This window comes from Cupriavidus malaysiensis, from assembly GCF_001854325.1.
In the GTDB taxonomy this organism is placed as follows: domain Bacteria; phylum Pseudomonadota; class Gammaproteobacteria; order Burkholderiales; family Burkholderiaceae; genus Cupriavidus; species Cupriavidus malaysiensis.
In genome coordinates this window covers 3,393,883-3,504,711 of the sequence record NZ_CP017754.1, presented here as the reverse complement: position 1 = coordinate 3,504,711, position 110,829 = coordinate 3,393,883, and the positions used below count along the sequence as shown (strand labels likewise).

At 67.6% G+C, this 110,829-nt stretch carries 105 protein-coding genes, 7 tRNA genes and 1 pseudogene (1 of these 113 only partly in view); 77 read left to right on the top strand and 36 right to left on the bottom strand.

The window, feature by feature from the left end; translation table 11 throughout:
- The 22 genes from livH to BKK80_RS15760 form a co-directional block, all read left to right on the top strand.
- Positions 1 to 751, top strand: the 3' portion of a protein-coding gene (gene livH, locus BKK80_RS15860) for a high-affinity branched-chain amino acid ABC transporter permease LivH (protein ID WP_071014384.1). It extends 176 nt beyond the left edge of the window; only the last 751 of its 927 coding nucleotides appear in the window; its start codon lies off the left edge, out of view; it ends in the stop codon at positions 749 to 751.
- 7 nt (positions 752 to 758) lie between these two features.
- Positions 759 to 2,033, top strand: a complete 1,275-nt coding sequence (locus BKK80_RS15855; RefSeq protein WP_071014382.1) for a high-affinity branched-chain amino acid ABC transporter permease LivM — start codon at positions 759 to 761, stop codon at positions 2,031 to 2,033.
- 5 nt (positions 2,034 to 2,038) lie between these two features.
- On the top strand, positions 2,039 to 2,809 hold the full coding sequence (livG, locus tag BKK80_RS15850; protein WP_071016504.1) for a high-affinity branched-chain amino acid ABC transporter ATP-binding protein LivG: 771 nt from the start codon (positions 2,039 to 2,041) through the stop codon (positions 2,807 to 2,809).
- Complete coding sequence (locus BKK80_RS15845) at positions 2,809 to 3,510, top strand: ABC transporter ATP-binding protein (protein WP_071014379.1); 702 nt, start codon at positions 2,809 to 2,811, stop codon at positions 3,508 to 3,510. Before livG ends, BKK80_RS15845 begins: the two co-directional genes overlap by 1 nt.
- Before the next feature lie 598 nt (positions 3,511 to 4,108).
- Positions 4,109 to 5,518, top strand: coding sequence for a 3-isopropylmalate dehydratase large subunit (leuC, locus tag BKK80_RS15840; RefSeq protein WP_071014377.1), 1,410 nt, complete (start codon positions 4,109 to 4,111; stop codon positions 5,516 to 5,518).
- A gap of 14 nt (positions 5,519 to 5,532) precedes the next feature.
- Positions 5,533 to 5,673 (top strand): entericidin A/B family lipoprotein, encoded by a 141-nt coding sequence (locus tag BKK80_RS15835; RefSeq protein WP_197523927.1) that lies wholly within the window; start codon positions 5,533 to 5,535, stop codon positions 5,671 to 5,673.
- A gap of 14 nt (positions 5,674 to 5,687) precedes the next feature.
- Entirely contained in the window at positions 5,688 to 6,338 is a 651-nt protein-coding gene (leuD, locus tag BKK80_RS15830; RefSeq protein ID WP_071014374.1) for a 3-isopropylmalate dehydratase small subunit, read from the top strand.
- Positions 6,339 to 6,374: 36 nt separating this feature from the next.
- A complete protein-coding gene (leuB, locus tag BKK80_RS15825; protein WP_071070173.1) occupies positions 6,375 to 7,442 on the top strand; it encodes a 3-isopropylmalate dehydrogenase in 1,068 nt (355 codons plus the stop codon).
- Between the two features lie 120 nt (positions 7,443 to 7,562).
- Positions 7,563 to 7,697: a hypothetical protein gene (locus BKK80_RS37765; protein WP_257786731.1), complete on the top strand. Its 135-nt coding sequence runs from the start codon at positions 7,563 to 7,565 to the stop codon at positions 7,695 to 7,697.
- Positions 7,698 to 7,785: 88 nt separating this feature from the next.
- A complete protein-coding gene (gene asd, locus BKK80_RS15820; RefSeq protein WP_071038118.1) occupies positions 7,786 to 8,922 on the top strand; it encodes an aspartate-semialdehyde dehydrogenase in 1,137 nt (378 codons plus the stop codon).
- A gap of 339 nt (positions 8,923 to 9,261) precedes the next feature.
- Complete coding sequence (locus BKK80_RS15815; protein ID WP_071070172.1) at positions 9,262 to 12,057, top strand: motility hub landmark protein FimV; 2,796 nt, start codon at positions 9,262 to 9,264, stop codon at positions 12,055 to 12,057.
- Positions 12,058 to 12,231: 174 nt separating this feature from the next.
- Positions 12,232 to 13,053, top strand: coding sequence for a tRNA pseudouridine(38-40) synthase TruA (gene truA / locus BKK80_RS15810; RefSeq protein ID WP_071014365.1), 822 nt, complete (start codon positions 12,232 to 12,234; stop codon positions 13,051 to 13,053).
- Positions 13,040 to 13,753, top strand: a complete 714-nt coding sequence (locus BKK80_RS15805) for a phosphoribosylanthranilate isomerase (protein WP_071014362.1) — start codon at positions 13,040 to 13,042, stop codon at positions 13,751 to 13,753. Before truA ends, BKK80_RS15805 begins: the two co-directional genes overlap by 14 nt.
- A gap of 139 nt (positions 13,754 to 13,892) precedes the next feature.
- Positions 13,893 to 15,086: a tryptophan synthase subunit beta gene (gene trpB, locus BKK80_RS15800; protein WP_071070170.1), complete on the top strand. Its 1,194-nt coding sequence runs from the start codon at positions 13,893 to 13,895 to the stop codon at positions 15,084 to 15,086.
- Positions 15,086 to 16,039: a DNA-methyltransferase gene (locus tag BKK80_RS15795; protein ID WP_071014357.1), complete on the top strand. Its 954-nt coding sequence runs from the start codon at positions 15,086 to 15,088 to the stop codon at positions 16,037 to 16,039. The genes trpB and BKK80_RS15795 overlap by 1 nt, the downstream gene beginning before the upstream one ends.
- 2 nt (positions 16,040 to 16,041) lie before the next feature.
- Positions 16,042 to 16,839 (top strand): tryptophan synthase subunit alpha, encoded by a 798-nt coding sequence (trpA, locus tag BKK80_RS15790; RefSeq protein WP_071014354.1) that lies wholly within the window; start codon positions 16,042 to 16,044, stop codon positions 16,837 to 16,839.
- A gap of 220 nt (positions 16,840 to 17,059) precedes the next feature.
- Positions 17,060 to 17,932 carry an acetyl-CoA carboxylase, carboxyltransferase subunit beta gene (accD, locus tag BKK80_RS15785; protein WP_071014351.1) on the top strand — a complete coding sequence of 291 codons (873 nt, stop codon included), beginning with the start codon at positions 17,060 to 17,062 and terminating at the stop codon, positions 17,930 to 17,932.
- 260 nt (positions 17,933 to 18,192) lie between these two features.
- On the top strand, positions 18,193 to 19,503 hold the full coding sequence (gene folC, locus BKK80_RS15780; protein ID WP_071014347.1) for a bifunctional tetrahydrofolate synthase/dihydrofolate synthase: 1,311 nt from the start codon (positions 18,193 to 18,195) through the stop codon (positions 19,501 to 19,503).
- Positions 19,504 to 19,562: 59 nt separating this feature from the next.
- Complete coding sequence (locus BKK80_RS15775) at positions 19,563 to 20,324, top strand: SPOR domain-containing protein (protein WP_071070168.1); 762 nt, start codon at positions 19,563 to 19,565, stop codon at positions 20,322 to 20,324.
- 25 nt (positions 20,325 to 20,349) lie between these two features.
- Positions 20,350 to 20,847 carry a CvpA family protein gene (locus BKK80_RS15770; RefSeq protein WP_071014342.1) on the top strand — a complete coding sequence of 166 codons (498 nt, stop codon included), beginning with the start codon at positions 20,350 to 20,352 and terminating at the stop codon, positions 20,845 to 20,847.
- Positions 20,848 to 20,972: 125 nt separating this feature from the next.
- On the top strand, positions 20,973 to 22,499 hold the full coding sequence (purF, locus tag BKK80_RS15765) for an amidophosphoribosyltransferase (protein ID WP_071038121.1): 1,527 nt from the start codon (positions 20,973 to 20,975) through the stop codon (positions 22,497 to 22,499).
- 368 nt (positions 22,500 to 22,867) lie between these two features.
- Positions 22,868 to 24,073, top strand: coding sequence for an O-succinylhomoserine sulfhydrylase (locus BKK80_RS15760; protein WP_071014337.1), 1,206 nt, complete (start codon positions 22,868 to 22,870; stop codon positions 24,071 to 24,073).
- A gap of 25 nt (positions 24,074 to 24,098) precedes the next feature.
- Here BKK80_RS15760 and BKK80_RS15755 read toward each other — a convergent pair whose 3' ends face one another.
- The 3 genes from BKK80_RS15755 to nodI are packed head-to-tail and all read right to left on the bottom strand — an operon-like array spanning position 24,099 to position 26,187.
- Positions 24,099 to 24,371, bottom strand: a complete 273-nt coding sequence (locus BKK80_RS15755; RefSeq protein WP_232346226.1) for a hypothetical protein — start codon at positions 24,369 to 24,371, stop codon at positions 24,099 to 24,101.
- Positions 24,368 to 25,231, bottom strand: coding sequence for an ABC transporter permease (locus BKK80_RS15750; protein WP_071014334.1), 864 nt, complete (start codon positions 25,229 to 25,231; stop codon positions 24,368 to 24,370). The genes BKK80_RS15755 and BKK80_RS15750 overlap by 4 nt, the downstream gene beginning before the upstream one ends.
- 2 nt (positions 25,232 to 25,233) lie before the next feature.
- Positions 25,234 to 26,187 carry a nodulation factor ABC transporter ATP-binding protein NodI gene (nodI, locus tag BKK80_RS15745; RefSeq protein ID WP_071070166.1) on the bottom strand — a complete coding sequence of 318 codons (954 nt, stop codon included), beginning with the start codon at positions 26,185 to 26,187 and terminating at the stop codon, positions 25,234 to 25,236.
- Between the two features lie 134 nt (positions 26,188 to 26,321).
- Between nodI and BKK80_RS15740 the strand changes: the two genes are divergently transcribed.
- The gene (locus tag BKK80_RS15740; protein WP_071014328.1) at positions 26,322 to 26,855 is read left to right on the top strand and encodes a PaaI family thioesterase; all 534 of its coding nucleotides are present in this window, start codon (positions 26,322 to 26,324) and stop codon (positions 26,853 to 26,855) included.
- A gap of 65 nt (positions 26,856 to 26,920) precedes the next feature.
- Here the strand turns inward: BKK80_RS15740 and rpsU are convergent, their stop codons facing one another.
- Entirely contained in the window at positions 26,921 to 27,133 is a 213-nt protein-coding gene (rpsU, locus tag BKK80_RS15735) for a 30S ribosomal protein S21 (protein WP_029044331.1), read from the bottom strand.
- 415 nt (positions 27,134 to 27,548) lie between these two features.
- On the opposite strand from rpsU, the gene BKK80_RS15730 reads away from it, so the two are divergent.
- Positions 27,549 to 27,624, top strand: a tRNA-Met gene (locus BKK80_RS15730).
- A gap of 271 nt (positions 27,625 to 27,895) precedes the next feature.
- Here the strand turns inward: BKK80_RS15730 and BKK80_RS15725 are convergent.
- The 3 genes from BKK80_RS15725 to fdxA form a co-directional block, all read right to left on the bottom strand.
- Positions 27,896 to 27,971: transfer RNA gene (locus BKK80_RS15725), tRNA-Asn, on the bottom strand.
- A 236-nt stretch (positions 27,972 to 28,207) separates the two neighbouring features.
- Positions 28,208 to 29,317, bottom strand: coding sequence for an NAD(P)/FAD-dependent oxidoreductase (locus BKK80_RS15720; protein WP_071014325.1), 1,110 nt, complete (start codon positions 29,315 to 29,317; stop codon positions 28,208 to 28,210).
- 151 nt (positions 29,318 to 29,468) lie between these two features.
- Complete coding sequence (gene fdxA / locus BKK80_RS15715; protein WP_071014323.1) at positions 29,469 to 29,792, bottom strand: ferredoxin FdxA; 324 nt, start codon at positions 29,790 to 29,792, stop codon at positions 29,469 to 29,471.
- A gap of 263 nt (positions 29,793 to 30,055) precedes the next feature.
- Here fdxA and BKK80_RS15710 point away from each other — a divergent pair, with 263 nt between their 5' ends.
- From BKK80_RS15710 to BKK80_RS15685, 6 genes are all read left to right on the top strand, one after another.
- A complete protein-coding gene (locus BKK80_RS15710; RefSeq protein WP_231907930.1) occupies positions 30,056 to 30,673 on the top strand; it encodes a hypothetical protein in 618 nt (205 codons plus the stop codon).
- A gap of 88 nt (positions 30,674 to 30,761) precedes the next feature.
- Positions 30,762 to 31,943, top strand: coding sequence for a nicotinate phosphoribosyltransferase (gene pncB, locus BKK80_RS15705; RefSeq protein WP_071014320.1), 1,182 nt, complete (start codon positions 30,762 to 30,764; stop codon positions 31,941 to 31,943).
- A 53-nt stretch (positions 31,944 to 31,996) separates the two neighbouring features.
- A complete protein-coding gene (locus BKK80_RS15700) occupies positions 31,997 to 32,683 on the top strand; it encodes a LutC/YkgG family protein (protein WP_071038123.1) in 687 nt (228 codons plus the stop codon).
- A 147-nt stretch (positions 32,684 to 32,830) separates the two neighbouring features.
- Positions 32,831 to 34,264, top strand: coding sequence for a sodium:proton antiporter (locus BKK80_RS15695; RefSeq protein WP_071038124.1), 1,434 nt, complete (start codon positions 32,831 to 32,833; stop codon positions 34,262 to 34,264).
- A gap of 12 nt (positions 34,265 to 34,276) precedes the next feature.
- Positions 34,277 to 35,272, top strand: a complete 996-nt coding sequence (locus BKK80_RS15690) for a 2-hydroxyacid dehydrogenase (protein WP_071070164.1) — start codon at positions 34,277 to 34,279, stop codon at positions 35,270 to 35,272.
- Positions 35,273 to 35,376: 104 nt separating this feature from the next.
- Complete coding sequence (locus tag BKK80_RS15685; protein WP_071038126.1) at positions 35,377 to 36,867, top strand: DNA recombination protein RmuC; 1,491 nt, start codon at positions 35,377 to 35,379, stop codon at positions 36,865 to 36,867.
- Between the two features lie 79 nt (positions 36,868 to 36,946).
- Here BKK80_RS15685 and BKK80_RS15680 read toward each other — a convergent pair whose 3' ends face one another.
- From BKK80_RS15680 to BKK80_RS15660, 5 genes are all read right to left on the bottom strand, one after another.
- A complete protein-coding gene (locus tag BKK80_RS15680; RefSeq protein WP_071014308.1) occupies positions 36,947 to 37,213 on the bottom strand; it encodes a hypothetical protein in 267 nt (88 codons plus the stop codon).
- A gap of 177 nt (positions 37,214 to 37,390) precedes the next feature.
- Positions 37,391 to 38,689 carry a molybdopterin molybdotransferase MoeA gene (gene moeA, locus BKK80_RS15675; protein ID WP_071038127.1) on the bottom strand — a complete coding sequence of 433 codons (1,299 nt, stop codon included), beginning with the start codon at positions 38,687 to 38,689 and terminating at the stop codon, positions 37,391 to 37,393.
- A 32-nt stretch (positions 38,690 to 38,721) separates the two neighbouring features.
- Positions 38,722 to 39,330, bottom strand: a complete 609-nt coding sequence (mobA, locus tag BKK80_RS15670; protein WP_071016497.1) for a molybdenum cofactor guanylyltransferase MobA — start codon at positions 39,328 to 39,330, stop codon at positions 38,722 to 38,724.
- Positions 39,331 to 39,366: 36 nt separating this feature from the next.
- Positions 39,367 to 40,491 carry a GTP 3',8-cyclase MoaA gene (gene moaA, locus BKK80_RS15665; RefSeq protein WP_071014303.1) on the bottom strand — a complete coding sequence of 375 codons (1,125 nt, stop codon included), beginning with the start codon at positions 40,489 to 40,491 and terminating at the stop codon, positions 39,367 to 39,369.
- A 247-nt stretch (positions 40,492 to 40,738) separates the two neighbouring features.
- Positions 40,739 to 43,864: an Rne/Rng family ribonuclease gene (locus BKK80_RS15660; RefSeq protein ID WP_071070162.1), complete on the bottom strand. Its 3,126-nt coding sequence runs from the start codon at positions 43,862 to 43,864 to the stop codon at positions 40,739 to 40,741.
- A gap of 765 nt (positions 43,865 to 44,629) precedes the next feature.
- Here BKK80_RS15660 and BKK80_RS15655 point away from each other — a divergent pair.
- The 4 genes from BKK80_RS15655 (at position 44,630) to BKK80_RS15640 (ending at position 47,938) form a co-directional block, all read left to right on the top strand.
- Positions 44,630 to 45,631 (top strand): RluA family pseudouridine synthase, encoded by a 1,002-nt coding sequence (locus BKK80_RS15655; protein ID WP_071014297.1) that lies wholly within the window; start codon positions 44,630 to 44,632, stop codon positions 45,629 to 45,631.
- Positions 45,632 to 45,694: 63 nt separating this feature from the next.
- Positions 45,695 to 46,354 carry an HAD-IA family hydrolase gene (locus BKK80_RS15650; RefSeq protein ID WP_071014295.1) on the top strand — a complete coding sequence of 220 codons (660 nt, stop codon included), beginning with the start codon at positions 45,695 to 45,697 and terminating at the stop codon, positions 46,352 to 46,354.
- Positions 46,347 to 46,730 carry a Rieske (2Fe-2S) protein gene (locus tag BKK80_RS15645; protein WP_071070160.1) on the top strand — a complete coding sequence of 128 codons (384 nt, stop codon included), beginning with the start codon at positions 46,347 to 46,349 and terminating at the stop codon, positions 46,728 to 46,730. The genes BKK80_RS15650 and BKK80_RS15645 overlap by 8 nt, the downstream gene beginning before the upstream one ends.
- A 59-nt stretch (positions 46,731 to 46,789) precedes the next feature.
- Complete coding sequence (locus BKK80_RS15640) at positions 46,790 to 47,938, top strand: S49 family peptidase (RefSeq protein WP_071070157.1); 1,149 nt, start codon at positions 46,790 to 46,792, stop codon at positions 47,936 to 47,938.
- 59 nt (positions 47,939 to 47,997) lie between these two features.
- On the opposite strand, the gene BKK80_RS15635 is transcribed toward BKK80_RS15640, so the two are convergent.
- Positions 47,998 to 48,756, bottom strand: coding sequence for an SAM-dependent methyltransferase (locus BKK80_RS15635; protein WP_071070155.1), 759 nt, complete (start codon positions 48,754 to 48,756; stop codon positions 47,998 to 48,000).
- A 7-nt stretch (positions 48,757 to 48,763) separates the two neighbouring features.
- Positions 48,764 to 49,363: a Maf-like protein gene (locus BKK80_RS15630; protein ID WP_071014286.1), complete on the bottom strand. Its 600-nt coding sequence runs from the start codon at positions 49,361 to 49,363 to the stop codon at positions 48,764 to 48,766.
- Positions 49,364 to 49,617: 254 nt separating this feature from the next.
- On the opposite strand from BKK80_RS15630, the gene BKK80_RS15625 reads away from it, so the two are divergent.
- From BKK80_RS15625 to nagZ, 23 genes are all read left to right on the top strand, one after another.
- Complete coding sequence (locus BKK80_RS15625) at positions 49,618 to 50,214, top strand: YceD family protein (RefSeq protein ID WP_071014284.1); 597 nt, start codon at positions 49,618 to 49,620, stop codon at positions 50,212 to 50,214.
- A gap of 125 nt (positions 50,215 to 50,339) precedes the next feature.
- Positions 50,340 to 50,519, top strand: a complete 180-nt coding sequence (gene rpmF / locus BKK80_RS15620; protein ID WP_010814675.1) for a 50S ribosomal protein L32 — start codon at positions 50,340 to 50,342, stop codon at positions 50,517 to 50,519.
- A 222-nt stretch (positions 50,520 to 50,741) separates the two neighbouring features.
- On the top strand, positions 50,742 to 51,824 hold the full coding sequence (plsX, locus tag BKK80_RS15615; RefSeq protein WP_071014281.1) for a phosphate acyltransferase PlsX: 1,083 nt from the start codon (positions 50,742 to 50,744) through the stop codon (positions 51,822 to 51,824).
- 54 nt (positions 51,825 to 51,878) lie between these two features.
- The gene (locus BKK80_RS15610) at positions 51,879 to 52,859 is read left to right on the top strand and encodes a beta-ketoacyl-ACP synthase III (RefSeq protein ID WP_071014278.1); all 981 of its coding nucleotides are present in this window, start codon (positions 51,879 to 51,881) and stop codon (positions 52,857 to 52,859) included.
- Positions 52,860 to 52,928: 69 nt separating this feature from the next.
- On the top strand, positions 52,929 to 53,858 hold the full coding sequence (gene fabD, locus BKK80_RS15605; protein WP_071014276.1) for an ACP S-malonyltransferase: 930 nt from the start codon (positions 52,929 to 52,931) through the stop codon (positions 53,856 to 53,858).
- 24 nt (positions 53,859 to 53,882) lie between these two features.
- Positions 53,883 to 54,632 (top strand): 3-oxoacyl-ACP reductase FabG, encoded by a 750-nt coding sequence (fabG, locus tag BKK80_RS15600; RefSeq protein WP_071070153.1) that lies wholly within the window; start codon positions 53,883 to 53,885, stop codon positions 54,630 to 54,632.
- 170 nt (positions 54,633 to 54,802) lie between these two features.
- Positions 54,803 to 55,042: an acyl carrier protein gene (gene acpP, locus BKK80_RS15595; RefSeq protein ID WP_008644813.1), complete on the top strand. Its 240-nt coding sequence runs from the start codon at positions 54,803 to 54,805 to the stop codon at positions 55,040 to 55,042.
- 205 nt (positions 55,043 to 55,247) lie between these two features.
- A complete protein-coding gene (gene fabF / locus BKK80_RS15590) occupies positions 55,248 to 56,480 on the top strand; it encodes a beta-ketoacyl-ACP synthase II (protein WP_071014270.1) in 1,233 nt (410 codons plus the stop codon).
- Positions 56,461 to 56,955 carry a hypothetical protein gene (locus BKK80_RS15585; RefSeq protein WP_157903243.1) on the top strand — a complete coding sequence of 165 codons (495 nt, stop codon included), beginning with the start codon at positions 56,461 to 56,463 and terminating at the stop codon, positions 56,953 to 56,955. Before fabF ends, BKK80_RS15585 begins: the two co-directional genes overlap by 20 nt.
- A gap of 123 nt (positions 56,956 to 57,078) precedes the next feature.
- Positions 57,079 to 57,678, top strand: a complete 600-nt coding sequence (gene rpoE / locus BKK80_RS15580; RefSeq protein ID WP_071014264.1) for an RNA polymerase sigma factor RpoE — start codon at positions 57,079 to 57,081, stop codon at positions 57,676 to 57,678.
- Between the two features lie 111 nt (positions 57,679 to 57,789).
- A complete protein-coding gene (locus BKK80_RS15575; protein WP_071014262.1) occupies positions 57,790 to 58,419 on the top strand; it encodes a sigma-E factor negative regulatory protein in 630 nt (209 codons plus the stop codon).
- 8 nt (positions 58,420 to 58,427) lie between these two features.
- Positions 58,428 to 59,504 (top strand): MucB/RseB C-terminal domain-containing protein, encoded by a 1,077-nt coding sequence (locus BKK80_RS15570; protein WP_071070878.1) that lies wholly within the window; start codon positions 58,428 to 58,430, stop codon positions 59,502 to 59,504.
- A gap of 131 nt (positions 59,505 to 59,635) precedes the next feature.
- Positions 59,636 to 61,132, top strand: coding sequence for a DegQ family serine endoprotease (locus BKK80_RS15565; protein WP_071014260.1), 1,497 nt, complete (start codon positions 59,636 to 59,638; stop codon positions 61,130 to 61,132).
- Positions 61,133 to 61,148: 16 nt separating this feature from the next.
- Positions 61,149 to 61,421, top strand: coding sequence for a glutaredoxin family protein (locus BKK80_RS15560; RefSeq protein WP_071038131.1), 273 nt, complete (start codon positions 61,149 to 61,151; stop codon positions 61,419 to 61,421).
- Between the two features lie 214 nt (positions 61,422 to 61,635).
- Positions 61,636 to 63,429 carry a translation elongation factor 4 gene (lepA, locus tag BKK80_RS15555; protein ID WP_071014254.1) on the top strand — a complete coding sequence of 598 codons (1,794 nt, stop codon included), beginning with the start codon at positions 61,636 to 61,638 and terminating at the stop codon, positions 63,427 to 63,429.
- 94 nt (positions 63,430 to 63,523) lie between these two features.
- The gene (lepB, locus tag BKK80_RS15550; RefSeq protein ID WP_071014251.1) at positions 63,524 to 64,420 is read left to right on the top strand and encodes a signal peptidase I; all 897 of its coding nucleotides are present in this window, start codon (positions 63,524 to 63,526) and stop codon (positions 64,418 to 64,420) included.
- 119 nt (positions 64,421 to 64,539) lie between these two features.
- Positions 64,540 to 64,878, top strand: coding sequence for a DUF4845 domain-containing protein (locus tag BKK80_RS15545; protein ID WP_231907929.1), 339 nt, complete (start codon positions 64,540 to 64,542; stop codon positions 64,876 to 64,878).
- Position 64,879: 1 nt separating this feature from the next.
- Positions 64,880 to 65,650, top strand: a complete 771-nt coding sequence (rnc, locus tag BKK80_RS15540; RefSeq protein WP_071014245.1) for a ribonuclease III — start codon at positions 64,880 to 64,882, stop codon at positions 65,648 to 65,650.
- A complete protein-coding gene (gene era / locus BKK80_RS15535; RefSeq protein WP_071014244.1) occupies positions 65,647 to 66,582 on the top strand; it encodes a GTPase Era in 936 nt (311 codons plus the stop codon). Before rnc ends, era begins: the two co-directional genes overlap by 4 nt.
- A gap of 21 nt (positions 66,583 to 66,603) precedes the next feature.
- Positions 66,604 to 67,488 (top strand): DNA repair protein RecO, encoded by an 885-nt coding sequence (gene recO / locus BKK80_RS15530; protein ID WP_071016493.1) that lies wholly within the window; start codon positions 66,604 to 66,606, stop codon positions 67,486 to 67,488.
- Positions 67,489 to 67,508: 20 nt separating this feature from the next.
- Positions 67,509 to 68,297 carry a pyridoxine 5'-phosphate synthase gene (gene pdxJ / locus BKK80_RS15525; protein WP_071014242.1) on the top strand — a complete coding sequence of 263 codons (789 nt, stop codon included), beginning with the start codon at positions 67,509 to 67,511 and terminating at the stop codon, positions 68,295 to 68,297.
- Positions 68,294 to 68,731, top strand: coding sequence for a holo-ACP synthase (acpS, locus tag BKK80_RS15520; RefSeq protein ID WP_071070150.1), 438 nt, complete (start codon positions 68,294 to 68,296; stop codon positions 68,729 to 68,731). Before pdxJ ends, acpS begins: the two co-directional genes overlap by 4 nt.
- Positions 68,728 to 69,777: a beta-N-acetylhexosaminidase gene (nagZ, locus tag BKK80_RS15515; protein WP_071014236.1), complete on the top strand. Its 1,050-nt coding sequence runs from the start codon at positions 68,728 to 68,730 to the stop codon at positions 69,775 to 69,777. Before acpS ends, nagZ begins: the two co-directional genes overlap by 4 nt.
- A gap of 152 nt (positions 69,778 to 69,929) precedes the next feature.
- Here nagZ and efp read toward each other — a convergent pair whose 3' ends face one another.
- Positions 69,930 to 70,490 carry an elongation factor P gene (gene efp / locus BKK80_RS15510; RefSeq protein WP_071014233.1) on the bottom strand — a complete coding sequence of 187 codons (561 nt, stop codon included), beginning with the start codon at positions 70,488 to 70,490 and terminating at the stop codon, positions 69,930 to 69,932.
- Between the two features lie 245 nt (positions 70,491 to 70,735).
- Positions 70,736 to 71,893, bottom strand: coding sequence for an elongation factor P maturation arginine rhamnosyltransferase EarP (earP, locus tag BKK80_RS15505; RefSeq protein ID WP_071014230.1), 1,158 nt, complete (start codon positions 71,891 to 71,893; stop codon positions 70,736 to 70,738).
- A gap of 141 nt (positions 71,894 to 72,034) precedes the next feature.
- On the opposite strand from earP, the gene uvrC reads away from it, so the two are divergent.
- The 6 genes from uvrC (at position 72,035) to BKK80_RS15475 (ending at position 77,075) form a co-directional block, all read left to right on the top strand.
- A complete protein-coding gene (uvrC, locus tag BKK80_RS15500) occupies positions 72,035 to 74,047 on the top strand; it encodes an excinuclease ABC subunit UvrC (protein WP_071014229.1) in 2,013 nt (670 codons plus the stop codon).
- A 160-nt stretch (positions 74,048 to 74,207) separates the two neighbouring features.
- Entirely contained in the window at positions 74,208 to 74,810 is a 603-nt protein-coding gene (gene pgsA, locus BKK80_RS15495; RefSeq protein WP_071014226.1) for a CDP-diacylglycerol--glycerol-3-phosphate 3-phosphatidyltransferase, read from the top strand.
- Positions 74,811 to 74,980: 170 nt separating this feature from the next.
- A tRNA-Gly gene (locus BKK80_RS15490) sits at positions 74,981 to 75,056 on the top strand.
- Between the two features lie 76 nt (positions 75,057 to 75,132).
- A tRNA-Gly gene (locus BKK80_RS15485) sits at positions 75,133 to 75,208 on the top strand.
- 97 nt (positions 75,209 to 75,305) lie between these two features.
- Positions 75,306 to 75,379, top strand: a tRNA-Cys gene (locus tag BKK80_RS15480).
- A gap of 460 nt (positions 75,380 to 75,839) precedes the next feature.
- Complete coding sequence (locus BKK80_RS15475) at positions 75,840 to 77,075, top strand: cation:proton antiporter domain-containing protein (protein WP_084545597.1); 1,236 nt, start codon at positions 75,840 to 75,842, stop codon at positions 77,073 to 77,075.
- A gap of 1 nt (position 77,076) precedes the next feature.
- Here BKK80_RS15475 and BKK80_RS15470 read toward each other — a convergent pair whose 3' ends face one another.
- The gene (locus BKK80_RS15470; protein WP_071014224.1) at positions 77,077 to 77,979 is read right to left on the bottom strand and encodes a LysR family transcriptional regulator; all 903 of its coding nucleotides are present in this window, start codon (positions 77,977 to 77,979) and stop codon (positions 77,077 to 77,079) included.
- A 101-nt stretch (positions 77,980 to 78,080) separates the two neighbouring features.
- On the opposite strand from BKK80_RS15470, the gene BKK80_RS15465 reads away from it, so the two are divergent.
- A complete protein-coding gene (locus BKK80_RS15465; protein WP_236903689.1) occupies positions 78,081 to 79,175 on the top strand; it encodes a YeiH family protein in 1,095 nt (364 codons plus the stop codon).
- A 27-nt stretch (positions 79,176 to 79,202) separates the two neighbouring features.
- Here BKK80_RS15465 and BKK80_RS15460 read toward each other — a convergent pair.
- Positions 79,203 to 79,289 (bottom strand) — tRNA-Leu (locus BKK80_RS15460).
- Between the two features lie 160 nt (positions 79,290 to 79,449).
- On the opposite strand from BKK80_RS15460, the gene BKK80_RS15455 reads away from it, so the two are divergent.
- From BKK80_RS15455 to BKK80_RS15445, 3 genes are all read left to right on the top strand, one after another.
- Positions 79,450 to 79,767 (top strand): hypothetical protein, encoded by a 318-nt coding sequence (locus BKK80_RS15455; protein ID WP_071014219.1) that lies wholly within the window; start codon positions 79,450 to 79,452, stop codon positions 79,765 to 79,767.
- A gap of 325 nt (positions 79,768 to 80,092) precedes the next feature.
- A complete protein-coding gene (locus tag BKK80_RS15450; protein WP_071016491.1) occupies positions 80,093 to 80,353 on the top strand; it encodes a hypothetical protein in 261 nt (86 codons plus the stop codon).
- A 178-nt stretch (positions 80,354 to 80,531) separates the two neighbouring features.
- A complete protein-coding gene (locus BKK80_RS15445; protein WP_071014216.1) occupies positions 80,532 to 80,939 on the top strand; it encodes a heme-binding protein in 408 nt (135 codons plus the stop codon).
- A gap of 158 nt (positions 80,940 to 81,097) precedes the next feature.
- Here BKK80_RS15445 and BKK80_RS15440 read toward each other — a convergent pair whose 3' ends face one another.
- From BKK80_RS15440 to BKK80_RS15425, 4 genes are all read right to left on the bottom strand, one after another.
- Positions 81,098 to 81,424 (bottom strand): hemin uptake protein HemP, encoded by a 327-nt coding sequence (locus tag BKK80_RS15440; RefSeq protein WP_071070876.1) that lies wholly within the window; start codon positions 81,422 to 81,424, stop codon positions 81,098 to 81,100.
- Positions 81,425 to 81,705: 281 nt separating this feature from the next.
- Positions 81,706 to 82,119: an ExbD/TolR family protein gene (locus BKK80_RS15435; RefSeq protein WP_071014213.1), complete on the bottom strand. Its 414-nt coding sequence runs from the start codon at positions 82,117 to 82,119 to the stop codon at positions 81,706 to 81,708.
- A 49-nt stretch (positions 82,120 to 82,168) separates the two neighbouring features.
- Positions 82,169 to 82,897, bottom strand: coding sequence for a MotA/TolQ/ExbB proton channel family protein (locus BKK80_RS15430; RefSeq protein ID WP_071014210.1), 729 nt, complete (start codon positions 82,895 to 82,897; stop codon positions 82,169 to 82,171).
- A gap of 51 nt (positions 82,898 to 82,948) precedes the next feature.
- Entirely contained in the window at positions 82,949 to 83,605 is a 657-nt protein-coding gene (locus tag BKK80_RS15425; RefSeq protein WP_071014207.1) for an energy transducer TonB, read from the bottom strand.
- A 424-nt stretch (positions 83,606 to 84,029) separates the two neighbouring features.
- Here BKK80_RS15425 and BKK80_RS15420 point away from each other — a divergent pair, with 424 nt between their 5' ends.
- A complete protein-coding gene (locus BKK80_RS15420) occupies positions 84,030 to 86,330 on the top strand; it encodes an AAA family ATPase (RefSeq protein WP_071014206.1) in 2,301 nt (766 codons plus the stop codon).
- Between the two features lie 17 nt (positions 86,331 to 86,347).
- On the opposite strand, the gene murI is transcribed toward BKK80_RS15420, so the two are convergent.
- Positions 86,348 to 87,193, bottom strand: coding sequence for a glutamate racemase (murI, locus tag BKK80_RS15415; RefSeq protein WP_071014203.1), 846 nt, complete (start codon positions 87,191 to 87,193; stop codon positions 86,348 to 86,350).
- A 144-nt stretch (positions 87,194 to 87,337) separates the two neighbouring features.
- Complete coding sequence (locus BKK80_RS15410) at positions 87,338 to 88,861, bottom strand: fumarate hydratase (RefSeq protein WP_071016487.1); 1,524 nt, start codon at positions 88,859 to 88,861, stop codon at positions 87,338 to 87,340.
- 506 nt (positions 88,862 to 89,367) lie between these two features.
- On the opposite strand from BKK80_RS15410, the gene acs reads away from it, so the two are divergent.
- From acs to BKK80_RS15395, 3 genes are all read left to right on the top strand, one after another.
- Positions 89,368 to 91,350, top strand: coding sequence for an acetate--CoA ligase (gene acs, locus BKK80_RS15405; RefSeq protein ID WP_071014200.1), 1,983 nt, complete (start codon positions 89,368 to 89,370; stop codon positions 91,348 to 91,350).
- A gap of 94 nt (positions 91,351 to 91,444) precedes the next feature.
- Positions 91,445 to 93,496 (top strand): sodium:solute symporter family protein, encoded by a 2,052-nt coding sequence (locus BKK80_RS15400; RefSeq protein ID WP_071038138.1) that lies wholly within the window; start codon positions 91,445 to 91,447, stop codon positions 93,494 to 93,496.
- Between the two features lie 86 nt (positions 93,497 to 93,582).
- A tRNA-Ser gene (locus tag BKK80_RS15395) sits at positions 93,583 to 93,673 on the top strand.
- A gap of 472 nt (positions 93,674 to 94,145) precedes the next feature.
- Here the strand turns inward: BKK80_RS15395 and BKK80_RS15385 are convergent.
- Positions 94,146 to 94,520 (bottom strand): helix-turn-helix domain-containing protein, encoded by a 375-nt coding sequence (locus BKK80_RS15385; RefSeq protein WP_071070144.1) that lies wholly within the window; start codon positions 94,518 to 94,520, stop codon positions 94,146 to 94,148.
- On the bottom strand, positions 94,517 to 95,002 hold the full coding sequence (locus tag BKK80_RS37465) for a type II toxin-antitoxin system RelE family toxin (RefSeq protein ID WP_236903688.1): 486 nt from the start codon (positions 95,000 to 95,002) through the stop codon (positions 94,517 to 94,519). The genes BKK80_RS15385 and BKK80_RS37465 overlap by 4 nt, the downstream gene beginning before the upstream one ends.
- Between BKK80_RS37465 and BKK80_RS15375 the strand changes: the two are divergent.
- A pseudogene (locus BKK80_RS15375) lies at positions 94,928 to 95,556 on the top strand (NADPH-dependent F420 reductase). The gene BKK80_RS37465 and the pseudogene BKK80_RS15375 overlap by 75 nt on opposite strands.
- A gap of 66 nt (positions 95,557 to 95,622) precedes the next feature.
- Here BKK80_RS15375 and BKK80_RS15370 read toward each other — a convergent pair.
- Together BKK80_RS15370 and BKK80_RS15365 are read right to left on the bottom strand one after the other, a co-directional pair.
- The gene (locus BKK80_RS15370) at positions 95,623 to 95,943 is read right to left on the bottom strand and encodes a hypothetical protein (protein ID WP_071038150.1); all 321 of its coding nucleotides are present in this window, start codon (positions 95,941 to 95,943) and stop codon (positions 95,623 to 95,625) included.
- Positions 95,940 to 96,596 (bottom strand): peroxiredoxin, encoded by a 657-nt coding sequence (locus BKK80_RS15365; RefSeq protein WP_071014189.1) that lies wholly within the window; start codon positions 96,594 to 96,596, stop codon positions 95,940 to 95,942. The genes BKK80_RS15370 and BKK80_RS15365 overlap by 4 nt, the downstream gene beginning before the upstream one ends.
- A 235-nt stretch (positions 96,597 to 96,831) precedes the next feature.
- Between BKK80_RS15365 and BKK80_RS15360 the strand changes: the two genes are divergently transcribed.
- Entirely contained in the window at positions 96,832 to 97,110 is a 279-nt protein-coding gene (locus BKK80_RS15360) for a hypothetical protein (RefSeq protein WP_071014187.1), read from the top strand.
- On the opposite strand, the gene BKK80_RS15355 is transcribed toward BKK80_RS15360, so the two are convergent.
- Together BKK80_RS15355 and BKK80_RS15350 are read right to left on the bottom strand one after the other, a co-directional pair.
- Positions 97,107 to 99,614: an EAL domain-containing protein gene (locus BKK80_RS15355; protein ID WP_071014184.1), complete on the bottom strand. Its 2,508-nt coding sequence runs from the start codon at positions 99,612 to 99,614 to the stop codon at positions 97,107 to 97,109. The genes BKK80_RS15360 and BKK80_RS15355 overlap by 4 nt on opposite strands.
- Before the next feature lie 130 nt (positions 99,615 to 99,744).
- Entirely contained in the window at positions 99,745 to 100,746 is a 1,002-nt protein-coding gene (locus tag BKK80_RS15350; protein ID WP_071014182.1) for a zinc-dependent alcohol dehydrogenase family protein, read from the bottom strand.
- A 275-nt stretch (positions 100,747 to 101,021) separates the two neighbouring features.
- On the opposite strand from BKK80_RS15350, the gene BKK80_RS15345 reads away from it, so the two are divergent.
- Positions 101,022 to 101,849, top strand: a complete 828-nt coding sequence (locus BKK80_RS15345; RefSeq protein ID WP_071038152.1) for a universal stress protein — start codon at positions 101,022 to 101,024, stop codon at positions 101,847 to 101,849.
- 31 nt (positions 101,850 to 101,880) lie between these two features.
- Here the strand turns inward: BKK80_RS15345 and yfiB are convergent, their stop codons facing one another.
- The 4 genes from yfiB to BKK80_RS15325 all read right to left on the bottom strand — a co-directional run bounded on the left by yfiB (position 101,881) and on the right by BKK80_RS15325 (position 108,213).
- A complete protein-coding gene (gene yfiB, locus BKK80_RS15340; RefSeq protein WP_083384119.1) occupies positions 101,881 to 102,408 on the bottom strand; it encodes an outer membrane lipoprotein YfiB in 528 nt (175 codons plus the stop codon).
- 24 nt (positions 102,409 to 102,432) lie between these two features.
- The gene (gene dgcN, locus BKK80_RS15335; RefSeq protein ID WP_071070139.1) at positions 102,433 to 103,683 is read right to left on the bottom strand and encodes a diguanylate cyclase DgcN/YfiN; all 1,251 of its coding nucleotides are present in this window, start codon (positions 103,681 to 103,683) and stop codon (positions 102,433 to 102,435) included.
- Positions 103,680 to 104,282 (bottom strand): regulatory sequestration protein YfiR, encoded by a 603-nt coding sequence (gene yfiR, locus BKK80_RS15330; protein ID WP_083384118.1) that lies wholly within the window; start codon positions 104,280 to 104,282, stop codon positions 103,680 to 103,682. The genes dgcN and yfiR overlap by 4 nt, the downstream gene beginning before the upstream one ends.
- 118 nt (positions 104,283 to 104,400) lie before the next feature.
- A complete protein-coding gene (locus BKK80_RS15325) occupies positions 104,401 to 108,213 on the bottom strand; it encodes a response regulator (RefSeq protein ID WP_071070137.1) in 3,813 nt (1,270 codons plus the stop codon).
- Positions 108,214 to 108,602: 389 nt separating this feature from the next.
- Between BKK80_RS15325 and BKK80_RS15320 the strand changes: the two genes are divergently transcribed.
- The 3 genes from BKK80_RS15320 (at position 108,603) to BKK80_RS15310 (ending at position 109,904) form a co-directional block, all read left to right on the top strand.
- Positions 108,603 to 108,806 carry a hypothetical protein gene (locus tag BKK80_RS15320; protein ID WP_071014169.1) on the top strand — a complete coding sequence of 68 codons (204 nt, stop codon included), beginning with the start codon at positions 108,603 to 108,605 and terminating at the stop codon, positions 108,804 to 108,806.
- A gap of 317 nt (positions 108,807 to 109,123) precedes the next feature.
- On the top strand, positions 109,124 to 109,582 hold the full coding sequence (locus BKK80_RS15315) for a hypothetical protein (protein ID WP_418235864.1): 459 nt from the start codon (positions 109,124 to 109,126) through the stop codon (positions 109,580 to 109,582).
- A gap of 94 nt (positions 109,583 to 109,676) precedes the next feature.
- Positions 109,677 to 109,904 carry a hypothetical protein gene (locus tag BKK80_RS15310; protein ID WP_071016481.1) on the top strand — a complete coding sequence of 76 codons (228 nt, stop codon included), beginning with the start codon at positions 109,677 to 109,679 and terminating at the stop codon, positions 109,902 to 109,904.
- Positions 109,905 to 109,937: 33 nt separating this feature from the next.
- Here BKK80_RS15310 and BKK80_RS15305 read toward each other — a convergent pair whose 3' ends face one another.
- Positions 109,938 to 110,324 (bottom strand): hypothetical protein, encoded by a 387-nt coding sequence (locus BKK80_RS15305; RefSeq protein ID WP_071016479.1) that lies wholly within the window; start codon positions 110,322 to 110,324, stop codon positions 109,938 to 109,940.
- 90 nt (positions 110,325 to 110,414) lie between these two features.
- Entirely contained in the window at positions 110,415 to 110,789 is a 375-nt protein-coding gene (locus tag BKK80_RS15300; protein ID WP_071070135.1) for an MliC family protein, read from the bottom strand.
- Positions 110,790 to 110,829: the final 40 nt, after the last annotated feature.

The following is a 110,829-nucleotide window of genomic DNA, read 5'->3' as shown; positions in this document are numbered from 1 at the left end:
CGCGATCGGCGTGCAGGCGGGCTATCCGCTGCCGCTGGTGCTGGGCGCGGCCTTGCTGGTCTCGGTGCTGGTCACCGGCCTGTACGGCTTCGCGGTCGAGCGCGTGGCCTACCGGCCGCTGCGCGGCGGACCGCGCCTGGTGCCGCTGATCTCCGCCATCGGCATGTCCATCTTCCTGCAGAACTATGTGCAGATCGGGCAGGGCGCACGCGATGTCTCGGTGCCCGTGCTGATCTCGGGCGCCATCGAGTTCCAGATGGGCGGTGACTTCACCGTGACCATCCCCTACGCGCGCCTGCTGATCGTCTGCGTGACGCTGGCGCTGATGATCGCGCTGACGCTGTTCATCGGCCGCTCGCGCATGGGCCGCGCCTGCCGCGCCTGCGCCGAGGACATGCGCATGGCCAACCTGCTGGGCATCGACACCAACAAGGTGATCTCCTTCACCTTCGTGCTGGGTGCCATGCTGGCGGCGGTCGGCGGCGTGCTGATCGGCCTGACCATCGGCAAGCTCAATCCCTTCATCGGCTTCATCGCCGGCATCAAGGCCTTCACCGCCGCGGTGCTGGGCGGCATCGGCAGCATCCCCGGCGCCATGCTGGGCGGTGTGCTGCTGGGCCTGGCCGAGACCTTCGCCTCCGGCTACATGCCGGCGGAATACAAGGACGTCGTGGCCTTCGGCCTGCTGGTGCTGGTGCTGCTGTTCCGCCCCACCGGCCTGCTCGGCAAGCCGGACGTGGAAAAGGTGTGAGGACGACATGACACAAGCCATTGCTACGCCTGCCGGCCTGGCGCCGGCCGCGCCCGCCGGCGCGACACTGAAGAACGCGGTCGTCGCCGCCGTGATGACCGCCATCCTGACCATCCCCGTGCTCGGCCTGCAGCTCAAGCTCGACGGCTACAAGGTGGTGCTGGAATCGCACTGGCGGCCGGTATGGATCGCCGTGATCGCGGTCTTCCTGTTCCAGCTGTGCAAGCCGATGCTCGACCGCGCGCGCGGTGCGGTGCGGCTGCCGGCCGTGCCTGCGCTCGGCGCGCGCCAGCAGCGCGTGGCCATCTGGGTGCTGCTCGCGGTCGGCCTGGTGTGGCCGTTCTTCGGCTCGCGCGGGGCCGTCGACGTCGCCACGCTGGCGCTGATCTACGTGATCCTGGGCCTGGGCCTGAACATCGTGGTGGGCTTCGCCGGCCTGCTCGACCTCGGCTACGTCGGCTTCTACGCCGTGGGAGGCTACACCTATGCGCTGCTGAACCAGTACTTCGGCCTCGGCTTCTGGGAGTGCCTGCCGATCGCCGCCATGATGTCGGCCACCTTCGGCTTCCTGCTGGGCTTCCCGGTGCTGCGCCTGCGCGGTGACTACCTGGCCATCGTGACGCTGGGCTTCGGCGAGATCATCCGCCTGCTGCTCAACAACCTGACCAGCCTGACCGGCGGCCCGGACGGCGTCTCGGGCATTCCCAAGCCCACGGTGTTCGGCATCGAGATGGCGCGCAGCGCCAGCGTCGAGGGCGCGCGCACTTTCCACGAGCTGCTGGGCTGGGACTACAACGGCCAGCACATGGTGATCTTCCTCTACCTGCTCGCGCTGCTGCTGGTGGGCTTCACGCTGTTCGTCACCAGCCGCCTGATCCGCATGCCGATGGGCCGCGCCTGGGAAGCGCTGCGCGAGGACGAGATCGCCTGCCGCTCGCTGGGCCTGAACCCGACCCGCATCAAGCTGTCGGCCTTCACGCTGGGCGCGTCCTTCGCCGGCATCGCCGGCGCCTTCTTCGCCGCGCGCCAGGGCCTGGTCAATCCCGAGTCCTTCACCTTCATCGAATCGGCGCTGATCCTGGCCGTGGTGGTGCTGGGCGGCATGGGTTCGCAGCTGGGCGTGATCCTGGCGGCCATCCTGCTGACCGCGTTGCCCGAGGTGGCGCGAGGTTTCGCCGAATACCGCATGCTGATCTTCGGCCTGGTGATGGTGCTGATGATGATGTGGCGACCGCAGGGCCTGCTGCCCGCGAGCCGTCCGCACGTGGAGCTGCCGCGATGACTGCCATGCAATCCAACGAACTGCTGCAGGTATCCGGCCTGCAGATGCGCTTCGGCGGCCTGCTGGCCGTCGACGGCATCGACTTCGACGTGCGCCGCGACGAGGTCTTCGCCATCATCGGCCCCAACGGCGCCGGCAAGACCACCGTGTTCAACTGCGTGGGCGGTTTCTACAAGCCGACCGCGGGCAAGGTGGTGCTGGACGGCCATGGCATCGCCGGCCTGCCCAGCCACATGGTGGCGCGCAAGGGCCTGGTGCGCACCTTCCAGAACATCCGCCTGTTCAAGCAATTGACCGTGGTGGAGAACCTGATGGTGGCCCAGCACATGCAGGTCAAGAGCGGCCTGCTGCACGGCCTGTTCGCCACCCCGGCCTACCGCCGCGCCGAGCGCGAGGCGCTGGAGCGTGCCGCGTACTGGCTGGAGCGCATGGAGCTGACCCAGGTCGCCAACCGCGAGGCCGGCACGCTGTCCTACGGCCACCAGCGCCGCCTGGAGATCGCGCGCTGCATGATCACCAAGCCGCGCCTGCTGATGCTGGACGAGCCGGCGGCCGGCCTGAACCCGCAGGAGAAGATCGAGCTGCAGCACCTGATCGACAGCCTGCGCCGCGAGTTCGGCATTGCCGTGCTGCTGATCGAGCACGACATGAGCCTGGTGATGGGCGTGTCCGACCGCATCCTCGTGATGGAGCACGGGCGGCCGATCGTGATCGGCAAGCCCGAAGCCGTGCGCAACGACCCGCGCGTGATCAAGGCCTACCTGGGAGAGGACTGATGCTGAAGCTGGAAAAGGTCCACACCCACTATGGCGCCGTCGAGGCGCTGTCGGGCGTGTCGATCGAAGTCAACAAAGGTGAGATCGTCACCCTGATCGGCAGCAACGGCGCCGGCAAGACCACGCTGATGATGACGGTGTGCGGCTCGCCGCGCGCCTCAAGCGGCCGCGTGCTGTTCGAAGGCCGCGACATCACGCGCATGCCGACGCACGAGATCATGCGCCTGGGCATGGCCATCTCGCCGGAAGGGCGGCGCGTCTTCCCCAGCCTGACCGTGCTGGAAAATCTGCAGATGGGCGGCTTCTTCGCCAACCGGCAGGAGATCGAGGCGGGCATCGAGCATGTGTTCAAGCTGTTCCCGCGGCTGAACCAGCGCGCCACCCAGCGCGCCGGCACCATGTCGGGCGGCGAGCAGCAGATGCTGGCGATCGGCCGCGCGCTGATGAGCCGCCCGCGCCTGCTGCTGCTGGACGAACCGACCCTGGGGCTGGCCCCGCTGGTCATCGCCCAGATCTTCGACATCATCCGCGCCATCCGCGACGAAGGCGTGACCGTCTTCCTGGTCGAGCAGAACGCCAACAAGGCACTGCACGTGGCCGACCGCGGCTACGTCCTGGAGACCGGCCGCGTGGTGCTGGCCGACAGCGGCGAGAACCTGCTGGCGAACGACAGCATCAAGAAGGCGTACCTGGGCGGGTAAGGCGGTGTATGCCCATGCGGTGAGCGGGCGCGGCCGGTGCGCCAACACCGCTGGCCAAGCAGGATGTCTTGGCTCCCTCTCCCCGCACGGGTGTTCAGGCCGGAGAGGGTGGGGGAGAGGGGGGGTCTAGCAAGGCGCCACGCGTGACGAAGCCGTCGGTGTTGTCCGGCACGCGGAGGCAAAGACGACGCCGTTGGTGTCGTCCAGCACGCCAGTGCAAGGACGAAGCCACTGGTGTTATCCAGCGCGTCACGCCCAGCCAGCGCCGGCCCTCACCCCCGGCCCCGGGAGAGGGGAGCACACCGCTCGCGCGACGATACGCTGCCGCTGCCGCCCCTTTTCGCCAACCGCGAAAGCCCCCTTTCGCCAATCACATCACATCGCGGGTGCGCCATCTGGCACTTGTCGGCCGGCGCCATCTACCCCCTGTGGCATAATTTGTTGCGAAGTCAAGCAATCGCAGCAAGCCGCAGTTCCTGCCGGTTCCCGCAGGTTTCTGCCCGCATTTGCCGCGAAACCTCCCCGCAAACCACAATCCGCGGAAGTACGCGCCTGGCGCCGTCCTCGTGACCGCAAGGCGATGCTCCGCCCCCGCATCATGGCCAAGACGCTCTACGACAAACTCTGGGATGACCACGCCGTCCACGTCGAGGAAGACGGCACCACGCTGCTCTACATCGACCGCCACCTGCTGCACGAAGTGACCAGCCCGCAGGCGTTCGAGGGCCTGAAGATGGCCCAGCGTCCGGTCTGGCGCATCAGCGCGAACCTGGCCGTGTCGGACCACAACGTGCCGACCACCGATCGCAGCCAGGGTATCGCGGATCCGGTCTCCAAGCTGCAGGTCGATACGCTCGACGCGAACTGCGACGCCTATGGCATCACGCAGTTCAAGATGAACGACCATCGCCAGGGCATCGTCCACGTGATCGGGCCGGAGCAGGGCGCCACGCTGCCCGGCATGACCGTGGTCTGCGGCGATTCGCACACCAGTACCCACGGCGCCTTCGGCGCGCTGGCGCACGGCATCGGCACCTCCGAGGTCGAGCACGTGCTGGCCACGCAGACGCTGCTGGGCAAGAAGGCCAAGAACATGCTGGTCAAGGTGGAAGGCAAGCTGCCGCGCGGCTGCACCGCCAAGGACATCGTGCTGGCCGTGATCGGCCGGATCGGCACCGCGGGCGGTACCGGCTACACCATCGAGTTCGCCGGCTCGGCCATCCGCGACCTGACCATGGAAGGCCGCATGACCGTCTGCAACATGGCTATCGAGGCCGGCGCGCGCGCCGGGCTGGTGGCGGTGGACGACGTCACGCTGGAATACGTCAAGGGCCGTCCCTATGCGCCGCAGGGCGTGGAGTGGGAGCAGGCCGTGCGCTACTGGCGCACGCTGCATTCGGACGCCGGTGCCCACTTCGACCAGGTGGTCGAGCTGCGCGCCGAGGACGTGCGCCCGCAGGTCACCTGGGGCACCTCGCCCGAAATGGTGATCAGCATCGAGGATCGCGTGCCGGACCCGGACAAGGAAAAGGATCCGAACAAGCGCAACGCGATGGAGCGCGCGCTCGAGTACATGGGCCTGCAGCCCAACGTGCCGGTCGACAGCATCAAGATCGACAAGGTCTTCATCGGTTCCTGCACCAACAGCCGCATCGAAGACATGCGCGCCGCCGCCTGGGTGGTGCAGAAGCTGGGCCGCAAGGTCGCCGCCAACGTGAAGCTGGCGATGGTGGTGCCGGGCTCGGGCCTGGTCAAGGAGCAGGCCGAGCGCGAAGGGCTGGACAAGATCTTCAAGGCGGCGGGCTTCGAGTGGCGCGAACCGGGCTGCTCGATGTGCCTGGCCATGAACGCCGACCGCCTCGATGCGGGCGAACGCTGCGCCTCGACCTCGAACCGCAACTTCGAAGGCCGCCAGGGCGCCGGCGGGCGCACCCACCTGGTGAGCCCGGCGATGGCCGCGGCCGCCGCCATCGAAGGCCACTTCGTCGACGTGCGCAAGCTGGCCTGAGGGGCCGCCGCACCATGCGCATCATCACAAGGACCCTGCTCGCGTCGCTCGTCTGCGTCGGCCTGATCCAGCTGGCCGGCTGCAACACCATCGCGGGCATGGGCAAGGACACGCAGGCCGCCGGCCGTTCGCTCGAGAACGCGGCGAAGAAGTAAGGAAGAAGCCAACCATGGAAAAGTTCATCGTACACAGCGGCCTCGTGGCGCCCCTGGACCGCGAGAACGTCGACACCGACGCCATCATCCCGAAGCAGTTCCTGAAGTCGATCAAGCGCACCGGCTTCGGTCCCAACCTGTTCGACGAGTGGCGCTACAAGGATGTGGGCGAGCCGGGCCAGGACAACAGCAAGCGCCCGCTGAACCCCGACTTCGTGCTGAACCAGCAACGCTACCAGGGCGCGTCGATCCTGCTGGCGCGCCGCAACTTCGGCTGTGGCAGCTCGCGCGAGCATGCGCCGTGGGCGCTGACGCAGTACGGCTTCCGCGCCGTGATCGCGCCGAGCTTTGCCGATATCTTCTTCAATAACTGCTACAAGAACGGGCTGCTGCCGGTGGCGCTGTCCGAGGCCCAGGTCGACCAGCTGTTCCACGAGACCAACGCCTTCGGCGGCTACCAGCTGACCATCGACCTGGATAAGCAGGTCGTGCTGACGCCGGGCGGGGCCGCCTTCGAGTTCGACGTCGCGCCGTTCCGCAAGTACTGCATGCTGAACGGCTTCGACGATATCGGCCTGACCCTGCGCCATGCCGACAAGATCAAGGCCTTCGAGGCCGAGCGCGTGGCCAAGATGCCGTGGCTGAACAACCGCCTGGTCGGCTGATTGCGGCCCGCCAGCACAACGAGGAAGACCAACAGCATGAAAATCGCAGTCCTGCCGGGTGACGGCATCGGTCCGGAGATCGTCGAACAGGCCGTCAAGGTGCTGAACGCCCTCGACGAGAAGTTCGAAATGGAAACGGCGCCCGTGGGGGGCGCCGGCTATGAAGCCGCGGGCCATCCGCTGCCGGAAGCCACGCTCAAGCTGGCCAAGGAGGCCGATGCCATCCTGTTCGGCGCCGTGGGCGACTGGAAGTACGACACGCTGGAGCGCGCACTGCGTCCCGAGCAGGCCATCCTGGGCCTGCGCAAGCACCTGCAGCTGTTCGCCAACTTCCGCCCGGCCATCTGCTATCCCGAGCTGACCGGCGCATCCAGCCTGAAGCCCGAACTGGTGGCCGGCCTGGATATCCTGATCGTGCGCGAGCTCAACGGTGACATCTACTTCGGCCAGCCGCGCGGCGTGCGCGAGGCGCCGGACGGCCTGTTCAAGGGCCAGCGCGAGGGCTTCGACACCATGCGCTACAGCGAGCCGGAGATCCGCCGCATCGCCCACGTGGCGTTCCAGGCCGCCGCCAAGCGCGGCAAGAAGCTGTGCAGCGTGGACAAGGCCAATGTGCTCGAGACCTTCCAGTTCTGGAAGGACATCGTCACCGATGTGCACAAGGAGTATCCGCAGGTCGAGCTGTCGCACATGTATGTCGACAACGCCGCGATGCAACTGGTCAAGGCGCCCAAGAGCTTCGACGTGATCGTCACCGGCAATATGTTCGGCGACATCCTGTCGGATGAGGCGGCCATGCTGACGGGCTCGATCGGCATGCTGCCGTCGGCCTCGCTGGACGCCGACAACAAGGGCCTGTACGAACCCTCGCACGGCTCGGCGCCCGACATTGCCGGCAAGGGCATCGCCAATCCGCTTGCTACCATCCTGTCGGCGGCGATGATGCTGCGCTATTCGCTGAATCGTGCCGAGCAGGCCGACCGCATCGAGAACGCCGTCAAGAAGGTGCTGGCGCAGGGCTATCGCACCGGCGACATCCTGACCCCGGGCTGCAAGCAGGTCGGCACCGCCGAGATGGGCCAGGCCGTGATGGCCGCGCTGTAAGTTGAGTGACGGGAAGGGCGCTGCTTGCGGCGCCTTTCTTTGTGTTTCCTGCCTTTTTTCTTTGTTTTGTCCCCGTTTTCCCGCGTGCGGCGCTGCCGCAAATTCGTGTAGACTAGCCGAATGCCCCGAATCTCCCAGTTCACCCTGACTGTCATCGCTGCCCCCGCTACCCGCGGTACGGCCGGCATGGATTCGCGCGGCCAGCAGATCACCGCAACGACGATTAAAACCATTACCAAAAAAGCGATCGCCTAGATCGTTCGTCGTGCCTGCTCGTCTTCCCCGCGCAGCCACGCCGGGCGAGGAAAGAGCGGGGAAGTTTCAATCACATCCGAGGTTTGTCATGAATGTAGGTCTCGTCGGTTGGCGGGGTATGGTCGGCAGCGTGCTGATGCAGCGCATGCAGCAAGAGGGTGACTTCGACCATATCGAGCCCATTTTCTTCAGCACGTCCAATGCCGGCGGCAAGGCGCCCGCGATGGCGAAGAATGAAACCACGCTCAAGGACGCGAACGACATCGAAGCGCTGAAGCAGTGCGACGTGATCCTGACCGCCCAGGGCGGGGACTATACCAACGAGGTCTTCCCCAAGCTGCGCGCGGCGGGCTGGAAGGGCTACTGGATCGACGCGGCTTCGTCGCTGCGCATGAAAGACGATGCCATCATCGTGCTGGATCCGGTCAACCTCGGTGTGATCAAGGATGCGCTGTCCAAGGGCGTGAAGAATTTCATCGGCGGCAACTGCACCGTGAGCTGCATGCTGATGGGCCTGGGCGGCCTGTTCCAGCACGACCTGGTCGAGTGGATGACCTCCATGACCTACCAGGCGGCTTCGGGCGGCGGCGCGCAGCACATGCGCGAGCTGCTGACCCAGTTCGGCACGCTCAATGCCGCGGTCAAGCCGCTGCTGGATGATCCTGCCTCGGCCATCCTCGAGATCGACCGCACCATCCTCGCCACCCAGCATGGCCTGTCCGCCGACGAGACCAAGCAGTTCGGCGTGCCGCTGGCCGGCAACCTGATTCCCTGGATCGACAAGGACCTGGGCAACGGTGTGTCGCGCGAAGAGTGGAAGGGCGGCGCCGAGACCAACAAGATCCTGGGCCGTGGCGAGGGCTTCCTCGGCGCGACCGGCGCCGCGCCGATCGCAGTCGATGGCCTGTGCGTGCGCATCGGCGCCATGCGCTGCCATTCGCAGGCGCTGACCATCAAGCTGAAGAAGGACGTGCCGCTCGACGAGATCGAAGGCATGCTGGCCGCCAACAACCAGTGGGCCAAGGTGGTGCCGAACACGCGCGAGGCCAGCATGACGGACCTGACGCCGGCCGCCGTGACCGGCACGCTGACCATTCCGGTCGGCCGCCTGCGCAAGATGCAGATGGGCGGCGAGTACCTGTCGGCCTTCACCGTCGGTGACCAGCTGCTGTGGGGCGCTGCCGAGCCGCTGCGCCGCATGCTGCGCATCCTGATCGAGTCCTGATCGAGGGCTGGTCACCAGCGGACCGCATTTCCGTCCGCCCCGGCCTCGTTTCCGACGGCCGGGGTGGATGGCGCAATGCGTTGCACACAGGCAACACATTGCGTCGCCCATTCCCGCCACGCCGCGCACCCGCGCGGCGTTGTCGCATCCGATACCCATTTTTACAAGGGCTTGGGTCACAATACAGCGCGGCATGCGCCGGCTGCGGGGGCGGAAGGCGCGCATGTCCGGCCCGTGGGCCCGGCACCGGGCGACAGCCTTGAGGGTAGACCTAAGTCATTGCCGGCATTGTCGTTTCGTCAGATTCTGTTTCAGAACACAAACACAAGGGAGCACAAGGTGAGTGTGAACCTACATCGCCGGAAAGATGCGCCTATCGCCCGTCAGCGCTGGTCAACGCTGGCCATCGCGGCAATCGGTCTGCTGTGCGCGCAGGTCGGTCATGCCGCGGGGTTCGGGCAATTGCGGGTACAGTCCAACCTGGGGCAGCCGCTCCAGGCCGAGATCGACATCAGCGGGGTGACGGCCGAGGAGGCCGACAGCCTCAGCGTCAAGCTGGCTTCCCCGGACGCCTATGCGCGCGCCGGCCTGAACTATCTGCCGGCGGTCGGCAGCCTGCGCCTGCAGATGGAGCGCCGGCCGGATGGTGGCTTTGTGGCGCGCCTGCGCTCGAACCAGCCGATCAGCGAACCGTTCATGGACATCCTGGTCGACCTGAACTGGTCGAGCGGCCGCGTCTCGCGTGCCTACACCTTCCTGCTCGATCCGGCCGGCGCCAAGTCGGGGCCGGAGAGCTTCTCCCCGACAGTAGTGCAGGCCGCCACGCCGGATGCGCCGCCTGCCGCCGTACCGGGCGCGGCCGCCCCGGGTGCCGCAGCCGCCGCGCCCGCTGCCACGGGGGCGGCGCAGCCGTCCCGTCCGGCGCCGGCACGCCCGCAGCGCCCGGGCCATGCTTCGGCCACCGCGCCGGCAGCCAGGGGCGACAGCTATACGGTACGCAGCGGCGACACGCTCTACGGTATCGCCAGCGAGGCCGTGCAGGGACAGGAAGACGTCTCGCTGGACCAGATGCTGGTAGCGCTCTATCGCAACAACCCCGACGCCTTCATCGGCGGCAGCATGAACCGCCTGCGCAGCGGTGCCGTGCTGACCGTGCCGAGCGCCGGGCAGGCCCAGTCGGTCGGCCGCCAGGCCGCGCGGCACGAAGTGGTGGCCCGCACACGCGGTTTCGACGCCTATCGCAGCCGCCTGGCGGCGGCCGCTGCCGCCAAGTCGGTCGCTCCTGCGGACGGCCGCCAGCAGGCCGGCAGCGTGACCGCCCGCGTGCAGGAAGCGGAGGCTGCGGCCGGCACGCGCGACGAGCTCAGGCTGAGCAAGCCCGAGCGCGGCGCCCAGGCAGCCAATGCCGAGGCGGAGGCCAATGTCGCCAAGGCGCGCCAGTTGAAGGAGGCCGAGGCCCGCCTGACGCAGTTGGAGAAGAACATCTCCGACATGCAGCACCTGCTCGAACTGAAGAACGCCGAGATCGCGCGGCTGGGTCAGCCGAAGGGCGGCGCGTCGGCTGCCACGGCGGCGAAGCCGGCACCGGCGCCAGCGGTGGTGCAGGCGCAAGCGGCCAAGCCCGACGCGCCGGCCGTGGCTGCCGCGGCTGCCATGGCGGCGTCGAGCGCCGCGGCCTCTGCCTCCGCCGCCGCAGCTGGCGGGGCCAGCGCAGTGGCCGCCGCGGCGGCGTCTGCGCCGGCAGCGTCGGTGGGTGCCTCTGCACCGCTGGCTGCCGCGGCGTCGGCGCCGGCGGCAGCCCAACCTGGCGCCGCCTCGGCGGTGGCTGCCAAGCGGGTGCCGCCCGTGCAGGTCGAGCCTGTGCCGCAGCCGTCCTTCCTCGATGATCTGCTGGCCAATCCCACCACGCTGCCGGGCCTCGGCGTGCTGGTGGCCCTGCTGGGCGGCTATGCGGTCTATCGGCGCCGCCGCCAGCAGAAGGTGGCCGAGGGAGACGGCTTCGGCGACAGCATCCTGTCGCAGGAAAGCACGGTGATGGGAGGCGCCAACTCCTTGTTCGGCAGCGCCGGCGGGCAAAGCGTCGATACCTCGCAGCACAGCGTGTTCGGTGCCGACTTCCGCATCGGCAACAATGCCGCCGAAGCCAATGAGGTCGACCCGATCGCCGAGGCCGATGTCTATATCGCCTACGGCCGCGACGTGCAGGCCGAGGAAATCCTGCGCGAGGCGCTGCAGCAGAATCCGGAGCGTCAGGCGATCCGCCTGAAGCTGCTGGAGATTTACAACAATCGACAGGATGTGGAAGGTTTTCGAGTGATGGCAGAGGAAATGTTCGCCCAGACGGGCGGGCACGGCGCGGAATGGACGCAGGCAGCGGAAATGGGCAGGCGCATGGATCCGTCCAACGCGCTCTATCTTCCGGTGACGCCGGATGCGGACGGCGAATACCCGGCCGGCGACGCGCAGCAGACCCGGCCCGGCGATGAGTGGCGCACCCGCGATCCGCTGCTGGATCCGGCGGCTCCGCCGCGCGAGGCGGCCCTGGCCGACCTGGCGCTGCCCCTCGATGCCTTCCCCGCGCCGGCACCCGGCGTGCCGCTCACGGCACCTGAGTCGGCCACGATGGTGTTCGGCGATGCCCAGTCCGCCGAGCCCATCATGCGTCTCGACGACGTGATCGAACTGGACCTGCCGGCTTCGCACGATGGCGTGCAACAGGATGATGTGCACGTCGCCGCGCCTGCACTGGGCGCGCAGACCCGCCCGCTGTCCTTCGACATGTCCGATCTCTCGCTCGACCTGGGCGGCCCGGCCGAGGTCGACGCACAGGCCGAGGCCTCGCTGCCGCTGCCGGCGCCGACCATGATCCGCAATGGCGTCCTGGCTGAGCCCATCGATCTGACGCGGGTGACCTCCGAGCACATCTCGGACAGCACGCCGGGGCTGGCCGTCAGCACCATGGCTGCCGACGGCAGCGACGGCAGCCGTGACATGCAGATCAAGTTCGACCTGGCCCGCGCCTATATCGAGATCGGTGACAAGGAGGGCGCGCGCGAACTGCTGCAGGAGGTCGTCGACCAGTCGAGCGAGCCGCTGCAGTCCGAGGCGCGCACGCTGCTGCGGCAGGTTGCCTGATATCATTGCCGCGAGGCGCGCCCCGCAGGGGTGCGCGACGCCATGCGCCGGAAGCGCCGCTTCCGGCGCTTTTGCATTGAATGCCCGCCACTCGCCCGCCGCCAGCCCGGTTGTCGGGCGCGCCGGCGGCGGTCCGATGCCGCCGCGCGCGGCGCCGGCGCCCGCGCCCACGCTATGACCCGAATCGCCCTTGGCCTGCAGTATGACGGCACGGCCTTCTCCGGCTGGCAGTCCCAGCCGCACCGCAACACGGTGCAGGACCGTCTCGAGGATGCCATCGAACAGTTCGCCGGCACGCGCTTGCAGACCACGGTCGCGGGTCGTACCGACGCCGGCGTGCATGCGCTGGGCCAGGTGATCCACCTCGACACGGAACTCGCGCGCGAGCCGTTCTCCTGGGTGCGCGGGATCAATGCCTTCCTGCCGCCATCGATCGCGCTGCAGTGGGCGCAGGCGGTGGACGATGGTTTCCATGCGCGCTTCCTGGCGCATGAGCGCATGTACTTCTACGCGCTGTACACCGGTCCGCACCGGGTGCCGCTGGTGCACGGCCGCGCCGGCTACCTGATGCTGCCACCGGGACAGCGGCTCGATGCCGCCGCCATGCGGGAGGCCGCGGCCTGCCTGCTTGGCGAGCACGATTTCTCCGCCTTCCGGGCCGCCGAGTGCCAGGCCAAGTCCCCCGTCAAGACCATGTACGATGTGACGGTGCGTGATCATGATGACTGGGTGTTCCTGCGTTTCCGCGCCAGCGCCTTCCTGCACCACATGGTGCGCAACCTGATGGGCTGCCTGGTCGCCGTGGGGCGTGGCCGCTACCCCGCCGGCTGGATGGCGGAAGTGCTGGCCAGCCGTGACCGCAAGTGCGCCGCGCCGACCTTCATGCCGGACGGGCTGTACCTGGCCGACGTGAAGTATCCTGAGGCCTTCCGCATCCCCGCTGCGGATTCGTCCGCCAGCCTGTTCCACGGAGTCTTTGCCGATGACTGCGCCTGAAACCCGGCCCGGCCGCACCCGTATCAAGATCTGCGGCCTGACGCGCGAGGCGGACGTGCAGGCTGCCGTCGATGCCGGCGCCGACGCCATCGGCCTGGTCTTCTATCCGGCCAGCCCGCGCTACGTGGAGATCGCGCAGGCCGCTGCCCTGGCCGAAGCCGCCGGCGCCTTCGTCTCGGTGGTGGGGCTGTTCGTCAATGCCAGCGCCGAGGAGGTGGCCCATGTGGCGGAGCGGGTGCCGCTCAGCCTGCTGCAGTTCCACGGCGACGAGACGCCGCAGGCCTGCCAGGACATCGCGCGGCGCTGCCGCTTGCCTTATCTGCGCGCGGCACGCGTGCGGCCGGGCCTCGATTTGGTAGAATTCGCCGATCAATATCATGACGCCGCAGCGCTGCTGCTCGACGCCTTCATTGAGGGCTATGGCGGCGGCGGCCACGTCTTCGACTGGACCCTGATTCCCCAGGCATGGCTTCCACCCACAACCGGCTCCACGGCCAATCGGCCGGTCACCAGCGCAAGCGCCGCTCCTCGCATCGTTTTGAGTGGTGGGTTGAGCGCGCAAAACGTCGCTGGCGCGATTGAGCGCGTGCGGCCCTACGCTGTCGATGTCAGCAGCGGCGTGGAAGCTGCCAAGGGTGTGAAGGATCACGCCCGCATTGCCGAGTTCGTGCGCGCGGTACGCGCCGCCGACGCGAGTTGAGCGCAGCGCTTCGCTGCTGCCTCCGCGCCCGGCGCTTCACCTTGCCACGACGATCCGATTCCGCGCTCCCGCGCCGGCCCGCAGGCGGACCGCTCCGCTACCGTGCCGCCGCGAGCGCGCCACACAAATGAGTCAAACCATGTACGACCTGCCCGATTCCCGCGGCCATTTCGGTCCCTATGGCGGTTCCTTCGTCTCCGAAACGCTGGTCCACGCGCTCGACGAACTGCGCGAAGCCTATGCGCATTACCAGAAGGATCCTGAATTCGACGCGGAATTCCGCCGCGAACTCAAGCACTTCGTCGGCCGTCCCTCGCCGATCTATCACGCGCAGCGTTGGAGCGAGCAACTCGGCGGCGCCCAGATCTACTTCAAGCGCGAAGACCTGAACCACACCGGCGCGCACAAGATCAACAATGTGATCGGCCAGGCCCTGCTGGCCAAGCGCATGGGCAAGCCGCGCGTGATCGCCGAGACCGGCGCCGGCCAGCACGGCGTCGCCACCGCCACCATCGCCGCGCGCTTCGGCATGGAATGCGTGGTCTACATGGGCTCGGAGGACGTCAAGCGCCAGGCCGCCAACGTCTACCGCATGAAGCTGCTGGGCGCTTCGGTGGTGCCGGTGGAGAGCGGCTCCAAGACCCTGAAGGATGCCCTCAACGAGGCCATGCGCGACTGGGTCACCAATGTCGAGAACACCTTCTACATTATCGGCACGGTGGCGGGGCCGCACCCCTATCCGATGATGGTGCGCGATTTCCAGTGCGTGATCGGCGAGGAAGCCAAGGTGCAGATGCCCGAGCTGGCCGGACGCCAGCCCGATGCCGTGATCGCCTGCGTGGGTGGCGGTTCCAATGCGATGGGCATTTTCTATCCGTACATCGAACATGCCGACGTCAAGCTGATCGGCGTGGAGGCGGCCGGCGACGGGATCGAGACGGGTCGCCACGCGGCTTCGCTGATCGGCGGTTCGCCGGGCGTGCTGCACGGCAACCGCACCTACCTGCTGCAGGATGCCGACGGCCAGATCATCGAGACGCACTCCGTCTCGGCCGGCCTCGACTACCCGGGCGTCGGCCCCGAGCACGCCTGGCTCAAGGACGCCGGCCGTGCGGAGTACGTCGGCATCACCGACGAGGAAGCGCTCAAGGCATTCCATGATTGCTGCCGCATCGAGGGCATCATCCCCGCGCTGGAGTCGAGCCATGCCATTGCCTACGCCTGCAAGCTCGCCCCCACGCTGTCGCGCGACAAGCTGCTGCTGGTGAACCTGTCCGGCCGCGGCGACAAGGATATGCACACCGTGGCAGAACGTTCGGGAATCGAGCTCTGATGCGCGCACTGCCTCCCGCGGAAGCTGCCGGCGGTGGTGCCGACGATGATGGCATCGACCTGACCGTGCCCGGCGGCATGCCCGCGCTGCTGTTCCAGGAAGACGTGCTGGACGGCATCGCGCGGCTGCCCGACGGCTCGGTCGACCTGGTCGTCGCCGATCCGCCATACGGCCTCGGCAAGGACTACGGCAACGACTCCGACCGCCTCTCGGGCCAGGCCTACCTGGAATGGGCCGAGCGCTGGATGGATGCCGTCTGCCCGAAGCTGGCGCCGCGCGGGTCGCTCTACATCTTCTGCACCTGGCAGTATTCGCCGGAGCTGTTCGTGATGCTCAAGCAGCGCCTGACGATGATCAACGAGATCATCTGGGACCGCCGCGTGCCCAGCATGGGCGGCACCACGCGCAAGTTCTCCTCGGTGCACGACAACATCGGCTTCTTCGCCCGGCAGCGCGACTACTACTTCGATCTCGATCCGGTCCGTATTCCCTACGACCCCGAGACCAAGAAGGCGCGCAGCCGGCCCCGCTTCGAAGGCAAGAAGTGGCTGGAGGTGGGCTACAACCCCAAGGACCTGTGGAGCATTTCGCGCATCCACCGCCAGGATCCCGAGCGGGCGGACCATCCCACGCAGAAGCCGCTGGAGATCGTCGAGCGCATGGTGCTGTCGAGCTGCCCGCCGGGCGGTCTGGTGCTGGATCCCTTCACCGGCAGCGGCACCACCGCGGTGGCATGTGCGCGTCACGGCCGGCGTTTCGTCGGCTTCGAGATCAACCCGCAGTATGTGCACGTGGCGCGCGCGCGCGTGGCGACGGCCGAGCCGCTGGCTCCGGCGCCGTCGCAGGACGATGCCGCGCCACCGACCCCAACCCCGGCAGCCGCCGGCGGCGCCGAAGCGGACGAGACCGCCGGCGCCGCGACCCAGGCGCCGCTGCCCAATCTGATGTCCTGACCATGTCCCGAATCCAAACGACTTTCGCGGCGCTGGCCGCGCAGCAGAAGAAGGGCCTGATTCCCTTCATCACCGCCGGCGACCCCGAACCCGGCCTGACGGTGGCACTGATGCACGCGCTGGTCGCGGGCGGTGCCGACGTGATCGAGCTGGGTGTGCCGTTCTCCGATCCGATGGCCGACGGTCCCGTGATCCAGCGCGCCTCCGAGCGCGCGCTGGCCCATGGCGTGACGCTGGCCAAGGTGCTGGCCTGGGTGACCGAATTCCGCCGCACCGACACGACCACGCCGGTGGTGCTGATGGGCTATGCCAACCCGATCGAGCGCATGGGCGAGGAAGCCTTCGCACGCGCTGCGCACGAGGCCGGCGTCGACGGCGTGCTGGTGGTGGACTATCCGCCCGAGGAGTGCGGCGATTTCGCTGCGCTGATGCGCGCCAACGGCATCGACCCGATCTTCCTGCTGGCACCGACCTCCACTGACGACCGCATCGAGGCGGTGGCGCGCATCGCCAGCGGCTATCTGTACTACGTCTCGCTCAAGGGCGTGACCGGTTCGGGCGCGCTCGACCTCGACAGCGTGGCCGCGCGCATTCCCCTGATCAAGCAGCACGCCAAGCTGCCGGTGGGAGTGGGTTTCGGCATCCGCGATGCACAGACCGCGCGGGCCATCAGCAGCGTCGCCGACGCTGTGGTGATCGGCAGCCGCCTGGTGCAGTTGCTGGAGGATGCTCCGCGCGAGCAGGCGGTAGAATCGCTGCGTGCCTTCATCGCGGAGATACGCCAGGCGCTGGACGCCTGAAAGTGACGCAGGGGGCGGCTGCTCTGGTGTGTTTTGTGGCGCATATTTCACCTGCAAGCGGTTTTGCTTCGGGGGCATGCGCCCGGCATGATAAATTCGCGGCCTGATTCCCTGCTGAGCCCGCGCCCGGCCCGAACCCGGGCCGTGTGTCCGTTGCCTGCCGCCGCGCCTGACTTTCGTGTCGTGCGCGGCGCTCGGCAGCCATCCGAAAGGAGCTTTCATGAGCTGGTTGGATAAACTCCTGCCTCCCAAGATTCAACAGACCGACCCCTCCACCCGCAAGGGCATTCCGGAAGGGCTGTGGGTCAAGTGCCCGTCGTGCGAATCGGTGCTGTACCGCACCGACGTCGAGGCCAACCTGCACGTCTGCCCCAAGTGCGACCACCACATGCGCATCCGCGCGCGCGCGCGCCTGGACGGGCTGCTCGATGCCGAGGGCCGCTATGAGATCGGCCAGGAGATCGTGCCGGTCGATGCCCTGAAGTTCAAGGACACCAAGAAGTATCCGGATCGCATCAAGGCCGCCATGGACGATACCGGCGAGACCGATGCGATGGTCGTCGTCGGCGGTGCGATCCACACGCTGCCGGTGGTCGTGGCCTGCTTCGAATTCGAGTTCATGGGCGGTTCCATGGGCTCGGTGGTGGGCGAGCGCTTCGTGCGCGGCGCGCAGGCCGCCCTCGAGCAGAAGGTGCCGTTCATCTGTATCACCGCCACCGGTGGCGCGCGCATGCAGGAGAGCCTGCTGTCGCTGATGCAGATGGCGAAGACGACCTCGATGCTGAACCAGTTGTCGGCCGCCAAGCTGCCGTTCATCAGCGTGCTGACCGACCCGACCATGGGCGGCGTGTCCGCGAGCTTCGCCTTCCTGGGCGACGTCGTGATCGCGGAGCCCAAGGCGCTGATCGGCTTCGCCGGTCCGCGCGTGATCGAGCAGACCGTGCGCGAAAAGCTGCCGGAAGGCTTCCAGCGCGCCGAGTTCCTGTTGCAGAAGGGCGCCATCGACATGATCGTCGACCGCCGCAAGATGCGCGACGAACTGGCGCAGCTGCTGGCACTGCTGCAGAAGCAGCCGGCCGACGCGGTGGCCTGAGCGGCACCCGTGCAGGACCAGGGCGCGGACCATGTCCGCGCCTTTTGCTTGGTGCGGCGGCAGCGGCCCGCGGCGGTTTGCCGGCTGGCCTATGCTGGGGAAGCGGGGCCTGCCGCCGGCATGCCGTTGAAGGCTCCATTCTCCGCCTCCACCTCGCAGGCAAGGCGCGGCACCCGCGCCAGGGCCCGCCGCAGCACCGGCCCGATTCCGATAGAACCCTAGCTCCTGGCGCCTGCCCCGACGGGCGCCGCATTGCCATCATGCCCATCTTCCACACCCTTCCCGAATGGCTGGCTCATCTCGAGACCGCCCACCCGGTCGGCATCGACATGGGGCTGACCCGCATCACCCGCGTCAAGGAGGCGCTGGGCCTGCGCATCGACGCCGTGGTGTTCACGGTGGGCGGCACCAATGGCAAGGGGTCGACCTGCGCCATGCTGGAGCGCATCCTGCTGGAAGCCGGCTACAAGGTCGGCTGCCATACCTCGCCCCACCTGATTTCATTCAATGAGCGTGCGCGCATCGGCGGGGAGATGCTCAGCGACGCGCAATTGCTGCCGCACTTCGAGGCGGTCGAGCGTGCGCGCAACAGCTTCGCCGATCCGGTGAGCCTGACCTATTTCGAGTTCACCACGCTGGCCATCATCCACGCCTTCGCCGAGGCGGGGCTGGACGCCATCGTGCTCGAGGTGGGGCTCGGCGGCCGTCTCGATGCGGTCAATATCATCGATGCCGACTGCGCCATCGTCACCAGCGTGGACATCGACCACACACAATACCTTGGCAGCACCCGCGAGGCGATCGGCTTCGAGAAAGCCGGCATCTTCCGTCCCGGCGCGCCGGCCATCTGCGGCGATCCGGTACCGCCCCAGTCCCTGCTCGAGCATGCCGAGGCCATCGGCGCCGAACTGTGGCTGGCCGGGCGCGACTTCGGCTTCCACGCCGCCAAGGGGCAGGAACGCCAGCAGTGGGACTGGCAGGGTGGCGGGCGCAAGCTGAGCGGCCTTGGCTATCCGGCATTGCGCGGTGCCAACCAGCTGCTCAACGCCTCGGCCGCGCTGGCGGCCCTGCAGGCGATGCGGCCGCGCCTGCCGGTCAGTGCCCAGGACGTGCGCAACGGCCTGGCCTTCGTCGAACTGCCCGGGCGCTTCCAGGTGCTGGCGGGCCGCCCGGCGGTGATCCTGGACGTGGCGCACAATCCTCATGCCGCCGCCACGCTGGGGCAGAACCTGGAGAATATGGGCTTCTTCCGCTACACCTACGCGGTATTCGGCGCGATGGCCGACAAGGATATCGCCGGCGTGCTGCACCACGTCGCGGACAAGGTCGATCACTGGTGCCTGTGCGACCTGCCGACCGAGCGTGCCGCCTCCGCGCAGGACCTGCTCGGGGCGCTGGAGGCGGGCGGTTTCCGGCCCGGCCCGGACGCCACAGCGGCCTGTTTTTCCAGCCCCGAGGCGGCTTACCGCGACGCCATCGAGAGAGCGACCGAGAATGATAGAATTCTGGTCTTCGGATCGTTCTACACCGTCGCCGGCGTGATGGCTTACCGCGCCACGCAGGCGAACTGACGGCAGGGAACGGCAAACACAGCGGCGTGGCTGCGCCCGCCGCCGCACCGAACCAATCTATGGGCCTGCTTTCGCTGTTTACCGCCCGCAAGGGCAATGACCCGGCTCCCGAGCGTTCGCGCCGCTCACGTCCGGACCCGGGTGCAGGCATCGCCTCGTCGCGGCGTCTGGCGGAGGAGTACACGGACGACACGCTGGATCCCGAATTCCCCCAGAAGCAGCGCGCGCGCCGGCGCCTGATCGGCGCGGTGGTGCTGATGGTGGCGGCCGTGATCCTGCTGCCCATCGTGTTCGAGACCAAGCCGCGGCCCGTGTCGGACGACGTCAGCGTCAACGTGGCCAACGGGCAGGGCGGCAAGCAGAAGCCGCGGGTCGAGGCGCGCAAGGCGGATCCGCTGCCGCCGTCGGCCAAGGCCGATGCGCAGCAGGCGCTCGACGCGGGCGAGGAAATCGTGCCGGATGCATCGGCCAGGCCGCAGGGAACCACGCCGGACAAGGCCGCCGACAAGACGGTGGACAGGACGGCTGCCAAGGCGGCCGACCAGCCGCAGCCGTCCGCGCAGAAGAGCGCCGACGCCAAGGCGCAGGGCAGTGGCAAGTACCTGGTGCTGATCGGCGCCTTTGCCTCCGAGGACAAGGCCAGGAACTGGGTGGCCAAGCTGAAGGCCGGCAAGGTGCCGGCCTATGTGGAGAAGAAGACCTTTGCCGACGGCGAGCGCGTGTTGCTGCGTGCCGGGCCGTTCTCCGACCGCGATGCAGCGGACGCGGCGGCACGCAAGGTGACAGCGGCCGGCCTGCAAGGCAAGGTCGTCGAACAGTGAAGCACGGCCTTCCGGGCCCGTCACCATGCAACCGACTTTTTTCGATTACGGCGTCGCCTTCATCCTGATCGCTTCCGGGCTGGTCGGCGTGCTGCGTGGCCTGGTGCGCGAGGTGCTGGCCCTGATCGGCTGGGTGGTTGCGTTCTGGGTGGCCTATCACTATGCGCCCACCGCCGCGCAGTGGGTGCCGGAGTCGGTGCCGGGCGGTGCGCTGGCGCGCGAGGCGCTCGGTTTCGTGGTGCTGTTCATCGGCACGGTGATCGCGGCCGCGCTGGCGGCGACGCTGCTGGGCCAGTTGATGGAGCGAACCGGGCTGAAGCCGGCCGACCGTGGCCTGGGGCTGGTGTTCGGCCTGCTGCGCGGCGCGCTGGTGGTGATGTTCGTGGTGACCCTGGCAGGCCTGACCAAGCTGCCGGAAGAGGCTTTCTGGCGCGACGCCGTGTCGCGGCCCTATGTGGTGGAGGCCATGGATTCGCTGCGGCCCTGGTTGCCGCCGGAGATCGCCAAGTACGTGAAGACATGAGCGCAGCGCGACGCGGGGCGGGATGCCGCTCCGGGACGCGCCGGCCTCGCAACGGTTTATTCGCTGGCGCCGCCATGGGGCGGGCCCGCGCCTCTGATTGAAAACGCCTTCCCTGGGAGTCTGGCATGTGCGGTATCGTCGGTGTGGTGTCCTCCACGCCCGTCAACCAATTGATTTACGACAGCCTGTTGCTGCTGCAGCATCGCGGACAGGATGCCGCAGGCATTGCCACGGCCAACGGCAGTACGTTCCACATGCACAAGGCCAACGGCCTGGTGCGCGATGTGTTCCGTACGCGCAATATGCGCAGCCTGCCCGGCCTGGCCGGCATCGGCCAGGTACGCTACCCGACGGCCGGCTCGGCCTCCAGCGAGGAGGAGGCGCAGCCGTTCTACGTCAACGCGCCGTACGGCATCATCCTGGCGCACAACGGCAACCTGACCAACTGGCAGCAGTTGCGCGAGGAGATGTTCCGCCGCGACCGCCGCCATATCAACACGCATTCGGATACCGAGGTGCTGCTCAACGTGCTGGCCGACGAGCTGCAGCGCGCCAGCAATGGCACCTCGCTGGCCCCGGACACCATCTTCACCGCGGTGGCCGGCATGCACCGGCGCGTGCGCGGCTCCTATGCCATCGCCGCGCAGATCGCCGGCTACGGCATGCTGGCCGTGCGCGACCCCTTCGGCATCCGTCCGCTGTGCCTGGGCAGCGTCGATACGCCGAGCGGCAAGGAATGGATGGTGGCATCCGAGTCGGTGGCGCTGGAAGGCATCGGCTACCGCCTGGAGCGCGACGTGGCGCCTGGCGAGGCGATCTTCATCGACCTCGACGGCAAGCTTCACAGCAAGCAGTGCGCCGACAATCCGCTGCTGAACTCCTGCATCTTCGAGTACGTCTACCTGGCGCGCCCGGATTCGTGCATCGATGGCGTGCCCGTCTATGATGCCCGCCTGCGCATGGGTGACTACCTGGCCGAGAAGATCCGCCGCGAGGTGTCGGCCGGCGACATTGACGTGGTGATGCCGATCCCCGACTCAAGCCGTCCGGCCGCCATGCAGGTGGCCAACAAGCTGGGCGTCGGCTATCGCGAAGGCTTCTTCAAGAACCGCTATGTCGGCCGCACCTTCATCATGCCCGGCCAGGCAGTGCGCAAGAAGTCGGTGCGCCAGAAGCTCAACGCGATGGGCGTGGAGTTCAAGGGCAAGAACGTGCTGATCGTCGACGATTCCATCGTGCGCGGCACCACTTCGTTCGAGATCGTGCAGATGGCCCGCGACGCCGGCGCCAACAAGGTGATCTTCGCCTCGGCCGCGCCGCCGGTGAAGTTCCCCAACGTGTACGGCATCGACATGCCCACCCGCGGCGAGCTGGTGGCGCACAACCGCACCCACGAAGAGATCGCGCGCATCATCGGCGCCGACCAGCTGGTCTACCAGGACGTGGAAGCGATGAAGCAGGCCGTGCGCGACATCAATCCGGCGCTGAAGGACTTCGATGCCTCCTGCTTCGATGGGCGCTACATCACCGGCGACATCGACGAAGCCTACCTGACGCGGCTGGAAACGGCGCGCAGCCAGGCCGACCGTGAGGGCACCGGGGAAACCGAGCGCTCGCAACTGCACCTGCAGCGTTCCGGCGGCAACGAGTAAGCACGGGCGGCCCCGCACGCGTTGACGAACACCGGGCCCGGCCGTAACATGGCCGGGCGTCGATTTGATTGTCAGCTTGCGGACGCGGGCCCTGCCGGCAGGCGGGGGAATCGGTCGGGGAGCCGCGCTCTCCGTGCCCAGGCCCGAAACAGCTAAAGCGGAGCGCCGCAGGGCGGTTGTGCAGAGCAGGCACGACACCCGCCGGCATCCCGCCGCGGCGCCAGGCCCGGCACTCATCCAGAACACCCGCACCTCATGCAGCCCGTCGATTCGGCCACCCGATCGAACGGGCTTTTTTGCATGGCCGCCGGCCTGCGGCGGCCCGAACCACGAACGAACCACGGAACGCGCGCCGCGCCGCATAGACCATGAACGAACCGCTCCCCCTCGACTCCCTCGGCATCGATACGCTTGGCGTGCGCGCCGGCACCCTGCGCAGCGAGTTCATGGAGCATTCGGAGGCCATGTACCTGACCTCCAGCTTCTGCTTCCACAGCGCCGCCGAGGCCGCCGAGCGCTTCGCCAATTCCGAGGAGGGCTTCACCTACTCGCGCTTCACCAATCCCACCGTCAGCATGTTCCAGTCACGCCTGGCCGCGCTGGAGGGCGCCGAGGCCTGCATGGCCACGGCATCGGGGATGAGTGCGATCCTGTCGGTGGTGCTGTCTTCGCTGCAGGCTGGCGATCATCTGGTCAGCTCGCGCGCGATCTTCGGTTCGACCATGACGCTGTTCTCGAATATCTTCGCCAAGTTCGGCGTCGAGACCACCTTCGTCGATCCGACCGACCTCGCCGCCTGGCGGGCGGCGGTGCGCCCCAGCACCAAGCTGTTTTTCCTCGAGACGCCGTCGAATCCGCTGACCGAGGTAGCGGACATCGCTGCGGTGGCCGACATCGCCCACAACGCCGGCGCGCTCCTGGTGGTCGACAACTGCTTCTGTTCGCCGGCGCTGCAGCAGCCGATCCGCTTCGGCGCCGACATCGTCGTGCATTCGGCCACCAAGCATATCGACGGCCAGGGCCGCGTGCTGGGTGGTGCCGTGCTGGGCAAGCACGACTTCATCATGGGCAAGGTATTCCCCTTCGTGCGCACCGCCGGTCCGACGCTGTCGGCGTTCAACGCCTGGGTACTGCTCAAGGGCATGGAGACGCTGGGGCTGCGCATGGAGCGGCACTCCGCCAGCGCACTGGCCCTGGCCGAATTCCTCGAATCCCATCCGGCCGTGGCGCGCGTCTACCATCCGGCGCTGAAGTCCCATCCGCAGTATGAGATCGCCCAGCGCCAGCAGAGCGGCGGCGGCGCCATCGTGTCCTTCGAGCTGAAGGGCGATACGCCGGAGCAGCAGCGCGCCAATGCCTGGCGCGTGATCGACAGCACACGGCTGTGCTCGATCACGGGTAACCTGGGCGATACGCGCACCACGGTGACCCATCCCTACACCACCACGCATGCGCGCGTGAGCCCGGAGGCCAAGGCGGCAGCCGGCATCGGCGAGGGCCTGATCCGCATGGCGGTAGGCCTGGAGTCCGTGGCCGACCTGAAGGCCGATCTGCTGCGCGGGCTCGGCGACTAAGCCAGGCGGGCTGCAGTCGCACAGCTCAACGGGGCGCGTCGCTACCGCTGCCCGAAACGGCCTGGACGCCGGCCTTGCCGACGTCATAGGTGGTGCTGACCGCGGTCGAGGCGACGCTGACCGCCGCCGAGCCGGCGGTAGCCGCGGCCGAGACCGCGGCGCTGCCTACGGCGACGGTGGCGCCTACCACGCTGCAGCCGCACATGCCCGCTACGGCGAGGACGGCAAGGATGGCGGACGCGGTCGCCAGCATGGTGCGCGCCGCGCGCGGCGGCCGGGTGGCTGCTGCCGCCTTCATCGCAGCAGGCGCCGGCGCAGCAGCATCAGCGAGACCAGCAGGGCGGCCAGCGCGTAGGCTGCCAGCACCGCCACATGCAGCCAGGCGCCTTGCAGCGGCCAGCCGAGCAGCAGCGGGCGGATCAGCGCCACCGCGTGCGCCAGCGGCAAGGCCTTGGCCGCCGCCTGCACGGCGCTGGGCAACTGCTCGAGCGGGAAGAAAACGCCCGACAGCAGCAGCATCGGCGTCATGGCCAGGGTCTGGTAGAACATGAAGAAGTCATAGCTGGGCGCCAGCGCGGTGACGATCGTCGCCAGGCCGGCGAACGCCAGGCCGGCCAGGGCGATCACCGCCAGTGCGGGCAGCATGCCGCTCCAGTGCGCATAGCCGAGGACGCCCGCCACCAGCATGATGGCCGTGCCGGACAGCACCGCCTTGCTGGCCGCCCAGGCGATCTCGCCGAGGACCACGTCGCCCAGCGTCAACGGTGCGTGCATGATGGCTTCCCAGGTGCGCTGCACGTGCATGCGCGAGAAGGCTGAATACATGGCCTCGAAGCTTGCCGACATCATCACGCTCGAGGCGGTGGTGCCGGCCGCGAGGAAGGCGATATAAGAAACGCCGCTTACGTGCCCCACCAGCATGCCCAGCCCGAGTCCGAGGCCGAACAGGTAGATCATCGGGTCGGCGAGGTTGCCGATCATCGACGGCACGGCGAGTTTCTTCCACACCATGAAGTTGCGGTACCAGACCATGGTCCAGTTGCGCAGGTTGCGCGGCCACAGCGGTTGCGGATAGCGTTGCGCCGGCACGGAGGCGGGCGGGGCAGCGCGCGTCGGCGCGACGGGCGGCAGCGGTGTACGGGGGTCCTGTTCGGCCATGCTCAATCCCTCATCTCCCGGCCCGTCAGTTTCAGGAATACGTCTTCCAGGTTGGCCGGCCGGTGCAGGTAGCGCACGCCGCCGTTGCCGTGCAGCGCCGCCAGCAGGGGGGCGGGCTCGCGCACATAGCAGAACAGCGTCTCACCGCTGATCTCCGCCCGCTGGGCGAGCGGCGCCAGACTTGCCCGCAATGGCTCCAGCTCATCGCCGTAGACCTCGACCACGTCGCAGCCGATCTGCGCATCGATCAGTTCGTGCGGCCGGCCCTCGGCGATCTTGCGTCCGCCGTCGATCACGCACAGGTAGCTGCACAGACGCTCCGCCTCCTCCATGAAGTGCGTGGTCAGCAGGATGGTCTTGCCCGCCGCCATCAGCGACTTCAGGCGCTCCCAGATCAGGTGGCGCGCCTGCGGGTCCAGGCCGGTGGTGGGCTCGTCGAGCACCAGCAGGTCGGGATCGTTGATCAGGGCGCGCGCCACCGTCAGGCGGCGGCGCATGCCGCCGGAGAGGTCCCGCACCTGGGCGTCGGCGCGGTTCTCCAGCCGCGCGAACTCCAGCAGGGCCGGGATGCGGCGTTCGATCTCGGCGCCGGGCAAGCCGAAATAGCGGCCGAAGATGCGCAGGTTCTCGATCACGCTGAAGTCGGGGTCGAGATTGTCGAACTGCGGTACCACGCCGACGCGCATCCGTGCCTGCGGTGCTCGCGCCGGCACCGGCTCGCCACACAGCGTGATGCTGCCGGCCGCGGGTGTGGTCAGGCCGAGCAGCAGGCGCAGCGTGGTGGTCTTGCCTGCACCGTTGGGGCCGAGCAGCCCGAAGCACTGGCCACGCTGGACTTCGAGGTCGAGGTCGTCCACCACGAGCGTATCGCCGTAGTGCTTGCTTACCTTCTGCAGTTGGAGGATGGCGGTCAAGGCTGGGCGGCTTAGGGGCGCCGGCGGCGCGATACCAGCCATTATGCCGGTCCTCGGCGTGCCGCATCGTGGCGCGCTGCAGCAAGAATGGCGCCGAACGGTTATCGTTCGCTGGAGCGGCACCGTGGCGGTGCTGCGCAATCGATGACCGCAAGAGCAAGAGGGAGACAGCAAGGATGAATACGGAATCCGTATTGGCGCAGTGGCACGAGGCCGAGCGGCGGGCGAGGGCTGGCATCGGCAGCCCCGGCGTGGCGTCGCGCCAGGATCTGCGCGCGCGCTCGGGACTGCAGTTCTTCGAGGACATGCTGGCAGGCAGGTTGCCGGGCCCGCCGATCGGGGAGCTGATGGATTTCGTGCCAGTCGAGTTCGAAGTGGGGCGCTTCGTCTTCCAGGGCACGCCCGGCGCCCGCCACTACAACCCGATCGGTACCGTGCACGGCGGTTATGCCGCGACGTTGCTCGATTCCTGTGTCGGTTGCGCCATCCACACGCAACTGCCGGCCGGCAAGGGCTATACCACGCTGGAATTGAAGGTGAACTACGTGCGGCCGCTGACCGCCGAGACCGGGCCGATCCGCGCGGAGGGCAAGGTGGTCAGTTTGACCAACCAGATCGGCATTGCCGAGGGGCGTATCGTCGACGTGCGAGGCAAACTGTACGCTTACGCCACCACGACCTGCCTCCTGTTCCCGCTGCCGGACGCCTGACGGGCGCGGTACCGCGAAAAAAAAACCGCCAGCTGGGCTGGCGGTTTTTTGGCATGCCGCGAGGCTCAGTAGAGCTTCTTCGGCAGCATCTGCATACGCAGGCGCTTGCGCAGGCGCGACTCGGCAGCCTTCTTCTTGCGCTTGCGCTCAGTCGTCGGCTTTTCGTAGGCGGTCCGGCTCTTGAGTTCGACGATCAGGCCGGTCTGAAGAATTGCCCTGCGGAAGCGTCGCATCGCGACTTCAACGGGCTCACCTGGTTTCAAGACGATCTTAGTCAATTCAGTCCTTTCGGGGATGCCGCAAGGCGGCGTGGTTCAAACGGGAGGGGCGTCGCGCGCCCGGGGATCAGCCCCGGCACGTCCGACGACACCGTCGGACGGCTTGTCGCTACCGCCTTCCGTCCTTCGTGGCGGAAGGCGGCGCGGCAGCGGCAGAAGGCCCGATCCTTGCCTGCAACACGGCGCCGGGATACCCGGCAACCGGTGCTGGCCCGCGCTGCAGCGCTTGCGTCGGCCTCCCGGGGTTCTCATGGACCCATTGGCCTGCGCGATGCGGTGCACGACGTATACGCGTATACGCGCGCGAACGGATAAACTCTACCTTTTACGCGATTTTCAAGCGCTTGTCAAGAAAGTGGTCTGGCAGGAAGGGCTGGCGCGAATGGGGTGAGTGCTGTATTATTCGCACTTCTGACGCGGGGTGGAGCAGTTGGCAGCTCGTCGGGCTCATAACCCGAAGGTCGCAGGTTCAAGTCCTGCCCCCGCAACCAGTCTCCTGGCCGGTTCCAGCCAAAGCTTTTCCTCGGTGCATGCTGCCGGGGTCCTTGCACTACCTCTCCCTCGCTTTTCTCCGTCGTTCTCCCTGTTTTTCTCCTTCGGCTCGGCGCTGCGTTCGACTGGCTCATCGTTGTGTTCGTCTGTGCTCCGCAATTTTTGTGCCGTAGGGAGGGGGCTTTGGTATCGGTTGGCCTTGCTGATCGTCGCCATTGGCGACGACCAATGCAAAAAGGCCCGCAATTGCTTGCGGGCCTTCGCATTCTTTGGCTCCCCGACCTGGGCTCGAACCAGGGACCTACGGATTAACAGTCCGGCGCTCTACCGACTGAGCTATCGGGGAACAGCTGAGAAAAAAATTATAACCAGTTTCTCTCTGATTCGTCAATAGTTTTTTGACATTTTATCGATGTCGCCAGCTTTGCCGAATCTCTGGTTTGCCAATCGCGGTGCGGCTTGCTGGTCCATCGGACCAGTCTGCAGCTGTCCGCTCAAGAGCGAGGCCGCATTATAGCGGCTCTCCTGCTCTTATGCCAGGAAAAACTGTCCGGAGTCCTTCTTTTTTGCAGCGCGCCCGGCTCAGTCGAACACCGGTGTGTCCACGCCCAGGATCTTGTGCAGTTTCGGTGACGTGGTGGTGTACTGCATGTGGATCTTCTTCTCGGGGAAGACGTAGGGCGCAGCACCGAAGGCGGCCAGGGCTGCCTCGTGGAAGCCCGACAGGATCAGCTTCTTCTTGCCCGGGTAGGTGTTGATGTCGCCCACGGCAAAGATGCCCGGGATATTCGTCTCGAATTTCTCCGTGTCGACCTTGATCTGCTTGCGCTCCAGGTCCAGGCCCCATTCGGCGATCGGGCCCAGCTTGGGCGACAGGCCGAAGAAGACCAGCAGGTCGTCCAGCGGCAAGCGGCGCGTGATGCCGTCGGCGCCCGCCACGCGCAGTTCCGTCAGCAGGCCATCCTTTTCCTCGAAGCCGCCGATCTGTCCGACCATGAACTGCATTTCGAGGCGCTCGCAGAGCTCCTTCATCCTGGCCACCGAAGCGGGCGCGGCGCGGAAGCCGTCGCGGCGATGGACCAGCACGATCGACTCGGCCTTGCCGGCCAGATCCAGCGCCCAGTCGAGCGCCGAGTCACCGCCGCCGACGATGACCAGGTTGCGGCCATGGAAGCGGCTCGGATCCTTGACGCGATAGAAGAGTTGCTTGCCGTCGAAGCGGTCGATGCCCTCGACCTTCAGCGTGCGCGGCTGGAACGAGCCGACCCCCGCCGCGATGAACAGGGTCTTGGTGAGGAAGCGCGTGCCCGTCGAGGTTTCGACGAAGAAGCGGCCGTCATCACGCCGCTCGACCACCGCGACTTCCTGGCCCAGATGGAAGGTGGGCGCGAACGGCTCGATCTGCCTGAGCAGGTTGTCCGTCAGTTCCTGGCCGGTGCAGATCGGCACGGCCGGAATGTCATAGATCGGCTTGTCCGGATAGAGCTCGACGCACTGGCCGCCGACGACCTTGAGCGAGTCGACCACGTGGGCCTTGATCTCGAGCAGGCCCAGTTCGAAGACCTGAAACAGGCCCACCGGCCCGGCGCCCACGATCAGCGCATCGATATCCAGCGGCTTTCCGCTGCTCGGGATGGCGATGCTGGCGTGCTGAGAAGCGTCGGCGATGGGGTTGGGAATGCTCAAATCCATGATCGTCCTGTACGTTCTGCGGGCGCGCTGCGCCCGCCGTGGCGGGAATGCACGTGGGGACGGCTTGCCGGCCCGTCGGCAGCCCTCGCGCCGTGGCGCGGCAGGGCCGGTGTCCGCGGGCCTTGTCTTGTCTTGGTATGCTCGGCGCGGTTCAGCGCTGCAGGTACTGCAGCTTGCCGGTGGCGTCCTTCCATTCTTCGGCCTCCGGCAGGGGAGACTTGGTCTTGGTAATGGAAGGCCAGCCGCGTGCCAGCTCGACGTTCAGCGCGATGTATTCCTGCTGGTCGCCGGGCACATCTTCTTCGGCATAGATCGCGTTCACCGGGCACTCGGCTACGCACACCGCGCAATCGATACACTCGTCCGGGTCGATGGCGAGGAAGTTCGGGCCTTCGCGGAAGCAGTCGACCGGGCATACGTCGACGCAATCAGTGTATTTGCAACGGATGCAGGCTTCGGTGACAACGTGAGTCATTTCGGTTCCAGAAAATCGGATCGGCTTGGATTGGGGGCTGGCCGCTTGTCACCGGCGCCGCCGCAGAAAGTGCAGCGCGAGCGCGGGCCATGATCTTTCAAAGACCGATATTGTAGCCGAGCCGGAAGGCGAGGGCAGTGGTGCTATATACCGGGATCAGATAGTTTTCTTATTTCTTTATGTATATTTGATCCAGCTCAGCCTGGTGCTCCCTTCCGCGCGATCTTTTCCGCCGATGTGACGCAGGCGTTCTATGCTGTGAGATGGCCGCGCTGGCTTGCGGGGCCGCCTTTTTGCCACAGGAGGTGCAGTCCGTGCCGGCCATTCTTCCTTTGACTTCCCCGTCCCCGCGGCGCACCGCGTGCCGGTCGGACCGGCACGCATCCGGGCTGCGCGCCCGTGCCGCGGCCGGCCTCGCCCTGCTGGCGCTGGCCGCGGGCACGTGCGCGCAGTCGCTCAACGGTACGGCGGATGCCGGTAGCGTGGTCGCCAGGCTGGTCGCCCGTGGCGCGCAAAATGCGCAGCCCGTGGCGTTGGGCGACCTGACCAGCTTCGAGTGGGATCATTTCACCGTGAAGCGGATGCCGGCCGGAGACGGCATGATGAACTGCGGCCGGGCCGGCCTGGTGCCGTGCGACCCCGCACTCGATCCGCCACGCGGCCAGCGTATCCAGGTGCTGCTGTTCCTGCGCGACGGCCAGCCGGTCTATCGCGAGCGCATCATGACCGAGCTGGGTGCCTTCGCCGATCCTCTGCCCGACAATGTGCCGCGCGCGCAAGCCATGCTGTCGACCTGCCCGGGCGTGCATGGGCGCAAGCTCTGGTGCGTGCAGGGAATGGGCCGTACGCGGCAGCCCGATCCCTATTCCGACGGCGGCTGAGTGGCTGGCGGGGCGGTTCTGGCGCTGGGCGCGGCGTGCGCAGTTCGGTTAGCATGATGCTCCGCCTAGGCATTGCTGTCCGCCCGACATGATCATTTCCTCGCTGCTCGACACCGACCTGTACAAGTTCACGATGATGCAGGTGGTGCTGCACCATTTTCCCGCTGCCCACGTCGAGTATCGCTTCAAGTGCCGCAACGCCGGCGTCGATCTCACCCCCTACGTCGACGAGATCCGCGCCGAGGTGGCGCAGCTGTGCCAGCTCCGGTTCACGGAAGAGGAGCTCGAATACCTGCGCGGTCTGCGCTTCATCAAGAGCGACTTCGTCGATTTCCTCGGGCTCTTCCACCTGAACGAGAAGTATGTGCACATCGCCCCCTCGGCCAAGGGCGGCGGCGAGATCGACATCACCATCCGCGGGCCGTGGTTGCACACCATCCTGTTCGAGGTGCCGCTGCTGGCCATCATCAACGAGGTCTACTTCCGTCGCACGCAGCCGGCTGCCGACCTGGAGGAGGGGCGGCGCCGGCTGGAGGCCAAGCTGGCGTTGCTGACGGTGCCGGCCCATGCGGACTGCGTGATCGCCGACTACGGCAGCCGGCGCCGCTTCTCGCGCGACTGGCAGGAAGAGGTGCTGCTGACCATGCAGGGCACGCTCGGACATCAGATGGCCGGTACCAGCAATGTGCACTTTGCCCGCCAGCACAAGATGATCCCGCTGGGCACGATGGCGCACGAGTACCTGCAGGCCTGCCAGTCGCTCGGCCCGCGCCTGCGTGATTCCCAGGTGTTCGCGCTCGAGACCTGGGCCAAGGAGTACCGTGGCGACCTGGGTATCGCGCTGTCGGATACCTACGGCTTCGACGCCTTCCTGCGTGATTTCGACCTGTACTTCTGCAAGCTCTTCGACGGCGTGCGGCACGACTCGGGCGACCCGGTCGCCTGGGGCGAGCGCATGCTCGCCCACTATGCCGCCAACCGTGTCGACGCGCGCAGCCGCACGCTGATCTTCAGCGACAGCCTCGACATCCCGCGCGTGATCGAACTCTTCGAGCGCTTCCGCGGGCGCTGCCGCCTGGCCTTCGGCGTCGGTACCAACCTGACCAACGACCTGGGCTATACACCGCTGCAGATCGTCATCAAGATGGTCCGCTGCAACGGGCAGCCAGTGGCCAAGCTGTCGGATGCGCCGGAGAAGACCATGTGCGACGATCCGGCCTACCTGGCCTACCTGCGTCAGGTCTTCGGCATCGATTCCCGGCCCGTATAATCGTCGCTGGCCGATCGCCGCCGGCCGTTTCCGCTACCGCTCACGGAACAGACATGGATACCCGCAACGCCCGCGACCGCATCTTCGCCCGCATCCGCGCCGCCCAGGGCCGGCCGTCCACGGTCGGCAGTCACGAGCGCGAGGCGGTGGCGGACTACCTCGGCCGCCATCCACAGGGCCCGCGTCCACCGGTGCCCTCCGACCTGGCCGAGGCCTTTGCCACGCAGGCTCGCAAGATGGCCTCGACGGTGGTGCGGGTGGCCGCCGACAGCGATGTGCCGGCGGCCGTCGCCGGGTACCTGGAGGGGCTTGGCCTGGCGCGTCGCGCGGTCGCCTGGGAAACGCTGGCGGGTCTGCCCTGGCAACAGCACGGTCTGGAGGTCGAGTGCCGTCCGCCGCTGCGCGATCCACAGGCCGACCGCGAGCACGGCGACCTGGTCGGCATCACCGGCTGCTTCTGCGCCATCGCCGAGACAGGCTCGCTGATGCTGCTGTCGGGGCCGCAGACCTATGCCTCGGCGGCACTGCTGCCGGAGACCCATATCGCGGTCGTGCCCGCGGCCCGCATCGTCGCCGGGCTGGAGGATGCCTTCGCGCTGGTGCGCCGCGAGCGCGGCGAACTGCCGCGCGCCACCAATATCATCAGCGGCCCGTCCCGCACCGGCGACATCGAGCAGACCATCGTGCTGGGTGCGCATGGTCCCTATCGGGTCCATGTGATCGTGGTCGGCCAGGGCTGAGTCGCGGCGCGCCGCTTGCTTTAAACTGCTGGGCTCGCCGCGTGCCGCGTGCCGGGCAGGCTCCCGGCGCCGTGCGCGCATGCCGGCGTGCCGCTTCCCGGCGACACGCCACGCCCGCCCCCCGATATGCCAAGGAGATTGCGCCTGATGCGACGTGTGTCCCCGTCACTGCGATTGCTGTTGCCCGTTGTTGTGCTGAGTTGCCTTGCCTTGCCGGCAAGGGCAGCGGATCTCGACGGTGCCGTGCTGTCGCCGCTGTGGGGCGTGCCGTTCGCCGGCATCCTGCTGTCGATCGCGCTGGTGCCGCTGCTGGCGCCACGCTTCTGGCACCACCACTTCGGCAAGGTGGCGGCAGGTTGGGGACTGGTCTTCATCGTGCCCTTTGCCGCCGTCTTCGGCCTGCATGCCGCGCTGGCCAACGCGCTGCATGCGCTGCTGGCCGAGTACATTCCCTTCATCGCGCTGGTGGGGGCGCTCTATATCGTCGCGGGCGGCATCTGCGTGCGCGGCAACCTGCAAGGCTCGCCGCGGCTGAACACCGGCATCCTGGCGCTGGGTACCCTGCTGGCCAGCCTGATGGGCACCACCGGTGCGGCGATGTTGCTGATCCGTCCGCTGCTGCGCGCCAACGACAACCGCAAGCATGTGGCGCACGTGGTGGTCTTCTTCATCTTCCTGGTTGCCAATGCCGGCGGTGCGCTGACGCCGCTGGGCGATCCGCCACTGTTCCTGGGCTTCCTCAAGGGCGTGGACTTCTTCTGGACCTTGCGCAATATCCTGCCCGAGACGCTGTTCATGTGGGGGGCGCTGCTGGCCATCTTCTACCTGATCGACCGCCACTACTACCTGCACAAGGAGGAGAATCTCCCCGCCGCGGCCGATCCCACGCCCGCCACGCGCGGCATCGTGCTGGAGGGCAAGGTCAACCTCCTGCTGCTGCTGGCGATCATCGGACTGGTGCTGATGAGCGGGCTGTGGAAGCCGGGCATCGCTTTCGACGTGATGGGCACCGAGGTGGCCCTGCCTGCGCTGGTGCGCGACGTGCTGCTGGTGGCGGTGGCGCTCGCTTCGCTGCTGCTGACGCCGCATGCGGCGCGCGCGGGCAACGAGTTCGGCTGGGAGCCGATCCTCGAGGTCGGCAAGCTGTTCGCCGGCATCTTCCTCACCATCATCCCGGTCATCGCCATGCTGAAGGCAGGCACGCAGGGACCGTTCGCCGCCGTCCTCCACGCGGTCAGCGATGCCGGCGGCCAGCCGATCGACAGCATGTACTTCTGGGCCACCGGCGTGCTGTCGTCCTTCCTCGACAACGCACCGACCTACCTGGTCTTTTTCAACACCGCCGGCGGCGACGCCGCCACGCTGATGACGCGCGATGCGTCGACGCTGGCGGCGATCTCCGCCGGCGCTGTCTTCATGGGTGCCAACACCTATATCGGCAATGCCCCGAACCTGATGGTCAAGGCCATCGCCGAAAGCCGCGGCGTGCGCATGCCGGGCTTCTTCGGTTTCATGGCCTGGTCGGTGTGCTTCCTGGTGCCGCTGTTCCTGGTGATGACCCTGATCTTCTTCCACGTGTGACTGGTGACTGCGATGAAGCCTTCCATTCTCGTGACCCGCGCCATCTTTGCCGATGTGCTGGAGCGGCTGGCGCAATACTTCGAGGTCGATCACAACCAGGCTGACGTGCAGCTCGACGCGGCCGCGCTGAAGGCGCGCCTGGCGGGCAAGGCCGGCGTGCTGGCCAATGCCGCCGACCGCATCGACCAGGAACTGGTGCGCGACCTGCCGGCGCTGCGCGCGGTGTGCAATATGGCGGTGGGCTACAACAATCTCGACGTGCCGGCGCTGACCGCGGCCGGCATCGTCGCCACCAATACGCCCGATGTGCTGACCGAGACCACGGCCGACTTCGGCTGGGCCCTGCTGATGGCGGCGGCGCGCCGCGTGACCGAGTCCGAGCACTGGCTGCGCGCGGGCAAGTGGCAGCGCTGGAGCTACGATATGTTCCTCGGCGTGGACCTGTACGGCAGCACGCTGGGCATCCTGGGCATGGGCCGCATCGGCCAGGCCCTGGCCCGCCGCGCCGCCGGCTTCGGCATGACCGTGCTCTACCACAACCGCAGCCGCCTGCCGCAGGAGGTGGAGCAGAGCGTCAACGCGAGCTACGTCGGCAAGGACGAATTGCTGGCGCGTGCTGACCACCTGCTGCTGGTGCTGCCCTACAGCGCGGCAAGCCATCACGCCATCGGTGCCGCCGAACTGGCACGCATGAAACCCAGCGCGACGCTGGTCAACCTCGCGCGCGGTGGCGTCGTCGATGATGCCGCGCTGGCCGAGGCGCTGCGCGAGCACCGCCTGTTCGCCGCAGGGCTCGATGTGTTCGAGGGCGAGCCTGCCGTGCATCCCGGCCTGCTGGAGGTCCCCAACGTCGTGCTGACGCCCCATATCGCCAGCGCTTCGGAGCGGACGCGCCGCGCCATGGCGATGCTGGCGGCGGACAACCTGATCGCGGCGCTCGATGCCGGCCCGGACGCTGGCCGCCCGCCTTCGGCGATCAATCCTGAGGTCTTGCCACGCCGCCGCTGAACGCGGCGCGGGCGGATTCCTGCGGCCTTGCGCGACGTGTTGCGACGTATTGCGACGTATTGCGACGTATTGCGACGTGTTGCGGCCTTTCCTGATGTGAGCCGATGAGCCTGATTTCCCTTGGTACCCTGGCCGCCGCGGTGGCGGCCGTGATCCTGCAGATCGTGTTGCTGCTGCGCGGGCGTGCGGGCGGCGGCGCGGAGGTCGAGGCTGCAGTGGATGCGGCCGCTGACGCGCTGCAGCGCGAACTCGCCTCGCTGCGTGCCGAGCATGCGCGCGCCAGCGAACGGCTGGAGCGTGAGTTGCGCGCGGAGGTGGCCGAGAACGGCCGGGCCGGGCGTGGCGAAGCCGGACAGCAGATGATGCGCTTCCAGCAGGCGCTGTCGGCGCAGCTCACCAGCATCGCCACGCTGCAGAACAACCAGATCGATACCTTCGCGCAACAGCTCGCCAAGCTGACCGAATCCAATGCGCAGCAACTCGACCAGGTGCGGCAGCACCTGCTGCTGCAGGGGCAGCAGGCGCGCGAGGAGCAGGGCGCTGCGCTGCGCCGTTTCGGCGACGGCTTGCAGCAGCAGCTGGGGCAACTGTCGGAGTCCAACGAGCGCCGGCTGGCCGAGGTGCGAGCGACGCTGGAGCAGAAACTGCGCGATATCGAAGCCAACAATGCGCTCAAGCTGGAAGAGATGCGGCGCACGGTCGACGAGAAGCTGCATGCCACGCTGGAGCAGCGCCTGGGCGAGTCGTTCAAGCTGGTGTCGGACCGGCTCGAGCAGGTGCATCGCGGCCTGGGCGAGATGCAGGTGCTGGCCCAGGGGGTCGGCGACCTGAAGCGCGTGCTGACCAATGTGAAGACGCGCGGTACCTGGGGCGAGGTGCAGCTCGAGATGCTGCTCGAGCAGTTGCTGACTGCCGAGCAGTACGGCAAGAACGTCGAGACCGTGCGCAACTCGGGCGCGCGCGTGGAGTTCGCCATCCGCCTGCCCGGCAAGGATGCGGACGGACAACCGGTCTGGCTGCCGATCGATGCCAAGTTCCCCAAGGAGCAGTACGAGCGCCTGCTCGACGCACAGGAGCGCAGTGATGCCGATGGCGTGGCGGCTGCGGGTCGGGAACTGGAGTCGGCGCTCAAGCGCGAGGCGCAATCCATCGCCGAGAAGTACCTCTCGCCTCCGCAGACGACCGATTTCGCCATCCTGTTCCTGCCCACCGAAGGGCTGTATGCCGAGGCGCTGCGCCGGCCGGGGCTGGCCGACCTGCTACAGCGCGACTATCGCGTCACGGTGGCCGGGCCGACCACGCTCACGGCGCTGCTCAACAGCCTGCAGATGGGCTTCCGCACCCTGGCGCTGGAGCGCCGCTCCAGCGAGGTATGGGAGGTGCTGGGTGCGGTCAAGACGGAATTCGGCAAGTTCGGCGAGGTTCTGGCCAAGACGCGGGACACGCTGGAACGTGCCGCCCGCAATATCGAGCAGGCCGAGGTGCGGACACGGCAGATGGAGCGCAAGCTGCGCAAGGTCGAGGCATTGCCGGGCGAGGCCGCGCAGCGGCTGCTTGGCCCGGCGGCCGCGCTGGCGTCCGACGAGAGCGATTGAGCGCGCGGGCGGCGCCAGGAAAGAGTGAAAGCGGCGAAAGGACGCCCGGCGGTGGCGCCAGGCTGTCAGGGGCAGCCGCTCAGCGGCACTCGCGGATGGTGACTTCGATGCCGCCGAAGCGTGCCGCCACCCAGTTATAGGCCTTGCAGGCCAGCCACAGCAGGCCGAAGCCGATCAGCGCGTTGAGAATCAGGGCCGTGAACACGGTGATGCCCGGCAGATCGCCGTAGCGGACGAAGGCAACGAACAGGCCGAGCGAGACGATGGGCACCGAGAAGCACAGGTATACCAGTACCAGCGCGCGGGCGGTCTTGACCGGGTGGAGGTAGGCAATCTCCTGATTCATGACAACAGGCTGTAAACGAGTGAGGTTGCGCAAGTGTAGCGTTTTGGGCAGCGGCGCGCATAGCCCGGCTCCCGGAGGGGGGGCATATCCGGCCAAAGCGACCGCGCGTGCGGCCAGACTGGTGCGCAAAAACGACACTGCGCCCCGGGGCGAGGCAGGAAGCGCCGGTTGCCGGCCTCATACCAGGCCGTCGAACAGCACTACCTCGACCGTATCGCCGGCGGCCACGGCCCCCTGTTCATGGGCCAGCACGATGAAACAATTGGCCTCGCTCATCGAACGCAGCACGCCGGAGCCCTGCTGGCCTGTGGCCCTGACTTCCAGTCCGCCATCGGCGGCCGGCGCCAGCACGCCGCGCTGGAACTCGGTGCGGCCGGGTTTCTTGCGCATCGCCTGGGCGCAGCGCACGCGCAGGCGCGGCGGCGTCGGCGCATCGGTGCCCATCATGCGCAGCAGCGCGCCGCGCACCATCTGGTAGAAGGTCACCATCACCGCGACGGGATTGCCCGGCAAGCCGAACAACAGGGCCTCGTGCGCGCCGGAGGCGATGCGGCCGAAGGCCATCGGCCGGCCGGGACGCATGGCGATGGACCAGAACTGCACGTCGCCCAGGCGTGCCATGGTCTGCTTCGTATAGTCGGCTTCGCCGACCGAGACGCCGCCCGAAGTGATCACCGCATCGGCGATCTCGCAGGCGCTGCGCAGGGTGGCCTCCAGGGCCTCGGGATCATCGCGCACCACCCCCAGGTCGATCAGGTCCACATGCAGCCGGCGCAGCATGCCGTGCAGGGTGTAGCGGTTGGAGTCGTAGACGCAGCCGGGCTCCAGCGGCTCGCCGATGGAGCGCAGTTCATCGCCGGTCGAAAAGAAGGCGACGCGCAGGCGGCGCCGAACCGCGACCTCGGCCACGCCCAGCGAGGCCAGCAGGCCAAGATCGACCGGGCGGAGCAGGCGGCCGGCCGCCAGCGCCGCCCGGCCACGGGCCAGGTCTTCGCCGCGCAGGCGGCGGTTGGCACCGCGGACCACGGCGCTGGCGGAGAAGCGGATGTGGCCGTCGGCAGCGTCTTCGACGAGTTCCTGCGGGATCACCGTATCGCATCCCGCCGGCATCAGGGCGCCGGTCATGATGCGCAGAGCCTGGCCGGGTGCCAGCGGTGCGTCGCCGCGGCTGCCGCCAGCCAGCGCCGTGCCGGCCACCGGCAGGGTGACGAAGCCGTCCGAGGCCCCCTCCGGCCGGTCCAGCGCGTCGCCCGCGAAGGCATAGCCGTCCATGGCGGCATTGTCGTGGGCCGGCACGTCGAGCGGCGAGATCACGTCCTCGGCCAGCACGCGGTCCAGCGCGTCGCGCAACGCGACCCGTTCGACACCTCCCACTGGCCGGGCCGCTTCGGCGAGCAGGCGTTGCGCCTGGTCGACGCGCAGCGCGGCGGCGTCGTGGTCGGATTGGCAGGAGGGGAGGGGGGGCAAAGACGGCATCGGGTTTCGGATTGGGCAGGTGCGACGAGCGATCAGTCCGCGGCGCAGCGGCCGAAGGCCTGCAACTCTTCCAGGGTGTTGAGATTAGCGAAGGCGAGCGGGTCGTCGAACACGACCTCGGTCAGCCGGTGTGACGCGGCCCAGGTCTCGACCTTGCGCCCGCCACCGGACAGGTAGGCCAGCAGGCTGTCGCGCGCCGCCACCGGCAGCAGGCAGAACACGGGTTGCGGCTGGCGCCTGCCTTGCGCATCGCGTGTCACGGCCATCGCCAGTTCCGCGCCGGTCGAGGCCAGGCCATGGGCGAGCCGTGCTACCAGGTCGGTCGGCAGCCGTGGTGTATCGCATGGCGCCGTGACCATCCAGGCGGTGCGGCACTGTTCCAGCCCGGCTGCCATGCCGGCGAGCGGCCCGGCGAAACCGGGCAGCGAATCCGGCACGACGACCAGGCCGAAGTCCTGGTATCGCTCCAGGTTGCGGTTGGCATTGATCAGCATCGCCCCGGTCTGGGGAGTCAGCCGCGCCTGCACATGGCAGACCAGCGGGATGCCGTCCAGCAGTTGCAGCCCCTTGTCGACGCCCCCCATGCGGCTGCCGCGGCCGCCGGCGAGGATCAGGCCGGTGACGTGGTCGGGATGGATCATCATGCGTGTGCGATGGTGGGGCGGTGGCGGGCGGGGTCAGCCGCCGATATAGGACATTTCGATCTTGCGTTCCGCGCGGGCCGCGCGGATTGCCGGATCGCTCCGCTGCTCGGAGTAGTTGTCCGTGCGCTGCTGCCATAGCGCCGCGATCGCGTTGGCGATCTCCAGGTCGCTGCGGCCGCTGCGGAGCAACTCGCGCAGGTCATGGCCTTCGGTGGCGAACAGGCAGAGGTAGAGCCGTCCCTCGGTCGACAGCCGGATGCGGCTGCAATCACCGCAGAAAGCGTGGGAGACACTGGAGATCACGCCGATCTCGCCCGCACCGTCGCGGTAGCGCCAGCGCTCGGCCGTTTCGCCCAGGTAGTTGGCCCCGATCGCTTCGAGCGGGAAGGCTGCGTCGATGCGGCGCACCACTTCCGCGGAAGGCAGCACCTCGTCCATGCACCAATGGTTGCTGGCGCCGACGTCCATGAATTCGATGAACCGTACGATCACGCCGGAGCCGCGGAAATGTGCCGCCATCGGCACGATCTCGCTATCGTTGACGCCACGCTTGACCACCATATTGACCTTGAGCGGTGCCAGGCCGGCAGCCTGCGCCGCCTCGATGCCGGCCAGCACGTCGCGCACGGCGAAATCCACGTCGTTCATGCGCCGGAAGGTGGTGTCGTCGATGGCGTCGAGGCTGACGCTGACGCGTGTCAGGCCGGCATCGCGCAGGGCCCGTGCCTTGCGCGCCAGCAGCGAGGCATTGGTGGTCAGTGTCAGGTCGAGCGGCTTGCCCGAGACGGTTTCGAGACGCGCCAGCATTTCCACCAGCTTTTCGATGTTCTTGCGCAGCAGCGGCTCGCCGCCGGTGAGCCGGATCTTTTCCACGCCGTGTGCAACAAAGAGCCGGGCCGCCCGGGTGATTTCCTCGAAGCTCAGCAGCTCGGCATGCGGCAGGAAGGTGTAGTCCTTGTCGAAGACGTCCTTCGGCATGCAGTAGACACAGCGGAAGTTGCAGCGGTCCGTGACCGAGATGCGCAGATCGTGCAGCGGGCGCCCGCGCCGGTCGGAAAGCAGGCCGGTCGGCGGGACCAGTTCGGCCGGGATGCCGGAGGCCATCGAGCGATAGCGATGCTCGCGCAGGTCGAGGATGGGGATGACGGTCTCGGTCATGGCCTGGGGGCGGGGCTCGCGGCTCGGGGCCCGGGCGGTGTGCCCCGGTTCCCGCCGCGATGACTTGATGCCGTCATTCTAGCCGAGCGCGCAGGCGCCACGTGTTGCAGCGCGCCGGAAGGGAAAGGGGAGTGCGGCAGCCGGCCCGGACAGCTTGCCGGCAGGGGAAAAGAAAAAGGGGACGGTTTCCCGTCCCCTTCGGGCCGCGGTGGCACGCCGCCGCGGCATTGCCCTTGCGACTGGCGACTTACTGGTGCGCGGAAGAGATCATTTCAACCTGATTGCCGCCGGTTTCCACCAGGATCATCGGACCCTCGGGAAGCGGAGGCAGGGGTTTGCGCTCGCGCGGCACCCGCGGCGCGGGCACGATGCGGGCGGCGGCCTCCTGCGCGGCACGGTACTTGTCGCTGTCGGTATGGACCCACTGCAGGCCGGCAGCAGCCAGCATCGGCTCCAGGTTGCCCGGCGCAGCGGCCTGCACGGCAGGGGCGGGAGCCACGACGGCAGCCGCCGGCGCAGCTTCCACGGCCGCGACCGCGGGTGCTGCTACGGCAGCGGCTTCCGGTGCCGGGACGGCGGCGATCGCCGGTTCGGCCACCGTCGTGGCCGGTGCCGGCTGGATCGGCGCGGCGGCTGCCACCGTGACGGGAGCGGGCTCGGCATGGGCCGGCTCGGTCAGCGGAACCGCTGGCGTGGCGCTCGCAGCGGCTTCGACGGCTGCATGCTCGACTGCCACCGGAGCGGGCTCGACTGCCGCTGCCGCTGCCGCGATTGCCGGTTGCGCGGCAGCCACGGTTTCGGCCACCGGCTCGACGCGTGCCACGGCCACTGCCTCGACCTGCGTCACCGCGGCGGTGGCGACTGCGTCCGCCTCCGCGCCAACTGCGGCCAGAGGCGCCGGCGCCGCACCGACGTCGCCGGCTTCACCAGCTTCGCCATTCTGTTGACCGTCCTCGCGCTCGCGGCGATAGCGGTTGCGGCCGCGGCGGTTGCGGCGGCGGCGTTCTTCGCCCTCGCCAGCCTCGGCCGCTTCAGCGCCTTCGGTGCCTTCCGGCAGGTCGAGGCGTGCGCTGTCCTCGGCTTCACGTGCCGCAGCGGCGGTGCCGGGCTGGGCTGAGAGGCCCTCCGGCACGGCGGCAAGTGCTGCGACTTCCTCGGCGCCCTCGCTCTCGCGGGCTTCGCCGCGTTCGCGCTGGCGGTCACGGTTGCGCTCGCGACGTTCGCCGCGTTCGGCCCGTTCACCGCGTTCCGAGCGCTCGCCACGCTCACCCCGGTCGGGGCGCTCGCCGCGCTCGCGGCGTTCCTGGCCGGCTTCCGCCTGGCGGGAGGCCGGTGCGGCCTGGAGGTCGGCCGGCTGGCGCTGCGGACGCGGCTGGCGTTCGCCCTTCTGCTCCGTCGCCGGCCGCTCGCCGCGCTGGCCGCGGCCACTCTGGCGTTCGCCGCGCTCGGCGCGCTCACCGCGATCGGTGCGCTCACCACGGTCTCCGCGCTCGCCGCGCCCACCCTGGCCACGCTCACCCCGTTCGGTGCGTTCGCCGCGCGGCCCACGCTCGCGGCGGCCTTCACCGGTGCGTGCCTCGGCGGCCACTGGCTTGGCGGGCTCGACGGCCGGGGCTGCCGGCTTGGCGCCGAACAAGCCCTTCAGCCAGGCGATGAAGCCACCGCTGGCGACCGGCTGGGTGGCAGGCACGGGCGGCGCAGCAGGCACTTCTTGGCGCGGCGCGCGCTCGGGGCGCGGCGTCGACACCGGGGCCGGCTGCTCGGGCGTGATGCCCTTCACCGCGGCTTCCTGGCGCGGCTTGGCATCTTCCTTCTTGCGGCTGCTGTAGCTGGTATCGGCTTCCAGCTCCTTGGCGGCGGCCTCGGCCATCTTGTAGCTGGCCATGCTGTCCTCCAGGCGCGGATCGTCGTGGCGCAGGCGTTCCAGCTTGTAGTGCGGCGTCTCCAGGTGCTTGTTGGGGATCAGCAGCACATTGACCTTGAAGCGAAGTTCGATCAGGTTGATTTCCTGGCGCTTCTCGTTCAGCAGGAAGGCGGCCACCTCCACCGGTACCTGGCAGTGGATGGCGGCGGTGTTTTCCTTCATCGCCTCTTCCTGGATGATGCGCAGCACCTGCAGGGCGGACGATTCCGTATCGCGGATATGGCCCGTGCCGTTGCAGCGCGGGCAAGTGATGTGGGAGCCCTCCGACAGCGACGGGCGCAGGCGCTGGCGCGACAGCTCCATCAGGCCGAAGCGGCTGATCTTGCCCATCTGCACGCGGGCGCGGTCATGGCGCAGCGCGTCCTTCAGGCGGGTTTCCACGTCCTTCTGGGCCTTGCTCGACTCCATGTCGATGAAGTCGATCACGATCAGGCCGCCCAGGTCGCGCAGGCGCAACTGGCGGGCAATCTCATCGGCCGCTTCCAGGTTGGTGCGCAGCGCGGTTTCCTCGATGTCGGCGCCCTTGGTGGCGCGGGCCGAGTTCACGTCCACGGAGACCAGGGCCTCGGTGTGGTCGATCACGATGGCGCCGCCGGACGGCAGCATCACCATGCGCGAATAGGCCGACTCGATCTGGTGCTCGATCTGGAAGCGCGAGAAGAGGGGGACATCGTCGCGGTACTTCTTGACCCGGTTCAGGTTGTCCGGCATCACCACGCTCATGAAGGCGCGGGCCTGCTCGTAGATCTCGTCGGTATCGATCAGGATCTCGCCGATATCGGGCTGGAAGTAGTCGCGGATGGCGCGGATCACCAGGCTCGATTCCAGGTAGATCAGCAGCGGGGCCCGGTTGTCGCCGGCTGCGCCGTCGATGGCCTTCCACAATTGCAGCAGGTAGTTCAGGTCCCACTGCAGTTCCTCGGCCGAGCGGCCGATGCCCGCGGTACGGGCGATGATGCTCATGCCTTCGGGCACGGTCAGCTGCGCCATGGTCTCGCGCAGTTCCTGGCGGTCCTCGCCCTCGATGCGGCGCGACACACCGCCGCCGCGCGGGTTGTTGGGCATCAGCACCAGGTAGCGGCCGGCCAGTGAGATGAAGGTGGTCAGGGCGGCGCCCTTGTTGCCACGCTCTTCCTTTTCTACCTGGACGATCAGCTCCTGGCCTTCGTGCAAGGCATCCTGGATGCGTGCATTGCGCACGTCGATGCCTTCCTTGAAATAGGCGCGGGCGACTTCCTTGAACGGCAGGAAGCCGTGGCGTTCTTCGCCGTAGTTGACGAAGCAGGCCTCCAGCGAGGGCTCGATACGGGTGATCACGCCCTTGTAGATATTGCCCTTGCGCTGTTCGCGCCCGGCGGCCTCGATGTCGATGTCGATCAGCTTCTGGCCATCGACAATCGCGACGCGCAGTTCCTCTTGCTGCGTCGCATTGAAAAGCATGCGTTTCATCGCACTACCTCGCTCCAATGCCGCGCCAGGCACCGGCATGCGGCGCCACGCGGCGTTCCGTGAAGCACGCTAGGGAGCGAGTGGGGGTGGGAGAATTGCCGGGAGTGCCGGCACGCCGATGGGCGTGGCCGGCTGGGCGCGGGTGAGGAGAGGCCACGGCGTCCTGGCGACGGCCGCGGGGGTGAGAGAGGGCCGGCGGCTGCTCAGTGCAGCATGCCGGCGCAACACCCTGCTTGCTGGCGGCGGTTGCCGGGCAAAGCGCGCCGGCCATACCGCGGCCGGCCGCGGTATGGCCGAGACGCGTCAAAGAGCAATTTGTCGGGCACGACAATGCTTGTCCGCATGCTGACATCTCCTGGCGGGCGCACCTATACCTTCTTAGAGTTCTGCGACCGGGCGCCGGTAATACCAGCCAGCTGCGAGGCAAGCCTGCCGGCCGGCACCGTTAGCCGGTGCGGACGGGACTTCTCTCACCAGAGCGGATGCCACGGGCATCCGCCATCAAATTCTGTTCTACCTGAACACTCAGTTCCCACGTGACCGCCCAGATTGCCGAAGCCGACTTCGGTCGGCTTCCTGCGCGCGGACGGTTCCGTGCGTGCTGCTTTTTTGCCACCATTCGCCGGCCTGGCGTTCGCGGGGTACGCAAATCGACGTGAGGCCGGCCGGGCTGGCGGCAACCCAAAGTGTAAAATGCGATAAATCGCCTACACCGGATTACGCTGCCGGTCCTTGGGCCGGAACAGCGAGGAAATTATATTGAAAATGAATGAGTTACGCCATCAAATTGAAAAAGAGGCGCAGGCGCCCGCGATGGGGCCTCAGGTGGCGTATGTGACGGTTGGCGAAGAGGCCGATGGCCAGCGCATCGACAACTACCTGCTGAAGTCGGCCAAGGGCGTGCCCAAGAGCCACGTTTATCGCATCCTCCGTTCCGGCGAGGTGCGGGTCAACAAGGGGCGCGTCGACGCCACTTACCGGCTGAAAGCGGGAGATGTGGTGCGGATCCCGCCGATTCGCGTGGCGACTGCCGCACCTTCCACCGCCTTCGTGCCGCCGGCGAGCTTCCCCGTCCTGTTCGAGGATGCGCACCTGCTGATCATCGACAAGCCGGCCGGCGTGGCGGTCCATGGCGGCTCCGGCGTCGCCTTCGGGGTCATCGAACAGTTGCGGCAGGCCCATCCGGAAGCGCGCTTCCTGGAACTGGTGCACCGGCTCGACCGGGAGACCTCGGGCATCCTGATGCTGGCCAAGAAGCGCTCGGCGCTGGTCGGCCTGCACGAGCAGATCCGCGGCAATGCGCTCGACAAGCGCTATTTCGCCTGCGTGGCAGGCGAGTTCGCCAATGCCCGTCAGCATGTGAAGTTCCCGCTTTTCAAATACACCACGCCCGATGGCGAGCGCCGGGTGCGGGTGCAGGCCGACGGCCTGGCCTCGCATACGGTGTTCAACCGGGTCGAGGCCTTCTCCGGCTTCACGCTGCTGGAGGCCGAACTCAAGACCGGCCGTACGCACCAGATCCGCGTGCACCTCGCCCACTCGGGCTTTCCCATCGCGGGTGACGAGAAGTACGGCGACTTCGCCTTGAACAAGGCGCTGGCCCGGGCCGGGGCCCGGCCCGGATTGCGGCGCATGTTCCTGCATGCGCACCAGCTGACCTTCGCCCATCCGTCGACCGGCGAGGCGATCACGGTGCGCGCGCCGCTGCCGGCCGAGTGCCAGGCCTTCCTGCAGCAACTGCGCGAACAGGCGGGGCGGCCCGGCTGAGCACCGGCTGGCTTGCGGCCGCTACCGAAAAGAACAGAACGACAGACGAGGACACCCAGAACCATGCCCCGGCAACGCTTTGACCTGATCGTGTTCGATTGGGACGGAACCCTGATGGATTCCACACCGACCATCGCCAAGTGCATCCAGCTTGCCGCGCGTGATCTGGGCCTGCCGGAGCCGGACGATCGTGCGGCCGCCCACGTGATCGGGCTTGGGCTGAAGGATGCGCTGTCGTATGCGGTGCCGACGCTGGACCCGATCGACTATCCCCGGCTGGCGGAGCGCTATCGCTACCATTTCCTGACCCGCGACGCCGAGCTGGTCCTGTTCGCCGGCGTGCGCGAGATGCTGGAAGCGCTGCGCGCGGAACACTATTTCCTGGGCGTGGCTACGGGCAAGACCCGCGCCGGCCTGCAGCGCGCGCTGGCCGCCACCGGCCTGGAACGCTTGTTCGACGCGACGCGCTGCGCCGACGAGACCTTCTCCAAGCCGAATCCCGCCATGCTGTTCGAGTTGACGCGCGAACTGGGCCAGGAGATGGCGCGCACCGTGATGATCGGCGACACCACGCACGATTTGCAGATGGCGATCAATGCCGGCGCGGCGGGGATCGGCGTCAGCTATGGCGCCCATCCGGCCGATTCGCTGCAGGCGATGACGCCGCTGCACTGCGCGGCGTCGGTCGAGGATCTCAGTCAGTGGCTGCGCGGCCATGGTTGAGGCGGCGCGACGCCTGTGCGACACGGCGGCGCTGGCGGAGGGCGGGGATGGCGTGCGTTTCACGGTCGAGCTGCGTGGGCGGGAGATCAGCGCCTTCGTGGTGCGCTTCGACGGCGCGGCCCACGGCTATCTCAACCAGTGCGCGCATGTGCCGATGGAGCTGGACTGGCAGGAAGGCCGGTTCTTCGAGTCGTCGGGCCTATACTTGATGTGCGCGACACACGGCGCCATCTATGCGCCCGACACCGGGCTGTGCGTGGGCGGCCCCTGCCGTGGCGCCGCGCTCGTCAAACTGCGGATCGAGGAGCGTGATGGCGGCGTGTACTGGCTGCCGGAGTTTCCCTATGCCGCACCGGCCCTCGCCGCGGGCAGCTAGACAATGCGTGCCGGCCTGCGCTGCCACCCCTATCCCTAGCCATCTCATAGAGCCATTGCATGACTGAACAGCAGAAGCCTCCGTTTGACGACGATGGCGCCGGCAAGCCCGGCGCGGAGGGAGGCGTGGCGCCGGACCAGGCGCGCCTGGAGACGGCCCGCCACGCCGACTATCCGCTCGAGGACGAGTTGCGCCAGGGCGATGCGGCTGCGCGCCGCGAGTCGGAGGAGCGCGCCGCCAGACTGGCAGGGGCCGGCGGCCCGGTCGGGGGTGGCTGGGAGCGCGATGTGCTGGAGAAGGTGCTGATGGCATCGCTGCGCGAGCAGCGGGCGGCGCGCCGCTGGCGCATCTTCTTCCGCTTCGCGGGCCTGGCCCTGCTGGTGGCGCTATTCCTGCTGGTGTTCGATTTCAAGGGCGATGGCGGCATCAGCACCAGCGGCCGGCATACGGCCATGGTTTCGCTGGACGGCGAGATTGCCGCCGGCACGACGGCCAGCGCGGAATCGATCAACACGGCGTTGCAGGCCGCCTTCGCCGACACCAATGCGGCCGGGGTCATCCTCAAGATCAATTCCCCGGGCGGGTCGCCGGTACAGGCCGGCATCATCAATGACGAGATCCGCCGCCTGCGCAAGCTCTATCCGTCCAAGCCGCTCTACGTGGTGGTCGAGGAGATCTGCGCTTCAGGTGGGTATTACGTGGCTGCCGCGGCCGACAGGATCTATGTCGACAAGGCCAGCATCGTGGGCTCGATCGGCGTGTTGATGGACGGTTTCGGCTTCACCGGGCTGATGGATAAGCTGGGGGTCGAGCGCCGTCTGTATACCTCGGGCGCCAACAAGGGCATGCTCGACCCGTTCTCGCCGGAAGTGCCGCGGCAGAAGGAATATGCGCAGGCCATGCTCAAGCAGATCCACCAGCAGTTCATCGATGTCGTGAAGGCAGGGCGCGGCGATCGCCTCAAGGAGGATCCGGACCTGTTCTCGGGCCTGTTCTGGACCGGCCAGCGCAGCATCGAGCTGGGGCTCGCGGACGGGCTCGGCAACGCCGACTACGTGGCCCGCGAGCTGTTCAAGGCGGAGGACATCGTCGACTACACGGTCAAGGAGAACCTGGCCGAGCGCGTTGCCAAGCGTTTCGGCGCCGCGGCTGGTAGTGCCGCCATCAAGACGCTGATGCTGGGTAGCCGCCTGCAGTCGGTGCAGTGACGAGGAAGGCGCGGTGAGGCGCGGCCGCCGCCGCGCCTCACCACTGGCCGCTGGGGGGATCAGGCTGCCAGCAGCGAGAAGATCGCCGGCCGCTTGTGCAGTTCCAGGCGCTCGGGCCGCCAGGCCGACAGCGGCAGCGTGACGATGGTCTCCCCGGGTTGGGTCAGGTCGACTGCGATCGACAGCAGTGTGGTGCCGGCACAATGCTGGCGCATGGCTTCCAGCAGGGCGCCATTACGGTAGGGTGTCTCGATCCAGACCTGGGTCTGGCGCGTCTTGCGGGAATGCTGCTCCAGCTCCCGCAGTTTCTGCGCGCGCTCGCCCGGATCGACCGGCAGGTAGCCGTTGAAGGCAAAGCTCTGGCCATTCAGTCCCGAGCCCATCACCGCCAGCAGGATCGAGCTGGGTCCGACCAGCGGGCGCACGCGCACGCCTGCCGCATGGGCCAGCCGCACCAGGTCGGCACCGGGGTCGGCCACGGCGGGTACGCCGGCCTCGGACAGCAGGCCGCCATCGCGTCCGGCCCGGATCGGTTCGAGCAGGTCGGCCAGGGCCTCGGCGCGCGTGTTGACGTTCAGTTCGCGGATCTCGATCTGCTGGATCGGCCGTGCCAGCGGCGCGGTCTCGCCCAGTTTCTTCAGGAAGGCGCGTGCGGTCTTGGCGTTCTCTGCGACCAGGTAGTCGAGCCGCGCGGCGATCTGCTGCACGCCGGCCGGGATCACGTCCGGCAGCGGGTCCGCCTCGTCGCGCTTGCCCAGGGTGTTGGGGATCAGGAACAGGGTGCCGCCGGCGTGGCTTGAGTCGGGTTGGTTGCTCATGCCGCCCTCACGCCTGGAAGAAGGGATAGCCGGCCGCCCGCAGCATGCCGGTGAGCGCGATCAGCGGCAGCCCGACCAGGGCCGTCGGGTCGTCGGATTCCACCTGCGACAGCAGGGCGATGCCCAGGCCCTCCGACTTGGCGCTGCCGGCGACGTCGTAGGGGTGCTCGAGCAGCAGGTAGGCCTCCAGCTCGGCGTCTTCCAGTGCGCGGAAGGTGGCCAGGGTCTGCACGTCGGCGAGCTGATGCTGGCCGGTGCGGCCGTCCAGCAGGCACAGGGCCGAGTGGAAAGTGATGGTGCGGCCGCGCATCATCTTCAATTGGGCCAGGGCGTTCTCGTGGGTGCCGGGTTTGCCGATCTGTGCGCCATCGAGCGTTGCCACCTGGTCCGAGCCGATCACCAGTGCGCCCGGATGGCGCGCGGAGATGGCCTGGGCCTTGGCCAGCGACAGGCGCAGTGCCGTCGCTTCCGGTGCTTCGCCGGCCAGCGGGGTTTCGTCGATATCGGGCGTGGCGACCTCGAAAGGAATGCGCAGGCGTTCGAGCAGCTCGCGGCGGTAGCGGGAGCTGGAGCCCAGGATCAGGGTGGGGCGCGTGCTGGAAGGCATAAGTCGTTGAGCGGAAAGAGGAAAGATGTGGGTGCCGGTTTTGACTCCGGGCGGAAACTCGACGTATAATCTCGCGTTTAGCCGCTTATGGCTCGCAATCCTTGCGGGTCCGCGCGGTGGCCGTGGCGGAAAGTGACGGTCCGGTGGCTCTCCCCGTGCGTCGGCAGTTGCGGCGCCGGGCGGGGATCGCGGCCGGCGACGTGCTTGTCCTCTTGCGCGCGGCCCGCGTCGCAGAGCGGTGTCGGACAGCCATCATGACCCAGTCGATCGACCTGCGCGAGTTTGATCTCTTTGCCTTTTGCCGGTCGGGCGACACTGCTGACGGCGAAGTGGCGCTGCGCGAGTTGCCGCGCATCTTAGCCGAGACGGCGGCGCAAGCGCCAGCCTCGGCGCCGGACGAGCGATTCCGCTTCCAGGTGCACGGCATGGCGCGCGAGGAGGCCGGCGAGCCCGGCCGGGCGCCGGTGCGGCGACTGTTCCTCGACCTGTCCGTCGAGGGGAGCGTCTGGCTGAACTGCCAGCGCTGCCTGGAGGCCTACGCGGAGCCGGTGTCGACGGCGACGCGCTTCGAGGTCGTAGCGACGGAAGAGGAAGCGGACGCGGCGCCGATGGACGACGATGAGGTCGACGTCATCGCGGGGTCCAAGCGTTTTTCGCTGCTGACCTTGATCGAAGATGAAGTGCTGCTGGCCCTGCCGGTAGCGCCCAAGCATGCTGTCTGCGAATCGGTGCATGAGAGTCTCGTGACCGGCGCGGACGGACAGGTGGAGCCGGAAGTCGAGGCGACGCCGGAAGAAGAAAAGCGGCCTTCGCCTTTTGCGGCGCTGGCCAACCTGAAGACCAAGCACTGAAGCCTCACGCAGCGCGTGCGGACAGGGGGCGGTCGACAGGCCCTGGATACGCATCCGGTCGGGCCCGGCTACGCCTAGCGCCAGATGCTGTGTGTTAATATTGCAAAATTCTCGAAGGAGTCATCATGGCTGTTCAACAGAACAAGAAGTCGCCGTCCAAGCGCGGCATGCACCGCTCGCACGATCACCTGTCGGCGGCTCCCCTGGCTGTCGAGCCGACCACCGGCGAAACCCACCTGCGCCACCACGTGAGCCCGAACGGCTACTACCGTGGCCGCAAGGTCATCAAGACCAAGAACGACTGACACGTCCGTTCGGCGTGACTTCGCGTCTCGCGCACACGTTCTAGGCAAGATACAAGAAAGCGGCAAGCTCGTTGCCGCTTTTTTGTTGCGCGCTCGGAAGGGATTCGACCTGCCAGTTGCCGGAACGGCGGCCAGCCAGGCCGCTCCGCCGGGCCGTCCGGGCAAGATCGGGCGGGAGGCCGGGTCAGAGTCAGCGCAATCGCGCGTCTGCTCCAGGAAACAATGACGATCAAAGTTGCCATCGATTGCATGGGCGGCGATCACGGGGTCTCCGTGACGGTGCCGGCAGCGATCAGTTTTCTCTCTACGCACGAGGATGCCGAGGTGGTCCTGGTCGGCCAGCCGGAAGCCATCGAGCCGCAGCTCAAGAAATTGCATGCGCTCGAGCATCCGCGCGTGCGCATCGTCGCTGCCACCGAGGTCGTCACCATGGACGATCCCGTGGAGGTCGCCTTGCGCAAGAAGAAGGATTCCTCGATGCGCGTGGCGGTGACGCAGGTCAAGGAAGGCCTGGCCGACGCTTGTATCTCGGCCGGCAACACCGGTGCCCTGATGGCGGTGTCGCGCTATGTGCTGAAGACGTTGGAAGGCATCGAGCGGCCTGCCATCGCTACCACCATTCCCAACGAGCAGGGCTGGGGGACCACCGTGCTCGATCTCGGTGCCAACGCGGATTGCGAGCCCGAGCATCTGCTGCAGTTTGCCCGCATGGCCGAGGCGATGGTCGCGGTGGTCGACCACAAGCCCCATCCCACCGTCGGCTTGCTGAACATCGGTGAGGAAGTCATCAAGGGCAATGAAGTGGTCAAGCGCGCCGGCGAATTGCTGCGCGCCTCCGAGCTGAACTTCTACGGCAACGTGGAAGGCAACGACATCTTCAAGGGCACCACCGACATCGTGGTCTGCGACGGCTTTGTCGGCAATGTGGCGCTCAAGAGCACCGAAGGCCTGGCGAAGATGATCGGCAGTATGATCAAGGAAGAATTCACGCGCTCCTGGTTCACCAAGCTGCTGGCGGGTGTGGCCATGCCGGTACTGTCGCGGCTGGCCAAGCGGCTGGACCCGGCGCGCTACAACGGCGCCTCGCTGCTGGGGCTGCGCGGCCTGGTGATCAAGAGTCACGGCTCGGCCGATGCGCACTCCTTTGAGTGGGCTATCAAACGCGGGTATGATGCCGCCAAGAATGGTGTCATCGCGCGCATCAGCCAGGCCTTCGCTAACAAGGTCGGCGCCGGTGGCGCCGCAGCGGGCACTTCGCAGCCGGGCACGGCGCCGAACCCGCATCCCAGCGCCCGCGCTGCCTGAGGCCCGCCCAGCGGGCCCGGAGCAGATGTCCCGGGCAACACGATCCGATACGACATGACCAGCTACGCAAAAATCATCGGTACGGGGAGCTACCTGCCCCCGCGGCGCGTCACCAACCAGGAGTTGGCGGAGCAACTGGCGGCGAAGGGCATCGAGACCAGCGATGAGTGGATCTTCTCGCGCAGCGGTATCGCCGCGCGCCATTGGGCCGAGCCGGACGTCGGCAGCAGCGACCTGGCCGTCAAGGCGGCCGAGCGGGCCATCGAGGCCGCCGGCATCGATCGCCAGGCCATCGACCTGATCATCGTCGCGACGTCCACGCCGGACTTCATCTTTCCCAGCACCGCGAGCCTGGTGCAGCAGAAGCTGGGCATCACCAACCAGTGTGCTGCCTTCGACCTGCAGGCCGTCTGTTCGGGCTTCGTGTATGCGCTGTCCACGGCGGACAAGTTCATCCGCAGCGGCTCGCACAAGAACGTGCTGGTGATCGGCGCCGAAGTGTTTTCGCGCATCCTCGATTTCAACGACCGTACCACCTGCGTGCTGTTCGGCGACGGCGCTGGTGCGGTGCTGCTGAGCGCGTCGGATGAGCCGGGCATCCTGTCCTCCGCCATGCATGCCGATGGCAGCCATGTCGATATCCTGTGCGTGCCGGGCAACATCAGCGGCGGCAATATCGTCGGCAGCCCCTTCCTGCATATGGACGGCCAGGCCGTCTTCAAGCTGGCGGTCACCGTGCTGGACAAGGTGGCGCGCGAAGCGCTGGCGGCCGCCGAGATGTCGGCGGACCAGGTCGACTGGCTGATTCCGCACCAGGCCAATATCCGCATCATGCAAGGCACGGCGAGGAAGCTCGGCCTGCCGGCCGAGCGTATGGTGGCGACCGTGCACGAGCACGGCAACACCTCGGCGGCTTCCATTCCGCTCGCGCTCGACGAGGCGGTGCGGGACGGCCGCATCCGGCCGGGTCAGAACGTGCTGATGGAGGGCGTGGGCGGCGGCTTCACCTGGGGTGCGGCGCTGCTGCGCATGTAAGGCCCCGATGCGCGCGCGGTCCCCGCGGCCGCGCCGCGGTCTCAACGATTCCACAACGATTCCAATCCGATGACTTTCGCTTTTGTATTCCCCGGCCAGGGCTCGCAATCGGTGGGCATGCTCAATGCTTTTGCTGACCACCCCGTCGTGCGCGCGACGCTGGAAGAAGCTTCCAGTGCCTTGGGTCAGGATATCGGCCGCCTGATCGCCGAGGGTCCTGCCGAGGAGCTGAACCTCACCACCAACACGCAGCCGGTCATGCTGACTGCCGCGGTGGCCGTCTACCGCGCCTGGCTCGACGCCGGCGGCCCGGCTCCCGCCCTGGTGGCAGGTCACAGCCTGGGCGAATACTCGGCGCTGGTGGCGGCGGGCGTGATCCCGTTCGCGGATGCCGTGCCGCTGGTGCGTTTCCGCGCCCAGGCCATGCAGGAAGCGGTGCCGGTGGGCGAGGGCGGCATGGCTGCCATCCTCGGCCTGTCGGACGACGACGTGCGCGCGGCCTGTGCCGAGGCGGCGCCGGCCGGCGTGGTCGAGGCCGTCAATTTCAACGCGCCGTCCCAGGTCGTGATCGCCGGGCAGAAGGCTGCGGTCGAAAAGGCCTGCGAAATTGCCAAGGCCAAGGGCGCCAAGCGCGCGCTGCCGCTGCCGGTGTCCGCGCCGTTCCACTCCTCGCTGCTGAAACCGGCTTCCGATCGCCTGCGCGAGCGTATGGCCGGGCTGGCATTCGCGACGCCGGCCATTCCGCTGGTGAACAACGTCGACGTCGCCATCGTCAGCGATCCGGAGTCCATCAAGGACGCGCTGGTGCGCCAGGCCGCCGCCCCGGTACGCTGGGTCGAGTGCGTGCAGAAGATGGCCGCCGAAGGCGTGACCCATGTGATCGAATGCGGTCCCGGCAAGGTGCTGGCCGGCATGACCAAGCGCATCGACGGCAACCTGGTCGGTGGCGCGATCTTCGATCCGGCCTCGCTGCAGGACACGCTGGCGCTGCTGAAGTAAGAACAGAACACGGGATACCAGACCATGACGAAACTTCTGGACAATCAGGTCGCGCTGGTCACCGGCGCCTCGCGCGGCATCGGCCGCGCCATCGCGCTGGAACTGGCGCGCCAAGGTGCCACGGTGGTCGGCACCGCCACCACCGAAGGCGGTGCGGCCGCGATCGGCGCGTATCTCGAGGCCGAAGGCCTGAAGGGCGCGGGCGCGGTGCTGGACGTCAAGGACGCGGCACGCTGCGAGGCCCTCATCGACGAAGTGATCAAGGCACGCGGCGGCCTGAACGTGCTGGTCAACAATGCCGGCATCACGCAGGACCAGCTCGCCATGCGCATGAAGGACGATGACTGGAGCGCGGTGATCGACACCAACCTGTCGGCGGTGTTCCGCCTGTCGCGCGCCGTGCTGCGCCCGATGATGAAGGCGCGCGGCGGCCGCATCATCAATATCACCTCGGTGGTGGCCTCTGCCGGCAACCCCGGCCAGATGAACTACGCGGCCGCCAAGGCAGGCGTGGAAGGCATGAGCCGCGCGCTGGCCCGCGAGATCGGCAGCCGCAATGTCACGGTCAATTGCGTGGCACCGGGCTTCATCGATACCGATATGACCAAGGTCTTGTCGGAAGAGCAGCATGCGGCACTGAAAACCCAGATTCCGCTGGGCCGCCTCGGCCTGCCAGAGGACATCGCCCATGCGGTGACCTTCCTGGCCGGCCCGCAAGCAGCCTACATCACGGGTACGACGTTGCACGTCAACGGCGGGATGTACATGAACTGACTGCGGCGCACGGCAAGCGGTTTCGACGGAGAAGCTGCTTGATGCCGTGTGAAGCGGCTGTTTTTCCAATCAATCGGGCGCGGATCATGCAACGGTCGGCAGGCGGGATTTTTACGTTCCAAACCTGCTAAAATGCGCCCACTTTTTGTCGAACTTCCCTGGAGGGCTACATGGACAATATCGAACAACGCGTCAAGAAAATCGTGGCAGAACAGCTTGGCGTGGCCGAGGCGGACATCAAGAACGAATCGTCGTTCGTGAACGACCTGGGCGCCGACTCGCTCGACACGGTTGAACTCGTGATGGCGTTGGAAGATGAATTCGGCATGGAAATTCCCGATGAGGAAGCCGAAAAGATCACCACCGTGCAGCAGGCGATCGACTACGCCACCGCGCACGTCAAGGCCTGAGCCTGCCTTTTCTGAATTCCCGAGCCACAGAAGGCGGACGGGCGGGCCGTGCGGCCCTGCCTTGCTGTTTTCTGTGGCTTTCGTCTGTCCGAAGAGGCAGAATCGCCGTGAGCGGAGCGCGCCGATGCGGGCCCGCCGAACCGGCCGGCCCGCATCGGCGTGCCGCCGTTCCGCATTCTGCTTCACGCACCCGTAGGAAATCATAGTGAGCCGTCGTCGCGTCGTCGTCACCGGGCTCGGCCTCGTGTCTCCGGTCGGAAACACGGTTGCCGAAGGTTGGGCCAACCTGGTTGCGGGCCAGTCCGGCATCGCCACCATCACCAAGTTCGATCACTCCGCGCTTGCCGTGCACTTCGCCGGTGAAGTGAAGGGTTTCAAGGCCGAGGACTACATCCCAGCCAAGGAAGCCCGCCACATGGATACCTTTATCCATTTCGGCATCGCGGCAGGCACGCAGGCCTTGAAGGACAGCGGCCTGGAAGTGACCGAGGCCAACGCCGACCGCATCGGCGTGCTGGTCGGCTCGGGCATCGGCGGCCTGCCGATGATCGAGGACACCCATGCGGAACTGACCAACCGCGGCCCGCGTCGTATCTCGCCGTTCTTCGTGCCCGGCTCGATCATCAACATGATCTCGGGCCACCTGTCGATCATCCACGGTGTCAAGGGCCCGAACCTGGCCGCGGTAACCGCCTGCACGACCGGCCTGCACAGCATCGGCCTGGCCGCACGCCTGATTCAGGCCGGCGATGCCGATGCCATGCTGGCGGGTGGCGCCGAATCCACGGTTTCGCCGCTGGGTATCGGGGGCTTTGCCGCGGCACGCGCGCTGTCGACCCGCAACGAGGATCCGGCTGCTGCCTCGCGCCCCTGGGACAAGGGCCGCGACGGTTTCGTGCTGGGTGAGGGCGCCGGCGTGATGATGCTCGAAGAGTACGAGTCGGCCAAGGCGCGCGGCGCGCGCATCTACGCCGAGCTGGTGGGCTTCGGCATGAGCGGCGACGCCTTCCACATGACGGCGCCGAACACCGACGGTCCGCGCCGCTGCATGGTCAATGCGCTGAAGGACGCTGGTATCAATGCCGACGCGGTGCAATACCTGAACGCGCATGGCACGTCGACGCCGCTGGGCGACAAGAACGAAGCCGATGCCATCAAGCTGGCCTTCGGCGAGCACGCCTACAAGATGGCGGTCAACTCGACCAAGTCGATGACCGGCCACCTGCTCGGTGGTGCGGGTGGGCTGGAGTCGGTCTTCACCGTGCTGGCGCTGCACCACCAGGTGTCGCCGCCGACTATCAACCTCGTCGACCAGGATCCCGAGTGCGACCTGGATTTCGTGGCCAATACGGCGCGCGATATGAAGATCGATGTGGCGGTGAAGAACAACTTCGGCTTTGGCGGCACCAACGGCACGCTTGTCTTCCGCCGCGCCTGAAGCCGGCACCCGCCGGCCCGCCTCCGTCTTGCGCGGAGGCGGTGCAAGCTGGCCACGCGGTGCGTTCTGCGCCGCGCTTGCGGCCGAACTGGTCGCGCTGTTCCTGCTTGCCGCTGCCTGTCTCGCCGCCGTGGCCTCCGGCGACCGGCCGCGGCAGGTCGCGCTTGGCGCGTTGCTGGCCGCCGTACCGGTCGTGTGGTTCTACGGCTGGTGGCAGGTGCGGTACGCCGGCGCCTGCCGCTGTGCCGGCCTGGCCGGCACGGCAGGATCTCCTGCCGTCATGCTGGTCCTTCCGGACGGACGGGACGCCGTCGCGGGCATTGCTTCCAACTGGGATCTCGGCGGCGCGGCGCTGCTGCTGGCGCTGCGTCCAGGCGGGGTGTCCATGCCACGGTGGCTGATCCTTCACCGCGGCAATACGCCGGGGCCCGCGCTGCGGGCGATCCGGAGGGCGGTCCGCGCGGGCCGTCGATGACGGCTGTGCCGCCGCTGGTGGCTCTCTATGCATAGCCAAGACGTGTGCGCCACCGAATCGTAGGTAAAATACAACGTTTGTCGTGACGACGAAACCAAGAGATACACTGCAGGTGAACCATTCGTGAGCGAACGCGAAGCCGATCAGCTCCTAGTTGAACGCGTCCAGCAGGGCGACAAGCGGGCCTTTGAGTTGCTGGTGACCAAGTATCACCGCAAGATCATCCGCCTGATTTCGCGCCTGGTCCGGGACCCCGCTGAAGTGGAGGATGTGGCGCAGGATGCCTTTATCAAGGCATACCGTGCCTTGCCCCAGTTCCGGGGCGAGTCGGCCTTCTACACGTGGTTGTACCGGATCGCCGTCAACACGGCCAAGAACTATCTGGCCACCCAGGGCCGCCGGCCGGAAGCGTCAACGGACATTGATGCCGAGGAGGCTGAAACTTTTGCGGACGGCGAGCAACTAAGGGATATCAATACGCCGGAGTCGATGCTCCACACGCGCCAGGTTGCCGAGACGGTGAACCGGGCGATGGAAGCACTGCCGGAAGAGTTGCGCACAGCCATCACACTGCGCGAGATCGAAGGCCTCAGTTATGAGGAGATCGCGGAGGCGATGGGCTGCCCGATCGGTACGGTGCGCTCGCGCATCTTCCGGGCGCGCGAGGCGATCGCCGAGAAGCTGCGTCCGCTACTTGGAACGGCAGAAGGCAAGCGGTGGTAGAAGCGTTGTAAAGAAATGTCGTGCGGCCAGCGTTGCAGTCAATTCCTGCATCGATAAGCGACAAGCAGTCACGGGATTATCGGTGTTCAATGGAATGTCTTGGGGTGGGAAATGGGTCAGGCTCATAAGCAGTCGGTTCATGTAATGGATGCGGCGGAGCAGGTTTCCGCGCTGATGGATGGCGAGCTGGCACCGCACGAGGCCAGCGCCGCGCTGGAATTCGCGCGCAGCGGCCAAGGCCTGGCCGACTGGTCGACCTTCCAGATGATCGGCGACGTGCTGCGTTCGGAAGACCTCGCGCATATCGATTCGACCAATGCCTTCCTGGCCCGCTTCTCGGCGCGGCTGGACAGCGAGCCGCACGTCCTCGTGCCGGCGGTCGCCCAGGCAGGTCAGGCGCGCCAGCGCCTGCTGCTGCGTCCGTCGTGGGTGCGCCGCGTGGTACCGGGTACCGCCATTGCCGCGGCCGTCGCCGCGGTCAGCTGGGTGGTCGTGCCGCAGATGCGCGGTGCGGGCGACGTGGGTGCGCCGGATGCGGTGGTGGCCCGGGCCGACCAGCCTGCGGCCAAGGCCGGCGGGGTCGTCACCGTGGCGGCCGACAGCGGGCAGATGATCCGGGATCCGCGCCTTGACGAATACCTGCGCGCTCATCGCGTGTCCGTGGCGACCGATGCGGTCGTGCCCACCATGCGCGCGGTTGCCAACAGCGCCAACTTCATTCAGGACAATTCGCAGGAATAATGCCGGACATGCATAAGGGATGGTCGCCCGCCTATGTAGCGGGCGCACACAGAATAAGGGCCCTGCGCAGGTCCTTTTTTCTGGCCTTCTGTCTGACTGCGGCTGCGGCGAGCGCCCAGCCGGCGGACACCGCGCTGGCGCGCCGCGACGCGACGGCCTGGCTGAACAAGATTCACCGCGCGGCGCAGCGTGAGAACTACAACGGCACCCTGATCTACCAGCGCGGCAGCGTCATGCATGCCTCGCGCATCCAGCATTACAGCGACGCGGCGCAGAACGAATACGAGCGTCTCGAAACGCTCGACGGCAAGCCGCGCGAAGTCCTGCGCGAGAACGATGTCGTGCACAGCCTGATTCCGGAGGCCAAGCTGGTGGTAGTGGAGAAGCAGCAGGCCAAGGACCGCTTCCCGGCCCTGCTCGCCACCAACAAGACCGACGTGCTCGATCTCTACGACATGCGCAAGCTGCCGGACGAGCGCCTTGCCGGTCTTGAGTGCGCGGTCTTCGCCTTGCAACCGCACGACGGCGCCCGCTATGCGGTCCGCCTGTGGGCCGAGAAGAATTCGGGCCTGCTGGTGCGTGCACAGACCCTGGACGAGAACGGCAAGGTGCTCGAGCAGGTCGCCTTCTCGCAGGTCCAGATCGGCGTGCCATCGGAGAAGCAGCGCATCCTGTCGGCGATCCGCGGATCCAGCGGCTGGAACCACTACGAGGTCACCTACCAGCCGGCCAATATCGCCGACGAAGGCTGGTCGATCAATGTGCCGGTCAAAGGCTTCCAGAAGATCCGCGAAGTGCGTCGGCCGCTCGGTGAACTGCGTGGCCAGCAGGGCGATGGCCGCAATCAGACCTTCGAGGTGCAGCAGGTCGTGTACAGCGATGGCCTGACCGGCCTGTCGGTATTCATCGAGCCGGTTTCGGAGCAGCGCGCCAGGCGCGAGGGCGTGGCTTCGCTGGGCGCTACCCAGGTGGTGGTCCGCCGCATCGCTGACTTCTGGATCACGGTGGTCGGCGAAGTACCTGCCGCGACGGTGAAGCAGTTCGCGGCAGCAGTCGAGTACCATTCGCCCAAGGTGACGCACTGAGCCAGGTGCCATCCCGAGCCGGGCGCCGCCGCGGGCGGCGCCGGTTGCTTGCGATCGCCGCACGGCGTTCTCACAGTTGTCTCAAATAGACAGACCTTGCCAGCTACAAGCTGAGTTCCCGGGAGTTGTCGATGATTTCCAAATCGCCTGCCATGGCTCGCACCCTGGTGATGGCTGCCATCCTCGCCATCGTGCCGATGGTGTCCGAACTGGGCCATGCCCAGGCCGCGGCCCCCAGCTACGGTGTGCCCGACTTCACCGACCTGGTGGAGAAGACCAGCCCGGCCGTGGTCAATATCCGCACCACCGAGCGGGTCCGCCAGGGCGGCAGCCAGGATGACGACATGGCGGAGTTCTTCCGCCGCTTCTTCGGCGTGCCGATGCCCGGTGCGCCCGCGCCGCGTCGCGGCCAGCCTCCGCAGGGCCAGGGTCAAGGCCAGGGTCAAGGCCAGGGCGAGGAGATGAACCGCGGCGTCGGTTCGGGTTTCATCATCAGCCAGGACGGCTACGTGATGACCAACACCCATGTGGTTGCCGACGCCGACACCATCTACGTGACGCTGCCCGACAAGCGTGAATTCAAGGCCAAGCTGATCGGTTCGGACAAGCGTACCGATGTGGCACTGATCAAGATCGAAGCGACCGGCCTGCCCAAGCTGCCGCTGGGCGATTCCGACAAGGTCCGCGCCGGCGAATGGGTGCTGGCGATCGGCTCGCCGTTCGGCCTCGACAACAGCGTGACGGCCGGCATCGTGTCCGCCAAGGGGCGCGACACCGGCGACTACCTGCCGTTCATCCAGACTGACGTGGCGGTCAACCCGGGCAATTCGGGCGGTCCGCTGATCAACCTGCGCGGCGAGGTGATCGGCATCAACTCGCAGATCTACAGTCGCAGTGGCGGCTACATGGGTATTTCCTTCGCCATCCCGATCGACGAAGCGATGCGCGTGGTCGAGCAGCTCAAGGCCACCGGCAAGGTGACGCGCGGACGCATCGCGGTGGCGATCGGTGAGGTTACCAAGGAAGTCGCCGATTCGCTGGGCCTGGGACGGGCGCGCGGCGCCCTGGTGGGCAGCGTGGAGCCGGGCGGCCCTGCCGAGCGCGCCGGCGTGGAGCCGGGCGACATCATCCTGAAGTTCAACGGCAGGGATATCGAGCGCGCCTCGGACCTGCCGCGCATGGTGGGCGACACCAAACCGGGCAGCCGGGTGCCGATGCAGGTCTGGCGCAAGGGCGCCACGCGCGAGCTCACCATCACCGTGGTCGAGCTGGAACAGGACAACAAGCCCAAGGCGCGCGCGAGCAGCAGCCCGCGCGATGACGGCGGGACTGCGGCGAAGCCGAACGCGCTGGGCCTGATCGTCAATGACCTGAACGAAGCACGGCTCAAGGAGTTGAAGATCAAGTCGGGTGTGGAGGTGGATACGGTCGACGGTCCGGCCTTGCGTGCGGGCATCCGCCCGGGCGACATCATCCTGCGCCTCGGCGATACCGATGTCACCAGCGCCAGGCAATTCAACGACATGGTGCGCGCGCTCGACAAGAACCGACTGGCGGCGCTGTTCGTGCGCCGTGGCGATGCCACCCAGGTGCTGACCCTGCGCCCGGGTAGCAACGCTTCGCGTTGAGCGGCGCCATGCGGCGATGACGGCGCTCACGCTGTATGGCAGGCACCGCTGCCGTCTGTGTGACGACATGAAGGCAGCGCTGGCGCCGCTGCGCCGTGAATTCGACTTCACGCTGCACGAAGTCGATGTCGAGGCGGATCCCATGCTCGAGTCGCGCATAGGGGAGCGGGTTCCGCTGCTGGTGGGCGGGGCGCCGGGCGCCGGCGGCGAGGCACTTTGTCGCTACTTTCTCGATGCCGTTGCGGTACGGGTGTGGCTTGCCGCACATTGTCGCGACCTGCCGCACTAGCCCGCCTGTGGCAGGGCGCCGGCGCGGCCCCATGTCACGATGCGGGAAGCCCCCGAAATCCGGTAAAATCGCGTTTTGGCGTCGACATCCGCGGATGGCGCGCGCCACCGAATATCAGCGACCGGGAGCGGACGCGCCCGGGCGGGCGCCAATTCCGGGTCGTTCCCTAGCTTTGTCGCCCGGCCCTTCGCGCCGGCGCTTTCCCTGTATATAGATGGACCATATCCGCAATTTCTCGATCATCGCCCACATCGACCACGGGAAATCGACCCTGGCCGACCGCATCATCCAGCTCTGCGGCGGCCTGTCAGACCGCGAGATGGAGGCGCAGGTGCTCGATTCGATGGATATCGAGAAGGAGCGCGGCATCACCATCAAGGCCCAGACCGCGGCGCTGAGCTACAAGGCGCGTGATGGCAAGGTCTACAACCTGAACCTGATCGACACCCCGGGGCACGTCGACTTCAGCTATGAAGTCAGCCGCTCGCTGTCGGCCTGCGAGGGAGCGCTGCTGGTGGTCGACGCTTCGCAGGGCGTGGAGGCGCAGACCGTCGCCAACTGCTACACGGCGATCGAGCTGGGCGTCGAAGTGGTGCCGGTGCTGAACAAGATCGACCTGCCGCAGGCCGATCCGGAAAACGCGATCCAGGAGATCGAGGACGTCATCGGCATCGACGCGCATGACGCCACGCCGTGCTCGGCCAAGACCGGCCAGGGCGTGGCGGACGTGATCGAGGCGCTGATCGCCAAGGTGCCGCCGCCCAAGGGCGATCCGGACGCGCCGCTGCAGGCGCTGATCATCGATTCCTGGTTCGACAACTACGTCGGCGTGGTGATGCTGGTGCGCGTGGTCAACGGCACGCTGCGCACCAAGGACAAGGTGCTGCTGATGGCCACGGGCGCCCAGCACCTGGTCGAGCAGGTCGGCGTGTTCTCGCCTAAGTCGATCCAGCGCGACGCGCTTTCGGCCGGCCAGGTCGGCTTCGTCATCGCCGGCATCAAGGAACTGAAGGCGGCCAAGGTGGGCGACACCATCACCAGCGTGGCACGCAAGGCCGAGTCGCCGCTGCCTGGCTTCAAGGAGGTCAAGCCGCAGGTGTTCGCCGGCCTCTATCCGGTGGAGGCCAACCAGTACGAGGCGCTGCGCGAATCGCTGGAGAAACTGCGCCTGAACGACGCCTCGCTGCAGTTCGAGCCCGAGGTGTCGCAAGCGCTGGGCTTCGGCTTCCGCTGCGGCTTCCTCGGCCTGCTGCACATGGAGATCGTGCAGGAGCGGCTCGAGCGCGAGTTCGACATGGACCTGATCACCACCGCGCCGACGGTGGTCTACCAGGTACAGCTGCGCGACGGTACCATGGTCACGGTGGAGAACCCGGCCAAGATGCCGGACCCGGCCAAGATCGAGGCGATCCTCGAGCCGATCGTCACCGTCAACCTGTATATGCCGCAGGACTATGTCGGCTCGGTGATCACGCTGTGCACGCAGAAGCGCGGCACGCAGATCAATATGAGCTACCACGGCAAGCAGGTGCAGCTCACCTACGAGATCCCCATGGCGGAGATCGTCATGGACTTCTTCGACCGGCTCAAGTCGGTGTCGCGCGGCTATGCCTCGATGGACTACGAGTTCAAGGAATACCGGCCGTCCGACGTGGTCAAGGTGGACATCCTGATCAACAGCGACAAGGTGGATGCCCTCTCGGTGATCGTGCACCGCTCGAACTCGCAGTACCGCGGGCGCGAGGTGGCGGCCAAGATGCGCGAGATCATTCCGCGCCAGATGTACGACGTGGCGATCCAGGCGGCCATCGGCTCGAACATCATCGCCCGCGAGAACGTCAAGGCGCTGCGCAAGAACGTGCTGGCGAAGTGCTATGGCGGCGATATCTCGCGCAAGAAGAAGCTGCTGGAAAAGCAGAAGGCCGGCAAGAAGCGCATGAAGCAGGTCGGCACCGTCGAGATCCCGCAGGAGGCCTTCCTCGCCATCCTGAAGGTCGAAGAGAAATAAGGGAAGCGGCAAGAGAAGGGGGGCACCGGTGCGCGCGGCATGCAGGCGGCGCAGCAGCCGGGCTTAACCAATAATCGTCAACAAGCAAGCCGTCATGAACTTTGCACTGATTCTTTTTGTGCTGGTGGTGGTCACGGGCATCGCGTGGGTCGCCGACAAGCTCGTCTTCGAAAAGCAGCGGCGCCTGGCCGCGCAGTCGGCGCTGGCCGAGTTCGATGCGCGCCAGGCAGAGCTGCAGCGCTACGGCCAGTCCGACCTGGACCATTCGCGCAGCCGCCTGGCCGAGGAGAAGCTGCGCCAGCCCTGGTGGCTGGAGTATTCGGCCAGCTTCTTCCCGGTCATCCTGGCGGTATTCGTCCTGCGCTCCTTCGTGGTCGAGCCGTTCAAGATCCCTTCCGGCTCGATGATCCCCACCTTGCTGATCGGCGATTTCATCCTGGTCAACAAGTATGATTACGGTATCCGGCTGCCGGTGATCAACAAGAAGGTCCTCGATATCGGCGAACCGCAGCGCGGCGACGTGATGGTGTTCCGCTACCCGAAGGACGAGTCCCTCGACTACATCAAGCGTGTGATCGGCGTGCCCGGCGACGTGGTCAGCTACCAGGACAAGCGCCTTACCATCAACGGCAAGCCGGCGGAGTACGCGCCGCTGCCCGACTACCTGGACGAGGAGCGCCTGGCTTATTCGAAGCATTTCCGCGAGAAGCTGCCCGCGGGGCCCGACCACGGAATCCTCAACGACCCGGACCGGCCGGCTTATGTCTCGGGGGCGGACCCGGATTTTCCCTTCCACGAGAACTGCACTTACAATCAGCAGGGGCTGACCTGCAAGGTGCCGCCGGGTCACTATTTCGTCATGGGCGACAATCGCGACAACAGCCTGGATTCCCGTTACTGGGGCTTCGTGCCGGACCGGAACATCGTCGGCAAGGCCTTCCTGATCTGGATGAACCTTGGCAATTTCGGCCGCATCGGTTCCTTCAAGTAGGCCGGGGCAGCCGTGTGGAGCCAGCGTATCACCTCACCATAACAAGCTAGGATAGGCGCAGAATGGGTCAGACGGGGCGGAGCGGAGCAGTCGGTGGAGGGCGGCTCCGGCCGACCCGGATGCGAGGATTCTCGCTGGGAACCCTGCTGGTGGTGGTCCTGGTGGCGGTGGGCGTGGTGATTCCGGTGATCAAGACGATCCCGAGCCTGCTGGAGTACTTCTCGGTCAAGCGTGCGGTAGCCTATGCCCGCCAGCAGGCTTCCGGCAAGCAGGAGGTGGCGGGCTATTTTGACAAGCAGGCCCAGATCGACCGCATCACGGCCCTGCGCGGCGACGACCTGGACATCCAGGAAAGCGAGGGCGGAGGCATAGGGGCGGTCAGTTTCTCCTACCGCAGCGAGGTCCCGATCTATGGCCCGCTCAGTTTTTTGATTACCTATTCGGGAACGCAGTACTGACATGAACCTCGACGCCTTGCAGCAACGACTCGGCTACCGATTCAGCAAGCCCGAATTGCTGCAACAGGCGCTGACGCACCGCAGCCACAGCGCCCAGCACAACGAGCGCCTGGAGTTTCTCGGCGACTCGGTGCTGAACTGCGCCGTGGCCGACATGCTCTACGGCATGTTCGGCAAGCTCGACGAAGGCGACCTGTCGCGCGTGCGCGCCAACCTCGTCAAGCAGCAGGCGCTGTACGAGATCGCGCAGATGCTGCAGCTTTCCGACGTGCTGCGCCTGGGGGAGGGCGAACTGAAGAGCGGCGGTTTCCGCCGTCCCTCGATCCTGGCCGATGCGCTGGAGGCTATCGTCGGCGCAGTTTTCCTCGATGCCGGTTTCGACGCCGCGCGGGCCCTGATCCGCAAGTTGTACATCCCCATCCTGGAACAGGTCGATCCGCGCACGCTGGGCAAGGACGCCAAGACCCTGCTGCAGGAGTACCTGCAAGGCCACAAGATCGCCCTGCCGCAATACAGCGTGATCGCCACGCATGGTGCGGCGCACAATCAACAGTTTGAAGTCGAATGCACGGTGCCTAAACTGGAGGTGCGTGTGTTCGGCACGGGCGCGTCGCGCCGCGCGGCGGAGCAGGCGGCGGCCAAGCTGGCCCTCGAAGAGGTCCAGAAGCTGGTGCCCCAGCTGCTCAAGCGCAGCCGCGCCGAGCGTACCGGCAAGACCCGCAAGCAGCCGGCGCCGCCCGATCCTCAGTTGTCTCTCAGGTTGAAGGAATGACCGAATCCCAAGCGCCGCGGCAGGATGCCGCGGACACCCCTCCCGCCGGCTTCCGCTGCGGTACCGTGGCCATCGTCGGCCGCCCCAACGTTGGCAAGTCCACGCTGATGAACGCGCTGGTCGGCCAGAAGATCAGCATCACCTCGCGCAAGGCGCAGACCACCCGCCATCGCATCGTCGGCATCCAGACCAGCGAGGACGCGCAGTACGTCTTCGTCGACACGCCCGGTTTCCAGACACGGCATGCCAGCGCGCTCAACCGCTCGCTGAACCGCGCCGTCACGTCGACGCTGTCGACGGTCGACCTGGTCCTGTTCGTGGTCGAGGCCGGGCAGTATGGCCCGGACGACGAGAAGGTGCTGGCGCTGCTGCCGAAAAACGTGCCGGTGCTGCTCATCGTCAACAAGCTCGACCGCATCGGTGCCGAGCGCGCGGCGGTGGTCATGCCCTTCCTGGAAAAGATGGGGCAGGTCTTCCCCTTCCGCGAAGTGGTGCCGATGTCGGCCAAGACGCGCGACCATATCCAGCGCCTGTTCGCCATCATCCGGCCTTATCTGCCCGAGGGCGAGCCGATGTACGGCGCCGATGCGCTCACTGACCGCAGCGAGCGCTTCCTTGCCTCGGAGATCATCCGCGAGAAGGTCTTCCGCTGGACCGGCGACGAGCTGCCCTATACCAGCACCGTCATCATCGACAAGTTCGAGACGGAAGGGCGCCTGCGCCGCGTCTTCGCCACCATCCTGGTCGAGCGCGACGCGCACAAGGCCATGATCATCGGCAACAAGGGCAGCAAGCTCAAGCAGATCTCCACCGAGGCCCGCCTCGACATGGAAAAGCTGTTCGATGGCAAGGTCTACCTGGAGCTGTGGATCAAGGTCAAGGGCGGCTGGGCCGACAACGAGGCCGGGCTGCGCGCCTACGGCTACGAATGAGCGGGTGACCGGGTGAGCAAGATGCCCGAGCTGGCGGGCGGCGGGCAGGGCCCGCGCGGCGGCCGCCGCGGCGATCCGGTGGCCGAGGATGCGGCGGAGGTCCTGGGCGTCCAGGACGTGCGCGGCGCGAGCGTCGCCGAGCAGCGCGCGATGATGGACCGCGCCCTGCGCATCATGCCGGCGCGCAGCGAGGTGCGCGTCAACAACCAGCCGGGCTTCGTGCTGCATTCGTGGCCCTACCGCGAGACCAGCCTGATCCTCGACGTGTTCACGCGGGACCATGGCCGCATGGCCCTGGTGGCCAAGGGCGCCAAGCGCGCGCATTCCGCACTGCGTCCTGTGCTGCAGCATTTCCAGCCGATCGCGCTGTCCTGGAGCGGAAGGGGCGAGGTCAAGACCCTGACCAAGGCGGAGTGGGTGGGCGGCATGCTGCCGCTTGCCGCCGACGCGCTGCTGTCCGGCTTCTACCTGAACGAACTGCTGCTGCGCTTCTGCCCGCGCGAAGATGGCCACGCGGCGCTGTTCCGCCACTACATGGCCACCTTGACGCGGCTCGGCCACGGTGAGCCCGCTGGCCTGGTTTTGCGCAGCTTCGAGCGCACGTTGCTGCAGGAAACCGGCTTTGCCGTGGCCTTCGACCGTTGTACCAGCACCGGCGAGCGGGTGCGGCCCGAGGTGGACTATGTCTACCATCCGGAGCGAGGCGTGCGGCCGGCGCACGCGAGCGATCCGTCGTCATGGCCGGTGATCGGCGGCCAGTCCCTGCTCGACATGGCCCAGGATGACTATGGCAGGGCGCAGACGGCGGCGCAGAGCCGCGCGCTGATGCGTTTCCTGCTGCACTATTACCTGCAGGGCGAACCGCTCAGGACGCGCCAGATCCTGATCGACCTGCACTATCTCTGAGACCTTACCAAAAGACTCGCATGATCTTCCACGCCCATCCCGGTGTCATCGATCTCGGCGTCAACATCGACCACGTCGCCACGCTGCGCAATGCGCGCGGCACGGTCTATCCGGATCCGATCCAGGCCGCGCTGCAGGCCGAGGAGGCCGGCGCCGACCTGATCACGCTGCACCTGCGCGAGGACCGCCGCCATATCCGCGATGCCGATGTGCGCGCGCTGCGTCCGCAGTTGGCCACCCGCATGAATCTCGAATGCGCGATCACCCCGGAGATGCTCGACATCGCCTGCGAGATCCGTCCCCAGGATGTCTGCCTGGTGCCGGAGCGCCGCGAGGAAGTCACCACCGAGGGCGGGCTCGATGTGGCGGGCCGCTTCGAGCAGGTCAAGGCCGCCTGCCGCCAGCTTGCCGGCGCGGGCATCCGCGTCTCGCTGTTCATCGACGCACAGGCGGAGCAGATCGAAGCCGCCGCCGCCTGCGGCGCGCCGGTGATCGAGCTGCACACCGGCCGCTATGCCGATGCGCACACGCCAGATGAACAGGCGATCGAGTTCCGTCGCGTTGCCGATGGCGTCGAGACCGGCCTGCGCCACGGCCTGGTGGTCAACGCCGGCCATGGCCTGCACTACACCAATGTGCAGCCGATCGCGGCGCTGCCGGGCATCACCGAACTGAACATCGGCCACGCCATCGTCGCGCATGCTGTCTTCGCCGGCTGGCAGAACGCGGTGCGCGAGATGAAGGCGATCATGGTCGCGGCGCGCCTCGGCACGCGCTATCCGGGGCCGGGCGGGAGCGCGCCGGCGTGATCTACGGACTGGGTACCGACATCATCCAGATCGAGCGCGTGCGTGGCGTGATGGCGCGCACCGGCGGACGCTTCGCACAGAAGGTCCTGGGCCCGCGCGAACTGGAGAAGTACCATGCCCGCCTGGCCCGCTCCGAGAAGCGGGGGCTGGCCTTCCTGGCCACCCGTTTTGCCGCCAAGGAGGCCTTTTCCAAGGCCATCGGGCTGGGCATGCGCTGGCCCATGACCTGGCGCGCGATGGAGCTGCTGAACCTGCCCTCGGGCGAGCCCGTCGCCCAGTGCAGCGGCGAACTGGCCGAATGGATGCGCGCGCGCGGCCTGGCGGTGCGCGTCAGCGTCAGCGATGAACAAGACTATGCGGTCGCCTTCGCGATCGCCGAGCGCGTGGCGGCCGGCGCCGCGCGTGCTACCGAACCGGAACAAGATACTCCATGACTCAACTGATCTCCGGCAAGCGGCCGGGCCCCGTGGTGCTCGACATCGTCGGCAAGCAACTCGACGCCGAGGATGCGCGCCGCATCGCGCATCCGTTGACCGGTGGCGTGATCCTGTTCGCGCGCAATTTCGAGTCGCGCGCGCAGTTGCTGGCCCTGACGCGCGCCATCCGCGCGGTGCGCGACGACGTGCTGATCTGCATCGACCACGAAGGCGGGCGGGTGCAGCGCTGCAAGACCGATGGCTTCACGCACCTGCCGGCGATGTCCCGCCTCGGCGAGTTGTGGGATCGCGATGTGCTGGCCGCGACCAAGGCGGCGGTCGACTGCGGCTATGTGCTGGCCAGCGAATTGCGGGCCTGCGACATCGACCTGAGCTTCACGCCGGTGCTCGACCTCGACTATGGCCGCAGCGCGGTGATCGGCGACCGCGCCTTCCACGCCGATCCGCGCGTGGTCACCATGCTGGCCAACCACCTGGCCCACGGCCTGCTTCTGGCCGGCATGGCCAACTGCGGCAAGCACTTCCCGGGGCACGGCTATGTTGCTGCGGATTCCCACGTGGCGGTGCCGATCGACGAGCGCCCGCTCGAAGAGATCCTGGCGCAGGACGCACGGCCCTACGACTGGATGGGGCTGTCGCTGGCCTCGGTGATGCCGGCCCATGTGATCTACCCGCAGGTGGACGCGCAGCCGGCGGGCTTCTCGCGCATCTGGCTGCAGGACATCTTGCGCAGCCAGCTCGGTTTCGAGGGGGTGATCTTCAGCGATGACCTGAGCATGGAAGGAGCCAGCGTGGCCGGCAGCGTGACCGAGGCGGCCCGCGCGGCGCTCGGCGCCGGCTGCGATATGGTGCTGATCTGCAACCATCCGGAGCGTGCCGACCAGCTGCTCGACGAGCTGGATGTGACCATCGGCAAGGCATCGCAGCGACGCATCCGCAAGCTGTTTGCGCGCCGCAGGCCGCTCGACTGGAACAAGCTGCACCGCCAGCCGCAGTACCGCGCAGCGCTGCGCCAGCTCAAGGCGCTGGACCTGGTCGCCTGAGTTGCGTTGCGTCCGGCTCGCCCGGTGGCCGGGCGGCCGCCGGGTGAGCCGGACGAGGCAAGCGGCCGAGCGTAAGAAAAAAGAAAAAGGGCAGCCGAGGCTGCCCTTTCTTCGTCCCGCCGCGCACGCCGGGGCGCGCACGGTGCATCGCCTTAGTTGGCGCGGCTGCGGTATTCGCCGGTACGGGTGTCGATTTCGATCTTGTCGCCGATGTTGCAGAACAGCGGCACTTGCAGTTCGAAGCCGGTGTTGATCTTGGCGCTCTTCAGCACCTTGCCCGACGAGGTGTCGCCCTTGACGGCGGGTTCGGTGTAGACGATCTCGCGCACCAGGCTGGTCGGCAGTTCGACCGAGATGGCCTTCTCGTTGTAGAACACCACTTCCACGGCCATGCTGTCCTCGAGGTAGTTCAGCGCGTCGCCCATGCTGTCCTTCTCGACTTCGAACTGGTTGTAGTCGGCGTCCATGAACACATACATCGGGTCGGCGAAGTACGAGTAGGTGCATTCGCGGCGCTCGAGCACCACCACTTCGAACTTGTCGTCGGCCTTGAACACCGACTCGCCCGGAGCTTCGGTGAGCAGGTTCTTGTATTTCATCTTGACGACGGCGGCGTTACGGCCCGACTTGTTGTACTCGGCCTTCTGGACCACCATCGGAGCGCCGTTCATCATGAACACGTTGCCGACGCGGAGTTCTTGTGCGATTTTCATCTGAACTGATTTCCTGAAAAAGAAAGTCCCGGAATGCGGGATGGCGATGATGTGCGCTGGCGCGTTGCAGACCCGCAAGATCCACTGCAATCCCGCCGCCGCTGTGCGTCGAGCCGACGCTCCAGGTGCTCCCGCCGAGACATCCGTCCGCTTGGCGGCCGCGCTTTTGGCGGATCGTCGGGCGGGACAGGCACTGCGCGAAGGCTACCCCGGTTTTCCGGGCCGGTCGCCATCAAATCAACCCGTTATTCTACCTGATTCTCGCAAAAAGCCACCAGATTGGCGGCCAGGTCGCCGAGGTGGCGCAGGCGCCGCTGCCAGTTCCCGGCTGCCGCCTGCAGGGCCGGCAGGCGGGCGGCCAGCGCGGGCCAGTCGACCTCGCCGCCGAAGCCGTTCCAGGCGTGCCAGAAGGCGGTCTGCACCGCGCTGGCGGCGGGGTCGGCATGGCGCCCGGCCAGTTCGAGGTAGGCGTCCAGCTTGGCCCGGTGCGCGTCGTCGGCCTGGGGGTAGATCTGCCAGACCAGCGGGCGGGAGGCCCAGTGCGCGCGTACGAAGGAGTCCTCGCCGCGTACGAAGTTCAGGTCGCAGGCCCACAGCAGTTCATCGTAGTGCTCCTGGCGCACGAAGGGCACGAAGTGCACGCTGAGGGCGCCCGCCGTGAAATGCCGGCCCACCTGCGCCTGGGTGTCCAGGCAGGCTGCGACCTGGTCGGCGGCGAGGCCCAGCGGGACCAGGCACTGCACCCGGCGGGGGCCGTCGCGCCATTGTTGCAGCAAGGCCGGCAGGGACGCGTTGGCGTAGGCGAACAGGCTCACCTTGAGCGCCTCGGCGAGCGGCTGCGCGTCCAGGCGGTGCCACAGCGCCGCCTGGGCGGCGGCGCTGCCGAGGAAGGCCTCGCGCTCGGCGCCGAGCGCTGTTTCTCGCAGCAGGCCGCCGGTACCCGGCTCGAAGCCGGGGAAAAAGAAATGCTTGGTCAGCGGCAGGCGCGGATGCGGCGACGGCATGGCGTGGTAGTCGCGCACCCAAGGCTCGGCGCTCAGGTACTCCAGGTTGATCCAGGCGGGATGCGGCACGCGCGTTGCCATGCGCGCCAGGAACGGCTCGGGCAGGGTGCAGGCGAAGGCCTCGATCACGACATCGTGCGGCACGGCCTCGCAGAACACCGTGGTGGCGGCGGGCTCGTCGCGCGGCCAGGGGCGGATCTCGACGCCGGCGATGCGTTGTTGCGGCGCCGTCGGATCCAGCCCGGGCGCGAGGCGCGCGAAGGCGTTCAGGTCGTCGACCCAGAGCCGCACCGTGTGGCCGTGCTCCTGCGCCAGCTGGCGCGCCAGCCGCCAGCAGACGCCGATATCGCCGAAGTTGTCGATCACGGTGCAGAAGATGTCCCAGGAACGGATGGGCATGACAGGGGTCTTTGGGGGATCGGTAGGGGAGGCCGGATACGGCGGGCCGGCATGGCCGGGGATTGCTCTACACTTGCGATTTTAGAGCGTGTCCCGGCCGCGCCGTGCGCCGGGACCCGTGCCGTGTCTCCAGATCCGCCCATGTCAGAGCAGGAATCCGCATCCTCCGCCACGCCGCCGGCATTCGATCCCAAGGCTGTCATCGCGCAATTGCCCGGCCTGCCCGGCGTCTACCGCTATCTCGACAGCGACGGCCGCGTGCTCTACGTCGGCAAGGCGCGCGACCTGAAGAAGCGCGTCTCCAGCTACTTCAACAAGACGCAGCTGTCGCCGCGCATCGCGATGATGGTGGCCAAGATCGCGCAGATCGAAACCACCGTGGTCCGCACCGAGGCCGAGGCGCTGCTGCTCGAGAACAACCTGATCAAGGCGCTGGCGCCGCGCTACAACATCCTGTTCCGCGACGACAAGTCCTATCCCTACCTGAAGCTCAGCGGGCACCGCTTCCCGCGCATGGCCTACTACCGGGGCGCGACCGACCGCAGGCACCAGTACTTCGGCCCCTTCCCCAGCGCGCATGCGGTGCGCGAGAGCATGCAGATCCTGCAGCGCGTGTTCCAGCTGCGCACCTGCGAGGACACCGTCTTCAACAACCGCACGCGGCCCTGCCTGCTGCACCAGATCCATCGCTGCACCGGTCCTTGCGTGGGAGCGATCGGTGAGGCCGACTATGCGCGCGACGTGCAGAATGCCGCCGGCTTCCTGCAGGGGCGCCAGACCGAGGTGCTGGAGGGGCTGCAGTCCAAGATGGAGCGGTATGCCGAGCAGCTCGAATTCGAGCAGGCCGCCGTCGTGCGCGACCAGATCGCGGCGCTGTCGACCGTGCTGAGCCGCCAGGCGGTCGAAGAGGTGGGGCTGGCGCGCGACATCGACATTCTGGCGGTCGCAGTCGAGGGCGGGCGTGCCTGTGTCAATCTCGCCATGGTGCGGGGCGGGCGCCACCTGGGCGATCGGGCCTATTTCCCGGCCCATGCCGAGGAGGCGGCGATGATCGTCGGCGACGAGGCGCTCGAGGCCATGCCGGTGGAGGCCGCCGCCGAAGCGCCGGCAGGGGAGGCAGGCGAGAGGGCGCCGGGCAGCGCCGCGCCAGCAGAGGAGGCCGCCGGCAGCGCTGTCGAACGCATTGCCGGTGGCGTGATGGCTGCCTTCATGGCGCAGCACTATCTGGACCAGCCCCCGCCGCCCATCCTGGTGGTCAGCCACCTGCCGGCCGATCGCGCGCTGGCGGAAGCGCTGGCCATGCAGGCCGGCCGCAAGGTCTCGCTGGTGCGCCAGCCGCAGGGCCAGCGCCGCACCTGGCTCGAGATGGCGCAGCAGGGAGCGGCGCTGGCGCTCGCGCGGCGCCTGGCCGAGCAGGGCAGCCAGCAGGCTCGCACGCGCGCCCTGGCCGAGACCATCGGGCTGGAGCCCGACGACCTGGCCGAACTGCGCGTCGAGTGCTTCGATATCAGCCACACGGCAGGCGAGGCGACGCAGGCGTCCTGTGTGGTGTTCCACCACCACGAAATGCAGAACAGCGAATACCGGCGCTACAACATCCAGGGCATCACCCCCGGCGATGACTATGCCGCCATGCGCCAGGCGCTCACGCGGCGCTACCAGAAGCTGGTCGAGCAGGAAGAGGGGGCCGGCGCGGGCGAGCCGGTACAACTGCCGCAAATCGTGCTCATCGACGGTGGCAAGGGCCAGGTCGAGGTGGCGCGGCAGGTGTTCGAAGAACTCGGCCTCGATATCGGCATGCTGGTCGGCGTGGCGAAAGGCGAGGGCCGCAAGGTCGGGTTGGAAACGCTGGTCTTTGCCGATGGCCGCGCCGCACTGGAACTGGGGCCGGGCAGCGCCGCGCTGATGCTGGTGGCGCAGATCCGCGACGAGGCTCACCGGTTCGCCATCACCGGCATGCGCGCGCGCCGTGCCAAGGCGCGTACCACCTCCCGGCTGGAGGAAATCGAAGGCGTCGGCGCGCGCCGGCGCCAGAAGCTGCTGACCCGCTTCGGCGGGCTGCGCGGCGTGGTGGCCGCCAGCGTCGACGAGCTGGCCAGCGTCGAGGGCATTTCGCGCGCGTTGGCCGAGGAGATCTATCGCCAGCTGCACTGAGAGAACACCGGTGCCGGAGAGTACCTGCATCGCCCTGGACGGGGCCGCCATCCGGCCAGTCCGGCCGCGTGGAATGCCGGAATGGCCCCCCGAGGGGGGAAATCGGCGACAATCTCACGGTTGTCCACCGCTTCGACCGCTGTTTCCCGCGCCCCGACCCATGCCCCTGAACATCCCGATTCTGCTGACCTGGCTCCGCGTTGCCATGATCCCGCTCGTGGTGGGGGTCTTCTACCTGCCGGAGGCATGGGTGCCGATGCATGCCAAGAACCTGACGGCGGCAGTCTTCTTCATCATCGCCGCCGTCACCGACTGGCTCGACGGCTTCCTGGCGCGGCGCTGGAACCAGACTTCGTCCTTCGGCGCCTTCCTCGATCCGGTCGCCGACAAGCTGATGGTGACGGCGGCGCTGCTGTCGTTGCTGGCGCTGGGGCGGGTCACCGACCTGATCGCGCTGGTCATCATCGGTCGCGAGATCACGATCTCGGCCTTGCGCGAGTGGATGGCGCAGATCGGTGCCTCCAAGAGCGTGGCGGTCAACTTCCTGGGCAAGCTGAAGACGACCTTCCAGATGATCGCGATCCCGCTGCTGCTGTTCAACGGCCCGTTGTCCGGTGGCATCGACGCCAGCGTGCTCGGCACCTGGATGATCTACCTGGCGGCGGTGCTGACACTGTGGTCGATGGTGTACTACATGAAGCTGGCGTGGCCGCAGATCCGCGAGCGCAGCGCACTGGTCGGGGAGGCCCACACGCAAAAGTGAGGGCGAATGCAAAAAAAGCTTGACGTCCGGAATCGTCCTTTGCAATAATCTCGTTCTCGCTGCTGACGACGCAAACGAAACAGCGAGGTAAAGCGAAGCTGGTGCGAGAACGCTGCAGTAGGCAGCAGTTAGCGCGCGATTGGCAAAGCGAAGTAGTTGATGATATCCCTGCGGGAGTAGCTCAGTTGGTAGAGCGCAACCTTGCCAAGGTTGAGGTCGCGAGTTCGAGACTCGTCTCCCGCTCCAGGTTTCGGCGAGTACGCCAGACGATCGACAAGTTCGATGCTGTGGCGGGCAAGCCTAGTGGTTTGAGTAGTAGTACGCGGGAGTAGCTCAGTTGGTAGAGCGCAACCTTGCCAAGGTTGAGGTCGCGAGTTCGAGACTCGTCTCCCGCTCCAATCCCAAAGGGAAGCCCGGCTTCCCTTTTGTTTTGGCTTGTGGCCGCGTCGCCCCGTTGGGTGGCTGATTGCGGATACAATCCAGAAAATGTCGCCTGGCGGGGTGGCAGAGTGGTTATGCAGCGGCCTGCAAAGCCGTGTACGCCGGTTCGATTCCGACCTCCGCCTCCAGATCAGCGAAAGCCCCGAAGCATCTGCTTCGGGGCTTTTTGCTTTGGTGCCGCCCGCTCGCGCCGCGCGCTGCGAGTGCGGGCGGCGCGCAGCGGTACGAACCGGGGGCCTATCGCCATAGCGGTCCAGGTGGCATATCCGGCCCTTGTTCTTGCCATGGCCTGCACGGGGATCGTGTTACATTATGCGCAGCCGTCGGCACCTTCGCGCCGGGTCCCCCAGCCCAGTCTGAGCGGAACCGCCAATGCCATGCCGGTCGCGGGCAGCGATCCGTTCGTACCCGTGCGCCATTGACGGCTTTCCCGTTTTCCGCCTTTTCCGAGCAGCAGTACGGCACGCCAGCGCGGGCTCCCGCGCAGCATGCCCGGTGTCAGTGGACAGCGCTGGCCAGGAGTTCGGCGCCGGCGGAGGCTTGTCCAATCTGCCCCCCTGCGGCCTCCGAAAAAGGAATCGACAACGCATGCATCACGCCTCCCCGCTCATCAGTACCATCGTCGGCGGCATCGTGCTGGCTTTCCTGCTCGGTGCGCTGGCGGCGCGGCTGCGCCTGCCGCCGCTGATCGGCTACCTGTGCGCGGGCATCGTGGTGGGGCCGCACACGCCCGGATATACGGCCGACCAGACGCTGGCGCCGGAGCTGGCGGAGCTGGGTGTGATCCTGCTGATGTTCGGGGTCGGCCTGCATTTCTCGATCAAGGACCTGCTGGCCGTGCGGGCTATCGCGATTCCCGGCGCGGTGGCGCAGATCGGCATTGCCACGCTGCTTGGCATGGGTGTGTCCTGGGCCCTGGGCTGGAGCTGGGGGCAAGGGCTGGTGTTCGGCCTGGCCCTGTCGGTGGCCAGTACCGTGGTGCTGCTCAAGGCTTTGCAGGATCGTGACCTGATCGACTCGCCGCAAGGCCGGATCGCCGTGGGCTGGCTGGTCGTCGAGGATCTGGCGATGGTCTTGACGCTGGTGCTACTGCCCGCGCTGGCAGGCCTGCTGGCCCCGGGCGCGCAGGCGGACGGGGCGGCCTCGCCCGGCGCCGGCGATATCTTGGTGGCAGTGCTGGTGACGCTGGGCAAGGTGGCCGCCTTCGTCGCCGTGATGCTTCTGATCGGGCGGCGCTTCATCCCCTGGATGCTGGAACGCATCGTCTGGAGCGGCAGCCGTGAACTGTTCCGCCTCGGCGTCCTGGCCACGGCGCTGGGCGTGGCCTTCGGTGCCTTCTACCTGTTCGGCGTCTCGTTCGCGCTGGGGGCCTTCTTCGCCGGTATGGTGCTGGCGGAGTCCGAGTTCAGCCATCGGGCGGCCGAGGAGTCGCTGCCGCTGCGGGATGCCTTCGCGGTGCTGTTCTTCGTCTCGGTCGGCATGCTGTTCGATCCTGCCGTGCTGGTCGCCGACCCTTGGGGCGTGCTGGCCACGCTGTTCATCATCCTGGTGGTCAAGTCCCTGGCAGCACTGGGCATCGTGCGTGTCTTCGGCTACGACACCCGCACCGGCCTGACCATTGCCGCCAGCCTCGCGCAGATCGGCGAGTTCTCCTTCATCCTCGCCAGCCTGGGCGTGTACCTGAAGATCCTGCCGGAGCGCGCGCAGGCACTGATCGTGGCCGGCGCGCTGCTGTCGATCATGCTCAATCCGCTGCTCTTCCACCTGCTCGACCGCTATACGGCCCGGCAGGCGCGCACCTTCGCGGAAGCCGACCTGTCCTGAGTCAGGCGCCTGCGCTGGCGCCGCGGTGCAGGTACTCGGTGAAGGCCAGCAGGCCCTGGGTCGGATACTTGTGCTCGTGCACCACCAGTTGCAACGGCCGGACCAGGGGCGGCATGCCGGCGCGCAAAGCCACCAGCTGGCCGCGCTCCAGTTCCTCCGCCACCACGTGCAGCGACAGGCAGCTGATGCCGAAGCCGCTCATCACTGTGCGCTTGATGGCTTCAGCGTTGCCCAGTTCCAGCGCGAAGCGCAGTTCGCCGAGCACCGGCACCAGGCGCTGCTCGATCACCTCGCGCGTACCCGAGCCGGGCTCGCGCACGATCCAGTCGGCCTCGCGCAGGGCCTGGCGGCTGACCGGCCGCTGCGCCAGCGGGTGCGTGGTGCCGACCACCACCACCATCTCATCGTCGCACCAGTGTGTGCTGCGCAGGTCGCGCTCGTGGCAGGTGCCTTCGATCAGGCCGAGGTCGGCTTCGAACTGCAGCAGCGCCTGCAGGACCTCGCGCGTATTGCCGATGCGCATATCGAGCGCGCACGGTCCCGGCTGGCTGTCGCGGAAGCCGCGCAGCAGGGCCGGCAGGATATAGCTGCCGATGGTGTTGCTGGCGGCCAGGCGCAACTGCACGCCCGACTGCAGGGGAAAGCGCTCGAGCTCGTACGCCTGGTCCAGCAGCGACAACGCGCGCGGGAAGAATAGCCGTCCGGTCTCGTTGATGCTGAGGCGGCGTGCGACGCGATCGAACAGGGGGCCGCCGAGCGCCCGCTCCAGCTCGGCCAGCGCGGCGCTGACGGCGGATTGCGAGAGCGCCAGCGCTTCGCTGGCGGCCACCGTGCTGCCATGCTGGGCAACGGCGACGAACACGGAAAGCTGGCGCAGGGTCAGGCGCAGGGGGCGGTGTTCCATATCGTTAATTCAGATTGATCATAACGATATTACCTGTTTCACAGATTGATTGGGGCCCGCTACGCTCGGGACATCGACCATCCATGAAGCGGGAGTCCTCCATGTCCACCAGCCTGACCGCCTCGCGTGCCGACAATGCATCGCCGGCCTGGCGCACGCGAGTGCTGACTTTGCTGCCCCTGGGCGGCATCGCATGGCTGGCCATGGTGCTGGCCGACCACCCCGCCATCTCGCGCTACGGCCTGAGCGCGCTGACCCTTGCCATGTGTGCCGGCATGGTGGCTGCCAACACCATGCCGCGTGACTGGCTGGCGCCGCTGGCGCCGGGCATGCAGTTGGCGCGCCATCATATGCTGCGTATCGGTGTGGCCTTGTACGGGCTGCGCCTGACGTTCGGCGCGATCGCCGCGCTGGGCGTCTCCGGAGTGGTCGTACCCTTGCTCATGCTGGTTGCCACCCTGCTGGTCGGTACCTGGCTGGGCGCCTCGCTGTTCGGGCTGAGCCGGCGCGAGGCCCTGCTGGTCAGCGCCGGCAGCGCGATCTGCGGCGCCGCCGCGGCCATCGCCGTGTCGTCGGTGCTGCGCAGCGACGACAAGCAGACCGCCGTGGCCGTGGCGACCGTGGTGTTGTTCGGCACGGCCGGCATGCTGCTCTACCCCTATCTCTTCACCCTGGCCACGCAGCAATGGCACTGGCCGGTGACGGAGCGCCTGTTCGGCATTTTCACCGGCGCCACCCTGCATGAAGTGGCGCAAGTGATCGCGGCGGGCAAGATGGTCAGCGACGCCACCGCGGACGCCGCGGTGGTAGCGAAGATGGTGCGCGTGCTGGCGCTTGGCCCGCTGCTGCTGGGCATGGCCCTGTGGCAGCGTAGTGCTTCGCGCGGATCGGGGAAGCAGGTGGCAGCGGGAGAGGGGCGGGGCACCCTGGTGTCGCTGCGGAAGTCAGTGCCCTGGTTCGCGGTGGGCTTCGTGGTGGTCATGGCCGTGCATTCGGCAGGCTGGGTGCCGCAGGCGTGGATGGCCGGACTGACGGCTCTGGACAACTGGCTGCTGGCCTGCGCCATGCTGGCCATCGGCCTGCATACGCGCCTTGGCGACCTGCTGCGCGCGGGGCGGCGGCCGCTGGCGCTGGCCGGCCTGCTGTTCGTGTTCCTGATGGCGGCCGGCGCTGCATTGTGCGCCGTCATGGCGTAAAGCCACGGGAGGATGGGCGGGAGTTGCTGGTGCGGCCGACGGGACTCGAACCCGTAAGCCTGTGAAGGCGGCAGATTTTAAGTCTGCTGAGTCTACCAATTTCTCCACGGCCGCCCGGCAAGCCCGGTATTGTGGTGGTTCGGGCGGTTGGATGCAAGCGCGCCGCCATGTTCCCGGTTACGACTGGTAACAATGTCGTCCCGACGGTTGCACCTGGATTTTCCTGGGGTTTTACAATGACCGTATAAATCCCGTCACAACCAGAGGCACGAACATGAAGCGTTGGATGCTTGCAGGTCTTGGCGTCGCGGCAGCGCTCGCATCAGGCGCGGCCATGGCGCACGTCAGCGTTGGCGTGGCGATTGGCGTGCCCGGCGTGGTCGTCGGGGCTCCCGCCTACTATCCGCCTCCGCCGGTCTACTATGCGCCGCCTCCGCCGGTGGTGGTCGCGCCCGCGCCGGTGTACTACGGTGCGCCGCCCGTGATCGTGCGCCCGGCACCGGTGTATTACGGTCCGGGCTACTACTACGGTGGTCCGCGCTTCTACGGCCCGCCGGGCCGGTGGCACGGTCGCGGACACTGGCGTCATTGAGCGGGGCAGGGCATGGTGCGACAAGCGCCGATGCCGTGCCGGCAGTGTCAACAGGGGCTCCGTCAGGAGCCCCTGGTCATTGGTCGCCGGGATTCCGATGCTTTGTCTCGGGGCGATGACGACGTCGAAAGTGGTGCAAGGTTCCCTTCTTTTTTCCCTATTTTGGTGAGGGTCAAAAAAACTGAAGTGACTGATCAAAGCGGACATCACTTTGGCCTAGGGTTTTCCCCTACACTATTGCTGTGACACCGTCATGACAGGCGCGACACGAAGGCGCCCGGCAAGGATGGTGATGGCTCGCATCAAATACAAGGATGACCGCGACATGAAGATCAAGACCAGCCTGGTGGCGCTTGCCGCCCTTACCGCCCTGTCGGCCCTTTCCGTTTCGGCGCAAGCCGCCCCGCGCAAGGTCGACCCCTATCTCGATGGCGCCAAGATCGGCAAGGCCGATCCGTACACCGACGGCGCGAAGCTGGGCAAGGTGGATCCGTACACGGACGGCGCCAAGCTGGGCAAGGTAGACCCGTACACCGACGGTGCGAAGGTCGGCGACCGCCGCGACCCGTTCTCGGAAGGCGTCTGATGCCGGTGGGTGCCGGCTTCCCCCGGCCGGCCCCGCGCAGCAGGAAAACAGACTGAAAAGGACCCGCAAATGTTGCGGGTCTTTTGCTTTTTAGGCGTGCTTTCGCCCATGGCAGCGGCCCGGCGCCAGCAGCTATACTGCCGGCTCCTGTTTCGCAATGATTTTCGAGGAGAGTGGTATGCAGCAGAAAACCGTGCTGACGGCTGATGACGTGAAGAAGGTGCTTGCCGCGGCAGAAGCCGAGGCGAAGGCCAATCACTGGGCCGTCGCGATCGTCGTGGTCGACGATGGCGGCCATCCTCTTGCCATGGTGCGCCTGGACGGCGCTGCCCCGATCTCGGCCTATATCGCCACCGAGAAGGCCCGCACTTCCTCGCTGGGTCGCCGCGAGTCCAAGATCTACGAGGACATGATCAACAACGGCCGCCACTCCTTCACGACGGCCCCGGTGCTGCAAGGCATGCTGGAAGGCGGCGTGCCCATCGTGGTCAACGACCAGGTGGTCGGTGCGGTCGGTGTCTCGGGAGTCAAGTCGGCCGAAGATGCCCAGATCGCCCGCGCTGGCATCGCCGCGCTGGGAGTCTGAGCGGGGGGGCCGGCATGCGCCGGTCCTGCATGCCAAGACGCTCGCGAGGCGGGCCGCGGCAACGAAAAACGGGGCGCCATGGCGCCCCGTTTTCCTTTTGTTGCGCCATCGCCGGTCCACCTTGCGGTGGCGCGTGCCGCGGTTCTTTCCCCGTTTGCTTATTTGGTCAGGATCAGCTTGCCGTAGCGCGTGATGCGCAAGGTGTAGACCTCGCCGTTGTGCAGGATCGGCAGCGTGCTGGCGCCCCGCATCAAGGTGTCGAGATGCACCGGTTCACCCGTGGCGGGTGCCGCGGGCCGGCTGTCCCGGACCAGAGCCTCGAGACGGGCGGGCAGCGCCGCCACTGCGCATTTCACGGTTTCGATTGCCGCAGCCGCCGGCGTTTCCCGGCGCGGCTGCGCGGGGTTCACTTCAACGCGGCGCAAGGATAGACGCCGGCGGGTGACTTCGCGCGGTTGCGGCAGCGGCAGGGCAAAGGTGCTCATCATCGGACTCCGGTAGGTCTCGGTGCCGGCAATGCATGCCGGCTTGTGTATTGGTCAGGTACGACCATCTTAAATGCGAATGGTTATCAATACAATGGGGGTTCACCAAACTTTACAACTCGGCCGGCGGACCGTGGCGCATCTTCTGCAGGGCGGGGCGACGTACGCGCGGAGGGAGCAAATTCATCGGGCGGGCAGTCGCGGGGGAGTGAAAAGAAAAAAGGCATCCCGAAGGATGCCTTGCTCGATGCGGACGGCAGCACGCGGTGCCGCATGCCGCGTCAGTGCTTGGGTTCGGTGATGAAGCCGATCTTGCCGAGGCCGCCGTGCTGGGCCGCGGCCATGACCTGCGCCACGCGCTCGTAGCGTACGTCGCGGTCAGCGCGCAGGTGCAGTTCAGGCTGGGGTTCCTGCTTGGCAGCCTGTGCGATGTTGTTGTCCAGGGTGGCGTCATCCACTTCGGCCTGGTTCCAGTAGACCTTGCCGGCTGCATCGATCGACACGTTGATGTTCTGCGGCTTCTGGTCGTTGGGCTGGTTGGTCGCGCGCGGCAGATCGATCTTGACCGCGTGGTTGATCACGGGAATGGTGATGATGAAGATGATCAGCAATACCAGCATGACGTCGACCAGCGGCGTCATGTTGATCTCGCTCATCACCTCGTCGTCGTCACCTTCCAGGGTGCCGAATGCCATGATGACTTCCTTTGGCGTTGGGGTTGGTTCGGGAGCGGGGCGAGCCGGCTCAGTTCTTCACGGCCAGGCGCACCGAGCCGTCTTCGCCCGTGCGGCCCGTGCCGGGACGCACGCGGGCGCCGGTCACGAAGTAGGCGTGCAGGTCGTGGGCGAAGCGGTTGAGCTTCGAGATGACCGACTTGTTGCCGCGCGTCAGGGCGTTGTAGCCGAGCACCGCCGGGATCGCCACGGCCAGGCCGAAGGCCGTCATGATCAGCGCTTCGCCGACCGGGCCGGCTACCTTGTCGATGGTCGGCACGCCCGACGCGCCGATGCCGATCAGTGCATGGTAGATACCCCACACGGTGCCGAACAGGCCCACGAAAGGCGCGGTCGAGCCGACCGAGGCCAGCACGGCCAGGCCGGATTGCATGCGCGACACGGCGTCGTCGATGGCGCTCTTCAGCGAACGGGTCAGCCAGTCCGAGATATCCATCACGTCGTGCAGCTGCGGCTGGCTGGCGCGGTGGTGCTGGGCGGCTTCCTTGCCGGTGATGGCCAGCGTGCGGAAGGGATTGGCATCGCTGGCGCCCAGGGTCTCGAGTGCGTGGTCGAAGTCATCCGAGTGCCAGAAGCGCTTTTCCGCGCCCTGCGCCATCTTCTTCAGGCGGACCAGATCCCACGCCTTGGTGAGGATCACGATCCACGAAGACAGCGACATGATGAGCAGAATGATGGCGGTCGCACGCATGACGAAATCGCCTTGCGCCCAGAGGTGGGAGAGTCCGAGGTCCTGCATGTTGGTTCCTGGTAGGTCGGGATGGAATAAGTCGATTCCGGGGATCCGGGATCAGTTGAGTTCGAAGGCGATCGGCTGCTGCGCGGTCACCGCCACGGCACGGCCGTTGTCCATGTACGGCTTGCAGCGCATGCGCTTGACGGCGTCTTCCGCCGCCTGATCCAGGCGCGACGATCCGCTCGACGTGGACACGCTGGTCTTGACGACCTTGCCGCTCTCATCGGTGGTCAGGCGTACCACGGCGCGCCCGGTCTCGCCCATGCGGCGCGACTGCGACGGATAGACCGGCTGCGGCGGCGAGCACTGGATCTCGCCGATGCCGACCGCGCGCGGCGCGCTCGATACCGGGGCCGGCGGCTCGGCCGGTGCGGCTGGCGCAGGCGGTGCCGGTGGCGCGGGCGGCGCCTCGATCGCGTTGGGCGTCGGTGGCAGCGAGGCGACCGGTTCGACCTTGGGCTGCTGCGGCTGCGGCTGCGGTCTGGGCGTCGTCACCTTGACCTGCTTGGGCGGCTCGGGTTTGGACTGGGGTTTGGGTGGCGGCGGTGCCGGCGGCGCGGGCGGCTCCAGCGGGATGATGCGTGCCACGATCTCAGGCGAGATCACGGCTTCGGTGAACTTGCGCGCCAGACCGCTCTGGACCAGATACAGCAGTCCCGCGTGGAACAGCAGGACGGCAACCGTGATCTTGAAGAATCGTTGATCGAACATGGGATACGACAGGCGTCGCGACGGGTGGGCGCGAATGGTGCGATGGACGGCGGGCCTGGCTTACTTGCGATAGAAGAGAATTAGCGAAATGCCACAACCGACCAGCAAGCTGAGCAACAGTTCCATGGTAAACGCTCCTTCAACCGGGTTGCCGTGGGAGCGCCGCTCTCTGGCAGCGTGTCAGTTCGCGAGTATAAACGATAATGATTCTTATTTGTTGCCTTTTGCGGCACTCGGGCGCGGGCGGCAGGATGCAGCCCACTTTATACCGCTGTTCCAAGCGGTCTGCTCGGCCTGCGACAAAGCCACGCAGGCCGGCATCCGAGGGTAGGCGGCAATGTCGCGCCGGCGGCAAAGCGCGCTAGGATAGGAGAAACGGGCCACCCGCAGCGGCGCGCAGCGGCCCGAGCGAGGGGACGAGGCTATGGAATTCACCCGCAATGCCGATGAGGAGCGTTCGACCGTCCTGCGCGCCACGCCGGGGGCCGGCACCAGTTCCGCGCTCGACTGGATGTGCGCGCAGTTCGCGCTGCGCGTGGTCTGCGCGCTCGGTCCGCGCTTCAACCTGCGCAGCAACATCAACGACGTGCTGACGGTCAGCGCCCAGGAACTGGTCTGGCCCTATGGCGTGGTGCTGCGCGTGCAGCGTTTCCTGGCTGCCCGCTGTGCCGACATGCCGGCCTGGAAGGGCGCCGCCCGCCTGCCGGCCGAGGAGTTCCTGGAGCGCCACGGTCAGTGGAACAGTGCCTTCGACGAGAGCGCTCTGTTCTACTACCTGGACGAGTACGTCAAGTACCACGCCAAGGACATGTACGCGGTCTTCGAGGTGTCGGCCGCCGCCATCGCTGCCCGCCTGGAAGGCGAGCGGGTGCTGCTGGTGCGCAATATCGACATGCTCAGCCATGTGCTCGACCTGCCCGAGCACGAGCGCAAGCTGCTGCTCTATGCCGCGCTGGCGAAGTACAAGCGCGACCTGCGCGCGGTGATGGTCGACTGCAAGGTGGCGCACAGCCAGGAGGCGTTCCAGATCCTCGCCGGCCTGACCGGCGCCAGCCCCGCCGAGGTGGCCGCTTCGCTGCGGCCCGGCTCGCGCCTGGAGACGCTGAACCTGATCGAACAGCCGCTGCCGGAGAACAGCGTGACCGACCTGGGCGATCTGATGCGCCTGTCGGACCGGCTGCTGCACGTGCTGCTGGGAAACTACGCCGACGAGGCCGACATGATGGCGGTCTTCACGCGGCCGGCGGCGCCGCCGACGCTGGACTGCTCGGACTATCCGCACGTCGAGACCGACGCGCGCTACCTGTCCGCCCTGCTCGGCAACGCCACGCGCCAGCACGCCGCGGGGGTCAATATCCTGCTGTACGGGCCGCCCGGTACCGGCAAGACGGAATTCGCGCGGCTGATCGCGCGCGAGGCGGGCTGCGAGCTGTACGAGGTCGATTGCCTCGATCGCGACGGCAACAGCCTGTCGGGCAAGGACCGCTATCGTTCGCTGCAGGTCTCGCAGGCATTCCTGCGCGGGCGGCCGCGCACCGCGCTGCTGTTCGATGAGGTCGAGGACGTGTTCCCGGGCAGCGCGCGTGAGCTGATGAGCCTGCTCGGGCACGAGGACGCGCGCGGCTCGGTCAACGGCAAGGCCTGGGTCAACCAGACGCTGGAGGAGAACCCGGTGCCGGTGATCTGGATCTCGAACTCGATCCGGCAGATCGATCCGGCCTACCTGCGGCGTTTCCAGTTCCACCTGGAGCTGAAGGTGCCGCCGCCGATGGTGCGCGAGAACATCCTGCGCAAGCACTTGCAAGGCCTGCAGGTCAGCGAGGCCTTCATCGCCGCGCTGGCCGCGCGCAAGACGCTGACGCCGGCCCAGGTGCAGTCGGCGGCGCGCTTCGTCGAACTGGCGCGTCCCGGCGTGCAGGAGCCGGCGGAAGCCCTGATCCTGCGCCAGCTCGATCACGCCGATCGGGCCATGGGGCTGCGTCCGGAGGCCGAGGCGCGCCCGGTGGTGACGCATTACCGGCTCGACTACCTGAACCTGGAAACGCGCTATGCGGTCGACAAGATCATCCAGGCGCTGCAGGCGCGCCAGCGCGGCACCCTGTGCTTCTTCGGCCCGCCCGGGACCGGCAAGACCGCGCTGGCCGAACATATCGCCGCCGCCCTGGACCTGCCGCTGATGATCCGCCGCGCCTCCGACCTGATGAGCAAGTACGTGGGCGAGACGGAGCAGCAGATCGCGGCCATGTTCGCGCGCGCGGAGGAGGACGGCGCCGTGCTGCTGCTCGACGAGGCCGACAGCTTCATGCAGAGCCGGCAGAACGCGGTGCGCAACTACGAGGTGTCCGAGGTCAACGAAATGCTGCAAGGCATGGAGCGCTTCAACGGCATCTTCCTCTGCACCACCAATCTGTTCGATCGCATCGATGAGGCTGCGCTGCGGCGCTTTTCGTTCAAGATCCGCTTCCTGCCGCTGAAGCCGGCACAGCGTGTGGCCATGTTCACCGACGAGGCGCTGGGCGGCGACGCGGGTGCCTTGAGCGATAGCATGCGCCGCGAACTCGATGCGATGGACTGCCTGACCCCCGGTGACTTCGCAACTGTGAAGCGTCAGTGCGTGCTGCTGGGCGAAGCGCTGACACCTGAGGAGTTCCTGGCGCAGCTGCGCCAGGAGCATGCGGTCAAGCCCGAGGTCAGGCAGCGTCGCCCGCTCGGCTTCCTGCAGTAGGGCGGGGCCCGCCGCGTTCAGCGCAGGACATGTGCCGCCGCGTCCAGCGGCGGCGCCGGTTCGATGACGATCGTTTCCGCCTGCGCGTCGACGTGCAGCAGGGCGGCGACCATATCCTGCAGGTGGCTGGCTTCCTTGGTCGTTGCATAGCGCGTGAAGGGGGCCGCGCCGGGCGCGGCGGCGATGCCGTGCTCGGCCAGCCGGCGCGCGAGCTGACGCGCGACCGCGGCGCCGGTATCGATCAGCGCCATGCGTCCGCCGATCATCTCCACCAGCGTGTCCGTCAGGAAGGGGTAGTGGGTGCAGCCCAGTACCAGCGTGTCGGCGCCGGCGTCCAGCATGGGCTGCAGGAAGCCGGCCAGGCTGGCGCGCACCGCCGCGCTGCCGACGTCGCCGCGCTCGATTGCGTCCACCAGGCCGATGCCGGCGGTGCAGAGGAAGCGGCTCTCGCCGTCGAGCGAAGCCAGCAGGCGCGCGAACTTCGCGCCCTTGAGCGTATTGGCCGTGGCGAGCACGCCCACCACCTTGCTGCGGCTGGCGGCGGCGGCCGGCTTCAGGCCGGGCTCTACCCCGATGATGGGTAGCGGCAGCGTCTCGCGCAGCGTCTGCACGGCATGGACGGTGGCGGTATTGCAGGCGATCACCAGCGCCTTGCAGCCTTGGTCGGCCAGCCAGCGGCAGACCTGCAGCGTGCGCGCCTCGACGAAGCGCTCCGGCTTCTCGCCATAGGGGGCGTACTTCGAATCGGCGATATACAGCAGCGATTCGTGCGGCAGCAGCGCGCGGATCTCGCGCAGGACCGACAGGCCGCCGAGGCCGGAATCGAAGATGCCGATGGGAGCGTCGTTGGCGGGCTGGTTCACGGGAAAGGGCAGGGCAAGGGGCGGTTGGTGGCGAGGGCGCCCGGCCACACCGGAAGTGCGGGGCGAGCATGCACCGGGAAACAAAAAGCCGGGTCGGCAGACCCGGCTTTCAGGGACAGCAAGGCTGTCACGGCGTGCCTGGAATCAGGCGGCCGCGACGGGGATCTTGCCGATCCTGGCCTGCCATTCGGCGGGGCCGGTCTTGTGCACGGAGATGCCCGAGCTGTCGACCGCCACGGTGACCGGCATGTCCTTGACGTCGAACTCGTAGATGGCTTCCATGCCGAGGTCTTCGAAGGCCAGCACCTTGGCGCCGCGGATGGCCTTGGAGACCAGGTAGGCGGCACCGCCGACGGCCATCAGGTAGGCCGACTTGTGCTTCTGGATGGACTCGATCGCCACCGGGCCACGCTCGGCCTTGCCGATCATCGCGATCAGGCCGGTCTGCGACAGCATGGTCTCGGTGAACTTGTCCATGCGGGTGGCGGTGGTCGGGCCGGCCGGACCCACCACTTCGTCACGCACCGGATCGACCGGGCCGACGTAGTAGATCACACGGTTGGTGAAGTCGATGGGCAGCTTCTCGCCCTTGGCCAGCATGTCGGCGATACGCTTGTGTGCGGCATCGCGGCCGGTCAGCATCTTGCCGTTCAGCAGCAGGGTCTGGCCCGGCTTCCACGAGGCTACTTCTTCCGGCGTCAGCGCGTTCAGGTCGACGCGCTTGGAGGTCTCGGTGTTCGGCGCCCACTCGACCTTCGGCCATTGCGACAGGTCAGGCGCTTCCAGCTTGGCCGGGCCGCTGCCGTCCAGCGTGAAGTGCGCGTGGCGGGTGGCGGCGCAGTTCGGGATCATGGCCACCGGCAGGTTGGCGGCGTGGGTCGGGTAGTCCTTGATCTTCACGTCGAGCACGGTGGCCAGGCCGCCCAGGCCCTGCGCACCGATGCCCAGTGCGTTGACCTTCTCGTACAGTTCGATGCGCAGTTCCTCGGCGCGATTGGACGGGCCGCGCGCGATCAGGTCCTGGATGTCGATGGGCTCCATCAGGGCTTCCTTGGCCAGCAGCATCGCCTTTTCCGCGGTGCCGCCGATACCGATGCCGAGCATGCCCGGCGGGCACCAGCCGGCACCCATGGTCGGCACGGTCTTGAGCACCCAGTCGACGATCGAGTCGGACGGGTTCAGCATCACGAACTTGGATTTCGCCTCGGAGCCGCCGCCCTTGGCCGCGACGATCACGTCGACCGTGTCGCCCGGTACGACGGAGACGTTGATCACCGCCGGGGAGTTGTCCTTGGTATTGGTGCGCTTGCCTGCCGGATCGGCCAGCACGCTGGCGCGCAGCTTGTTGTCCGGGTCGTTGTAGGCGCGGCGCACGCCTTCGTTGACCATGTCTTCCAGGCTCATCGTGGCGTCATCCCAGCGCACGTTCATGCCGATCTTCAGGAACACGGTGACGATGCCGGTGTCCTGGCAGATGGGCCGCTTGCCTTCCGCGCACATGCGGCTGTTGGTCAGGATCTGGGCGATCGCGTCCTTCGCCGCCGGGCTCTGCTCCAGCTCATAGGCACGGCCCAGGCTGGTGATGTAGTCCATCGGGTGGTAGTAGCTGATGTACTGCAGGGAGTCGGCGACGCTCTGGATGAGGTCTTCTTGCTTGATGGCGGTCATGTTGTGGGAGGACATGCGGTGGGACGTAGCCCGCAATCATACACCGTGGCGGGTGTGGTTGCCTGCGTGCATACATCCGTCCACATTCGCCCAGCCGGGCTGGAGGTGATGCTTGCGGCTTGCCGGCGGTGACAATGAAGAAAGCAGCCGGGCAGGGCTGCGGTTGGTGAGCGCCTGCGGCTCAGGGCGCTCACGGCGCGCTATGCAGCCGCCGGTCTGCTGGCAGCGAGGGAATGGCGCGGAATGGCACAGCGCGGCATTCGGGAATCCCGCCCGAACGGCGCCGTTGCCGGGTAGCTGTGCTAGCCTAATGGAGAAGGCTGCACATTGACAGGCGAGCATGCGGGAGACGTCCCCCGGGTCCCTCACCGCGCCCCATGCTGCGATGCAGCAGGCGCCGGCGCCATCGCGATGCGGCGCGGCTGCCTGCGTGCAGCGTCAGGATTCAGTAAGCCACCAAGCGTAAGTTTGCAGCCACGCAGCCAAGCCAATCAGGAGACAACGACATGTCCGCCATCGAATCGGTGATGCAAGAGCATCGCGTCTTCAACCCCCCCGCATCGTTCGTCGAGCAGGCGGCCATCTCCGGCATGGAGGCCTACCAGGCCCTGTGCGACGAGGCCGAGCGCGACTACGAGGGCTTCTGGGCACGCCACGCACGCGAGCTGCTGCACTGGAACCAGCCCTTCACCAAGGTGCTCGACGAGAGCGACGCCCCCTTCTACAAGTGGTTCGAGGACGGCCAGCTCAACGCTTCCTACAACTGCCTGGAGCGCAATCTCGAGAACGGCAACGCCGACAAGATCGCCATCGTCTTCGAAGCTGACGACGGCACCGTGACCCGCGTCAGCTACCGCGAGCTGCATGCGCGCGTGTGCCGCTTTGCCAACGGCCTGAAATCGCTCGGCATCGCCAAGGGCGACCGTGTGGTGATCTACATGCCGATGTCGATCGAAGGCGTGGTCGCGATGCAGGCCTGCGCCCGCATCGGCGCCACCCACTCGGTGGTGTTCGGCGGCTTCTCGGCCAAATCGCTGCAGGAGCGCCTGGTCGATGTCGGCGCGGTGGCACTGATCACCGCCGACGAACAGATGCGCGGCGGCAAGGCGCTGCCGCTCAAGGCCATCGCCGACGAGGCGCTGGCGCTGGGCGGCTGCGAGGCCGTCAAGAACGTGATCGTCTACCGCCGCACCGGTGGCAAAGTCAGCTGGAGCGAAGGCCGTGACCGTTCGATGGAGGACGTATCCGCCGGACAGGCGGACACCTGCGAGGCGGTACCGGTCGACGCCGAACACCCGCTCTTCGTGCTCTACACCTCCGGCTCCACCGGCAAGCCCAAGGGGGTGCAGCACAGCACCGGCGGCTACCTGCTGTGGGCCTTGATGACGATGCGCTGGACCTTCGACGTCAAGCCGGATGACCTCTTCTGGTGCACGGCGGACATCGGCTGGATCACCGGCCACACTTATATCGCCTACGGCCCGCTGGCAGCCGGCGCGACCCAGCTGATGTTCGAGGGCGTGCCGACCTATCCGAACGCGGGCCGTTTCTGGGACATGATCCAGCGCCACAAGGTCAGCATCTTCTACACGGCGCCGACGGCGATCCGCTCGCTGATCAAGGCGGCCGACGCCGACGAGAAGATCCATCCGCGCCAGTACGACCTGTCCAGCCTGCGCCTGCTGGGCACGGTGGGCGAGCCGATCAATCCCGAGGCTTGGATGTGGTACTACCAGAACATCGGCGGCGAGCGCTGCCCGATCGTCGACACCTTCTGGCAGACCGAGACCGGCGGCCACGTGATCACGCCGCTGCCGGGCGCGACGCCGCTGGTGCCGGGTTCCTGCACGCTGCCGCTGCCGGGCATCATGGCGGCAGTGGTCGACGAGACCGGCAACGACGTGCCCAACGGGCATGGCGGCATCCTGGTGATCAAGCGTCCGTGGCCGTCGATGATCCGCACCATCTGGGGCGATCCGGAGCGCTTCAAGAAGAGCTACTTCCCCGAGGAGCTGGGCGGCCGCCTGTACCTGGCCGGCGACGGTTCGATCCGCGACAAGGACACCGGCTACTTCACCATCATGGGCCGCATCGACGATGTGCTGAACGTGTCCGGCCATCGCATGGGCACCATGGAGATCGAGTCGGCCCTGGTGGCCAACCCGCTGGTGGCGGAGGCGGCCGTGGTGGGCCGCCCCGACGACACCACCGGCGAAGCGATCTGCGCCTTCGTCGTGCTCAAGCGCGCGCGTCCGGATGGCGCCGAGGCCGAGCAGATCGCCGCCGAGCTGCGCAACTGGGTGGGCAAGGAGATCGGCCCGATCGCCAAGCCCAAGGACATCCGCTTCGGCGACAACCTGCCCAAGACCCGTTCCGGCAAGATCATGCGGCGCCTGCTGCGCTCTCTGGCCAAGGGCGAGGAAATCACGCAGGACACCTCGACGCTGGAGAACCCGCAGATCCTCGACCAGCTCAAGCAGGCACGCTGATCCGGGCGCAGCGGCATGACGGCCCGGCGCCCGCGCGGCGCCGGCCGCACGCCGGCCCGTCGCGCCCCGCTTCCGTGCCGCCACGTTCTATTCCATGCCCGACGACCAGTCGCGCTTCCGCCGCCGGCTGACGCTCTACTACAGCCTGTTCACGCTCGGGCTGTTGGGCTTCGTCGGCATGATGTCGCTGCTGGAACGGTCCAGCAGCGATGCCCTGTGGCTGGGCTATGTCTTCCTCTTCGTCACCATCGCGATCTATGCCTGCATCGGGCTGATCTGCCGCACCTCCGACCTGACCGAGTACTACGTGGCGGGCCGGCGCGTGCCGGGCGTCTTCAATGGCATGGCGATCGCCGCCGACTGGATGAGCGCGGCCTCCTTCATCGGCCTGGCCGGCATCGTCTTCGCCTCGGGCTATGAAGGGCTGGCCTATGTGATGGGCTGGACCGGCGGCTACTGCCTGGTCGCCTTCCTGTTGGCGCCTTACCTGCGCAAGTACGGCGGCTACACCATTCCCGACTTTCTCGCCGCCCGCTACGGCAACGGCCGCCCGGGCGGAAACTTCGCCGTGCGCGGCATCGCCGTGCTGGCCGCCTCGCTCTGCTCCTTCGTCTACCTGGTCGCGCAGATCCAGGGGGTCGGGCTGGTGGTGACGCGCTTCATCGGCGTCGAATTCGCCGTCGGCGTGTTCTTCGGGCTGGCCGGCATCCTGGTCTGCTCCTTCCTGGGCGGCATGCGGGCCGTCACCTGGACACAGGTGGCGCAGTACATCATGCTGATCGTGGCCTTCCTGGCGGCGGTGTCGATGATCGCCTGGAAGCATCACCACCAACTGCTGCCCCAGCTCGGCTACGGGCCGCTGCTGGCGCAGATCGACCGGGAGGAGCGCCGGCTCGACCAGGACCCGGCCGAACGCGCGGTGCGGAAGTTCTACGCAGACAAGGCGGCCGCCCTGCAGATCCGCATCGCCCGCCTGCCGCAGTCCTTCGAGGAAGAGCGCGATGCGCTGACGGCGCGGCTGGAGTCGCTGCGCGTGCGCAACGCGCCGCTGCGCGAGATCAAGGAACTGGAGCGCGAGCGGCTGGCCTATCCGCGCGATGCCGCCGAGGCGCACCAGCAGTGGACGCAGATGCGCGACGACGCGCTCGCGCGCAGCCTGCCCTCGAAGTCCTCCACCGAGCCGTTTCCCGCGGCGAGCGAGGGCGAGCGGGATGCCAAGCGCCTGAACTTCGTGCTGCTGGTGTTCTGCCTGATGGTGGGCACCGCCAGCCTGCCGCACATCCTGACCCGGCTGTACACCACGCCGTCGGTCAAGGAGACGCGCAATTCCGTCGCCTGGGCGGTGTTCTTCATCGCCTTGCTCTATGTCTCCGCGCCGGCGCTCGCGGCGCTGGTCAAGGTGGAGTTCCTGCAACACCTGGTGGGCACGCCCTATGCGGAACTGCCGCAGTGGGTGGTGCAATGGCGCAAGGTCGATCCGCCGGTGTTCACGCTGCGCGACGTCAATGGCGACGGCATCGTGCAGTGGGCGGAGATCCTGATCCAGCCCGACATGATCGTGCTGGCCGCGCCGGAGATCGCCGGGCTGCCCTATGTGATCTCCGGCCTGGTCGCGGCCGGCGCGCTGGCCGCCGCGCTGTCCACGGCCGATGGCCTGCTGCTGACCATCGCCAACGCCTTGTCTCACGACGTCTTCTATCACATGGTCGATCGTCAGGCGAGCCACCAGCGCCGGGTGACCACGGCCAAGGTACTGCTGCTGGGGGTGGCGCTGTTCGCTTCCTACGTGACCTCGCTGCGGCCGGGCAATATCCTGTTCCTGGTCGGTGCCGCCTTCTCGCTGGCCGCTTCCAGCTTCTTCCCGGTGCTGGTGCTGGGCATCTTCTGGCGCCGCACCACGGCGGCGGGCGCGGTGGCCGGCATGGCGGCGGGACTGGGGGTGGCCATCTACTACATCTTCGTCAACTATCCCTTCTTCACGCGCATGACCGGCATCTTCGGCGACCGCTGGTTCGGCGTCGACCCGATCGCATCCGGCGCCTTCGGCGTGCCGGCCGGCTTCATCGTGGCCATCGTCGTTAGCTTGCTGACACCGCGCAACGCGCCGGTGATCGACCGTCTGGTCGGCTACCTGCGCAAGGGCTGATTGCACGGGGCTTGCCCGTCTTTTTGCTTGTTCCCGCAGGAAGTACTGGATTCGAAAAATAACTCTGTTATAATCGCGGACTTCCCGGAGAGATGGATGAGTGGTTTAAGTCGCACGCCTGGAAAGCGTGTATAGGTTAATAGCCTATCGGGGGTTCGAATCCCCCTCTCTCCGCCACTGAATACGTAAGGCTTAGCGGGTGGTTGCACTAACCGCTGGGTCATAGCAAAGGGCTTGGGTCATGGAAACGTGACCCAAGCCCTTTTTGTTTGCCTGCAGCGGGGCCACCACCTCCGGTTTCCGCCGGTACACCCGCTTGGTCGTCGCCGTGCTCGCGTGAGACATCAGGGCTCGCGCGTGCTCAAGGTCTTCGGCGTCGTTCGCCGCCTTGGCGCGGATGTCGTGCTCGTTGAAGGGCACTGTGACGTCCGTCTCCGCTATCCCCCGCTCCATGAAGTTCCGCCCAAGCGATTCCCACCCGCCGGCGCGGCCGCTCTCCTCGTTGACGTAGCCCTGGCCGCATGGCTCCGCTGGATTTCATCGTTAGGCGACTGCTTTGGGGCGACGAGATCGACCAAAGCCCAGGACCGCAATGGGTCGATAAGCGACCTTGGGTTTCCCAGGAGCCGGCGAATCCTTTTTTGCTCGCTCAGGCCAGCTCGACCAGCAGGTCCATCTGCACCTCCAGCGCGGCGGCCAGCTTCTGCAGCACGTCGACGCTTCCATCGCGCTTCCGGTTTTCCATCTGGCTCAAGTAGGGCTTGCTGATGCCGGCGGCCGAGGCGAGCGCCTCCTGCGTGATGCCTCGGTGCTCGCGCCATGCCTTGATCGGATGGTCGCCCGCCAGTTCGGCCTTGAGTACAGCATGCGGAATGCGGGTGCCATCGTCTTCCGCCATCGCTTGCTTCAGCATAGCGGCATCGTCCAGATCCTCGATCAGGTCTTTGACCTTGTCCCAGATCTCGATGGGCACCACCGCATATTCGCGGTGGCCGTCGCGTTCGATGAATTGGATGTCGATCATTTGTATGCGCCTCCGCGCGGATTGATTGCCAGCACGACGATCACCAGTCGGCCGTCCTCGATTCGGTATAGCACGCGCCAATCGCCCACGCGCAGCCGGTATCCCTCGATGCCGGCCAGCTTCTTGGCGTCAGGGTTCGGCCCGTAGGGGGCCGCCGCCAGCGCTTCGATTTTCGCCATGATCGTGGCCGCCACGTTCCGGGCAAGGGCCGCGCCCTGCGGCCGGTGCTGATCTTTGCGCGCGAGGCCAGCTACTCGCCGCGTCTCAGATTCGAGCGGGTCGCGCGCGAGACTGGTGCTGTCGATCCGGGCCGGCGCGGCTGGCTGGCCGGGTTTGCCGCCGCGGCGGCCCTGGCTGCTCTGGGCCGGCGGGCGCAGGGGCTGCGCGCGCAACCCGGTGCCGCACGCATGCAGCCGGTGGGCGTCATCGGTGCCGGCCATATCGGTGGCACCATCGGCGGCTTGTGGGTGCAGGCCGGCCATCCAGTGCTGTTCTCGTCGCGTCATCCTGACGAATTGCGCCCGCTGGCGCAGGCAGGCTCCGTGGCACAGGCCATCGCCTTTGCGGACGTGGTCTTGCTGGCGGTGCCGTACAAGGCGCTGCCCGAGATCGCCCCGGGACTATGGGCGGGCCCTGTCGGGCAAGGTGGTGATAGATGCGACCAATGCCTTTCGCGAGCGCGACGGCAATGCTGGTGCGCTGGCGCTGCGTGACGGCATCGGCATCACGACCGCGCGATTCCTGCCCGGCGCCCGGGGTGGTACGCGCCTTCAATTTCATGGCGGCGGCTGCCTTCGCCAGCGAAAGCCACCATGCCGGCGAGCCGGTGGCGGTGCCGATCGCAGGCGATGACCCGCAGGCGCTGCGCGTGGCCAAGCAACTCGTGCGCGATGCAGGTTTCGAGCCGGTCGTGGTGGGCGGCCGCGCCAGCGCCGACAGTTTCGCGCCAGGCGGTCCGCTGTTCCACCAGATAGGCTCGGCGCAGGCGATGCGGGAGCGTATCGCGCGGCTGCCGAACCCGGCTGGCGCGCGATAGTCGATAGTCCATTGTGTCATGCGAAAAGCACCGCCGATCGACAGCGCCTACGGCAGGAGGGCCGGATCAAACGCGCGGGCGCGGCGCCGCGTGCAGCACCATCGCCAGCAGGGGATGCCAGGCCAGCCACGGCGCCCACGCCGTCCAGGTTGCCCAGATCGTCCATGGGGCCAGCAACCAGCCTTCCACCGCGTGCGCGCCGGCCGGCACGGCTACGCCGCGCAGCCAGCGCTCCATCGCTCGCTCGTCGGCCTGGAGGGTGAGGCTCAGGCCCCACTGGGAGCCACCGTCCGGCAGCGAGCGGTGCAGCCACTCGATGTCGGTGGCGGGTAGCGTTGCCGAGACACGTGTTTCCCGTACGCGCCGGGGGCCGTCCTGCGTGCTCATTTCGGTTCGGCCACTACGCGCAGATAGGGTTTCAGGGTGCGGAAGCCTTGCGGGTACTTCTTCTTGGCGTCCTCATCGGAAACCGAGGTCGGGATGATCACGTCGTCGCCGGGCCGCCAGTTCACGGGCGTGGCCACGGTGTGGCGCGCGTTGAGCTGAAGGGCGTCGAGCAGGCGCAGCACTTCGTCGAAGTTGCGCCCCGCGCTCATCGGGTAGACCAGCATCGCCTTGACCTTCTTGTCCGGGCCGACGATGAAGACGGAACGTACCGTGGCGTTGTCCACTGCCGTGCGCGGTCCGCCGCCGCTGGCGTTGGGGTGGATCATGTCGTAGAGCTTGGCGACGGTCAGGTCGGCGTCGCCGATCAGCGGGTAGTTGACCGCGTGGCCCTGGGTCTGCTCGATGTCCTGCACCCAGCGCTGGTGATCGGATACCGGGTCGATGCTGAGGCCGATGATCTTGGTGCCGCGCTTGTCGAACTCCGGCTTGAGGCGCGCCATATAGCCCAGCTCGGTGGTGCAGACCGGCGTGAAGTCTTTCGGGTGGGAGAACAGGATCGCCCATTTGTCGCCGATCCAGTCATGGAAGCGGATTTGGCCTTCGGTGGTGTCTGCGGTGAAGTCGGGGGCTTCGTCGCCGATGCGGATCGACATGGTTGACCTCCATGAGCAAGGTGGCAGGTATGCGAAACGGACGGGTTGCCGGCGAGGGGCCGGCCAAGCCAGTATAGGCTGCTTGCGCAGCACCGATTCTTAGCCGGGAGTAGACTCATCGGGCAAGGGGCGCGGCCGCGTGCATGTGAGCGGCCGAGTCCGCGCGGTGCCGGCGGCGGGCACCGGTGCCGGTCCTGTCCGATGCGGCCCGTCCGTTGAGATTAGGGGGCGAGTGATGATCAAGCGTCAGATTCAGGATTTCCCGGTCGCGGAACGGGAGCAGATGGCGGAGATCTGCAAGCGCGTAGGTCTGGCGCCGGGCGATTTCGAGGTGACGGACGAGACGCGTGACGCAGGTGCCGGCAGCGATGCCAGCGTGGCCACGCGCAAGGTCTCGGTCAAGCGTGCCGGCACGGAGGCACAGAGCGTCTACGAGGACGATCCGCCCGGTACCTGGCTGGAGCAGTTCGAAAGCGACCTGGAGTGCGGCTTGTTCGGGCCGCTGTCTGCCTAGCCGCAGCGTGCGGCGTCGCTTGCGCCCGCATCCGCGCCAGGGTCGGCGAGCGGCCACTGGGCAGGCCATGCCGCCACCGCAGTGGCCGGAACCGCGCGCGAGAACAGGAAGCCTTGCCCGACCTGGCAACCGTGGGTGGCCAGAAAGCGGTGCTGGAAGGTGCTGCTGACACCCTCCGCCACCACGGTCAGGTCGAGGCTGCGTCCGATGCGGATCACGGCTTCCACCAGCGTGCGGGCTTCCGCGCTCGTTTCCAGCGAGACAAGGAAGGAGCGGTCCAGCTTGATCTCGTCCACCGGCAGGCGCATCAGCCGGCTCAGCGTCGAGAAGCCGGTGCCGAAGTCGTCGATCGAGAGCGGGACGCCGAGCCGCCGCAGGGCCGCGACGCTGGCACCGGTGCCGGCCGAATGCTCGAGGAATACGCTTTCCGTGATCTCGATGATCAGGTCCGCCGGCACCAGCCCGTGACGCGCCAGGGTCTGCTCGATGCGGCCGGGCAGCGCGGGATCGCGCAGGTCGATCGGCGACAGGTTGACTGAGATGCGCGGTACGCCGACGCCGGCCGCGCGCCACTGCGCCAGCTGTGCGCAGGCGGCCTCGATCGCCCACTTGCCCAGCGCGGTGATCAGGCCCTCCTCCTCGGCCAGCGGGATGAAGCGGGAGGGCGTGATCTCTCCCCGTTGCGGGTGGAACCAGCGCGCCAGTGCCTCGACGGCGCACAGCCGGCCGTCGGCCAGCCGTATCTGCGGCTGGTAGTACTGCTGCAGCGTGCCGTTTGCCAGCGCGGCGCGCAGCTCGGTGGCCAGCTCACGATGCTCGGCCAGGCGCCGCGCCACCGCCACATCGTAGATGCCGATCTGGTGGCCGCCACCCTTCTTGGCCTGGTACATGGCCAGGTCTGCCTGCTTGAGCAGGGTCGGGCCGTCGCAACCGCTGCCGCTGAGCGCGCTGGCGCCGATGCTGGCCGAGGCGGGCAGGGCTTGCCCGCCGCCGGCGGGGGGCGCAGCCAGGGCAGCCAGCAGCGCCTCGGCCAGCGCCTTGGCGCGGGCCAGGTCATGGTCCGGCAGGACCACGCCGAATTCGTCGCCGCCCAGGCGGCCGATCGTGCCGGCCTGGCCGACCACGCCGGCCAGGCGCGCCGCCACGTTGCCGAGCACCCGGTCGCCCATGGCATGCCCGTCGGCTTCGTTGACCCGCTTGAAGTCGTCGATATCGATGAACAGCACGGCCAGCGCCTGCCCCGTGGCTCGTGCCGACGCCACCGCATCGTCGAGGCGTGCCAGCAGCAACTGGCGGTTGGGCAGTCCGGTCAGCGGATCGTAGTAGGCCAGGCGCTCGATGCGTTCGCGCGCGGCGTCGCGTTCGAGCGCCAGCGCGCACAGGTAGGTGCCCACGTCGACCAGGCTGCGGTGCAGCGCGTCGGGACCCCGGCATTCGTGGAAATACAGCGCGAACACGCCGGCGACCTGACCGTCGTAGGTCTTGATCGGCGTCGACCAGCAGGCCTTCAGGCCGTGCGGCAGGACCAGGTCCCGGTAGGCGGCCCACAAGGGGTCGCTGGCGATGTCGGTGACCAGCACCGGCTTGCCGAAGTGGGCGGCAGTGCCGCAGGAGCCCACCGTCGGCCCGATCTCCAGTCCGTCGATCCGGCTCACGCATGCCGCGGGCAGTCCGGGGGCTGCCAGGGTGCGCAGCCTGCCGTCGGCGATGCGGACCACGCTGACCAGAACCCCAGGGGACACCGCTTCGATCTGCCGGCACAGGCTGTCCATCATCTCTGCGCTGGACACGTCCTTGGCCAAGGCCTCCAGTGCCTTGCGCTGGATGGTGTCACGCAATTTGGTGTCGCTGATGTCCGTCAGCGTGCAGATGGCGCCCGTGATCGCGCCGTCGGCCTGCCGCAGCGGGTTGATTGCCGTGGCGAACCAGCGGGGCCGGCCATGGCGGTCGGCGAGCAGGGCTTCGCGGTGCAGCATCGTGCCCTGCCTGAGTTCGTCCAGCATCTGCGCCAGATGCGCTTCGCTGGTGCGGGCGGGGCGCATCAGGTCCAGCGCGCGGCGCCCGACCGCCTGGTGGCGCTGCAGTCCGAAGACACTGGTGAAGGCGCGGTTGACGTGGCTGACATAGCCGTCCAGGTCGAGGAACAGGACAGGGTTGCCGGCGTGATCGAGATAGGCCGAGGAAAGGGCGGACGCGCGGCCACCGTCGTCGGGCGCGGCGAAATAGGCCAGCTCGCCGCTATCGAGGCGGGAGGTATGCAGGCGAACGGCGAGCCTGCCGCCGTCCTGGGGCGGGCGCTGCAGCACCGGTGGCACGGCGCCATTGCCACCCTCGGGCGGCAGGCCCAGCTCCGCGGCGGCGCGGCCGATCGCTTCGGCACGGATGCATTCCCACAAGGCCTGCGCCGCGGCATTGAAGAGCACCACACGCCCCTCGGCGTCGACCACGACCACAGCGTCGACGGCCTGTTCGAGCGCTGCTTGCCCTAGCGCCTGACATTGCATCTTGGTCCGTTCTCCGCACGGTTGCGTTGGGATTCCTGCGCCGCGACATGGCTGCGCCGGCCGAGTATATGCCATGGGCACGGCCGGTGGGAATGGCCGGGACTCGTCCCGGGCCGGAGCGCCGGTCGGCTCAATGGCCGATGTCCAGCACGGCCGCGCCGGCAAGGCGGCCGTCGCGCAGGTCTGCCAGCGCCGCGTTGGCTTGCTCCAGCGGGTAGAGCGTGGTGTGGGTGCGCAGTGGGATGGCGGCGGCCAGCCGCATCAGGTCGATGCCATCCGCCCGCGTCAGGTTGGCGACGGAGAGCAGGCGCCGCTCCTCCCACAGCAGGCGGTAGGGGAAGGCCGGCAGGTCGCTCATGTGGATGCCCCCGCAGACCACCGTGCCGCCCTTCGCCACTGCGCCCAGGGCGAGCGGCACCAGCGCGCCGACCGGTGCGAAGATCAGGGCGGCATCCAGGACGGCGGGCGGCGCCTCGCCGCTGGCGCCCGCCCAGCGGCAACCGGTCTCGCGCGCGAGCTGCTGCGCGGCCTGGTCCCCCGGGCGCGTGAAGGCAAATACCTCTCGCCCCTGTGCGACCGCGATCTGGGCGACCACGTGGGCGGCAGCGCCGAAGCCGTAGATGCCGAGGCGCGCCGCTTCGCCGGCCAGGCGCAAGGTGCGGTAGCCGATCAGGCCGGCGCACAGCAGCGGCGCCACGTGTTCATCGTCATAGGCGTCCGGCAGGGCGAAGCAATAGCGGCTGTCGGCGATGGCATATTCCGCATAGCCGCCATCGCGTGTGTAGCCGGTGAATCGCGGCGCGTCACACAGGTTCTCGCGCTGGGCGAGGCAGAACGGGCAGTGCCCGCAGGTATGGCCGAGCCAGGGCACGCCCACGCGCTGTCCTGCCTGGAAGCCGCTGACGCCGCTGCCCAGGGACTCGACCCGGCCGACGATCTCGTGCCCCGGGATCAGTGCCGGCTTGGGGTGCGGCAGGTCGCCGTCCACCACGTGCAGGTCGGTGCGGCACACGCCGCAGGTACTGACGGCGATGCGCAGTTCGCCCGGCCCCGGCTCCGGCACCGGTACGTCGCGCGGATGCAGCAGCGGGCTGCTGCCATCGAAGATCATGGCACGCATGGTTTGCGGCATGGCGGGCTCCGGTGAGGACATGTCGGCTCATGCCCGGCGGGCACGGCAGGATCGGTGCGGACGGGCCGCAGGCGTGCATCCAGTATGGCGGGCACCGGGCCAGGCTGCTTGATCGGTATCAAGGTGCTGTGCCGGCCGCTTTGCCATGCTATCCCCCTTTGCGTGGGGCGGCCGGGCTGGGTCGGGCCGGTCCGGCGCTATGATCGGGGTACCGGCCCGCCGGACTCGCGGGCGATCTGCGCAACACGCCGATACTTCATCCGAGAGGTGGCGACATGGACTTCAAGACGGTGCTGGTGGAAATGGGCGACGACGAGGGCGGCGACGCGCGCATCGAGGCAGCGGCCGCACTGGCTGCCCTGGGAGGCGATGGGCACGTGGTCGGCGTGACGGCCACGGGTTTCCGTCCCGATCCGTTCCGGGGCGCGGGTGAGGAAGCCGGCCGCTATGCCGCCCAGGCCGAGCAGCGCCAGCAGCAGCGCCGCGCGGCGGACGAGGAACGCCTGCGCCGCATCGTGGCACAGGCAGCGCCCGGCCTAAGCTGTGCCCACATGCTGCTGGCCGAGGATCCTGGCTGGGCTCTGGCCTTGCAGGGCCGGCTGGCCGACATCATCCTGGTGGCGCGTCCGCCGGTGCCCGACCTGGCGCCGGTGCTGGCGGCGCAGACTGCCGAGTACGTGCTGCTGAATGCCGGCCGGCCGGTGCTGGTGCTGCCGCCGCAGGTGCGCCGCGTCGAGGCGCGCCATGTTGCGGTGGCCTGGGATGGCCGGCGCGAGGCAGCCCGCGCGGTCGCCGATGCGCTGCCCTTGCTCAGGCGCGCGCAGCGGATCAGCCTGGTCTCGGTCGATCCGGAGGGGCGCGGCGTGGCACAGGGCGATGGACTGGCCGCGTACCTGGCGCGGCACGGGATCCGCGCCGAACTGGTGCCGGTGCCGACGCAGGAGGCGGTCGGCCCCGCGCTGCTGCGCGCCGTCGGCCATCTGCACGCCGATCTGCTGGTGGCCGGTGGCTATGGCCACTCGCGTGTGCGGGAACTGGTGATGGGGGGCGCCACCCGGGTATTGATGCGGCACGCCGAGGTGCCGCTGTTGATGTCGCATTGAGCCGCCGGCGCCACCGCGGGCGTCGCCGTGCTCAGTCGACCGTGACGATGATCGCGACGCGGCGATTCTGTGCGCGGCCCTCGGGGGTATGGTTGTCCGCCACCGGCCGGCTCATGCCCAGGGCACGCACTTCGATATCGTCGCGCGCGAAACCCGCGCTCACCAGCACGCCGGCGATGGCCTGCGCGCGGCGCAAGGAGAGCTTCAGGTTGTAGTCGGTGCTACCGGCGTCGTCGGTATGGCCGTCCAGCCGCACATGGTCGATGCCGGCGCCCAGCAAGGCCTGCCCGATCCTGCGCAGATTGCTTTGCCGTTCGGGCGGGATCGCATCGTCGTCGAAGCCGAACAGCACCTTTTCCGACAGGTCCAGTTCCCAGCCCAGGCCAGTCAGGTGGAAACCCTGCTGCCGCAGCGTTTCCACCTGCTGTGCGGTGAGCTTGCGGTACGGTGCGGTCTGGCAGCCGGCCAGGGCCAGGGCGCCAGCTAGCAGCAGTGCCGCCGCGGCGCGGGCGCAGGCATGCGCCGATGCGGTCTTGCGGGTGGTTCGTGCAGTGCCCACGTCCCTCCTCCCTTTTCTTCTCCCCTAGTCGGCGCCGTCCGGCGGGGGGGCGCTTTGCCAGGTGCCCCCCGAGCGGCGCTTGGCGCCATACATGGCGCCGTCCGCCGCCCGCAGCAGGGCTTCCGCCGTGCCGCCATGCGCCGGATAGGTTGCGATGCCGATGCTGACCGGGGCCGTGACCGATGTGCCGGATTTCAGCATGATCGGCTCGCGCAGGCTCGACAGGATGTGCTCCACCACACGGATCGCATCCTGCGGCCGCTGCAGCGGGGCCAGCAGCACGGCGAACTCGTCGCCGCCGAGCCGTGCCACCAGGTCCGTTTCGCGCAGGCAGGCGCGCACGCGGGCCGCCACGCTGATCAGTACCTCGTCGCCGGCGGCATGGCCGAAACGGTCGTTGATGTCCTTGAAGGCATCATTGTCGAGGTACAGCACGGCCGCGTGCCGTCCTTGTGCCTGCACCGCGCGCAGCGTGCGCTCCAGCGCCTGCTCGAATGCCGTCCGGTTGAGCAGTCCGGTCAGCGCGTCGTGGCTGGCCTGGTGGGCGAGCGAGCGGTTCTCATGCTGCAACTGCTTCTGCCAGTCCTCCAGTTCGTCGAGCAGGCCGTTGAAGTCTTCTCCCAGCGCATGCAGTTCGGCGATGTGCGCGGGCGGGGTGCGCTGCTCGAAGGCACGATCCGAGCGTACCGCATGTGCCACCCGCATCAGGTTGCGCACCGGCTCGGTGATGTGCGTCAGCATGCGGCGCGACATATAGTGGGCGCTGACCGCGGTGAGCAGCAGGCAGGCCAGCAGGCCGAAGGCGCCGCTGGCGAGGAAGCTGAGCAGGTTGGCCGGATCCCCCGACAGGCGCAGATAGCCCACAGGCTGCGCATCATGCAGGATGGGTTGCTCGACCGGCTCCGCCAGCAGCAGTTCGCCGATCGCCCGGCTGAGGCCCGAGAACCGGTGGGCATCGGGGCGCCGCCATTCGGCGAGCAGGTGGTCGCCGCGGTCGTAGACGCTGGCATAGGCGACGTCCTCGCTGGCGATCAGCGCGAGGGCGTCGCGGGTGGCGGCCTTGTCGTTGAACACCACCGGGGCCTCCAGCGCGTAGGCCACCGAGCGTGCCACCAGGCGCAGGTTGTGGTCCGCGTAGACGCGCAGGGCGGTGATGCCGAGCACGGTCAGCGACAGGCCAGCGGTGCAGATGGCGATGAGCGCCACGCTCAGGTGGATGCGCCGCAGGGTGCTTTGCAGCGTCGGGCGCGTGCCGGGCCTGTTGTTTCCGATCATGGCGTGGTTCCCCGCCGACGGCCGAGCTGCAGCACGCCGGGGTGGACGTGGATGCCGCTGCGGGCCACCGAGTCGAGATTGACGCGGAAGGACACCTGCGCATCCCGCACACTGAGGCAGAACATGCTGCCGACCTCGCACTCGAAGTCTCCCTCGCTGATGACCAGTACCGGCTGGCCGCTGAGTTCTCGTCCCAGCAGCTTGCGCTTGTCATCGGTCATGGTGCCGACGTAGAGCGCGTCGCAGTCGCGCGCCAGGTCGCTGCCGGTAACGTCGACCACGCGCGTGCGCACCGGCCGCCCGTTGGCCAGCGTGCCTCCATCGAGCAGCTTGGCGGAATAGAGGCTGGAGCGTTCCACGCACAGCCGCAACACCGCTGGCTCGCTCGGCCAGCGTGCGTAGCTGAGCAGGTTGAATACGGTCTTGGCTACCGCGTCCGCGCGTTGCTGCAGGGTCTGGGCTCTCGCGTCGGGCGCGTGGGCCAGCGGAAAGATAGCCAGCAGCAGCGCGAGCAGGGCCAGCACGCAAGGTGGTGGGGCGCTGCGGACGTGGTGGCTGCCGGTGCCTGCCCGGAAGGACGGAAGGAGTGGCGGACGCATGACATGGTTCGGGGCGGGCGACGCCTGCGGGCGCCGACCGACCGGGTATTGTCATGGTGCCCGGCAGCGCAGGTCAAGGCGGCGCCGGAGAGTATGTTGCCGCTGCGCGGTGCGACCGTCAGCCTGTCCGGCTGACTGCCGGCCTGCCGGCAGCGCCTTCGCCGTCGGCCGGCCCGGTGCGTCCGGCTCTACCGCTTTCGGCGTAGCGGATCAAGGCGGCCAGCAGCCGGTCCATGTGAGCGCAGGCGACTCGCAGTGGCTGTAGAGTTCTCTCAGGTGTCTCCTGCGGCACCCGGTGCGACACGGCCTGCTCGAATTCCGCGCAGGCCAGAAGGACGGGTTCGAAGCCGATGACGGCGGCGCCGCCCTTGAGCTTGTGTGCATCCGACGCGGCCTTCGACAGGGCGCCGGCAGCCATGGCTTGCTCGATCTCGCCGAGGTACTGGTGGCTGGTCGACTGCAGCAGGTGCAGGAAGGCGGCTGCCTCGGGGCCGTCCGTGAAGATCTCGCCCACGCGCTGCGCCGCACGCTGGGCATGGCCTTCGCGAGTGCCGCTTCGCCGTGTCCTGGCCGTGCTGCCGGGCGGGGCGGTGCCGGTGGACGTGCTGGTGGACGTGCTGGTGGACGTGCTCGTGCGGGCGGTGCCGGCAAGAGGGGAGCCGGGCCTGGCCTGCTGCAGCAGAGCGCGCAGGGCGTCCAGGCCGGCCGGCTTCACCAGGCAGCGGTCCATGCCGGCCTCCTGGGCCTGCCGGGCGACTTCCGGCCGTGCGTCGGCGGTACAGCCGATCACGAAGAGATGGCGCAGGCGCGCATCGGCACGGATGCTTCGCGCGAGCGCGTAGCCGTCCATGCCGGCCATATTGCAGTCGGTGATGACCAGGTCGGTCTCGTGGTGTGCCAGGATCTCCAGGGCTTCCCGCCCATCGGCCGCCGTATGGACCGTCACCACCCCGAGGAAGCCGAGCTGGCGCACCAGCAGCTGTCGGTTGGCGGGATGGTCGTCGACCACCAGCGCGCGCAGTCCGGCAGGTGTCGCCAGCGGCTCCGGCGGCGGCGCATGGCCGGTTGCGGAAGAGGGCAGGTCGGCCAGCGAGGCCGGGATCTCGACGAAGAACTCGGTGCCCAGGCCGAACTCGCTGCGCAGCCAGATGCGCCCCTGCATCTGCGCCAGCAACTGGCGGCAGATCCAGAGTCCCAGCCCGGTGCCGCCGAAGCGGCTGCCGGTGTCGCGCCCGGCCTGGCGGAAGGGCAGGAAGAGCGAGGCCTGCTGGTCCGCGCGGATGCCCGCTCCGGTGTCCCGCACCGCGATATGCAGAGTACCGCCGTCCGGACGCCCGCCTTGCCATCGCACCTCCAGGGCCACGAGGCCGTGCTGCGTGAACTTCAGGGCATTGCTGAGCAGGTTGCCGACGATCTGGCGTACGCGCAGGGCATCGATGCGGATCGCGGGCGGCAGCGTTTCGTCGAGGTGGGCTTTGAACTGCAGCCCCTTCTCGTGCGCCAGCGGCCGGTAGATCAACAGCAGCCGCTCCAGCTCCTCGCGCGGATCGGCCGGCTGCGGGTCCAGGCTCAGCTGTCCGGCCTCGATCTTGGCGTAGTCGAGGATATCGTTGATCAAGGTCAGCAACGACTGGGCGGCCTGCTGTACCGCCACCAGGCTGTGCTTGTCCGGCCGTCTGCGCGAGCGGATCTCGAGTTCGAGCGTACCCAGGATGGCGTGCATCGGCGTACGGATCTCGTGGCTGATGGTGGCCAGGAAGGTGCTCTTGGCTCGGTTGGCGGTATCGGCCGCCTGCTTGGCCTGCTGCAGTTCACGCTCGGTGCGCTTGCGTTCCGTGATGTCCAGCCAGCCGCCCAGCACGCCGTCGAAGCGGCGGTCGGCGCCATAGAGCGGCAGCAGCCAGATAAAGAGGTCGACGTCCTGGCCCCGGTGCTCGAGGTGGCAATCTGTCATGCAGGCGCGGCGCTGGGCGCGGACACTGCGGGCCAGCGCGGCGAGGCGCGCATCGAGCGCGCCGCCGCTGCCCGCGCGCTCCCAATCGTCCGCGCGCCCGCGCTCCAGCAGGGCGGCCGCCGTGTCGCCGTAGGCGGCGGCGTAGTGCGGATTGCAGCTGGCCAGGCGGCCGTGTGCGTCGCGCACGAAGACGGCGAACGGCAGCCCGTTGATCAGCGTGCGCTGGAATTCCAGCTGGTCGCGCAGCCGCAAGGCCTGCTGGCGCCGCGTGTAGTAGGACCAGCCGAGGTAGAGTCCGCCGGCGCACAACAGCCCCAGCGACACCGCCAGCCCCAGCAGCAGGCCTTGCGTCTGGCGGTCCGACAGCCCGTAGCGCGGGATTGCCACGCGAGCGCCGTTCCAGTCGCGCCGGATGGCGTCGAGCTCCTCCGGCGGGACGCTGTCGAGCACCTTGTCGATGATGCCGATCAGTTCAGGGGAGCGGAAATCGGCGGCGAAACTGATCGGCCAGGGGGAGTCGCTGGTGGTTGCCGCCACCGCGAACTGCCCGTCGAAGCGCGTGGCGTTCAGGTAGTTCGCACTCGTCAGGTTGGTGATGATGGCATCGACCTTGTGCTCCTGCAGCCAGCGGAACAGGACCAGCATGTCAGGCGCCACCGCGATGCTGGCGGCTCGCCCGGCCACGCCATCGGGCAGCAAGCCGCGCGTGCCGAGGGTGTTGCCGGGTACGCCGACGCGCCGCCCGGCCAGGTCGGTGGCCTGCCGGATGCCCTGCTCATCGGCGTGCGTGGTGATGACCCACAGCGACTCCATGTAAGGCGTCGAGAACAGCATGTGCTGGCGCCGCTCCTCCGTCGCGGTCACGGACAGCAGCAGATCGATGCGGCCCGAGCCCAAGGCAGCGAAGCCGTCGGCGTCGTTGTCGAGGAGCACCGGTTCGAATTGCAGGCCGGTGCGGGCGGTGATCACGGCCAGCAGGTCCATCGACAGGCCGGTGGGGCTCGCATCGCGATGGTCGAGGAAGGAGAACGGAGCGAGGAACCGGGCCGCGCCGAAGCGCACGCGCGGGTGGGCGCGGATCCAGGCGGCTTCTTCCGGGGACAGGTTCACTTGCTGGGCGACGCGGAAATGGCTGGCCGAGCCGAGCCAGCGCTGCTGGATGTCACCGGCGATGCGGATCGGTACGTGGCGCAGCAGGATGTCGATCGCCTGCAGCAGCGGGCGCTGGCGCGGCGTGGCCAGCAGCACGAATGGCGCACCGCTGAACGGCGCGAAGTTGGTGATCGCGAGCTGCAGCAGTTGCAACTGGTCGATCAGGTAGTTGGCGCCTGTCGCGACGCCGATGAAGAGGTCGGCGCGGCCGAAGGCGACCGCTTCCAGCGCCAGCAACTGGGTGGGGAAGACTTCGATGCGGGCCTCGCGATAGTGCCGGGCGAGGCTGTCGCGGTCGACGCTGTCACGTGCGATGGCAATGACCTGCGTGGCGGTCGGACGCGCCGGGCCGGTGCGGCGGACTTCCGCCAGCCGGTGCGTGAAGTAGGCGGAGGTGGCGGACAGCGTGTCGCCGGCCTCGTCTGCGGTCCCCGCCAGCAGGTCGATGGCGCCGGCCTCGAGCGCCTGGCGTGCCTGGGCGCCGGTGTCGAAGCCGGTGATCTCGAAGCGCAGCCCGCTCATCGCCGCCAACGCCGCCAGGTAGTCGGCCAGGACGCCTTCGAACAGCTTGTCGGCGCGGTTCAGGTAGATGGGCACGAAAGTGTGCCGGACATAGCCGACGCGGACCGTGCGATAGGCGCGCAGGATCGGTGATCCCTGCAGGGCGGGCGGCAGGCGCAATGCCGCGTCCGCGCCGATGCTGCTGGTCAGCTTCAGCGCCGGGGTGGTCGCCGGCGCGCACCAGCCGCCGCAGGCGCAGCAGGCCAGCCACAGCCAGGTGGCCGCATACCGCGCGAAGCGGGGCCAGGACGGGGGGGATCGCATGCGGGGCGGGATCGGGCCGGATCGGGCAGGAGGCCGGGCGGGGCGTGCCCGTTCAGCCGCGGGCCTCGCCCCGGGACGGGGCGGCAGCTGCGGCTGGCCGGGAGAGCGGGGCAAGTGCTGGGCTGGGCATGAAGGCGGCTCGCAAGGTTCGTGGCTGGCCCAGCCGTCACGCCAGGCAGAAGAGATCGCCCAGATTTCAGCTTTGTGCCGCTTGCCGCGCAATGGCCGCAGACCGTGATTAGGAGAAGGCCCAAAAAACTGAGGAATGCACTCACCAGTTTTCTCAGCTAGCGCCTATATATATGTAGGCATATTCCGATTCGAGGTCCGCCGGCTTCGTGCTGGCCCCCGATGCCGGCAGGATCCGGCACGCTGCGGAGGAGGGCAAGATGACAACGGATTCCAAGCCGCGCCTGAGCGCGCTGGTGCAGACCGCACCCCAGGCCGGGCGCTATGTCTGGGTGATCGCACTGGTGGATTTCGAAGCGAGGCTGCTCAAACGGACGATCGTGTCGGACGACACCTTCACCACGGCGGACGCGGCCCGCGTCGCAGGCGAGGCGCAGTTGCGCGCCATGGCGGCGGACCACTAGTCCACTGCGTCATTCGTGCTGAAGCACGAATTCGTCGACTAAGTCCGCCGAGGGGCTGCGCGCTTTGCCGTGACGCAGGCTTGCCAGGCTTCAGCGCTTGCAGCGCCACGTTGCAGGCCTTGCGCGACCTCTTGGCAGGCGCTTGTCAGACTTCTCTCAGCAGGCCGAGTTCATCAACGGATTCAAGGCTCAGGACATCGGCCGTCGCAGCGGAGGGCGGCCTTGAAATGCAAGGAACCCCTTTCTTACAGACTGTCGTGGGGCCGACGCATAGACTGGCGCCCAGTTCGTCTCGCCCTGCGTGGGAAAGGATCTTCGTGAACCGTTTCGTCCGCCGCGCCGTGCTTGGCCTTGCCTGCGCCACGACCCTGGCCTGTGGCCTTGCCACGGCACCTGCCGCGATGGCACAGGTTTCCGTCAACGTCACCATCGGCGCGCCCCCGCCGGCGCCTGTCTACGAGGCGGTGCCGGCTCCGCGTCCCGGATTTATCTGGGTGCCTGGCTTCTGGGACTGGGATGCCGGGTACCACCGGCACGCCTGGCAGGCCGGACACTGGGAGGCGGAGCGGCCCGGCTATGCCTACGCGCCGCCGCGCTGGGAGCATCGTTCAGAAGGCTGGGTGCTGGTGCGCGGGGGTTGGGGCGGCCGTGCGGAGCCGCAACGCGGTCCGGAGCGTCATGACGACTACCGGCACGACGACCGCCGCCGTGATGATCAACGCCGCGACTGGGACGGCCACGGCCCGCACGACGGCGGGCGCCGGGACCACGGCTGAAACGGCCTGCCCGGCCGGCCTGGCAAGTGCCGGCGCGGCGGGATGTCCGCACATCGCGGCATGGTACGATCCTCCGAAACCCTCGGAGATGGGCATGCCGGCAAAGCACGTCTTTTCGCGTGAGCAGTACCTCGACATCCTTAATGAGAGCCTGCGCAACCATCCGGGCTGGCGGCCGGGCATGGCCTTCGTCTTCCATCCGGCCGGTGCGGACGCGCACCAGGCCACCGGCGTCAGCTGCACCGGGCCGGCCTCGGCGATGCCGGTCTATGAAGATATCCAGCGCGTCGCCGCCACGCTGATCGTGGTGCGCGACGCGTGATCGGTGCCCTGGCGCTGGCGCCCGGCGCAACACTCATTCCTCGTCATCGCCCTCGCTGTCGAGGAATTCGCGGCGCTGCATCCAGTTGGCGATCGCCTCGTCGCAGACACGCTTGAGCTTCTGCCGCTCAGGCAGCTTGTCGAACAGCTCGAAGTTCACCAGCGCCATGCCCGCATCGGTGATATAGAACAGGCGGCGCGGCTCGTCGTAATGCACGATGCGGCCATCGATGCCGCCTTCTTCGCCATCGCCCGGCATGTCCTCAAGTTCCACCACGCGGCAGGTGAAGCGCGGGCTGCGGGTGTGCGTGAGGTACTCGAACTCGTCGTGCATGATCTCGCCACCCTTGCCGGTGGCGATGGCGAAGCCCCAGATGAAGCGGGGCATCGGCAGGTCGGACAGATCGTCAATCTCGTCCATGTCTTCCATGTCATTCTCCCTGATGCAATACCCGCATTATCGCCCGGGAGCCCGTCCATGCGCCACGCCTGCCGGGCGGCGGCACTGCCGCTAGCGCACGGCCTTGCAGTTGGCGTAGGGCGCCGGGGCGCCGTCCCCGCCGCGCAGGTCCTCCAGCCGGCCTTCGTCTCCCTTGGTGATCCATTGGTAGGGCCCGGCCGCATAGCGCGCGCCGGAGCCGGTCAGCACGCTGGCGAACAGCAGCGGCCTGCCGTCCAGCCGGAGGATGGCGATCTGGTTGTCCGCGCTGTTGAAGTAGCGCGCGCTCAGCGACTTTCCTTCGTCGCAGCGGTAGCGCACCGTTCGCGGCGGCTCGAAGCGCACGCCGTCGATGCCTGGCCGCGTCGCGGCGGCCAGGGGCAGGACGGCGAGCAGCACGCCCAGGGCGGCAGCGCTGGCGAGCAGGCGGGAAAGGCAGGCTGGCATGTCGGATTCCTCGAGGCAGGGTGATGGGCAGGGGGCAGGC

Excerpts from the sequence above, each read along its gene's own strand:
- mobA (WP_071016497.1), bottom strand. The coding sequence starts at position 39,330 with ATGATCCATCCCGACCACGTCACCGGCCTGATCCTCGCCGGCGGCCGC.
- trpB (WP_071070170.1), top strand. The coding sequence starts at position 13,893 with ATGTACGACCTGCCCGATTCCCGCGGCCATTTCGGTCCCTATGGCGGT.
- recO (WP_071016493.1), top strand. The coding sequence starts at position 66,604 with ATGCCCGAGCTGGCGGGCGGCGGGCAGGGCCCGCGCGGCGGCCGCCGC.
- purF (WP_071038121.1), top strand. The coding sequence starts at position 20,973 with ATGTGCGGTATCGTCGGTGTGGTGTCCTCCACGCCCGTCAACCAATTG.
- leuB (WP_071070173.1), top strand. The coding sequence starts at position 6,375 with ATGAAAATCGCAGTCCTGCCGGGTGACGGCATCGGTCCGGAGATCGTC.
- BKK80_RS15755 (WP_232346226.1), bottom strand. The coding sequence starts at position 24,371 with ATGAAGGCGGCAGCAGCCACCCGGCCGCCGCGCGCGGCGCGCACCATG.
- folC (WP_071014347.1), top strand. The coding sequence starts at position 18,193 with ATGCCCATCTTCCACACCCTTCCCGAATGGCTGGCTCATCTCGAGACC.
- BKK80_RS15770 (WP_071014342.1), top strand. The coding sequence starts at position 20,350 with ATGCAACCGACTTTTTTCGATTACGGCGTCGCCTTCATCCTGATCGCT.
- dgcN (WP_071070139.1), bottom strand. The coding sequence starts at position 103,683 with ATGATCGGAAACAACAGGCCCGGCACGCGCCCGACGCTGCAAAGCACC.
- BKK80_RS15435 (WP_071014213.1), bottom strand. The coding sequence starts at position 82,119 with ATGGCATTCGGCACCCTGGAAGGTGACGACGACGAGGTGATGAGCGAG.
- BKK80_RS15650 (WP_071014295.1), top strand. The coding sequence starts at position 45,695 with ATGCCCCGGCAACGCTTTGACCTGATCGTGTTCGATTGGGACGGAACC.
- BKK80_RS15470 (WP_071014224.1), bottom strand. The coding sequence starts at position 77,979 with ATGGAACACCGCCCCCTGCGCCTGACCCTGCGCCAGCTTTCCGTGTTC.
- BKK80_RS15545 (WP_231907929.1), top strand. The coding sequence starts at position 64,540 with ATGCGAGGATTCTCGCTGGGAACCCTGCTGGTGGTGGTCCTGGTGGCG.
- BKK80_RS15610 (WP_071014278.1), top strand. The coding sequence starts at position 51,879 with ATGACCAGCTACGCAAAAATCATCGGTACGGGGAGCTACCTGCCCCCG.
- BKK80_RS15685 (WP_071038126.1), top strand. The coding sequence starts at position 35,377 with ATGAGCCTGATTTCCCTTGGTACCCTGGCCGCCGCGGTGGCGGCCGTG.
- BKK80_RS15700 (WP_071038123.1), top strand. The coding sequence starts at position 31,997 with ATGGATACCCGCAACGCCCGCGACCGCATCTTCGCCCGCATCCGCGCC.
- BKK80_RS15320 (WP_071014169.1), top strand. The coding sequence starts at position 108,603 with ATGACAACGGATTCCAAGCCGCGCCTGAGCGCGCTGGTGCAGACCGCA.
- acpP (WP_008644813.1), top strand. The coding sequence starts at position 54,803 with ATGGACAATATCGAACAACGCGTCAAGAAAATCGTGGCAGAACAGCTT.
- BKK80_RS15570 (WP_071070878.1), top strand. The coding sequence starts at position 58,428 with ATGCATAAGGGATGGTCGCCCGCCTATGTAGCGGGCGCACACAGAATA.
- uvrC (WP_071014229.1), top strand. The coding sequence starts at position 72,035 with ATGTCAGAGCAGGAATCCGCATCCTCCGCCACGCCGCCGGCATTCGAT.
- BKK80_RS15805 (WP_071014362.1), top strand. The coding sequence starts at position 13,040 with ATGACTGCGCCTGAAACCCGGCCCGGCCGCACCCGTATCAAGATCTGC.
- BKK80_RS15425 (WP_071014207.1), bottom strand. The coding sequence starts at position 83,605 with ATGTTCGATCAACGATTCTTCAAGATCACGGTTGCCGTCCTGCTGTTC.
- accD (WP_071014351.1), top strand. The coding sequence starts at position 17,060 with ATGAGCTGGTTGGATAAACTCCTGCCTCCCAAGATTCAACAGACCGAC.
- BKK80_RS15355 (WP_071014184.1), bottom strand. The coding sequence starts at position 99,614 with ATGCAATGTCAGGCGCTAGGGCAAGCAGCGCTCGAACAGGCCGTCGAC.
- BKK80_RS15720 (WP_071014325.1), bottom strand. The coding sequence starts at position 29,317 with ATGGATTTGAGCATTCCCAACCCCATCGCCGACGCTTCTCAGCACGCC.
- BKK80_RS15445 (WP_071014216.1), top strand. The coding sequence starts at position 80,532 with ATGCAGCAGAAAACCGTGCTGACGGCTGATGACGTGAAGAAGGTGCTT.
- BKK80_RS15465 (WP_236903689.1), top strand. The coding sequence starts at position 78,081 with ATGTCCACCAGCCTGACCGCCTCGCGTGCCGACAATGCATCGCCGGCC.
- lepB (WP_071014251.1), top strand. The coding sequence starts at position 63,524 with ATGAACTTTGCACTGATTCTTTTTGTGCTGGTGGTGGTCACGGGCATC.
- BKK80_RS15635 (WP_071070155.1), bottom strand. The coding sequence starts at position 48,756 with ATGAGCAACCAACCCGACTCAAGCCACGCCGGCGGCACCCTGTTCCTG.
- plsX (WP_071014281.1), top strand. The coding sequence starts at position 50,742 with ATGACGATCAAAGTTGCCATCGATTGCATGGGCGGCGATCACGGGGTC.
- BKK80_RS37765 (WP_257786731.1), top strand. The coding sequence starts at position 7,563 with ATGCCCCGAATCTCCCAGTTCACCCTGACTGTCATCGCTGCCCCCGCT.
- fabD (WP_071014276.1), top strand. The coding sequence starts at position 52,929 with ATGACTTTCGCTTTTGTATTCCCCGGCCAGGGCTCGCAATCGGTGGGC.
- leuC (WP_071014377.1), top strand. The coding sequence starts at position 4,109 with ATGGCCAAGACGCTCTACGACAAACTCTGGGATGACCACGCCGTCCAC.
- pncB (WP_071014320.1), top strand. The coding sequence starts at position 30,762 with ATGATCATTTCCTCGCTGCTCGACACCGACCTGTACAAGTTCACGATG.
- BKK80_RS15450 (WP_071016491.1), top strand. The coding sequence starts at position 80,093 with ATGAAGATCAAGACCAGCCTGGTGGCGCTTGCCGCCCTTACCGCCCTG.
- BKK80_RS15690 (WP_071070164.1), top strand. The coding sequence starts at position 34,277 with ATGAAGCCTTCCATTCTCGTGACCCGCGCCATCTTTGCCGATGTGCTG.
- BKK80_RS15365 (WP_071014189.1), bottom strand. The coding sequence starts at position 96,596 with ATGTCGATCCGCATCGGCGACGAAGCCCCCGACTTCACCGCAGACACC.
- moeA (WP_071038127.1), bottom strand. The coding sequence starts at position 38,689 with ATGCCGTCTTTGCCCCCCCTCCCCTCCTGCCAATCCGACCACGACGCC.
- BKK80_RS15475 (WP_084545597.1), top strand. The coding sequence starts at position 75,840 with ATGCATCACGCCTCCCCGCTCATCAGTACCATCGTCGGCGGCATCGTG.
- nagZ (WP_071014236.1), top strand. The coding sequence starts at position 68,728 with ATGACTCAACTGATCTCCGGCAAGCGGCCGGGCCCCGTGGTGCTCGAC.
- BKK80_RS15350 (WP_071014182.1), bottom strand. The coding sequence starts at position 100,746 with ATGCCGCAAACCATGCGTGCCATGATCTTCGATGGCAGCAGCCCGCTG.
- BKK80_RS15410 (WP_071016487.1), bottom strand. The coding sequence starts at position 88,861 with ATGACCGCCATCAAGCAAGAAGACCTCATCCAGAGCGTCGCCGACTCC.
- BKK80_RS15630 (WP_071014286.1), bottom strand. The coding sequence starts at position 49,363 with ATGCCTTCCAGCACGCGCCCCACCCTGATCCTGGGCTCCAGCTCCCGC.
- rnc (WP_071014245.1), top strand. The coding sequence starts at position 64,880 with ATGAACCTCGACGCCTTGCAGCAACGACTCGGCTACCGATTCAGCAAG.
- rpmF (WP_010814675.1), top strand. The coding sequence starts at position 50,340 with ATGGCTGTTCAACAGAACAAGAAGTCGCCGTCCAAGCGCGGCATGCAC.
- BKK80_RS15640 (WP_071070157.1), top strand. The coding sequence starts at position 46,790 with ATGACTGAACAGCAGAAGCCTCCGTTTGACGACGATGGCGCCGGCAAG.
- BKK80_RS37465 (WP_236903688.1), bottom strand. The coding sequence starts at position 95,002 with ATGGCCGGCCTGCACCCACAAGCCGCCGATGGTGCCACCGATATGGCC.
- leuD (WP_071014374.1), top strand. The coding sequence starts at position 5,688 with ATGGAAAAGTTCATCGTACACAGCGGCCTCGTGGCGCCCCTGGACCGC.
- BKK80_RS15430 (WP_071014210.1), bottom strand. The coding sequence starts at position 82,897 with ATGCAGGACCTCGGACTCTCCCACCTCTGGGCGCAAGGCGATTTCGTC.
- BKK80_RS15575 (WP_071014262.1), top strand. The coding sequence starts at position 57,790 with ATGGGTCAGGCTCATAAGCAGTCGGTTCATGTAATGGATGCGGCGGAG.
- BKK80_RS15420 (WP_071014206.1), top strand. The coding sequence starts at position 84,030 with ATGGAATTCACCCGCAATGCCGATGAGGAGCGTTCGACCGTCCTGCGC.
- fdxA (WP_071014323.1), bottom strand. The coding sequence starts at position 29,792 with ATGACTCACGTTGTCACCGAAGCCTGCATCCGTTGCAAATACACTGAT.
- pgsA (WP_071014226.1), top strand. The coding sequence starts at position 74,208 with ATGCCCCTGAACATCCCGATTCTGCTGACCTGGCTCCGCGTTGCCATG.
- BKK80_RS15855 (WP_071014382.1), top strand. The coding sequence starts at position 759 with ATGACACAAGCCATTGCTACGCCTGCCGGCCTGGCGCCGGCCGCGCCC.
- BKK80_RS15740 (WP_071014328.1), top strand. The coding sequence starts at position 26,322 with ATGAATACGGAATCCGTATTGGCGCAGTGGCACGAGGCCGAGCGGCGG.
- trpA (WP_071014354.1), top strand. The coding sequence starts at position 16,042 with ATGTCCCGAATCCAAACGACTTTCGCGGCGCTGGCCGCGCAGCAGAAG.
- pdxJ (WP_071014242.1), top strand. The coding sequence starts at position 67,509 with ATGATCTTCCACGCCCATCCCGGTGTCATCGATCTCGGCGTCAACATC.
- truA (WP_071014365.1), top strand. The coding sequence starts at position 12,232 with ATGACCCGAATCGCCCTTGGCCTGCAGTATGACGGCACGGCCTTCTCC.
- BKK80_RS15625 (WP_071014284.1), top strand. The coding sequence starts at position 49,618 with ATGACCCAGTCGATCGACCTGCGCGAGTTTGATCTCTTTGCCTTTTGC.
- BKK80_RS15360 (WP_071014187.1), top strand. The coding sequence starts at position 96,832 with ATGATCAAGCGTCAGATTCAGGATTTCCCGGTCGCGGAACGGGAGCAG.
- BKK80_RS15775 (WP_071070168.1), top strand. The coding sequence starts at position 19,563 with ATGGGCCTGCTTTCGCTGTTTACCGCCCGCAAGGGCAATGACCCGGCT.
- BKK80_RS15845 (WP_071014379.1), top strand. The coding sequence starts at position 2,809 with ATGCTGAAGCTGGAAAAGGTCCACACCCACTATGGCGCCGTCGAGGCG.
- BKK80_RS15710 (WP_231907930.1), top strand. The coding sequence starts at position 30,056 with ATGGCCGCGCTGGCTTGCGGGGCCGCCTTTTTGCCACAGGAGGTGCAG.
- BKK80_RS15400 (WP_071038138.1), top strand. The coding sequence starts at position 91,445 with ATGCCCGACGACCAGTCGCGCTTCCGCCGCCGGCTGACGCTCTACTAC.
- BKK80_RS15310 (WP_071016481.1), top strand. The coding sequence starts at position 109,677 with ATGCCGGCAAAGCACGTCTTTTCGCGTGAGCAGTACCTCGACATCCTT.
- BKK80_RS15300 (WP_071070135.1), bottom strand. The coding sequence starts at position 110,789 with ATGCCAGCCTGCCTTTCCCGCCTGCTCGCCAGCGCTGCCGCCCTGGGC.
- BKK80_RS15660 (WP_071070162.1), bottom strand. The coding sequence starts at position 43,864 with ATGAAACGCATGCTTTTCAATGCGACGCAGCAAGAGGAACTGCGCGTC.
- BKK80_RS15370 (WP_071038150.1), bottom strand. The coding sequence starts at position 95,943 with ATGAGCACGCAGGACGGCCCCCGGCGCGTACGGGAAACACGTGTCTCG.
- BKK80_RS15645 (WP_071070160.1), top strand. The coding sequence starts at position 46,347 with ATGGTTGAGGCGGCGCGACGCCTGTGCGACACGGCGGCGCTGGCGGAG.
- nodI (WP_071070166.1), bottom strand. The coding sequence starts at position 26,187 with ATGGCTGGTATCGCGCCGCCGGCGCCCCTAAGCCGCCCAGCCTTGACC.
- BKK80_RS15455 (WP_071014219.1), top strand. The coding sequence starts at position 79,450 with ATGAAGCGTTGGATGCTTGCAGGTCTTGGCGTCGCGGCAGCGCTCGCA.
- efp (WP_071014233.1), bottom strand. The coding sequence starts at position 70,490 with ATGAAAATCGCACAAGAACTCCGCGTCGGCAACGTGTTCATGATGAAC.
- BKK80_RS15795 (WP_071014357.1), top strand. The coding sequence starts at position 15,086 with ATGCGCGCACTGCCTCCCGCGGAAGCTGCCGGCGGTGGTGCCGACGAT.
- livG (WP_071016504.1), top strand. The coding sequence starts at position 2,039 with ATGCAATCCAACGAACTGCTGCAGGTATCCGGCCTGCAGATGCGCTTC.
- BKK80_RS15565 (WP_071014260.1), top strand. The coding sequence starts at position 59,636 with ATGATTTCCAAATCGCCTGCCATGGCTCGCACCCTGGTGATGGCTGCC.
- era (WP_071014244.1), top strand. The coding sequence starts at position 65,647 with ATGACCGAATCCCAAGCGCCGCGGCAGGATGCCGCGGACACCCCTCCC.
- BKK80_RS15760 (WP_071014337.1), top strand. The coding sequence starts at position 22,868 with ATGAACGAACCGCTCCCCCTCGACTCCCTCGGCATCGATACGCTTGGC.
- BKK80_RS15345 (WP_071038152.1), top strand. The coding sequence starts at position 101,022 with ATGGACTTCAAGACGGTGCTGGTGGAAATGGGCGACGACGAGGGCGGC.
- BKK80_RS15750 (WP_071014334.1), bottom strand. The coding sequence starts at position 25,231 with ATGGCCGAACAGGACCCCCGTACACCGCTGCCGCCCGTCGCGCCGACG.
- moaA (WP_071014303.1), bottom strand. The coding sequence starts at position 40,491 with ATGACCGAGACCGTCATCCCCATCCTCGACCTGCGCGAGCATCGCTAT.
- asd (WP_071038118.1), top strand. The coding sequence starts at position 7,786 with ATGAATGTAGGTCTCGTCGGTTGGCGGGGTATGGTCGGCAGCGTGCTG.
- BKK80_RS15325 (WP_071070137.1), bottom strand. The coding sequence starts at position 108,213 with ATGCGATCCCCCCCGTCCTGGCCCCGCTTCGCGCGGTATGCGGCCACC.
- BKK80_RS15385 (WP_071070144.1), bottom strand. The coding sequence starts at position 94,520 with ATGATCGACATCCAATTCATCGAACGCGACGGCCACCGCGAATATGCG.
- BKK80_RS15835 (WP_197523927.1), top strand. The coding sequence starts at position 5,533 with ATGCGCATCATCACAAGGACCCTGCTCGCGTCGCTCGTCTGCGTCGGC.
- BKK80_RS15560 (WP_071038131.1), top strand. The coding sequence starts at position 61,149 with ATGACGGCGCTCACGCTGTATGGCAGGCACCGCTGCCGTCTGTGTGAC.
- BKK80_RS15695 (WP_071038124.1), top strand. The coding sequence starts at position 32,831 with ATGCGACGTGTGTCCCCGTCACTGCGATTGCTGTTGCCCGTTGTTGTG.
- earP (WP_071014230.1), bottom strand. The coding sequence starts at position 71,893 with ATGCCCATCCGTTCCTGGGACATCTTCTGCACCGTGATCGACAACTTC.
- BKK80_RS15655 (WP_071014297.1), top strand. The coding sequence starts at position 44,630 with ATGAATGAGTTACGCCATCAAATTGAAAAAGAGGCGCAGGCGCCCGCG.
- yfiR (WP_083384118.1), bottom strand. The coding sequence starts at position 104,282 with ATGCGTCCGCCACTCCTTCCGTCCTTCCGGGCAGGCACCGGCAGCCAC.
- BKK80_RS15440 (WP_071070876.1), bottom strand. The coding sequence starts at position 81,424 with ATGAGCACCTTTGCCCTGCCGCTGCCGCAACCGCGCGAAGTCACCCGC.
- fabG (WP_071070153.1), top strand. The coding sequence starts at position 53,883 with ATGACGAAACTTCTGGACAATCAGGTCGCGCTGGTCACCGGCGCCTCG.
- acs (WP_071014200.1), top strand. The coding sequence starts at position 89,368 with ATGTCCGCCATCGAATCGGTGATGCAAGAGCATCGCGTCTTCAACCCC.
- BKK80_RS15305 (WP_071016479.1), bottom strand. The coding sequence starts at position 110,324 with ATGGACGAGATTGACGATCTGTCCGACCTGCCGATGCCCCGCTTCATC.
- BKK80_RS15680 (WP_071014308.1), bottom strand. The coding sequence starts at position 37,213 with ATGAATCAGGAGATTGCCTACCTCCACCCGGTCAAGACCGCCCGCGCG.
- lepA (WP_071014254.1), top strand. The coding sequence starts at position 61,636 with ATGGACCATATCCGCAATTTCTCGATCATCGCCCACATCGACCACGGG.